This window comes from Sphingomonas sp. SORGH_AS_0950 (assembly GCF_030818415.1).
Taxonomy (GTDB): domain Bacteria; phylum Pseudomonadota; class Alphaproteobacteria; order Sphingomonadales; family Sphingomonadaceae; genus Sphingomonas.
The window spans coordinates 2,936,047-3,051,389 of record NZ_JAUTAE010000001.1 but is presented as its reverse complement, the minus strand read 5'-3'; the positions used below and the strand labels follow the sequence as shown (position 1 = coordinate 3,051,389).

General features: G+C 67.4%; 93 protein-coding genes and 7 pseudogenes (2 of these 100 only partly in view). 45 read left to right on the top strand and 55 right to left on the bottom strand.

Features of this window, described 5'->3' with window-relative positions:
* Positions 1 to 452: the beginning of an inorganic phosphate transporter gene (locus QE385_RS13645; RefSeq protein WP_307102701.1), read on the bottom strand. Its footprint begins 562 nt before the window's first position; 452 of the gene's 1,014 nt are visible here — the first part of the coding sequence; its start codon is at positions 450 to 452; the stop codon falls past the left edge of the window.
* A 10-nt stretch (positions 453 to 462) separates the two neighbouring features.
* Positions 463 to 1,107, bottom strand: coding sequence for a DUF47 domain-containing protein (locus QE385_RS13640; RefSeq protein WP_307102699.1), 645 nt, complete (start codon positions 1,105 to 1,107; stop codon positions 463 to 465).
* Positions 1,108 to 1,626: 519 nt separating this feature from the next.
* On the opposite strand from QE385_RS13640, the gene QE385_RS13635 reads away from it, so the two are divergent.
* Complete coding sequence (locus tag QE385_RS13635) at positions 1,627 to 3,945, top strand: TonB-dependent receptor (protein WP_307102698.1); 2,319 nt, start codon at positions 1,627 to 1,629, stop codon at positions 3,943 to 3,945.
* A 65-nt stretch (positions 3,946 to 4,010) separates the two neighbouring features.
* Here QE385_RS13635 and QE385_RS13630 read toward each other — a convergent pair whose 3' ends face one another.
* From QE385_RS13630 to QE385_RS13620, 3 genes are all read right to left on the bottom strand, one after another.
* Positions 4,011 to 4,670, bottom strand: coding sequence for an HPP family protein (locus QE385_RS13630; RefSeq protein ID WP_307102696.1), 660 nt, complete (start codon positions 4,668 to 4,670; stop codon positions 4,011 to 4,013).
* A 398-nt stretch (positions 4,671 to 5,068) separates the two neighbouring features.
* On the bottom strand, positions 5,069 to 6,160 hold the full coding sequence (locus QE385_RS13625; RefSeq protein WP_307102694.1) for a lactonase family protein: 1,092 nt from the start codon (positions 6,158 to 6,160) through the stop codon (positions 5,069 to 5,071).
* A 96-nt stretch (positions 6,161 to 6,256) separates the two neighbouring features.
* Complete coding sequence (locus QE385_RS13620) at positions 6,257 to 8,737, bottom strand: PhoX family phosphatase (protein ID WP_307102692.1); 2,481 nt, start codon at positions 8,735 to 8,737, stop codon at positions 6,257 to 6,259.
* 442 nt (positions 8,738 to 9,179) lie between these two features.
* Between QE385_RS13620 and rplJ the strand changes: the two genes are divergently transcribed.
* Both rplJ and rplL read left to right on the top strand, forming a co-directional pair.
* Positions 9,180 to 9,701: a 50S ribosomal protein L10 gene (gene rplJ / locus QE385_RS13615; protein WP_007403805.1), complete on the top strand. Its 522-nt coding sequence runs from the start codon at positions 9,180 to 9,182 to the stop codon at positions 9,699 to 9,701.
* Positions 9,702 to 9,771: 70 nt separating this feature from the next.
* A complete protein-coding gene (gene rplL, locus QE385_RS13610) occupies positions 9,772 to 10,146 on the top strand; it encodes a 50S ribosomal protein L7/L12 (RefSeq protein WP_007403895.1) in 375 nt (124 codons plus the stop codon).
* 190 nt (positions 10,147 to 10,336) lie between these two features.
* Here the strand turns inward: rplL and QE385_RS13605 are convergent, their stop codons facing one another.
* Positions 10,337 to 11,989: a hypothetical protein gene (locus tag QE385_RS13605; protein WP_307102689.1), complete on the bottom strand. Its 1,653-nt coding sequence runs from the start codon at positions 11,987 to 11,989 to the stop codon at positions 10,337 to 10,339.
* A gap of 282 nt (positions 11,990 to 12,271) precedes the next feature.
* Here QE385_RS13605 and QE385_RS13600 point away from each other — a divergent pair, with 282 nt between their 5' ends.
* From QE385_RS13600 to QE385_RS13590, 3 genes are all read left to right on the top strand, one after another.
* Positions 12,272 to 12,706 (top strand): nuclear transport factor 2 family protein, encoded by a 435-nt coding sequence (locus tag QE385_RS13600; RefSeq protein WP_307102687.1) that lies wholly within the window; start codon positions 12,272 to 12,274, stop codon positions 12,704 to 12,706.
* Positions 12,707 to 13,010: 304 nt separating this feature from the next.
* Positions 13,011 to 13,400 carry an IS5 family transposase gene (locus QE385_RS13595; RefSeq protein WP_307102685.1) on the top strand — a complete coding sequence of 130 codons (390 nt, stop codon included), beginning with the start codon at positions 13,011 to 13,013 and terminating at the stop codon, positions 13,398 to 13,400.
* Positions 13,388 to 13,576, top strand: coding sequence for a hypothetical protein (locus QE385_RS13590; RefSeq protein WP_307102683.1), 189 nt, complete (start codon positions 13,388 to 13,390; stop codon positions 13,574 to 13,576). The genes QE385_RS13595 and QE385_RS13590 overlap by 13 nt, the downstream gene beginning before the upstream one ends.
* A 237-nt stretch (positions 13,577 to 13,813) precedes the next feature.
* Here the strand turns inward: QE385_RS13590 and QE385_RS13585 are convergent, their stop codons facing one another.
* Positions 13,814 to 14,797 carry an IS481 family transposase gene (locus tag QE385_RS13585; protein ID WP_307102681.1) on the bottom strand — a complete coding sequence of 328 codons (984 nt, stop codon included), beginning with the start codon at positions 14,795 to 14,797 and terminating at the stop codon, positions 13,814 to 13,816.
* Positions 14,798 to 14,871: 74 nt separating this feature from the next.
* A protein-coding gene (locus tag QE385_RS13580) for an IS5 family transposase (protein ID WP_307102679.1) occupies positions 14,872 to 15,629 on the bottom strand; the annotation gives its coding sequence in 2 pieces (ribosomal slippage) (positions 14,872 to 15,311 and positions 15,311 to 15,629; 759 coding nt in all).
* Between the two features lie 271 nt (positions 15,630 to 15,900).
* Between QE385_RS13580 and QE385_RS13575 the strand changes: the two are divergent.
* A pseudogene (locus QE385_RS13575) lies at positions 15,901 to 16,338 on the top strand (IS630 family transposase); the annotation flags it as partial.
* A gap of 38 nt (positions 16,339 to 16,376) precedes the next feature.
* On the opposite strand, the pseudogene QE385_RS13570 reads toward QE385_RS13575, so the two are convergent.
* Positions 16,377 to 17,616 (bottom strand): annotated as a pseudogene (locus QE385_RS13570) (IS256 family transposase).
* 63 nt (positions 17,617 to 17,679) lie between these two features.
* Between QE385_RS13570 and QE385_RS13565 the strand changes: the two are divergent.
* From QE385_RS13565 to QE385_RS13550, 4 genes and pseudogenes are all read left to right on the top strand, one after another.
* Positions 17,680 to 18,160, top strand: a pseudogene (locus QE385_RS13565) (IS630 family transposase); the annotation flags it as partial.
* 36 nt (positions 18,161 to 18,196) lie between these two features.
* Positions 18,197 to 19,404, top strand: a protein-coding gene (locus QE385_RS13560) for an IS3-like element ISGbe2 family transposase (protein WP_307098189.1) whose coding sequence is annotated in 2 segments (ribosomal slippage) — positions 18,197 to 18,521 and positions 18,521 to 19,404 — 1,209 coding nt in all. Because the reading frame shifts where the segments join, the coding sequence is not laid out codon by codon here.
* A gap of 130 nt (positions 19,405 to 19,534) precedes the next feature.
* Positions 19,535 to 20,483 (top strand): IS630 family transposase gene (locus tag QE385_RS13555; RefSeq protein WP_373424670.1). Its coding sequence is split into 2 segments (ribosomal slippage): positions 19,535 to 20,215 and positions 20,217 to 20,483, totalling 948 coding nucleotides; the frame shifts between segments, so codons are not numbered across the junction.
* A gap of 81 nt (positions 20,484 to 20,564) precedes the next feature.
* Positions 20,565 to 21,760 (top strand): annotated as a pseudogene (locus tag QE385_RS13550) (IS3 family transposase).
* A gap of 21 nt (positions 21,761 to 21,781) precedes the next feature.
* On the opposite strand, the pseudogene QE385_RS13545 reads toward QE385_RS13550, so the two are convergent.
* From QE385_RS13545 to rpoB, 4 genes and pseudogenes are all read right to left on the bottom strand, one after another.
* Positions 21,782 to 22,617 (bottom strand): annotated as a pseudogene (locus QE385_RS13545) (IS630 family transposase); the annotation flags it as partial.
* Between the two features lie 229 nt (positions 22,618 to 22,846).
* The gene (locus QE385_RS13540) at positions 22,847 to 23,026 is read right to left on the bottom strand and encodes a hypothetical protein (RefSeq protein WP_307102675.1); all 180 of its coding nucleotides are present in this window, start codon (positions 23,024 to 23,026) and stop codon (positions 22,847 to 22,849) included.
* Between the two features lie 269 nt (positions 23,027 to 23,295).
* Positions 23,296 to 27,582: a DNA-directed RNA polymerase subunit beta' gene (gene rpoC / locus QE385_RS13535; RefSeq protein ID WP_307102673.1), complete on the bottom strand. Its 4,287-nt coding sequence runs from the start codon at positions 27,580 to 27,582 to the stop codon at positions 23,296 to 23,298.
* A gap of 84 nt (positions 27,583 to 27,666) precedes the next feature.
* Positions 27,667 to 31,845: a DNA-directed RNA polymerase subunit beta gene (rpoB, locus tag QE385_RS13530; RefSeq protein WP_307102671.1), complete on the bottom strand. Its 4,179-nt coding sequence runs from the start codon at positions 31,843 to 31,845 to the stop codon at positions 27,667 to 27,669.
* 398 nt (positions 31,846 to 32,243) lie between these two features.
* On the opposite strand from rpoB, the gene QE385_RS13525 reads away from it, so the two are divergent.
* Positions 32,244 to 33,482: a hypothetical protein gene (locus QE385_RS13525; protein ID WP_307102668.1), complete on the top strand. Its 1,239-nt coding sequence runs from the start codon at positions 32,244 to 32,246 to the stop codon at positions 33,480 to 33,482.
* A gap of 123 nt (positions 33,483 to 33,605) precedes the next feature.
* Here QE385_RS13525 and QE385_RS13520 read toward each other — a convergent pair whose 3' ends face one another.
* The gene (locus QE385_RS13520; RefSeq protein ID WP_307102667.1) at positions 33,606 to 34,379 is read right to left on the bottom strand and encodes a metallophosphoesterase; all 774 of its coding nucleotides are present in this window, start codon (positions 34,377 to 34,379) and stop codon (positions 33,606 to 33,608) included.
* Between the two features lie 28 nt (positions 34,380 to 34,407).
* Positions 34,408 to 35,496, bottom strand: a complete 1,089-nt coding sequence (locus QE385_RS13515) for a catalase family protein (protein ID WP_307102665.1) — start codon at positions 35,494 to 35,496, stop codon at positions 34,408 to 34,410.
* Between the two features lie 330 nt (positions 35,497 to 35,826).
* On the opposite strand from QE385_RS13515, the gene QE385_RS13510 reads away from it, so the two are divergent.
* From QE385_RS13510 to QE385_RS13500, 3 genes are all read left to right on the top strand, one after another.
* Positions 35,827 to 36,855, top strand: coding sequence for a quinone-dependent dihydroorotate dehydrogenase (locus QE385_RS13510; protein WP_307102663.1), 1,029 nt, complete (start codon positions 35,827 to 35,829; stop codon positions 36,853 to 36,855).
* A 46-nt stretch (positions 36,856 to 36,901) separates the two neighbouring features.
* Positions 36,902 to 38,647, top strand: a complete 1,746-nt coding sequence (gene ggt / locus QE385_RS13505; protein WP_307102661.1) for a gamma-glutamyltransferase — start codon at positions 36,902 to 36,904, stop codon at positions 38,645 to 38,647.
* A 71-nt stretch (positions 38,648 to 38,718) separates the two neighbouring features.
* The gene (locus QE385_RS13500) at positions 38,719 to 40,506 is read left to right on the top strand and encodes a long-chain fatty acid--CoA ligase (protein ID WP_307102659.1); all 1,788 of its coding nucleotides are present in this window, start codon (positions 38,719 to 38,721) and stop codon (positions 40,504 to 40,506) included.
* Positions 40,507 to 40,844: 338 nt separating this feature from the next.
* On the opposite strand, the gene QE385_RS13495 is transcribed toward QE385_RS13500, so the two are convergent.
* Complete coding sequence (locus QE385_RS13495; RefSeq protein ID WP_307102657.1) at positions 40,845 to 42,368, bottom strand: fumarate hydratase; 1,524 nt, start codon at positions 42,366 to 42,368, stop codon at positions 40,845 to 40,847.
* A gap of 141 nt (positions 42,369 to 42,509) precedes the next feature.
* Here QE385_RS13495 and QE385_RS13490 point away from each other — a divergent pair, with 141 nt between their 5' ends.
* The 4 genes from QE385_RS13490 to QE385_RS13475 all read left to right on the top strand — a co-directional run bounded on the left by QE385_RS13490 (position 42,510) and on the right by QE385_RS13475 (position 48,491).
* Complete coding sequence (locus QE385_RS13490; protein WP_307102656.1) at positions 42,510 to 45,164, top strand: bifunctional diguanylate cyclase/phosphodiesterase; 2,655 nt, start codon at positions 42,510 to 42,512, stop codon at positions 45,162 to 45,164.
* An 87-nt stretch (positions 45,165 to 45,251) separates the two neighbouring features.
* Complete coding sequence (locus QE385_RS13485; RefSeq protein ID WP_307102654.1) at positions 45,252 to 45,692, top strand: DUF3429 domain-containing protein; 441 nt, start codon at positions 45,252 to 45,254, stop codon at positions 45,690 to 45,692.
* 428 nt (positions 45,693 to 46,120) lie between these two features.
* On the top strand, positions 46,121 to 47,980 hold the full coding sequence (locus QE385_RS13480) for a ribonucleoside-diphosphate reductase subunit alpha (protein ID WP_373424723.1): 1,860 nt from the start codon (positions 46,121 to 46,123) through the stop codon (positions 47,978 to 47,980).
* 118 nt (positions 47,981 to 48,098) lie between these two features.
* Positions 48,099 to 48,491, top strand: coding sequence for an endonuclease domain-containing protein (locus QE385_RS13475; protein WP_307102652.1), 393 nt, complete (start codon positions 48,099 to 48,101; stop codon positions 48,489 to 48,491).
* 77 nt (positions 48,492 to 48,568) lie between these two features.
* Here the strand turns inward: QE385_RS13475 and QE385_RS13470 are convergent, their stop codons facing one another.
* Complete coding sequence (locus QE385_RS13470; RefSeq protein WP_261268835.1) at positions 48,569 to 48,820, bottom strand: DUF2171 domain-containing protein; 252 nt, start codon at positions 48,818 to 48,820, stop codon at positions 48,569 to 48,571.
* Positions 48,821 to 48,876: 56 nt separating this feature from the next.
* Between QE385_RS13470 and QE385_RS13465 the strand changes: the two genes are divergently transcribed.
* Both QE385_RS13465 and QE385_RS13460 read left to right on the top strand, forming a co-directional pair.
* Entirely contained in the window at positions 48,877 to 49,074 is a 198-nt protein-coding gene (locus QE385_RS13465; protein ID WP_307102650.1) for a hypothetical protein, read from the top strand.
* 46 nt (positions 49,075 to 49,120) lie between these two features.
* Positions 49,121 to 50,176 carry a ribonucleotide-diphosphate reductase subunit beta gene (locus QE385_RS13460; RefSeq protein ID WP_261268832.1) on the top strand — a complete coding sequence of 352 codons (1,056 nt, stop codon included), beginning with the start codon at positions 49,121 to 49,123 and terminating at the stop codon, positions 50,174 to 50,176.
* Between the two features lie 376 nt (positions 50,177 to 50,552).
* Here the strand turns inward: QE385_RS13460 and QE385_RS13455 are convergent, their stop codons facing one another.
* From QE385_RS13455 to QE385_RS13435, 5 genes are all read right to left on the bottom strand, one after another.
* On the bottom strand, positions 50,553 to 50,885 hold the full coding sequence (locus tag QE385_RS13455) for an HNH endonuclease (RefSeq protein ID WP_307102647.1): 333 nt from the start codon (positions 50,883 to 50,885) through the stop codon (positions 50,553 to 50,555).
* 93 nt (positions 50,886 to 50,978) lie between these two features.
* Positions 50,979 to 51,623, bottom strand: a complete 645-nt coding sequence (locus QE385_RS13450) for an outer membrane protein (RefSeq protein ID WP_307102644.1) — start codon at positions 51,621 to 51,623, stop codon at positions 50,979 to 50,981.
* A gap of 230 nt (positions 51,624 to 51,853) precedes the next feature.
* A complete protein-coding gene (locus QE385_RS13445; RefSeq protein WP_307102643.1) occupies positions 51,854 to 52,180 on the bottom strand; it encodes an MliC family protein in 327 nt (108 codons plus the stop codon).
* The gene (locus QE385_RS13440; protein WP_307102642.1) at positions 52,177 to 52,518 is read right to left on the bottom strand and encodes a DNA primase; all 342 of its coding nucleotides are present in this window, start codon (positions 52,516 to 52,518) and stop codon (positions 52,177 to 52,179) included. Before QE385_RS13440 ends, QE385_RS13445 begins: the two co-directional genes overlap by 4 nt.
* Positions 52,519 to 52,593: 75 nt before the next feature.
* Positions 52,594 to 53,841, bottom strand: coding sequence for a multidrug effflux MFS transporter (locus tag QE385_RS13435; protein WP_307102640.1), 1,248 nt, complete (start codon positions 53,839 to 53,841; stop codon positions 52,594 to 52,596).
* Positions 53,842 to 54,007: 166 nt separating this feature from the next.
* Here QE385_RS13435 and QE385_RS13430 point away from each other — a divergent pair, with 166 nt between their 5' ends.
* Together QE385_RS13430 and QE385_RS13425 are read left to right on the top strand one after the other, a co-directional pair.
* Positions 54,008 to 54,517, top strand: a complete 510-nt coding sequence (locus QE385_RS13430; protein ID WP_307102638.1) for a hypothetical protein — start codon at positions 54,008 to 54,010, stop codon at positions 54,515 to 54,517.
* A gap of 85 nt (positions 54,518 to 54,602) precedes the next feature.
* Positions 54,603 to 55,559 (top strand): isopenicillin N synthase family oxygenase, encoded by a 957-nt coding sequence (locus QE385_RS13425; RefSeq protein ID WP_307102636.1) that lies wholly within the window; start codon positions 54,603 to 54,605, stop codon positions 55,557 to 55,559.
* Between the two features lie 231 nt (positions 55,560 to 55,790).
* On the opposite strand, the gene QE385_RS13420 is transcribed toward QE385_RS13425, so the two are convergent.
* Positions 55,791 to 57,080 carry a homoserine dehydrogenase gene (locus QE385_RS13420; protein WP_307102634.1) on the bottom strand — a complete coding sequence of 430 codons (1,290 nt, stop codon included), beginning with the start codon at positions 57,078 to 57,080 and terminating at the stop codon, positions 55,791 to 55,793.
* A gap of 122 nt (positions 57,081 to 57,202) precedes the next feature.
* Here QE385_RS13420 and QE385_RS13415 point away from each other — a divergent pair, with 122 nt between their 5' ends.
* Positions 57,203 to 57,766 carry a 3'-5' exonuclease gene (locus QE385_RS13415; RefSeq protein ID WP_307102632.1) on the top strand — a complete coding sequence of 188 codons (564 nt, stop codon included), beginning with the start codon at positions 57,203 to 57,205 and terminating at the stop codon, positions 57,764 to 57,766.
* Positions 57,767 to 57,954: 188 nt separating this feature from the next.
* Here QE385_RS13415 and QE385_RS13410 read toward each other — a convergent pair whose 3' ends face one another.
* From QE385_RS13410 to QE385_RS13390, 5 genes are all read right to left on the bottom strand, one after another.
* Positions 57,955 to 58,389, bottom strand: coding sequence for a hypothetical protein (locus tag QE385_RS13410; RefSeq protein WP_307102630.1), 435 nt, complete (start codon positions 58,387 to 58,389; stop codon positions 57,955 to 57,957).
* A complete protein-coding gene (locus QE385_RS13405) occupies positions 58,386 to 58,772 on the bottom strand; it encodes a hypothetical protein (RefSeq protein ID WP_307102628.1) in 387 nt (128 codons plus the stop codon). The genes QE385_RS13410 and QE385_RS13405 overlap by 4 nt, the downstream gene beginning before the upstream one ends.
* Before the next feature lie 109 nt (positions 58,773 to 58,881).
* Complete coding sequence (locus QE385_RS13400; RefSeq protein WP_307102627.1) at positions 58,882 to 59,151, bottom strand: hypothetical protein; 270 nt, start codon at positions 59,149 to 59,151, stop codon at positions 58,882 to 58,884.
* Positions 59,152 to 59,182: 31 nt separating this feature from the next.
* Positions 59,183 to 59,617: a CoA-binding protein gene (locus QE385_RS13395; RefSeq protein ID WP_307102625.1), complete on the bottom strand. Its 435-nt coding sequence runs from the start codon at positions 59,615 to 59,617 to the stop codon at positions 59,183 to 59,185.
* Between the two features lie 95 nt (positions 59,618 to 59,712).
* Positions 59,713 to 60,675 (bottom strand): Mrp/NBP35 family ATP-binding protein, encoded by a 963-nt coding sequence (locus tag QE385_RS13390; RefSeq protein ID WP_307102623.1) that lies wholly within the window; start codon positions 60,673 to 60,675, stop codon positions 59,713 to 59,715.
* Positions 60,676 to 60,746: 71 nt separating this feature from the next.
* On the opposite strand from QE385_RS13390, the gene hflK reads away from it, so the two are divergent.
* The 5 genes and pseudogenes from hflK to QE385_RS13365 all read left to right on the top strand — a co-directional run bounded on the left by hflK (position 60,747) and on the right by QE385_RS13365 (position 68,603).
* Positions 60,747 to 61,877 (top strand): protease modulator HflK, encoded by a 1,131-nt coding sequence (gene hflK, locus QE385_RS13385; RefSeq protein WP_307102620.1) that lies wholly within the window; start codon positions 60,747 to 60,749, stop codon positions 61,875 to 61,877.
* 11 nt (positions 61,878 to 61,888) lie between these two features.
* Entirely contained in the window at positions 61,889 to 62,740 is an 852-nt protein-coding gene (hflC, locus tag QE385_RS13380; protein ID WP_307102619.1) for a protease modulator HflC, read from the top strand.
* 106 nt (positions 62,741 to 62,846) lie between these two features.
* Positions 62,847 to 64,376 carry a Do family serine endopeptidase gene (locus QE385_RS13375; RefSeq protein ID WP_307102617.1) on the top strand — a complete coding sequence of 510 codons (1,530 nt, stop codon included), beginning with the start codon at positions 62,847 to 62,849 and terminating at the stop codon, positions 64,374 to 64,376.
* A 93-nt stretch (positions 64,377 to 64,469) separates the two neighbouring features.
* Positions 64,470 to 66,075, top strand: a pseudogene (locus QE385_RS13370) (helicase HerA-like domain-containing protein).
* A 551-nt stretch (positions 66,076 to 66,626) separates the two neighbouring features.
* Positions 66,627 to 68,603 carry an OPT family oligopeptide transporter gene (locus tag QE385_RS13365; RefSeq protein WP_307102615.1) on the top strand — a complete coding sequence of 659 codons (1,977 nt, stop codon included), beginning with the start codon at positions 66,627 to 66,629 and terminating at the stop codon, positions 68,601 to 68,603.
* On the opposite strand, the gene QE385_RS13360 is transcribed toward QE385_RS13365, so the two are convergent.
* The 4 genes and pseudogenes from QE385_RS13360 to queF all read right to left on the bottom strand — a co-directional run bounded on the left by QE385_RS13360 (position 68,578) and on the right by queF (position 73,175).
* Positions 68,578 to 69,861 carry a glycoside hydrolase family 130 protein gene (locus QE385_RS13360; RefSeq protein ID WP_307102613.1) on the bottom strand — a complete coding sequence of 428 codons (1,284 nt, stop codon included), beginning with the start codon at positions 69,859 to 69,861 and terminating at the stop codon, positions 68,578 to 68,580. The genes QE385_RS13365 and QE385_RS13360 overlap by 26 nt on opposite strands.
* Positions 69,862 to 69,920: 59 nt before the next feature.
* Positions 69,921 to 72,192 (bottom strand): annotated as a pseudogene (locus QE385_RS13355) (glycosyltransferase).
* A 203-nt stretch (positions 72,193 to 72,395) separates the two neighbouring features.
* Positions 72,396 to 72,656, bottom strand: a complete 261-nt coding sequence (locus QE385_RS13350) for a DUF333 domain-containing protein (protein ID WP_307102611.1) — start codon at positions 72,654 to 72,656, stop codon at positions 72,396 to 72,398.
* Between the two features lie 78 nt (positions 72,657 to 72,734).
* Positions 72,735 to 73,175: a preQ(1) synthase gene (gene queF / locus QE385_RS13345; RefSeq protein WP_307102609.1), complete on the bottom strand. Its 441-nt coding sequence runs from the start codon at positions 73,173 to 73,175 to the stop codon at positions 72,735 to 72,737.
* A 21-nt stretch (positions 73,176 to 73,196) separates the two neighbouring features.
* Between queF and QE385_RS13340 the strand changes: the two genes are divergently transcribed.
* From QE385_RS13340 to QE385_RS13315, 6 genes are all read left to right on the top strand, one after another.
* The gene (locus tag QE385_RS13340; RefSeq protein ID WP_307102607.1) at positions 73,197 to 74,729 is read left to right on the top strand and encodes a cryptochrome/photolyase family protein; all 1,533 of its coding nucleotides are present in this window, start codon (positions 73,197 to 73,199) and stop codon (positions 74,727 to 74,729) included.
* 187 nt (positions 74,730 to 74,916) lie between these two features.
* Positions 74,917 to 75,762, top strand: a complete 846-nt coding sequence (locus QE385_RS13335) for a sulfurtransferase (RefSeq protein WP_307102604.1) — start codon at positions 74,917 to 74,919, stop codon at positions 75,760 to 75,762.
* Between the two features lie 5 nt (positions 75,763 to 75,767).
* Positions 75,768 to 76,964, top strand: a complete 1,197-nt coding sequence (metC, locus tag QE385_RS13330) for a cystathionine beta-lyase (RefSeq protein WP_307102602.1) — start codon at positions 75,768 to 75,770, stop codon at positions 76,962 to 76,964.
* Positions 76,961 to 78,253: a mechanosensitive ion channel family protein gene (locus QE385_RS13325; RefSeq protein WP_307102600.1), complete on the top strand. Its 1,293-nt coding sequence runs from the start codon at positions 76,961 to 76,963 to the stop codon at positions 78,251 to 78,253. The genes metC and QE385_RS13325 overlap by 4 nt, the downstream gene beginning before the upstream one ends.
* Positions 78,254 to 78,450: 197 nt before the next feature.
* The gene (locus tag QE385_RS13320; protein ID WP_307102598.1) at positions 78,451 to 79,287 is read left to right on the top strand and encodes a TorF family putative porin; all 837 of its coding nucleotides are present in this window, start codon (positions 78,451 to 78,453) and stop codon (positions 79,285 to 79,287) included.
* Positions 79,288 to 79,433: 146 nt separating this feature from the next.
* Positions 79,434 to 80,585: an energy transducer TonB gene (locus tag QE385_RS13315; RefSeq protein WP_307102596.1), complete on the top strand. Its 1,152-nt coding sequence runs from the start codon at positions 79,434 to 79,436 to the stop codon at positions 80,583 to 80,585.
* 71 nt (positions 80,586 to 80,656) lie between these two features.
* On the opposite strand, the gene QE385_RS13310 is transcribed toward QE385_RS13315, so the two are convergent.
* The 7 genes from QE385_RS13310 to QE385_RS13280 all read right to left on the bottom strand — a co-directional run bounded on the left by QE385_RS13310 (position 80,657) and on the right by QE385_RS13280 (position 87,786).
* Complete coding sequence (locus QE385_RS13310) at positions 80,657 to 81,070, bottom strand: DUF3035 domain-containing protein (protein WP_307102594.1); 414 nt, start codon at positions 81,068 to 81,070, stop codon at positions 80,657 to 80,659.
* On the bottom strand, positions 81,063 to 81,569 hold the full coding sequence (gene lspA / locus QE385_RS13305; RefSeq protein WP_307102592.1) for a signal peptidase II: 507 nt from the start codon (positions 81,567 to 81,569) through the stop codon (positions 81,063 to 81,065). The genes QE385_RS13310 and lspA overlap by 8 nt, the downstream gene beginning before the upstream one ends.
* A complete protein-coding gene (gene ileS / locus QE385_RS13300) occupies positions 81,562 to 84,393 on the bottom strand; it encodes an isoleucine--tRNA ligase (RefSeq protein ID WP_307102590.1) in 2,832 nt (943 codons plus the stop codon). The genes lspA and ileS overlap by 8 nt, the downstream gene beginning before the upstream one ends.
* A 45-nt stretch (positions 84,394 to 84,438) precedes the next feature.
* Complete coding sequence (locus tag QE385_RS13295; RefSeq protein WP_307102588.1) at positions 84,439 to 85,368, bottom strand: bifunctional riboflavin kinase/FAD synthetase; 930 nt, start codon at positions 85,366 to 85,368, stop codon at positions 84,439 to 84,441.
* Positions 85,369 to 85,401: 33 nt separating this feature from the next.
* Complete coding sequence (locus tag QE385_RS13290; RefSeq protein WP_307102586.1) at positions 85,402 to 86,400, bottom strand: diguanylate cyclase domain-containing protein; 999 nt, start codon at positions 86,398 to 86,400, stop codon at positions 85,402 to 85,404.
* Positions 86,401 to 86,524: 124 nt separating this feature from the next.
* Positions 86,525 to 86,995: a dihydrofolate reductase gene (locus tag QE385_RS13285; protein ID WP_307102584.1), complete on the bottom strand. Its 471-nt coding sequence runs from the start codon at positions 86,993 to 86,995 to the stop codon at positions 86,525 to 86,527.
* On the bottom strand, positions 86,992 to 87,786 hold the full coding sequence (locus tag QE385_RS13280; RefSeq protein ID WP_307102582.1) for a thymidylate synthase: 795 nt from the start codon (positions 87,784 to 87,786) through the stop codon (positions 86,992 to 86,994). The genes QE385_RS13285 and QE385_RS13280 overlap by 4 nt, the downstream gene beginning before the upstream one ends.
* Before the next feature lie 96 nt (positions 87,787 to 87,882).
* On the opposite strand from QE385_RS13280, the gene QE385_RS13275 reads away from it, so the two are divergent.
* The gene (locus QE385_RS13275; protein ID WP_307102581.1) at positions 87,883 to 88,275 is read left to right on the top strand and encodes a JAB domain-containing protein; all 393 of its coding nucleotides are present in this window, start codon (positions 87,883 to 87,885) and stop codon (positions 88,273 to 88,275) included.
* Between the two features lie 24 nt (positions 88,276 to 88,299).
* Here QE385_RS13275 and QE385_RS13270 read toward each other — a convergent pair whose 3' ends face one another.
* The 9 genes from QE385_RS13270 to QE385_RS13230 form a co-directional block, all read right to left on the bottom strand.
* The gene (locus QE385_RS13270; protein WP_307102579.1) at positions 88,300 to 89,046 is read right to left on the bottom strand and encodes a TorF family putative porin; all 747 of its coding nucleotides are present in this window, start codon (positions 89,044 to 89,046) and stop codon (positions 88,300 to 88,302) included.
* A gap of 2 nt (positions 89,047 to 89,048) precedes the next feature.
* Positions 89,049 to 89,495 (bottom strand): hypothetical protein, encoded by a 447-nt coding sequence (locus tag QE385_RS13265; protein WP_307102577.1) that lies wholly within the window; start codon positions 89,493 to 89,495, stop codon positions 89,049 to 89,051.
* Between the two features lie 137 nt (positions 89,496 to 89,632).
* Positions 89,633 to 90,379, bottom strand: a complete 747-nt coding sequence (locus tag QE385_RS13260; protein ID WP_307102576.1) for a class I SAM-dependent methyltransferase — start codon at positions 90,377 to 90,379, stop codon at positions 89,633 to 89,635.
* A gap of 1 nt (position 90,380) precedes the next feature.
* Positions 90,381 to 91,508, bottom strand: coding sequence for a peptide chain release factor 2 (prfB, locus tag QE385_RS13255; protein WP_307102574.1), 1,128 nt, complete (start codon positions 91,506 to 91,508; stop codon positions 90,381 to 90,383).
* Positions 91,509 to 91,574: 66 nt separating this feature from the next.
* Positions 91,575 to 94,070, bottom strand: a complete 2,496-nt coding sequence (locus QE385_RS13250; RefSeq protein ID WP_307102572.1) for a penicillin-binding protein 1A — start codon at positions 94,068 to 94,070, stop codon at positions 91,575 to 91,577.
* 65 nt (positions 94,071 to 94,135) lie between these two features.
* Positions 94,136 to 95,110, bottom strand: coding sequence for a rhodanese-related sulfurtransferase (locus QE385_RS13245; protein WP_307102570.1), 975 nt, complete (start codon positions 95,108 to 95,110; stop codon positions 94,136 to 94,138).
* 63 nt (positions 95,111 to 95,173) lie between these two features.
* A complete protein-coding gene (locus tag QE385_RS13240) occupies positions 95,174 to 95,563 on the bottom strand; it encodes a hypothetical protein (RefSeq protein ID WP_307102568.1) in 390 nt (129 codons plus the stop codon).
* 12 nt (positions 95,564 to 95,575) lie between these two features.
* Positions 95,576 to 96,004: a hypothetical protein gene (locus tag QE385_RS13235; RefSeq protein ID WP_307102565.1), complete on the bottom strand. Its 429-nt coding sequence runs from the start codon at positions 96,002 to 96,004 to the stop codon at positions 95,576 to 95,578.
* Between the two features lie 70 nt (positions 96,005 to 96,074).
* Positions 96,075 to 97,310 carry an N-acetylmuramoyl-L-alanine amidase gene (locus tag QE385_RS13230; protein WP_307102563.1) on the bottom strand — a complete coding sequence of 412 codons (1,236 nt, stop codon included), beginning with the start codon at positions 97,308 to 97,310 and terminating at the stop codon, positions 96,075 to 96,077.
* A 486-nt stretch (positions 97,311 to 97,796) separates the two neighbouring features.
* Between QE385_RS13230 and QE385_RS13225 the strand changes: the two genes are divergently transcribed.
* Positions 97,797 to 100,451: a ribonuclease E/G gene (locus QE385_RS13225; RefSeq protein WP_307102561.1), complete on the top strand. Its 2,655-nt coding sequence runs from the start codon at positions 97,797 to 97,799 to the stop codon at positions 100,449 to 100,451.
* Between the two features lie 307 nt (positions 100,452 to 100,758).
* On the opposite strand, the gene QE385_RS13220 is transcribed toward QE385_RS13225, so the two are convergent.
* Positions 100,759 to 101,166: a hypothetical protein gene (locus QE385_RS13220; RefSeq protein WP_307102559.1), complete on the bottom strand. Its 408-nt coding sequence runs from the start codon at positions 101,164 to 101,166 to the stop codon at positions 100,759 to 100,761.
* A 116-nt stretch (positions 101,167 to 101,282) separates the two neighbouring features.
* Here QE385_RS13220 and QE385_RS13215 point away from each other — a divergent pair, with 116 nt between their 5' ends.
* The 4 genes from QE385_RS13215 to QE385_RS13200 are packed head-to-tail and all read left to right on the top strand — an operon-like array spanning position 101,283 to position 105,073.
* Positions 101,283 to 102,632, top strand: a complete 1,350-nt coding sequence (locus QE385_RS13215) for a M48 family metalloprotease (RefSeq protein ID WP_307102557.1) — start codon at positions 101,283 to 101,285, stop codon at positions 102,630 to 102,632.
* Positions 102,629 to 103,336, top strand: a complete 708-nt coding sequence (locus tag QE385_RS13210; RefSeq protein ID WP_307102555.1) for a DsbA family protein — start codon at positions 102,629 to 102,631, stop codon at positions 103,334 to 103,336. The genes QE385_RS13215 and QE385_RS13210 overlap by 4 nt, the downstream gene beginning before the upstream one ends.
* Positions 103,337 to 103,382: 46 nt before the next feature.
* Positions 103,383 to 104,315 carry an ABC transporter ATP-binding protein gene (locus QE385_RS13205; protein ID WP_307102553.1) on the top strand — a complete coding sequence of 311 codons (933 nt, stop codon included), beginning with the start codon at positions 103,383 to 103,385 and terminating at the stop codon, positions 104,313 to 104,315.
* Positions 104,312 to 105,073: an ABC transporter permease gene (locus QE385_RS13200; RefSeq protein WP_307102552.1), complete on the top strand. Its 762-nt coding sequence runs from the start codon at positions 104,312 to 104,314 to the stop codon at positions 105,071 to 105,073. The genes QE385_RS13205 and QE385_RS13200 overlap by 4 nt, the downstream gene beginning before the upstream one ends.
* 47 nt (positions 105,074 to 105,120) lie before the next feature.
* On the opposite strand, the gene QE385_RS13195 is transcribed toward QE385_RS13200, so the two are convergent.
* Positions 105,121 to 105,846: a CPBP family intramembrane glutamic endopeptidase gene (locus tag QE385_RS13195; protein WP_307102550.1), complete on the bottom strand. Its 726-nt coding sequence runs from the start codon at positions 105,844 to 105,846 to the stop codon at positions 105,121 to 105,123.
* A 186-nt stretch (positions 105,847 to 106,032) separates the two neighbouring features.
* A complete protein-coding gene (glpX, locus tag QE385_RS13190) occupies positions 106,033 to 107,004 on the bottom strand; it encodes a class II fructose-bisphosphatase (protein WP_307102549.1) in 972 nt (323 codons plus the stop codon).
* Positions 107,005 to 107,125: 121 nt separating this feature from the next.
* Between glpX and QE385_RS13185 the strand changes: the two genes are divergently transcribed.
* Complete coding sequence (locus QE385_RS13185; protein WP_373424669.1) at positions 107,126 to 107,896, top strand: ABC transporter ATP-binding protein; 771 nt, start codon at positions 107,126 to 107,128, stop codon at positions 107,894 to 107,896.
* On the top strand, positions 107,893 to 109,434 hold the full coding sequence (locus tag QE385_RS13180; RefSeq protein ID WP_307102544.1) for a glycine betaine ABC transporter substrate-binding protein: 1,542 nt from the start codon (positions 107,893 to 107,895) through the stop codon (positions 109,432 to 109,434). The genes QE385_RS13185 and QE385_RS13180 overlap by 4 nt, the downstream gene beginning before the upstream one ends.
* 347 nt (positions 109,435 to 109,781) lie before the next feature.
* Here the strand turns inward: QE385_RS13180 and dapD are convergent, their stop codons facing one another.
* Both dapD and QE385_RS13170 read right to left on the bottom strand, forming a co-directional pair.
* A complete protein-coding gene (gene dapD / locus QE385_RS13175; protein ID WP_307102542.1) occupies positions 109,782 to 110,609 on the bottom strand; it encodes a 2,3,4,5-tetrahydropyridine-2,6-dicarboxylate N-succinyltransferase in 828 nt (275 codons plus the stop codon).
* A gap of 2 nt (positions 110,610 to 110,611) precedes the next feature.
* Complete coding sequence (locus QE385_RS13170; protein WP_307102540.1) at positions 110,612 to 111,274, bottom strand: pyrimidine 5'-nucleotidase; 663 nt, start codon at positions 111,272 to 111,274, stop codon at positions 110,612 to 110,614.
* 105 nt (positions 111,275 to 111,379) lie between these two features.
* Between QE385_RS13170 and QE385_RS13165 the strand changes: the two genes are divergently transcribed.
* Entirely contained in the window at positions 111,380 to 113,650 is a 2,271-nt protein-coding gene (locus QE385_RS13165; RefSeq protein WP_307102538.1) for a S8 family peptidase, read from the top strand.
* A 49-nt stretch (positions 113,651 to 113,699) separates the two neighbouring features.
* On the top strand, positions 113,700 to 114,701 hold the full coding sequence (locus QE385_RS13160; protein WP_307102535.1) for an LLM class flavin-dependent oxidoreductase: 1,002 nt from the start codon (positions 113,700 to 113,702) through the stop codon (positions 114,699 to 114,701).
* A gap of 20 nt (positions 114,702 to 114,721) precedes the next feature.
* Here the strand turns inward: QE385_RS13160 and QE385_RS13155 are convergent, their stop codons facing one another.
* Together QE385_RS13155 and QE385_RS13150 are read right to left on the bottom strand one after the other, a co-directional pair.
* On the bottom strand, positions 114,722 to 115,210 hold the full coding sequence (locus QE385_RS13155; RefSeq protein WP_307102533.1) for a hypothetical protein: 489 nt from the start codon (positions 115,208 to 115,210) through the stop codon (positions 114,722 to 114,724).
* Positions 115,211 to 115,257: 47 nt separating this feature from the next.
* On the bottom strand, positions 115,258 to 115,343 hold the final stretch of the coding sequence (locus QE385_RS13150) for an ATP-binding protein (protein WP_307102531.1). The gene runs 1,345 nt beyond the window's last position; the window shows 86 of its 1,431 coding nt (coding positions 1,346–1,431); the start codon falls outside the window, past its right edge; the stop codon is at positions 115,258 to 115,260.

Genomic DNA, 115,343 nt, shown 5'->3' with positions numbered 1-115,343 from the left:
AGCATCGGCGACAGAACGATGGCGAGCAGCGTCTTGTTGAGACCCGCCCACTTCACCGCGTCCATGCCCGCATGCGCCACGCCCGCGCCGACCAGCCCGCCGACCAGCGCATGGCTGCTCGACGAGGGGATGCCGCGCAGCCAGGTGATGACGTTCCAGGCCATCGCCCCGCCTAGCGCGCCGAAGATGACGGCGGGGGTGACGATGCTCTGGTCGATCAGGCCCTTGCCGATCGTCTCGGCCACCTTGTGTAGGCTGGGAAAGGCGACGGTCAGGAAATAGGCCGCGAAGTTGAAGAAGGCGGCAAAGCCCACCGCCGCGACCGGCGGCAGCAGCCGGGTCGCCACCACCGTCGCGATCGAATTGGCCGCGTCGTGCAGCCCGTTGAGATAATCGAACGCCAGCGCGACCAGGATCAGGCCGACCAGCAACGGAAAGGCGAGTTCGTGCATCTCCGACGCCTCAGGCGTGATCGATGACGATGCCGTCGATCTCGTCGGCGACATCCTCGAACGCGTCGAGGATGCGCTCCAGATGCTTGTACACTTCCTTCTCGATCACGAAGCGCAGCGTGTCGCGCTCGCCGCATTCGTCCAGCGTGCGCTTCAGGCCCGCCGCATGGATCTCGTCGGCACGCCCTTCCAGCCGGACCAGCTCTTCGGTCAGCGCGTGGAGCCGGTCGCCGTTGCGCGCGACGTCGCGCATCAGCGGCATCGCCTCGACGGTCAGCTTGGCCGCCTCGACCGCGACCGCCGCCATTTCGCGCATCTCGGGCGCGAAGCTGGTCACACGGTACAGGCCGATCGCGGTGGCGGCGGCGTGCATCTCGTCGATCGTATCGTCCAGCGAACCGATCAGCGAGGTGATCGAGGCGCGGTCGAACGGCGTCAGGAAGGTCGAGCGGACCGAGGTCAGCACATCGCGCGTGATCGCGTCGGCCTCATGCTCGCGCGCGGCGACCGCGGCGATCTCGTCGGCGGTATTGCCCTGCGCATCGAACAGCCGGACGGTGGCTTCGGCCCCCGCCAGGATGGTGGCGGCTTGCGCCTCGAACAGCTCGAAGAAATTCCCCGTCTTCGGCAGGAGGCGTTGGAACCAGGCGAACATCAGTCGGTAACCCCGATAGTGATCCGATAGCGTGCGTGTTCAGCACCCATGGCTTTGCGGGCCACGGCGGAACGCCGGACCGTCGAAATGGACCCTGGGATCGAAGCTTGCACGAACGCCGCCCCCCTGACCAGCCGAACGCCCCGCGTCAAGCAAAACACTGTTACAGCAATGTGACAGAAGCGGCATTCCGGCCCCTTCGCCGGTGGGCGACAGGCGAGGTTTCGTGGACCGCCATGGCCTGTGTTCCCCCTGCATTCCCGCCGCTCCGCCCTGTCATGGCTGCCTCCCGGCCGTTCCGGTCCGCCCCCGCAACGGCGGGCAGGACACAGTCTGGCCTGGGCACAACCTCGCATGACGGTCGCGCCATGTCGTCATGAATTTTTCATGTCCCGCTGTGCTTTTTGCGCATCAGTCCTGTCACGTAAGCGCCATAATGCACTTTTAACCGCTCGGCTTACCGGGAGAAAATCAATCGGGCGGACGGCATCGACCGATCCGCCGAGCGTGGGGAACGACATGAAATCCGTTATCAAGACCGTGGCGCTGCTGGGCGCGGCGTGGGGAACGCTGGCGGCCGTGCCCGCCTTTGCCCAGACCGCCGATCAGGCGGCGGCCACGCCGGCCGACAATGGCCCCGAACAGGGGCTGGGCGAGATCACCGTCACCGCCGAGCGCCGCTCGGAAAATCTGAACCGCGTGCCCGTGTCGGTGGGCGTGGTCAGCGGTTCGAACCTGCGCGCCTTCCAGCAGGGCGGCGAGGACATTCTGGCGCTGTCGGGCCGGGTGCCCGGCCTGTATGCCGAAACCACCACCGGCCGCATCTTCCCGCGCTTCTACATTCGCGGCCTGGGCAATATCGACTTCTATCTCGGCGCGTCGCAGCCGGTGTCGATCATCCAGGACGATGTGGTGCTGGAACATGTCGTGCTGAAGTCGAACCCGGTGTTCGACGTCGACCAGGTCGAGGTGCTGCGCGGGCCGCAGGGCTCGCTGTTCGGTCGCAACACGACTGCGGGCATCATCAAGTTCGACACGATCAAGCCCACCCAGAGCTTCCAGAGCCGCGCGACCGCCTCGATCGGCAGCTACAACACGATCAGCATGGACGCCGGTGTCGGCGGCCCCCTGATCCGCGACGTGCTGGCCTTCCGCCTGTCGGCGCTGGTGCAGCACCGCGACGATTGGGTCGACAATGTCTATTCGGGTCCCAGCGCCGACGGCACGCTGACCCCGAAGAAGGACGCGATGGGCGGCTTCACCGAGCGCGACGTCCGCCTCCAGCTGCTCTTCACGCCGACCGACACGCTGTCGTTCAACCTGTCGGGCCATGCCCGCTGGTATGACGGCACCTCGACCCTGTTCCATCGCGGCGCGATCAAGAAGGGTTCGCGCGACGTCTCGGCCGAACCGCGCGACCGGGTGGCCTATGACGAAGGGCGCGGCAATCCGCAGTCCTATGACACGCAAGGCACCTCGCTGCGCGCCGCCTGGGACCTGGGTGCGGCCGAGCTGACCTCGATCACCGCCTATGAGACCACGGCCGGTTTCAGCAAGGGCGACACCGACGGCGGCGCGGCGGCCAACTTCCCGGTCAACGGCGTGGCCAATGGCTATGGCCTGAGCATGGGCCAGGTTCGCGGGCTCGACCAGTGGACGCAGGAAGTCCGCCTCGCCTCGACCGGCAGCGGGCCGTTCAAGTGGCAGGTCGGCGGCATCTATTTCGACAGCCGCGACATCACGGACTTCTACCAGCGCGCGTTCCTGATCGGGGCGAACCCGAACAACTGGGTCCGCCTGCACGACGTCAACACCAGCTGGGGCGTGTTCGGGCAGGTCAGCTATCAGGCGACCGACCGCCTGACCCTGACCGCCGGTGGTCGCGTCAGCGAGGACACCAAGCGGACCCAGCTGCTGCGCACCGCCGACAGCGCCGCCGGCGTCTCGACCTATCGTGGTCGCCGCGACGTGCGTCTGTCGGACACCCAGCCCAGCTGGGACCTGTCGGCGCTCTATGAGGTCAATCCGAACCTGAACGTCTATGTCCGCGCGGCGCAGGGCTTCCGGGGTCCGACCATCCAGGGTCGCTCGGCGGTGTTCAACTCGGACTTCTCGACCGCCGGTTCGGAGACGAACCTGTCGTTCGAGACCGGCTTCAAGTCGAAGCTGTTCGACAACACGCTGCGTCTGAACGCCGCCGCCTTCGCGTACCGGGTGAAGAACATCCAGCTGAACGGCAACGACTCGGACGGCAACGGCGTGCTGCTCAACGCCGACAAGGCGGTCGCCTACGGTCTGGAAGCCGATGCCCAGTGGCTGCCGGTGCGCAACCTGGCGCTGTCGGCGGGTGTCAGCCTGCTGCATTCGGAAATCCGCGACCGCAATGTCAGCGTCCAGACCTGCGGCCTGAACGGCGTGATGGTCTGCACCGTGCTGAACGGCCCGGTGACGACGCGCCGCATCTTCGGGGCGAACGCGTTCTTCGTGCCGATCAACGGCAACCCGCTGCCCAACGCGCCGGAATATAACGTCAACCTGGCGGCCAAGTACGACCTGCCACTGTCCGACGGCGGCAAGGCGTTCATCTCGACCGACTGGAATCTTCAGGGCTACACCAACTTCGTCCTGTACCGGACCAAGGAGTTCACCTCGAACGGCAATTTCGAGGGCGGCCTGAGCATCGGCTATTCGGCGCCGAACGACGACTGGAGCCTGTCGGTCTTCGCCCGCAACATCACGAACGAGAAGAACCTCAAGGGCGTGATCGAGAACTATATGGCGGCCGTGTTCAACGAACCGCGCATCATCGGCATCTCGTTCAGCGGCAAGTATCGCTGATCGGCATGACCGGATGACGCGAAAGGCCCGTCCCTCCATGCGAGGGGCGGGCCTTTTTCGTTGGGCTATGTCCTCGCCCGCGCATGGCGCTCGGCATGGGCGAGCAGCATGTCGAGATCCTCGCGCGCGATGTCGAAGCTCTCATGCATGTCCGCCAGCGCCGCCTCGACATCCTCCGGCCGGATGACGGCGGCGGGCGCGGGCGGGGTCACGCCCGGTTCGTGCGGATAGCTGCGCCCCGTCGCGCGGTGGAAGAACATGCCGAGCGCCACCAGCGCGATCGAGTTGATCGCCACCGGCGCGAAGGCGAAGGAAAAGCCCGCCGCATGGATTCCCTGGCTGCCGATAACGGCGGTCAGCGCCGCCGCGCCGCCCGGCGGGTGCAGGCACCGGGCCAGCGACATGACCAGGATCGCCCCGCCCACCGCGCATCCCGCCGCCAGCGGCAGCGAAGGGATCGCATGGAACATCGCCACTCCGACCAGCGTGGACAGGACATTGCCCCCGACCACCGACCAGGGCTGCGCGAGCGGGCTGGCGGGGACGGCGAAGACCAGCACGGCGGACGCTCCCAGCGGCGCGACGATGATCGGCAGGTCGGGGCCCAGCGGGGGCAGCCCGCCACAGACGAGGATGGTCAGCGCGATGCCGATGACCGCCCCGAGACAGGCGAGCAGACGGCCGGACAGGGTGGCGCCGGCCAGCAGGGGTTGGAAGAAACGCATGGAGGCTCTGGTCGCTCAGGATGGAAAGGCGTGGAATGGCAATCGGACCTAGCCAAGAGCCTGTCCGTCGGCCACCGCCAATAACTTGCCGCGATACCAGCGGAACTTGGCGCAAGGCCCAGCCGCCTAGGGGGATCGGCATTCACGATTGCGCCTTCTTCCCCTCTCCCCTGGACAGGGGAGAGGGTTAGCGAAGCTTGCCAGCCTGCTGGCTAGCGCAGCTTGGGTGAGGGGTGGGCGCTCGCCAAAGCGAGCGCCCACCCCTCACCCAGCTCCGACTAAGCCTTTGCTCTCGCAAAGACCAAGTCTGCGCACCCCTCTCCCCTCTGCGAGGGGCGAGGGAAGGAAAGGCATCGCTGAATGGCGATCCACTCAAGAACGGGGTTGGAGTGCGCCCCTCAAACTTCGGCGAGGAAGACCACGCCCGGAATGGCGATGCTGCGGCCGGTGGCGGTCAGGCGGCCGTCCTTGCCGATCCGGAAGGCGTTCACCGTACCCGAACGCTCGTTCGCCACCAGCATCTCTCCCCGCCCCTCGCGCAGCAGGAAGAAGCGCGGCCAGTCGCCGCCGGTCGGGACATGCTGGACCGGCTCGGGATCGCCCTTGGCGTTCAGGCGGAAGACGGTGATGCTGTTCGCCCCGCGATTGGAGACATAGAGCGTCCGCCCCGCCCGATCGATCGCGATATGCGCCGCATAGGAGGGTGTGGCTGTGCCCTCGGCCAGCAGCGCCCGTTCACCCGCCGTGCGGAAGCGTCCCTCGGGCAGCGCGTCGAGGACGAACAGCCGGGGCTGCAACTCGCAGGCGACATAGGCGCGCGGCAGGGTCGGGTGGCGGACCATGTGGCGCGGCCCCGCCCCCGCCGGGGCCTGCCAGCCGATCACCGGCTCGGCGAGCGTCCGCGCGGCGGGGTCGAAGCGATAGGCGAAGATCGCATCCGCCCCCAGATCGACCGCGTGCAGCCAGCGCCGGTCGGGGCTGAACCCCACCCAATGCGCATGCGGCCCCGCCTGGCGCTCGGCATTGGGGCCATGACCCTGATGGCGAAAGACCTGCGCCTCGCCCGGCGCGCCGGTCCGCCGGTCGAGCCGATAGAAGGCGACCGAGCCGCTGGAGTAATTGGCGACCGCCAGACAGGCCGAGGACCGGTCGAGCGCGACATGGCAGGGATCGGCCCCGCCGGTCGACGCCCCGCCCCGCGACGCCCAGCCAGGGCCATAGCCGGTGACGCGCCCCTCGGCCTGTTCCCGCAACAGGTAGAAGGCGCCGCCCGGCCCGTTGCCCACGCCGTAAGAGGCGTTGACGATCCCCGCCACCGGCGGTCCCACACGGCCATCGACGATCGGATAGAGGCCCCGGCCCCCTTCATTGGCATAGGTGCCCGCGATCAGCCTGTCGCGGCCCGGCACCTGCGCCAGCACCGGCCCGATCGCCGTCCCCAGCCCGATCGCAGCCGCGCCCGCCATCACCTCGCGCCGTGTCGTCGTCATGCCGCCCCTCCCTTGTCCGCCAGCCCTTGAACGCGAAAGGGGGCGGGAAGGCAATCACTTCCCGCCCCCTCATGGGGTCACGATGCGATCAGCCGATCAGATCGCGACAACGCCGCCGTCATTCTTGGTGATGACGATCGTGGCCGAGCGCGGGCGGACCGTTGCGGCCGCGCTGCCGCTCTGGCTGTCGGGCCAGTTGCTGGTCGGCGCGGCGACGCTGCTGGCGTCCTCGCCCGGATGCTGGATGTTGACGAAGACCGAGGTGCCGTCCGGCGTCGAGTGGATGCCGGTGATCTCACACTGTTTCGGCCCCACCAGGAAACGCTTCAGCGTCACGCCCGGCGCCTTGCCGATCCGGGTGGTGACGGTCGCCGAGGCGCCGCCCGCGCTGCTGGTGACCGAACGCGTGCCGCCATCGCCGACCCGGCCGGGGATCGCGGCCAGCATCATGCAGTTGGTGACGTCGGTGAAGGCACCGTCATCGGTCTGGATCCACATCACCGGCGTCTGCTGCCCCGCGACATTGCTCGGCAGGCTGAACCACAGGCCGTCGGGCGACGAGAAGTCGTTGGTCGCGTCCAGCCCCGACAGGTTGATGTTCGTCGCATCCAGGTCCGCCCCCGCACCAAAGGCGTACACGTCCCAGGTGAAGCTGGTCGCCTCGGTCGTGTCGTTCGCTTCGCGGATGCGGATGATATGGCCGTTGCGGTTGCCGACCGAGGTCGAGGGCGGATCGACATAGGCGCGCGGATTGGCCGCATCGACCCCGGTCAGGCTGCCCGAAGCGACCGGGCGGCGCGAGGCGTTGTTGGTCAGCGTGCAATACATCTCGCCGGTCGCCGGATTGACCGCGGTCCACTCCGGCCGGTCCATCTTGGTCGCGCCCAGCGCATCGCCCGCCAGCCGCGTGTTGATCAGGACATCGGCCTGGTCGGCGAAGGGATAGACGCTGTTCGAGGCGGTCAGCCCGTTCTGACCGAACACCAACGGCATCCACGTGCCGGTGCCGTCCGCGTTGAACTTCGCGACATAGAGCGTGCCGTCGTCGAGATATTTGTCGCCCACCGCCAGACGGTCGCTGGCGCTGGCGTCCGAAGCGCTCCACGGCGTGGCCGACACGAACTTGTAGATATATTCGTTCTGCGCATCGTCACCCATGTAAAAGGCGGGGCGGACGCCCGCGATCATCCGGCCGCTCTGGCAGCCTTCATGGTTCATGCGGCCCAGCGCGGTGCGCTTGCGCGGCGTGGAATTGGGGTTGAACGGGTCGATCTCGACCACCCAGCCGAACTGGAACGGCTCGTGCCGGAAATCGGCGGTGCCGTCCGCCGCCAGCGCGGCATTGGCCGTCGCGTTCCAGCGGCGAAAGATCGTGCTCGACGAATCCGACGGCGTGACGGTCGTCCAGCCATAATTGCCCGAACGCCCCTCGCCGATGCCATAGCGGGCGAGCGAGACATTCTGCTTGGGCGTCGTGGCGGCGCGTACCGCCGCATCGCCGCTGGTGCGCCGAAAATAGCCCGCCCAGTTTTCCTCGTTGGTCAGATAGGTGTTCCACGCCATCGTGCCGTTGGCGCAGTTGTTGATCGTACCGCGCCCGCCCGTGCCATCGGTCGAATAGGCGGTCTTCAGCCAGGCATTGCCCTTTACCGGGCCGCTGAACGCCATCGGGGTGTTGGGGGTGATGCGACGGTTCAGCGCCGAGGCCTGGACATAGGTCCAGGCGCCGTTCGTGCGGGTGACCTCGACCACCGAGACGCCGTGGCACTCGATCTCCTTGATCGCCTCCGATTCGGGGCGCGGCGACGGCGTGGGGCCGTTGGCGTGGAGATAGAGCTGGGTGATGTTCTCGTGATTCAGGACGAGCAGCCCGCGCGTGCTGTTGGTCGGATCGGGGCTCGCCCCGCTGGCGGCGAGGCCGAAATAGCTCATGCCGTCATGATGGTCGCCCGCACGCTGCGCGAAATTGCTGTCGGTGCCGTTATTGGCCGCCGCCGCCACGCCCGAGGCGATCGGATCGCCCAGACGATAGAGGACGCTGACGCTATAGCCCGAGGGCACCGTCACCACGTCCGCCAGGCTGTGCGGGACGGCGGTGAAGTCGAGTGCGATCGGCGTCACCGTGATCGTCACGCTGTTGTTGGTGACCAGGCCGTCGCGGCTGGTGATCTCCAGCTTGAACGCCAGTTGGGTCGCGGTCGCCACGGCGGGCGCGCGGAACGTGGCGACGAGCTGGTTGGCGTTGGTCAGCGTGACCGAGGGCCCCGCCGTCTGGCTCCAGTTGACATTGGCGACCTGGCCGCTGCTCACCGTGCCGGTCAGCGTGACCGCGCGACCCGCCGCGACGCTGGCGGTGCTGCCCGCCGCCGTGGCGGTGACGCCCTGCGGATTCTCGTCGTCGCAGCCCGCCAGCAACATGCCGCCGAACAGCGCGGTGGTCATCGCCGACACGCCGTGGCGCAGCGTCTGGCGGCGCGACAGGCGGGTGGCGATCAGATCGCTCATATGCATGTTGGTCGAGCGGTTGGTATCGACGTCACCATCGTCATAGGCGACCATGCTATTGATATCGGACATGGAATTTCCCCCGATACCGCGTCGGGAAAGATGCGCGGCCTCGCGCCGGGCTTTGCCGCGCAACCAAGTCACACAGGCTTCACTTCCGCGTCATGACGGTGACATCGCCATGACTCCCAGATGACGCTCGCTTCATCATACCGGCCCGCTTGACTCCCCATGACGATCGGCCTAAGGGCAGCCCCGCATCCGGATGGGCTTGCCCGTTCGGATTCCGTCCTAGACAGCAGGTGCCGGGGAATATGCCCTGGCTTAATTGCCTGCCGAGACGGGGAAAAGGATTTTGCCGGTCGTGCCACTCGCTGGTCCCGTCCGGTCTGCCCCGCGTTTCTCACGCGTCGGTTGCCCATTCCCCATCGCTGGACACCCCGAGGGGTGGTCACACCCCCCGGTCAAGCAACCGGGATGACCGTTCGCGGTCGTTCCAACCATGGAGAATGGCATGGATCGCGATCAAAAGACCCAGGCCGTCGCCGAACTGAACCGCAACTTCAACGAGGTTGGCGTGGTGGTCATCACCCGCAACCACGGCATGACCGTCGCCCAGTCGACGGCCCTGCGCACGAAGATGCGGGAAGCCGGCGCGACCTACAAGGTCTCGAAGAACCGGCTTGCCAAGATCGCAGCCCAGGGCACCGACTATGCCGGTGTCGCTGACATGCTGACGGGTCCCGTCGGCATCGCCAGCTCGATCGATCCCGTGGCCGCCGCCAAGGTGGCCGTGGAATTCGCCAAGACGACCGACAAGTTCGAGATCGTCGGCGGATCGATGGGTGCGAATGTCCTTGATGTCGCAGGCGTGCAGGCGCTGGCGACTCTGCCCTCGCTGGACGAGCTCCGGGCGAAGCTGGTTGGTCTCATCGTCGCTCCGGCGACGAAGCTGGCCACCATCACCCAGGCTCCCGCGGCGCAGATCGCCCGCGTCCTCGCGGCTTATGCCGACAAGGACAAGGAAGCCGCCTGATCTTCGGGCGAATACGATTTGAACTGACACACTCGGGCCATTTTAGACGGCCCGTATTGGAGATAAGATCATGGCAGACCTGAACGCGCTGGTTGACCAGCTGAGCGAGCTGACCGTCCTCGAGGCCGCCGAGCTCTCGAAGATGCTCGAAGAGAAGTGGGGCGTCTCGGCCGCTGCGGCCGTTGCCGCTGCTCCTGCTGCTGGCGGCGCTGCTGCTCCGGCCGCTGAAGAGAAGACCGAGTTCGACGTGATCCTCACCGGCGACGGTGGCAAGAAGATCAACGTCATCAAGGAAGTCCGTGCGATCACCGGCCTGGGCCTGACCGAAGCCAAGGCGCTGGTCGAAGGCGCTCCGAAGCCCGTCAAGGAAGGCATTGCCAAGGACGAGGCCGAGAAGATCAAGAAGCAGCTCGAAGAAGCCGGCGCGACCGTCGAGCTCAAGTAATCGGCTGCGGGGGCAACCCCGCACCCGTTCGCTTGGCGAGCTAAAGAAAGGGCGGCCCCTTTGCGGGGGTCGCCCTTTTCTTTGGCTCAGGCCCTATCCCGCCATCCGGCTCCACGGCCGCGGGGACCGCATGTCCAGCCGACAGACGTGCCGCAGCCCATGCGCCCGGACATAGGCGCGCGCCCGCGCATCATAATCGGGCGCCTTTGGATCGGCGAAATGCCAGTCGGGCGGATTGAAGGTCGAGAAGCCGTTGATCGTCGGCACCCGCCACCGCTCCGCCAGGAACATCGCATCGACATTGTGCGGATAGAGCGCGTTGAGCTCGGCATTGATATAGAGCGGCTCGTTCACCCGCGTCGCGACGACGTAGAAGACCGCGCAGTCGCGAGGCGGCGCGGGGATGGCCGCCAGCGCGTCGTGATGGACGGCATGGCTGATCTGGTTGGGCGTCTCCGCGCTCAGATTCTCGGCGACCAGCAAGGCGACGATCCCCGCCAGCCACCAGGGACGCGTGGCCGCCAGCCGCGCCGCCTGCTCGCGCCACGCCGCCAGGACGATCAGCAGGAACGGCAGGCTCAGCCATAGTTGATAGCGCGACACGGTGCGCAGCCCCTTGGCTCCCGGCACCAGCCAGAAGACGAGGTTCCAGGGCGACGCCACCCAGAATTGCAGCGTCAGCGCCCAGGCGACGATCATCGCGAGCGCAAAGGCGCGCCACGCCACCGGGCGCCTCCCCCGCGATCCCGATCCGCCGCCGTACCACGATCCGCCACGCCGCGACGAGCAGCAACGCGCACAGCAACGGCGGGAACCCCGCCTCATGCTCGCCGCCCAGCACCCGCCCGGGCAATAGCGGGTCGTCGGGGAACAGCGCGTGCAGCAGCGAGAACAGCGGGCGGAAGAGCCAGCCCCACAGATAATTGCCCGGCCCGACATTGATCATGTCGATCCCCGGCGTCACCAGATAGCCGAGCATCTCATAATAGCCCTCACCCCCCGTCTCGCGCAGCTTGGGCAGATAGACGGCCAGGAAGGGCAGGATCAGCACGGCAAAGGCACCGCCGCCCCAGGCCAGCGTCCCGCCATGTCGCCGGACCAGCCCGGCCAGCGCGGCGGGCCTGGCGTTCCCGCTCAGCATCGCCCAGCAGAGCACGAACAGACAGGCGGAAAAAATGGTGAACCAGGCCATGTAATAGGAGGTCAACAGCCACGCCGCCATCAGCGCCGCCAGCGCGACCGCCCGCCAGCGCGCAGCGATGCCATCGCCGCGTCCCTCGGCGCGGACGCAGCCTATCGCCAGGATCATCGCCACCGGCAGCAGCGCGACGCTCTGCAACTGGGCATGGACGGCCTGGAGGTGGATATTGCTGGCGATGCTCCAGAGCAGCGCCACCAGCAGCGCGCTCCCCCGCCCCCAGTCCAGCGTCCGCTTCACCAGATGATAGGCGGCCGCGAACCCGATCGTCTTGAAGGTCAGGATGTTGAGCGTGTCGGCATGGAACGGGTCCGCGACCAGCCGCCAGACCGAATAGGACAGGCCATAGAGGAAATAACCGTCATTATAGCCCAGCGAGCCGCCATAGGGATGGAAGTAGAAGGCCGCATCCCAGGGCGACACGCCCGACAGGACGTTGCGCCAATGTTCGAGAATGGTCATCTCGATCAGCGCATCCCCCCGCTCGCCAAAGCCCAGATCGAAGCCGCTCGCGATCACCCTGCGAAAGAAGATCGCCATGGCCAGCGCATAAGTGGCCACCCAGGCCATCACGTCGCCCGTAACCGGGGCCCATGACGGGAAGGAAAGCGAAACGCGGGCGTCATGCGGGCGGGAAAGGGCCATGGCTGCCGCCTATGGCCAGCCCGAGCCTCTGTCGAGCCTTCGCCCGCCGCCGCGCAAGGCCCCGTTCCCGCCGCGCGCATACAGCCGCCATATTCCTTGCGCTTGCCCAAAGACTTAACCGGCGATCCCGGGTTTCCTCCACGTCCACCGCTTCTCGTTTTCCACGGCAATAGAATGGCCTGGCTGTCGGTGTCGGGCGCGGGGGGATCGCCAATCCTTCGGCACCTTGCGCCGATGCTCGATATCGGTTGTGATACCGGACCGGATGAGAGGGGGATCGCAATGAACATTCTGGCCTTGGGACTGGCCGTCGCGGGAATCGGCATGACACCGACGGCCTCCGCCCAGGATGCGCCGCTACGCCACCTGGTCGAGCGCTTCGAGACGGCCCGGAGCCTGTTCGACCCCGCTGCGCTGGCCGACACGCTGGCCCCCGATTATGAGGAAATCTCGCCGATCGGCGATGTCGATTCCCGCACCCAGGTGCTGGGCTTCTATGCGCCGACCGCCAAGACCCCGGTGCCGCCCATCACGACCGATGACGTCGTCGTCAGAGCACAAGGGCCGGTCGCGCTGGTCACCGCCAGGCGATCGATCACCTTTCCCAACGGCACGACCCGCGCAGTTCGAGCCCGCTATGTCGCGCGACTGGACCGCGGCCAGTGGCGACTGATCTCCACGCAATATACGCCGATCCCAGCGGCCAAGACGCCTTGACCGGGCGATCGCGATGGGGACGCCGTGCGCCGAGTTCCCGGCCACAGCAGGATGACAAGAGATCGCCGGGGATGGGGCGCCTCCGCAAGCGTGGGGTTCGCGGCGATGCCCCGCCCCACCTCAAGGGGCTCGCATCAACTCAACGCCATATCACTATGCCCCGGGTCGTATCATCATTCCGCCCCGCCTATCCTTCCCTCTCCTCTCCGTGATGCGAAAGGGTCGCAAGACTAAGTTGAGAATCCATACGAGTTGATGGAATGTTGTCAATTGGCGCTTCCGATGAGTTTGGACAGGAACGGCAATGGCACGGCATCTGTTTTGGCTATCTGACCCGGCGTGGGCGGCGATCGAGCCGCATCTCCCGCATGGTCGCCCCGGCAAGCCTCGAGTCGATGATCGGACGGTGATCTCGGGCATTCTGCATGTACTCAAGACAGGCTGCCGGTGGCGTGATGTTCCGGCGGCTTATGGACCGCCGACCACTATCTACAATCGCTATAACCGATGGGCGTCGCGCGGCATCTGGCAGCGGTTCTTCGAGATGATCGCTGGCTCGGGGCCAGTGCCGGATGAATTGTCGATCGACAGTACGCATGTGAAGGCCCACCGCTCGGCGGCAGGCTCAAAAAGGGGGAGTGGCAAGAAGCGATCGCCACGCTCCTGGAACGCCATGGGCCCGTGGAACGCGTAGCGATCGAGACCGGCCGGATGACGCCGTGGGTCGCGCGGAGCCTGCACGCGCTGGGCGTCACGATCGTGTGCGTCGATGCACGGCAGGCCCACCAGAGCCTCAAGGCGATGAAGGGGAACAAGACTGATCCGCATGATGCGGCGGGCCTCGCACAGTTGACCCGGACCGGCTTCTAAAAGCAAGTGCACGTCAAATCGCCGATGTCGCATGGCGTCCGCTCGGTAATCACCGCCCGCGCGCACCTAGTCGAAGCTCGTGTCCGGCTCGACAACACCATCCGTGGGCTCTGCGCCACCTTCGGGATCAGGCCGGGGGCTGGCCAGGGCGAGCGGTTCCTCGCGCGGGTGCAAGCCGCCATCGCTGTCCCGGGTCTCGGCGAGGCGGTGGCCGCGCTGCTCCGGGCGCGGGTCGACCTAGGTGTTTAGTCCCGGGGAGTGGCGGTACGGATCGATTTTGAATCGGCTCGGGTTTTCTGTCCAGATGCGTGCGACATATTCGTAGGGTGTGAGGCCGCGGAGCGTCTTTAACCGGCGGGCATGGTTGTAGGCGTCGATGAACAGCTGGAGGTGCTGTCGAAGCTGGTCATGGCTGTCGTAGTGATAGCGTTTGACCGTTGCGTCCTTGATGGTGCGGTTCATCCGTTCGACCTGGCCGTTGGTCCAGGGATGGTTTGGCTTGGTGAGCCGATGCTCGATCTCATGCCGCCAGCAGGCGCGATCGAAGGGATGGCCGCGCAGGCGTGCCGTGGGTCCGTCACGGTTCTTCGGCAGGTCTGCGAACTGGATGCCGTTGTCGGTCAGCACGGTGTGGATGTCATAGGGCATCGCCTCGACCAGCTCGTCGAGGAAGGCGACGGCCCCGGCAACGTTGGCCTTGTCCTTGAGCCTGGCAAAAGCGAGCTTCGAAGTCCGGTCGATGGCGACGAACAGGTAGAGCTTGCCTTCCCCGGTGCGGACCTCTGCGATGTCGATGTGGAAGTAGCCGATCGGGTAGGCCTTGAACTTCTGCCTGGCTGGTTGATCGCCATCCACCTCGGGCAACCGGCTGATCCCAGGCCGCTGCAGGCAATGGTGTAGAGCGGAGCGGGTCAGGTGCGGGATCGTCGGCTGAGGCCGTAGAGACAGTCCCCCGCCTACGCGGGGGCAGGCTAACGGCAGCAGTGTGTGGCGCCGGAACGCCACGATCATCGCTTCCTCCTCGATCGTGAGGACGGTGGAATGAATGGCCTTCGGCCCCATCGGGGCATCGCTGACGCTCGCTCTCTTGCGCCACTTCTGCACGGTGGTCGGGCTAATCCCGTGTCGTCGCGCCAGCGCCCTTACGCTCTCTTCACTCCGCTGTATCGCTCGACGGACTGCCTCCGTCGTGCGGGCGCTCCCGTGTAGAACCTGCGCCATTGCTCCTCCCGCCATGCATGATGGTCAAACGTACCACCACACTGCGGGATCAAACACCTAGGTTCTGTCTGCATTTAGCGTATCCAGATCATGGCGCATGCGAGATGGACGAATCCCATGAAGGCGGAGATCGTCTTCTCGCAGCGCAGCGCGATACGACGGAAGCGTTTGAGTTTGTTGAAGAAGCACTCGATCTGGTGGCGCTCTTTGTAGAGCCGCCAGTCGATTGCCGGCTTTCGGGTCCGGCTGGGATTAGCCTTGATCTGCGCCGTTGCGCCGAGATCATCGGCAATGAAGATGCGCAGCGGATCGGCATCGTAGGCAGCATCGGCGATGACATGACCGACGCTACGCAGGCCTTTCAGCAAATCCAGCGCCTGGGGAGCGTCGCCACGTTGCCCCGGCGTCGGGTGAATACGGATCGGCAGTCCGATGGCGTCGACGGCCGCGTGTAGCTTGGTCGTCAGTCCGCCACGCGAACGGCCAATCGCGGCAGCTTCAGCCCCCCTTTTGCGCCGCTTGCATCGGCATGGACCTTCGAGATCGTGCTGTCGATCAGGACGTATTCGAAGTCCGGTGTGTCGGCCATCGCATGGAACAGCTTTTCCCAAACGTCAGCGTGCGACCAACGGCGGAACCGCGCATGGACCCCACTCCATTTGCCGAACGCCTCCGGCAGATCACGCCAGCGTGCTGCATTGCCCGCCATCCACAAAATCGCATCCACGAACAGCCTATTATCGACCCCGCTACGCCCACGCAGTCCATCCCGCCCAGGAAGATGTTCCGCAATCCGCTCCCATTGCTCGTCCGTCAGCGTGCGTCTGCTCATGATCTGGTTCCTTCGCCAGCCTTGAATCAGAACTCACCGACAATGGGAATCCTCAAATGCAGACAGGACCTAGAGCGGTTTGCGATCGAAGGGATTCAGAAGCTAAGCAAGTTCTGATTCAAGTTGCTGGCCGGATGGAGGCTGGCTGGGATGACTAGAGTCGGACTCGTCTGAGTTGAATCGGTTGGGGATTCCCCTTGCGCCTGAAATCTGATTCAAACTGTCTGCCGTGCGGAGGTCGGCAGGTGTGGGTTGAGCTTATTCGGATGATCTGCGTGAGCGGGTAGCGGCATCGGTTCTGGGTGGTCGGTCGTGTCGGGCGACGGCTGAACTGTTCGGCGTCAGCGTGGCGAGTACGGTGAAGTGGTCGCAGCGATGTCGGACGACGGGCAGCGCGACGGCGCGACCGCTGGGGCGCAGACAGCCCGTTCGCTGGCCGCCGAGCGGGCGTGGCTGCTGGAGCGGCTGGCGAGCAAGCCAGACGTGACGTTGCGCGGCCTGGTGGCGGAACTGGGTGAACGAGGCGTGGTGACGAGCTACGGTTCGGTGTGGCGGATCGTGCGCGAGGCCGGGATCACGTTCAAAAAAGACGCTGATCGCCCGCGAGCAGGATCGGCCAGCGATTGCCAGGCGCCGCACGCAATGGCGCAAGTATCAGGGCCGGATCGATCCGCGTCGGCTCGTCTTCATCGACGAAACCTGGGCCAAGGGGACTGTCAGGAATTTTGTGCGGGAGGCCGGTTGTCATCAGATAACGAAGCGCTGGCCGAAGATAACGGCGAACTGGCTTTTGGCCTCCCCCCATTCGCGCGGTGGTCGTTTCCATTCGTCCGCCGCGTGATTGAGCACGAGATATAGCAGCTTCATCGCGGCATCGTCACCGGGGAAATGGCCGCGGGTACGGACGGCGCGGCGGATCTTCGAGTTCAGGGCCTCGATAGCGTTCGTGGTATAGATGATCCGGCGGACGCCCTCGGGAAAGGCGAAGAACGGGATGACCTGGTCCCAGTGGCGCCTCCAGCTCATGGCGATGGCCGGGTGCTTCTGGCCCCAGGGTCCATCCTCGAACGCCTCCAGCGCCGCCATGCCGGCCTCGGGCGTCTCGGCCCGGTAGACGCCGCGCAGCGCCTGGGCGATGAACTTGCGCTCCTTCCAGGATGCAAAGCTCATCGAGTTGCGGATCAGATGGACGATGCAGGTCTGGACAATGGCCTCGGGGAGCGAGCCGTTCGATGATCGATCCGGGGGATCGATCATAGGCGAGCGCGTTGATCGCCTCCGGGAACCCCTTCAGGCCATCGACGACAGCGATCAGGATATCGGCGACGCCGCGGTTCTTGAGCTCGTTCATGACCCGCAGCCAGAATTTGGCCCCCTCGGTCTGCTCGATCCAGATGCCGAGCACCTCCTTCGTACCGTCTGGCTGAATGCCCAGCGCGATGTAGACCGCCTTGTTCCGGACAAAGCCCTCGTCGCGGATCTTCACCCGGATCGCGTCAAAGAAGACGAGCGGGTAGCAGGTGTCGAGCGGCCGACCCTGCCATTCGGCGACCGCCTCCAGCACCGCATCGGTGACGCTCGAGATCAGGTCCGGCGAGACGTCGATCCCGTACAACTCCTCAAGGTGCCCGCGAATCTCGCGCACCGTCATGCCGCGCGCGTACATTGAGATGATCTTGTCGTCGAAATCGGGGAAACGGCGCTGGTATTTGGCGATGAGCTTGGGGTCGAACGTTCCCGCCCGGTCGCGCGGCACGTCCAGCGTCACCTTCGATGTGCCCGTCAGCATCGTCTTGCGCGACGAGCCGTTGCGCCGGTTGACGGTGCCTGCGGCGCTTTCGTTCTCCAGATGGTCGTCGAGCTCTGCCGACAGCATCCGCTCCGACAATGCCTTCTTCAGTTCGTCGAGCAGACCGTCCTTGGCGAACAGTTCCTGCGGATCACGGCCTGCCAGAAGCTGGTCCAGTACGTCCTTGTCGATTGCCATATCGATGGTCCTTCCCATTCCATCCTATGGCCTCCCGCACAAAATTCCTGACAGTCCCGGGCCAAGACCAACATGACGCGCCTGCGTGGCTGGTGTGCTCGTGGCCGGCCGCTCGTCGACAAAGTGCCGCACGGCCATTGGCGCACGCTCACCTTCCTGGCCGTGCTCCGGCATGATCGCATCGACGCGCCGCTCGTGCTCGATGGCCCCATCGATGGCGAGAGTTTTACAGCCTATGTCGAGCAGTTCCTGCTGCCCACCCTCTCGCCCGGCGACATCGTCGTCATGGACAACCTCGGCAGCCACAAGGGCAAGGCCGTGCGACAGCTAATCCGCTCCGTCGGCGCCAAGCTCCTCTTCCTGCCGCCCCCGGCCTCCGCCGGACAGGCTCTACTCACCCGACCTCAACCCCATCGAGCAGGTCTTCGCCAAGCTCAAGACACTGCTCCGCAAGGCCAACACCCGATCGGTCGAGGCGACATGGAAGCAGATCGGTTCACTCCTTGAGCTGGCCCCCATTTCGACCGGACGGATTCAAGCCTAAGAAGGAGGCTTGGGGCTATCCCCTAAGCATAGGCTTATGTCCGTGTCCGAAATCATCACCGACGGCGGTCGTCGCCGTCACTGGAGCACGCCTGAGAAGCTGAGGATCGTCGAGGAGACGCTCGATGGTCGCGAGAGCATATCGGTGGTGGCACGCCGCAACGGCGTGGCGCCGAACCTGCTGTACCGCTGGCGGCGGCTGATGCTGGAGGGCGGGAGCGTCGCGGTCGCCGGCGACGACGACGTGACCAGCAATCGCCAGGTCCGCGAGATGGAGACCCGCATCCGCGAACTGGAGCGCCAGCTCGGCCGCAAGACGCTGGAGGTCGAGATCCTGAAGGAGGCGCTGGAGCGCTCACGCCCAAAAAAAGCGAGCTTGCTCATGCACTCGCCGTTGCCGGAGACTATCCGGTGAGCCTGGTCGCCAAGACGCTCGGGGTCGGGCGCTCGACGGTGTACGACCGCCTGACCGGCCGCACCCGGACGCGCGGGCCGTACGCCAAGGCCGACGACGCGGACCTGCTGCCCCGCATACGCCAGATCGCCGCGCAGCGGCCCACCTACGGCTACCGCCGCATCGCGGCAGTCCTCAATCGACAGCAACGCGCCGAAGGACTGGCGCCGGTCAATCACAAGCGCGTCTATCGCATCATGGCCGCGGACCGCCTGCTGCTGGCGCGGCGCTACACCGAGCGGGCCGACTATGGCCATGACGGCGTCGTGGTGGCGATCCGCTCGAACCTGCGCTGGTGCTCGGACGGCTTCGAGTTCACCTGCTGGAACGGCGAGGTCGTGCGCGGCGCCTTCATCATCGACGCCCATGACCGCGAGATCATCGCCTGGCGCGCGATCGCCAATGCGGGCATCAGCGGCTCGGACGTGCGCGACATCATGCTGGAAGCCGTGGAAACCCGCTTCGGCGGTATGCGCGCGCCCGTGCCGGTCGAGATGCTGTCCGATAACGGCTCGGCCTATACTGCCCGCGAAACACGCACCTTTGCCCGGCAGCTGGGCCTCAAACCCTGCTTCACGCCCGTTCGCAGCCCGCAGTCCAACGGCATCTCGGAGGCCTTCGTTCATACCCTCAAGCGCGATTACGTCCGCGTCTCGCCGCTGCCTGATGCTCCCACCGCGTTGACATCGCTTGCCGGATGGATCGAGGACTACAACGACAACCACCCCCATTCAGGGCTCAAAATGCGTTCACCGCGCGAACATCGCGCACTGGTTTCTGCAACCGCCTGAATCCGTCCGGTGAAACGGGGGCCAGATCACTCCTCGACGCCTTTCCACCTCACGAGTGCGCCAACTATCTCCGCAATAGCGGTTACGCTTCAGCTTAGATGGATCACACTCAAGAGCCTATTCGCAGGATTTGCGGGATCGCCTGATTGCATCGGTGCTGGAAGAGGGTTTGTCGCGACGAGCGGCGGCTCTCCGCTATCGGATCGGGGAAGCGACAGCGGTGCGCTGGCTGGCGGCGGCAAGTGCGGGTCGCCGGACGCCGCGGCGGCAAGGCGGTGATCGATGGTCGCGGCTTCCGGCGCACGAGGGGTGGCTGCTGGCTCTGATCGCGGTGGAGAACGACCTGACGCTGGCGCAGGTCGGTGCGCGGCTACTGGCCGAGCATGGCGTGACGGCGGACGCCGGCATGCTGAGCCGGTTCTTCACACCCTGCGGCATCAGCTTCAAAAAAAGCGTTCACGCCGCCGAGCAGCTGCGGCCTGACGTGGTCGAGCGCCGTGAAGCCTGGTGCCTCCTGCAACCGCTGCTGGCCGCCCGCCGCCTGGTCTTCCTGAGTGAGACCGGGGTCACCACCAACATGGTGCGTCGCTACGGACGAGCGCCGCGCGGCCAGCGGGCGCGCGGCTATGCGCCTGCCGGACACTGGAAGGTGACGACCTTCCTTGCCGGGCTGACGCGCGACGGCATCGTGGCGCCCTTCGTCATCGACCAGCCGATGAACCGCACTATCTTCACCCAGTGTATCCGCCAGTACCTCCTGCCCGAGCTGGCACCCGGCGACGTGGTCATTCTCGACAATCTTTCCAGCCACAAAGGGCAGCGAGGCGGCCGCCCTGGTCGAGGCCGTCGGCGCAAAGCTAATGTTCCTGCCGCCCCCGGCCTCCGCCGGGGCCAGGCTCTATAGCCCAGACCTGAACCCTATCGAACAGGTCTTCGCCAAGCTCAAAGGCCTGCTCCGCCGCACCGGCGAGCGAACCCGCGAAGGTCTTTGGAACCGCATCGGGCGCCTCATCGACGACTTCCCGCCAGCCAAATGCGCAAAATATTTGCGGCATGCTGGCTATGAGCCGCTACGATGACAAAATGTTCTAGGGTGTGATCTGAGTAGCCCCTAGATTTCTGGACGCCTTCGATCCTAATTTTGAGGACAGGAGGCGATGATGGGGAAGCCGAATTTCAGCGAGGCCTTCAAGCGTGACGCGGTGGCCCAGATCACCGAGCGCGGGTATCCGGTAGCGGAGGTCTCACAGCGGCTCGGGGTCAGTGCGCACTCGCTGTATGCGTGGAAGCGGCAGCTGGCGAAGGCCGTATCCGGCGATGCCGGCAAGGACGCCGAGATCCGCCAGCTGAAGCGCGAGTTGGCTCGGGTAACCGAGGAGCGCGACATCCTAAAAAAAGCCACCGCGTATTTCGCTCGGGATGCAAAGTGAGATACGCGTTCATTGCCGAGCATCGTGATCACTTTGGCGTGCGGGCAATGTGCCGCTGCCTCGCCGTGCAGCCCAGCGGTTTCTATGCTTGGCAGAAGAGCCCGCTGAGCCGGTGAGCTCGGGAAGATGCGCGGCAAACGGAGCTGCTGCGGCGGGCCTGGCACGACAGTGGCAAGGTCTATGGCTACCGCAAGCTGCACGACGACCTGCTGGATCACGGCGAAACCTGCTGCCCGAACCGGGTTGCCAGGTTGACCGGATTGGCGGACATCAAGGCGCAGATCGGCTATAAGCGCCGGCCCGGCAGCCATGGCGGCAAACCGTCCCTGGCGGTCGACAACACGCTGGACCGCCAGTTCGACGTCGCTGCGCCGGACCGGGCCTGGGTGACGGACATCACCTACATTCGCACCCTGGAAGGCTTCGCCTATCTGGCGGTCGTGACCGACCTGTACTCCCGCCGCGTGGTGGGCGGAGCAGCCAAAGGTTCCGGCGATGCGGAGCATCGTTGGAAGGGCTGCGGAGGGTGGTCGATGCAGAGCCGACAGACCACCGATGTGGTGCTGCAGGCGCTGCACATGGCGGTATGGCGGCGCAAGCCGAAGCAACGGGTACTGATCTACTCCGACCAGGGCTCGCAGTTCACCAGCATGGAGTGGGCTGGCTTCATCCGGGCTCACAATCTTGAGCACTCGATGAGCCGACGCGGCAACTGCCATGACAATGCCGTCGCCGAGAGCTTCTTCTCCTCGCTCAAGCGTGAGCGCATCCGGCGCTGCACCTATAAAACCCGTGAGGAAGCCCGGCAGGACGTGTTCGATTACGTCGAGATGTTCTACAACCCTGTACGCAAGCAGGTCAGGAACGGGATGCTGTCGCCCGTCGCGTTCGAACGGCAGCAGGTTTTGAACGCGGAAGGCGTCTAGAAAACTAGGGGCTACTCAGCCGGCCCTGCGCAGCATAGCCTTGAGGCGGGCGAAGGCCTTCTCGATCGGGCTGAAGTCGGGACTGTAGGGCGGGAGAAACATGAGGCGGGCGCCTGCGGCTTCGATGGCTTCACGGACGCCGGCACGCTTGTGGCTGGACAGGTTGTCCATGATGACCACGTCGCCGCGTCCGAGGTCGGGCACGAGAACCTGTCGGACGTAGGCCTCGAACCAGTCGCCGTTGATCGGGCCGTCGAGCACCATCGGCGCGATCATGCCGGTCATGCGCAGGCCAGCGACCAGCGTGGTCGTCTTGCGATGACCATGTGGGTAACCCATCCGCAGCCGCTCGCCCCGCCGGCAGCGGCCGTGGCTGCGGGTCATATTGGTCGCCGTCCAGGTCTCGTCGATGAAGACGAGCCGCGCAGGGTCGAGGTCGAGCTGGCCATCAAACCAGTCCTCACGCGCACTCAGGACGTCGGCGCGATCCTGCTCGATCGCATGCCCGGTCTTTTTTTGCGCGTGATCCCGTGACGGGCAAAGAAGCGGTGCAGCGTCGAGATCGCCACCGTCACGCCCGCCTGACCCAGCTCGCGACGCAGCTCGTCCAGCGTGATGTCGCGACGCGCTTCGTGCAGCGCCAGGATCGTGGGCGCATGCGCTTCGATCCGCCGCGACCGCGTGTCCCCGCCCTGCGGCTTGGCGGCATAGGTGCCCGTGCTGCGGCGCTGGTCGTGCCACCGGATCACCGTCGCGGCCGCCACACCGAACCGCACCGCCGCAGCCCGGCAACTCATCCCCTCGTCAACCGCGGCCAGCGCTCGCGATCGTAGATCCATCGACAACGGCTTGCCCATCAATGCCGGCCTCCATCCAGCCAGCACCGTGAATCAGATCAGCTCGGCCATGGGAATCCCCCGTCGACTCAGGTCGGCCGGAAAACGCTCTAAGCCTTTGCTCTCGCAAAAACCAAGTCTGCGCAACCCTCTCCCCTCTGCGAGGGGCGAGGGAAGGAAAGGCATCGCTGAATGTCGATCGGCCGGCTCAGCCCTTGGAAAAAAGGGGGCCCCGCAGGTCCCCTTTTCGTTACTCCGCCGCTTCGATCACCTCGCCATGGGCGGGCTGGTTATAGGCGCGATCCAGATAGTGGTTCGCGATGATGTAATGGGCTCTAACCGCGGCGGGGTGGGTCGCTTTCTGGGCCAGTTCGAGTTCGGTTTCGGCACGCTGGTAGAAATAGTCTTCGTCAATCTCGGGGGACGTCATTTCAGGTCTCCGGGGTCCCATCGGCACGCCAACAACCCGCGCGCGTCCGGGATCTTCTCCAATATTCGTATATGGTTGGGAGGGCATTTCGGTTCCCGTATCCGGCTCTACGCACCCTCCATTCGGCGCAAATCCGGGACTTTCGTCGCGTCGGCCTCTCGGTCAGCCACGCATCCGCGTCAACGATAAACCCGATCGACGGCGTTCCAAAAAAAGCCGCCGCCCGGTTGCCCGGACGGCGGCCCTTTGTTTCCAATCCGTTAGCCGGATCAGTCGTTCAGATACTCACCGGCATCCGCATCGGTGCCGTGACCCGAAGGCGCGACCTCGGCGAGCGGGTCATTGCCCGTGCCGACGTCTTCCCGCGGCGAACGGGCGTTTTCCGCCGCCCGCTGCTCGGCCGCGCTGACCGGCGCGACGATCGCCTCGGCCAGCTTGCGCTGCTGCGCGCGGAGCGCGGCGTCGCGGCTGGAGGCCGCCACGCGCAGGCGGTTCATGCCCGCACCGGTACCCGCCGGGATCAGGCGGCCGACGATGACATTCTCCTTCAGGCCCATCAGCGTGTCCTGCTTGCCCTGGACCGCCGCCTCGGTGAGGACGCGGGTGGTCTCCTGGAACGACGCCGCCGAGATGAAGCTGCGGGTCTGCAGCGACGCCTTGGTGATGCCGAGCAGGACGGGCTTGCCCTGCGCACGGACCTGGTTCGCGTCGAGCTTGTCGTTGATCGCGTCCATTTCCTCGCGATCGACCTGCTCGCCCTTCAGCAGCGTGGTGTCGCCGCCGTCGGTGATCTCGACCTTCTGCAGCATCTGACGAACGATCGTCTCGATGTGCTTGTCGTTGATCTTCACGCCCTGGAGACGGTAAACTTCCTGGATTTCGCTGACCAGATATTCGGCCAGCGGCTCCACGCCCATCGTTTCCAGAATGTCGTGCGGATCGGGCGAACCGCCGATCAGGTTGTCGCCACGCTTGACGTAGTCGCCTTCCTGAACGTCGATCACCTTCGACTTGGGCACCAGATACTCGACGACCTCGCCGCCATCCTCGGGCTGGATGCCGATCTTGCGCTTCGCCTTGTAATCCTTTCCGAACACGACGCGGCCCGAGACCTTGGCGATGATCGCCGAGTCCTTCGGCACGCGCGCTTCGAACAGCTCGGCGACGCGCGGCAGACCGCCGGTGATGTCGCGGGTCTTGGCCGACTCGCGCGCGACACGGGCCAGAACGTCACCGCCCTGCACCTGCGCCCCGTCCTCGACCGAGAGCGTCGCACCCGGCGCCAGCATGTAGCGACCGGCCTCGCCCGAATTGTCGTCGAGCAGGGTCATGCGCGGACGCAGATCCTCCTTCGACTTGGTCGAGGCGCGATATTCGGTGACGACGCGCTGGGCGATACCCGTCGCTTCGTCGACCTGCTCGGTCAGGGTCTTGCCCTCGATGAGGTCCTGGAACTTCACCGTGCCGGGGTTTTCGGTGATCACCGGCATGGTGAACGGATCCCACTCGGCCATGCGGTCGCCCTTCGACACGATGTGGCCATCGTCGAACAGCACGTACGCACCGTAGGGGATACGGTCGACCGACAGCTCGCGGCCGTCCATGTCGACGATCGCGATCTCACCCGAACGGCTCAGCACCACGCGACGACCACGCTGGTCGACGATCAGGCGCAGGTCGCGGAACTGGACGACACCGTCCACCGCCGCTTCCAGGTTGGACTGCTCGTTCAGCTGCGCCGCGCCACCGATGTGGAAGGTACGCATGGTCAGCTGCGTACCCGGCTCACCGATCGACTGCGCCGCGATGACGCCGACCGCTTCGCCGATGTTCACCGGCGTACCGCGGGCGAGGTCACGGCCATAGCATTTGCCGCAGACACCGACCTTCGATTCGCAGACCAGCGGGCTGCGGATCTTGACCGACTGGGTGTTCGCCGCCTCGATCTTCGCCACCATCGGCTCGTCGAGCAGGACGCCCGATGCGATGATGACTTCGCCGGTCTTGGCGTTGACGATGTCCTCGGCCGTGGTGCGGCCCAGGATACGCTCGCCGAGCGAGGCGATGGTCGAACCGCCCTGCACGATCGCCTTCATCTCGAGGGCGCGGGTCGTGCCGCAATCCTCTTCGATGATGACGCAGTCCTGCGACACGTCGACCAGACGGCGGGTCAGGTAACCCGAGTTCGCCGTCTTCAGTGCCGTGTCGGCCAGGCCCTTACGCGCGCCGTGGGTCGAGTTGAAATATTCAAGAACGGTCAGACCTTCCTTGAAGTTCGAGATGATCGGCGTTTCGATGATCTCGCCCGACGGCTTGGCCATCAGGCCGCGCATGCCCGCCAGCTGCTTGATCTGCGCGGGGCTACCACGGGCGCCCGAGTGGGCCATCATGTAGATCGAGTTGATCGGCTTTTCACGGCCTTCCATCGGGCCGTCCTCGTAATGCCGGACCGCCTTGATCTCGTTCATCATCGAGTTCGCGACCTGGTCGCCGCAACGGCTCCAGGCGTCGATCACCTTGTTGTACTTCTCCTGCTGCGTGATCAGGCCGTCCTGATACTGCTGCTCGAAGTCCTTCACCTGCTCGCGCGTCTCATCGACCAGACGATCCTTGTCCGGCGCGATGATCATGTCGTCCTTGCCGAACGAGATGCCGGCGCGGAACGCGTGACGGAAGCCCAGTGCCATGATCGCGTCGGCGAACAGCACGGTCTCCTTCTGGCCGGTGTGACGATACACCTCGTCGATCACCTCGCCGACGTCCTTCTTGGTCAGGACGCGGTTGACGATGTCGAAGGGCACCTTGTGGCTCTTGGGCAGGCACTCGCCCAGCAACATGCGACCCGGCGTGGTCTCATAGCGCTTGAGATACTGCTCGCCATTCTCATCGGTCTGCGGAACGCGGCTGATGATCTTGGTGTGCAGCGTCACGGCACCGGCGAAGAGGGCCTGATGGACCTCCTCCATATCCGCCAGCATCATGCCCTCGCCCGGTTCCTTCTGCTTTTCGAGCGAGAGGTAATACAGGCCCAGCACCATGTCCTGCGACGGCACGATGATCGGCTTGCCGTTGGCGGGCGACAGGATGTTGTTGGTCGACATCATCAGGACGCGCGCTTCCAGCTGCGCTTCGAGCGACAGCGGGACGTGCACGGCCATCTGGTCGCCGTCGAAGTCGGCGTTGAACGCCGAGCAGACCAGCGGGTGAAGCTGGATCGCCTTGCCCTCGATCAGCACCGGCTCGAACGCCTGGATGCCCAGACGGTGAAGCGTCGGCGCGCGGTTCAGCATGACCGGGTGCTCGCGGATCACCTCGTCCAGGATGTCCCAGACTTCCTTGCGCTCCTTCTCGACCCACTTCTTGGCCTGCTTCAGGGTCATCGACAGACCCTTGGCGTCCAGACGGGCATAGATGAACGGCTTGAACAGCTCGAGCGCCATCTTCTTCGGCAGGCCGCACTGGTGCAGCTTCAGCTCCGGGCCGGTCACGATGACCGAACGGCCCGAATAGTCGACGCGCTTGCCGAGCAGGTTCTGACGGAAGCGGCCCTGCTTGCCCTTCAGCATGTCGGACAGCGACTTCAGCGGACGCTTGTTGGCGCCCGTGATCGTGCGGCCGCGACGGCCGTTATCGAACAGCGCGTCGACCGCTTCCTGCAACATGCGCTTTTCGTTGCGGACGATGATATCCGGCGCACGCAGCTCCATCAGGCGCTTCAGGCGGTTGTTGCGGTTGATGACGCGGCGATACAGGTCGTTCAGGTCCGAGGTCGCGAAGCGGCCACCGTCCAGCGGCACCAGCGGGCGCAGCTCGGGCGGGATGACCGGGATCACTTCCAGGATCATCCATTCGGGACGGTTGCCCGATTCGATGAAGCTCTCGACGACCTTCAGGCGCTTGATGATCTTCTTGGGCTTCAGCTCCGACTTGGTCGTCGCCAGCTCTTCCAGAAGCTGCACGCGCTCGCCCTCGAGGTCGAGGCTCTCGAGCATGATGCGGACCGCCTCGGCGCCGATACCGGCCGAGAAGGCGTCCTCGCCATATTCATCCTGCGCGTCGAGCAGTTCGTCCTCGGTGAGAAGCTGATACTTCTCCAGCGGGGTCAGGCCCGGCTCGATGACGATATAGGCTTCGAAGTACAGCACGCGCTCGAGCTGCTTGAGCTGCATGTCGAGCAGCAGGCCGATGCGGCTCGGCAGCGACTTCAGGAACCAGATGTGCGCGACGGGGGCGGCCAGTTCGATATGGCCCATCCGCTCGCGGCGGACCTTCGACACCGTGACTTCGACACCGCACTTCTCGCAGACGATGCCCTTGTACTTCATGCGCTTGTACTTGCCGCACAAGCATTCGTAATCCTTGATCGGACCGAAGATGCGCGCGCAGAACAGGCCGTCACGTTCCGGCTTGAACGTGCGGTAGTTGATCGTCTCGGGCTTCTTGATCTCGCCGAACGACCAGGAACGGATCTTGTCGGGCGACGCGATGCCGATCTGAATCTGGTCGAAGGTTTCCGGCTTGGCCACCGGATTGGCGAAGTTGGTCAGTTCGTTCATTTTGCTTTCCTCACAGGGAGGGAAAATTCATCGGGCGAGCGAGAAAGAGGCCGGCGGGGCGGGTGGCCCCACCGGCTCCGTTTCTTACTCCGCCGCCTCGGCCAGACCGTCGTCCTGGGCGTCTTCCATCGACTTGAGGTCGACGTTGAGACCCAGCGAGCGCATTTCCTTGACCAGCACGTTGAAGCTCTCCGGAATGCCCGCCTCGAAGGTATCGTCGCCCTTGACGATCGCTTCGTAGACCTTGGTGCGGCCGACCACGTCGTCCGACTTCACCGTCAGCATTTCCTGGAGCGTGTACGCCGCGCCATAAGCCTGCAGCGCCCACACTTCCATCTCACCGAAGCGCTGGCCACCGAACTGCGCCTTACCACCCAGCGGCTGCTGGGTGACGAGCGAGTACGGGCCGATCGAACGCGCGTGGATCTTGTCGTCGACCAGGTGGTGGAGCTTCAGCATGTAGATGATGCCCACGGTCACCTTGCGGTCGAACTGATCGCCGGTGCGCCCGTCGAACAGGTCCGACTGGCCCGAGGTGTGGAGGCCCGCCAGCTCCAGCATCTCCGACACGTCGCTCTCGCGCGCGCCGTCGAACACCGGGGTCCCCATCGGCACACCGGTGCGGATGTTCTGGACCAGCTCGGCCACTTCCTCGTCGTCACGGTTCTGGATGTCTTCGGCATAGTGATCGCCGTAGATTTCCACGAGCCGCGCCTTCACCGCTTCCGGCACCGCGCCCGGCTTGGCGTCGGGATTGGCTTCGCGCCAATCCTCGAGCTGCGCCGCGACCTGCATACCCAGGTTGCGCGCCGCCCAGCCCAGATGCGTCTCGAAGATCTGACCGACGTTCATGCGCGACGGCACGCCCAGCGGGTTCAGCACGAGATCGACCGGCGTACCGTCCGCGAGGAAGGGCATGTCCTCCTGCGGCAGGATGCGGCTGATGACGCCCTTGTTGCCGTGACGGCCGGCCATCTTGTCGCCCGGCTGCAGCTTGCGCTTCACCGCCACGAAGACCTTGACCATCTTCAGCACGCCCGGCGGCAGCTCGTCGCCACGCTCCAGCTTGTCGCGGCGGTCATGGAACTTGTCCGTGATCCGCTTGGCGGCTTCGTCATACTGGGCCTTGACCGCTTCCAGATCGCTCTGGCGCGCATCGTCGGCGACGGCGAACTTCCACCATTCGTGACGATCGACCGATTCCAGCACCTCGGCATCGATCACGATGCCCTTCTTCACGCCCTTGGGCGCGGCGGTGGCGGTCTGGTCGAGCAGCATCTCGCGCAGGCGGCTCCAGGTCGCCCGGTTGAGGATCGTGCGCTCGTCGTCGGCGTCCTTCTTCAGACGCTCGATCTCCTCGCGCTCGATCGCCATCGCGCGCTCGTCCTTGTCGATGCCGTGACGATTGAAGACGCGCACGTCGACGATCGTACCGGCAACGCCCGGCGGCAGACGCAGCGAGGTGTCGCGCACGTCGCTGGCCTTTTCACCGAAGATCGCACGGAGCAGCTTTTCTTCCGGCGTCATCGGCGATTCGCCCTTCGGCGTGATCTTACCGACCAGGATGTCGCCCGGCTCCACCTCGGCCCCGACATAGACGATGCCCGCCTCGTCGAGGTTGCGCAGCGCCTCTTCACCCACGTTCGGAATGTCGCGGGTGATGTCTTCCGGCCCGAGCTTGGTGTCGCGCGCCATGACTTCGAACTCGTCGATATGGATCGACGTGAACACGTCGTCCTTCACGATCCGCTCGGAGATGAGGATCGAGTCCTCATAGTTGTAGCCGTTCCAGGGCATGAACGCGACGAGCGCGTTGCGGCCCAGCGCCAGCTCGCCGAACTCGGTCGAGGGGCCGTCGGCGATCACGTCGCCCGCCCGCACGACGTCACCCACCTTCACCAGCGGACGCTGGTTGATGCAGGTCGACTGGTTCGAACGCTGGAACTTCATCAGCGTGTAGATGTCGACGCCCGACTTGCCCGCATCGACCTCGCCGGTCGCGCGAACCACGATGCGCGACGCATCGACCTGGTCGACGATACCGGCGCGCTTCGCCGCGATCGCCGCGCCCGAGTCGCGGGCCACCGTCTCTTCCATGCCGGTGCCGACGAAGGGCGCTTCCGCCTTCACCAGCGGCACGGCCTGACGCTGCATGTTCGAGCCCATGAGCGCGCGGTTGGCGTCGTCGTTTTCCAGGAACGGAATGAGCGAGGCGGCGACCGAGACGAGCTGCTTGGGGCTGACGTCCATCAGGGTGATCTGATCTGGCAGCGCCATCAGGAACTCGCCCGCCTGACGCGCCGAGACCAGATCCTCGGTGAAGCGATTGTCCGCATCCGTCGCGGCCGAAGCCTGCGCGACGGTGTGCTTCTGCTCCTCCATCGCCGACAGGTACACGACCTCGTCGGTCACGCGGCCGTCGATCACCTTGCGGTACGGCGTCTCGATGAAGCCATACTTGTTGACGCGGGCGAAGGTCGACAGCGAATTGATCAGACCGATGTTCGGGCCTTCCGGCGTTTCGATCGGGCAGATACGGCCATAGTGCGTCGGGTGAACGTCGCGGACTTCGAAGCCCGCACGCTCACGCGTCAGACCGCCCGGCCCGAGCGCCGAGACGCGACGCTTGTGCGTCACTTCGGACAACGGGTTGGTCTGGTCCATGAACTGCGACAGCTGCGACGAACCGAAGAACTCGCGCACTGCGGCGACTGCGGGCTTGGCGTTGATCAGGTCGTTCGGCATCACCGTCGACACGTCGACCGACGACATGCGCTCCTTCACGGCGCGCTCCATGCGGAGCAGGCCGACGCGATACTGGTTCTCCAGCAGCTCGCCCACCGAACGCACGCGGCGGTTGCCGAGATTGTCGATATCGTCGATCTCGCCCTTGCCGTCCTTCAGGTCGACCAGCGTCTTGACGACCGCCAGAATGTCCTCGGTGCGCAGCGTCGTCACCGTGTCCGGGCAGTCGAGGTCGAGGCGCATGTTCAGCTTGACGCGGCCCACGGCCGACAGGTCGTAGCGGTCGGGATCGAAGAACAGCCCTGCGAACAGCGCTTCCGCCGTCTCCAGCGTCGGCGGCTCGCCGGGGCGCATGACGCGGTAGATGTCCGACAGCGCCTGCTCGCGCTCTTCGGCCTTGTCGGCCTTCAGCGTGTTGCGGATCCACGGACCCGTGGCAACATGGTCGATGTCGAGCAGCTCGATCGTGTCGACGCCCGCCTTGTCCAGCGCTTCGAGATTCTCGGCGCTGATCTCGTCACCGGCCTCGACATAGATTTCGCCGGTCTGCTCGTTGATGAGGTCATAGGCCGAGTAACGACCGAAGATTTCCTCGGTCGGGATCAGCAGCTGGGTCAGGCCGTCCTTGGCCGCCTTGTTGGCGGCGCGCGGCGAAATCTTCTGACCGGCGGGGAACACGACCTCGCCCGAGTTCGCATCGACGATGTCGAACATCGGCTTGGCACCGCGCCAGTTCTCGGCCTGGAACGGGATCTTCCAGCCGCCGTCGCCGCGAACGAAGGTCAAGCGGTTGTAGAAATAGTTGAGGATCTCTTCCGAGTTCATGCCCAGCGCATAGAGCAGCGCCGTCACCGGCAGCTTGCGCTTGCGGTCGATACGGACATTGACGATGTCCTTGGCGTCGAACTCGAAGTCCAGCCACGAACCGCGATACGGGATCACGCGCGCGGCGAACAGATACTTGCCCGAGGCATGGGTCTTGCCGCGGTCATGGTCGAACAGCACGCCCGGCGAACGGTGCATCTGGCTGACGATGACGCGCTCGGTGCCGTTGATGAAGAAGGTGCCGTTCTCCGTCATCAGGGGCATGTCGCCCATGTAGACGTCCTGCTCCTTGATATCGATGACCGACTTGGCTTCGGTGTCGGGATCGACCTCGAACGCGGTCAGGCGCAGCGTGACGCGCATCGGCGCGGCATAGGTGATGCCCCGCTGGCGGCATTCCTCGACGTCGAACTTCGGGTCCTCCAGGACGTAATCGTCAAAGTCGAGATACGCCGTCCCGGCGAAATCCTGGATCGGGAAGACGCTGCGCAGCGTCTTTTCCAGCCCGGAGACATGGCCCCGCGACTTGTCCGAACGGAGGAACTGTTCGTAGCTTTCGCGCTGAACCTCGATCAGGTTCGGCATCTGCACCACTTCGTGGATGTCGCCGAACACCTTGCGGATACGCCGCTTGGCGGTGCCGCCATCGCCCTTGCGCGGGGCGGAGCCGCTGTCGATCGCCTTGGTTGCCATGGGTCTGTCTGCCTCGTCAGCCGTCAATTCGCTGCCCGGATGCCTCCGGACGGGACGCAACATCGGACGCCGAAAGGCCGCTCGCATTCACATGCGGCGGCATCCGGCGTCCGTTGAACCAGCAATCTTCCATTCGACCGACACGCTGCGCGAAGGCGCATCATTTCCCGAAGATTGTGGTGGATGATTGCCATATAGGGACGGACACCCGAACTGTCCAGCCGCCGCACGCCACAAGGGCGGGAAAGTTCCGGCCCCGGCGCGCTCTGCCATATATTGGCCGCATATCGCGCTACACAAGGGGTTGCATCCGCCGGGCCTACCGGGCACGGCTATATGGTCGGGTCGATGGCCCAGGCGGCCGGTGAAGATTGTAGTTACCACGAGGAATGCAGTTGATGACATCGTCCGGGCCGCGTCGCATCGCGCGCCTTCTTGCCCTGACGCTGGCGCCGGTGCTTGCCCCGATGCTCGCCAGCCCCGTCCTCGCCCAGACCATCACGCAGGACAGTGACGCCGCGGGCCGTTCCTCCGGCGGGCTGGACGGATTCAGCCTGACGCCGCGCGCATCCTCGCCCCAATCCACCCAGACCCCGGTGCCGACGCCGCCCACGCCGCGCCTGGTCCTGCCCGGCCAGTCCACGCCCGAGGCGACGCCGACACCGACCCCGCGTGCGCCCCCGGCCCCCCGGCCGACGCCGCGCCCCACGCCCGCACCGTCGCCGACCCCGACGCCCAGCCCGACCGCCGAGCCGACGCCGCTGCCCTCGCCCGAGCCGCCCGCGACGCGCCTGCCCGATCCCGAGACGCCGATGGTCGACCGGACCGAATCGATGGACGGCATGACGATCGGCAATGGCCAGGCCCCGGCCATCGTCGCCCCGGGCACCACCGCGCCCGAACAGGCCGACACGGATCGCACCCTGCCCTTCTGGCCGCTGCTGATCGGCACCGGACTGGCGGCCTTGCTGATCGGAATCTGGCTGGGTCGGCGCAGCCGCCCCGCGCGCGCCCAGTCCGCGCCGATGCCCCGCCCCGAACCCGCCGCCGAGCCGGTGGCGACGCGTCCGGCGGGGCCCGACCCGCGCCCCGCCTCCGCCGCGCCCGAGCCGGTCGCCCCCCCGGCCCCGCCATCGCTGCCGCCGTTGCCGCCCGAGCCCAGCTTCCTGGCGGTCGAGGCGCGCCCGCTGCGCGTCGGGCTCAACATGCTGTCGGCGACGATCGAGGCGGAGGTGACGGTCCGCAACACCGGCGCGACCCCGATCGGGCGGGTCGCGGTCGATCTGCGGCTGCTCAGCGCGCATGCCGGGCTGGACGAGCAACTGGTCGAACTCGCCTATCAGCCGCAGGGACGGCCGGTGGTCCCGCCCTTCGCACTGGCGCCGGGCGAGAGCCGGACGGTCCGCGGGGTCACCGCGCTGCCGCGTGAGGCGATCCATGTGATCGATGCGGCGGGCCGCCCGATGTTCGTGCCCATCCTGGCCGCCGCCGCGCATACCGACTGGGGTGTGGCGCGCTGCACCTATGCGGTCGGGCTGGCGCGGGCGGATTCGACCAAGCTGTCGCCGATCTGGCTCGACCAGCCGGGGCGGATGTACGACCAGATCGCAGCGCGGCCGCATGTGATGCGGGGGTGATTTTCGGCGAGGTCGGGGCCTGGGCTTCGACTTCGCTCAGCCCGAACGACTGACGATCAGAAAGCGGGCCCCAACCTCCGTTCCGCCTGAGCGAAGTCGAAGGCTAGGCCCCAACTCGCCCGATCACCCTGCCCGCATATCCTCGGTAATGACATGCGGCGGGGCTTCGTCCAGGCTGCGGACCAGCGTCTCGAACCCCAGCCCCTCGATCCGCAGTTCGTTGAAGGCGGGCGGCGTCTTGCGCGTCCGCTTGGACAGGGTGCCCGCCCCGATCATCCGGATGATCCGGCCATCGCGGTCGATCGGCACGTCGAACGGGTCATGGACATGCCCGCTCAGCACCGCATGCGCGCCCGCCGCCGCCAGCTGGGTCAGCGCGACATCGCCGTTGCGGGTCTTGGCGGTACCCTTGGTCGGCCCCTCGATCAGCGGGTGGTGCGCCGCGACCAGGATCAGGTGATCCTTGGGCGCCTGCTCGATCAGCGCCAGCGCGCGGCGCAGCGACCCCGTGCTGACCCGCCCCTTGGACCAGTTCCACCGCCACTGGGCGCGCGCGGTGGTCTTGAGCGGCACCACCGTCACGCCGGGCAGGTCGAGCGGCTTCTCGATCATCCGCTCGACCGCGGCATAGCGCTGATAGGGGGCGAACAGCCGCCGGAACGGGTCCCAATAATAGGGGATGTCGTGATTGCCGACCTCGACCGTCACCGGCACGCCGAGCGATTGCAGCCACGCGCCGCCCGCCTGGAACTCGCGCTTGGTCGCGCGCATGGTCAGGTCGCCGGTCATGATGACCGCATCGGGCTTTTCCACCGCCACCCGCTCGGCGAACCAGGCGAGCGCGGCGGGGTCCTCGGCACCGAAATGCACGTCGCTGACATGAAACAGGCGGATCATGCGGCCCGTCCTAGCCTGTGCGTCCCCGTCACGGCAACTCGGCCATGGCACGCGGCTCGTGCATCGGGCAGCCATTCACCCGGCCGCGATACTCGGCGGAGAAGCGGTACGTGTCCTTGCGCGCGCGGTTGATATTGCCCAGCGGCCGGTGCGCCGCCAGCCCGTGCCAGATGCTGTAGGACAGCGCATCGTCGATCGCATGGGTCTCGCCGTCGCGCCAGCTGATCTGGGGCGCGGCGGTGAAGGTCGCGACGGTGACATAGGGGCTGTCCGCCTCGCTCCACTCGGCGGTCGCATCCTCGATCGGCATGGAGTCCAGGTCGCGGTTGAGCTGGACACGCAACTCCCACTGGCCACCCTGCTCGATCATCACCTCACGCACCACCTCGCGCAGCGCGTCGGGACGGTCATGGGTGTCGACCGTGTCGCCGGTCAGCTGGGTCAGCGCGGGGCTGACCGGGAACAGCGCGAACTTGGCGATATGGTCGCCATAGCGGAACGGCGTCTGGCTGTAATAGGTCTCGCCCAGCGGGTGCACCGGCTTGGCTCCGCCCAGCGTCTGGAGCGTCGCGCTTTCGATCCCGACCGTCTCCAACGTCGCCTCGATCCCGCGCAATAGGCCCGATAGCAGCTTCTTGCCGCCCTCGAACCTGTCGGTGGTGGAGGCCAGCATCTTCAGATTCTTGGCAAAGGCGTCCGCCGTCGGTGCGGTGAAGACCGGCGCATTGGCCATCACGAAGTCCTGGGTCGCATCGCCTTCGGAACCGGGCAGCCGCTCGCCCTCGACCCCGATCACCTTCAGCGCCAGTCCGCGCGGCAAGCCGATCGCATCGTCCAATATGTCCCCCGGATTGGTCGAGATGCGCGCCACCGCCTCATACTCGCCCGGCGTCGCGAACAGCCCCTGCGCCAGTTCGGGCGGGAGATTGTCATGCACCGTCAGCATGCCCCGGATGATGCCATGCGCCTTGGCATGGACCGCGCGGACGCCGTGGCCATAGTCCCTGGACGTGGTGTCGAGGATATGCGCGAAGGACTGTTTCATCTGGTCGACGGTTTCGCCTTCATCGGGCTTCACGTCTTCGACCTGGGGGGTGAATGCGACGGGGGTCTTCATCGGGGGGATCTCCCTGTGGGTCCCCACCAACCCATGTTGGGTGATAGCGTTCCTTAAGCCCTGACTCAGCGAAGGCGCACGCGCTTCGATCTTGCCGCTCCCCTCCCGCAAGCGAGTTTCAGGCCGGTCATGCCCCCGGCATGACCTGAACGATGCGGGGCATCGTTTACCTGAGACTGGGATGGGGAGGGCAAGGCCATGGGCGATGGACTCGGTGAGACACCCTGCCCTCCCCCCAACCCCCTCCCGCCTGCGGGAGGGGGAGCGGAGAAATTGACGGAAGAAAGCACAATCTTCCCCCTCCCTCCGCAATCCGCTAACCGGGCCGACATGGCCTTTTATCACCCGCTCCTCTTCGCCCTCGATGCCGAGCGCGCCCATGGTCTGACGGTTTCGATGCTGTCGCGCTGGGGGTCGCTGGGCGCGCCGATGGGGGCCGATCCGGCGCGCTATCCCCGGCTGGCGACGCAGGTGGCGGGGATCGACTTCGCCAATCCGCTGGGGCTGGCGGCGGGGGTCGACAAGAATGGCGAGGCGATCGACGGTTTTTTCGGGCTGGGCTTCGGCATGGTGGAGATCGGCACGCTGACCCCCAGGCCCCAGCCCGGCAACCCCAAGCCCCGCCTGTTCCGGCTGGTCGAGGACAAGGCGGTGGTCAACCGCTATGGCTTCAACAATGGCGGGCTGGATGCGGGACTGGCGCGGGCGCGCGCCGCGAAGCGCAAGGGCGTGTTGGGCATCAATGTCGGCGCGAACAAGGACGCGGCCGACCGCATCGCCGACTATCGCCACGGCGTGACCCAGGCCGCGCCGATCGCCGATTATGTCACGATCAACATCTCCAGCCCCAACACGCCGGGCCTGCGCGACCTGCAACACGGGCCCGCCCTCGCCGAGCTGCTGGCCGCCTCGCGCGAAGCCGCGGGCGCCGTGCCGCTGTTCCTGAAGGTCGCCCCCGACCTGGAGCCCGCACAGATCGACGAGATCGCCCGCGCCGCGATCGACCACCGGCTGGACGCGATCATCATCGGCAACACCACCATCACCCGGCCGGACGTGAAGAGCGGCAACGCCGCCGAGACCGGCGGGCTTTCGGGCCGTCCGCTCGCCCCGCTCGCCCGCACGCGGCTCGCCGATTTCCGCAAGGCCACCGGGGCGGCGATGACGCTGATCGCGGCGGGCGGGATCGATTCGGGCGCGGAGGCCTATGCCCGCATCCGCAGCGGCGCGAGCCTGATCCAGCTCTACTCCGCGCTGGTCTATGAAGGGCCGGGGCTGGCCGCGCGCATCCTCGCCGATCTCGACGCGCTGCTCGCCCGCGACGGGTTCGCCAGCATCGCCGAAGCGGTCGGCGCCTGACGTTACGGCTTGGCGGGGGCCGACCCTTGCCGCTAGGGTCGGCGGCATGAAGCACTGGCTCCTCTCCGTGGCGGCGCTCGCGCTGGCCCCCGTCGCGCCCGTCGAGGCGCGCCAGCCCGCCGCCAAGGCCCCCGCCCAGGGCATGGTCAGCGCCGCCGATCCCCGCGCCGCCGCCGCCGGGGTCGAGATCCTGCGCGCCGGGGGCAGCGCGACCGACGCCGCGATCGCGACCATGCTGGCGCTCAACGTGGTCGAGCCGCAAAGCTCCGGCATCGGCGGCGGCAGCTATTGGGTTCGCCACAGCGCGCGCGGCACCGACACGATCGACGCGCGCGAGACCGCGCCGATGGCCGCCACCCCCGACTGGTTCTACGGCCCTGATGGCCGCCCGCTATCCCATGCCGAGGCGGTTCCCGGCGGGCGCAGCGTCGGCGTTCCCGGCGCGCTGCGCGGCATGGCGCTGGCGCATGCGAAGGGCGGCAGGCTGCCCTGGGCGCGGCTATTCCAGCCCGCGATCCGGCTGGCCCGCGACGGGTTCCAGCTGACCCCGCGGCTCCAGACCGCGCTGACCCGCTATGGCGGCCATGTCGATGCCGCGACCCGCGCGCGGCTGACCGGACCCGATGGCCAGGTCCTCCCGCTGGGCAGCATCATCCGCAATCCCGAACAGGCCGCGCTGCTGGAGCGAATCGCACGGCTCGGCCCGGACAGTTTCTATGTCGGTCCCCAGGCGCAGAAGCTGGTCACGACCGTCAACACCGCGACGCGCAATCCGTCGAAGATGACGACCGGCGATCTCGCCGCCTATGCCGCCAAGCCCCGCCCGCCGCTCTGCGCGCCCTATCGCGGCTACCGGATTTGCAGCATGGGCCCGTCCTCGGGCGGCGGATCGACCATGTTGTCGATCCTGAAGCTGCTCGAACGTTTCGACATGGCCAAGCTGGGCAAGGATTCGCCGGTGGCCTGGCATCTGTTCGCCGAGGCCTCGCGGCTCGCCTATGCCGATCGCGACATGTATCTGGGCGACCCCGATTATGTCCGCGTACCGCTGAAAGGGTTGTTCGATCCGGCCTATATCGCCGACCGCTCGGCGCTGATCTCGCCCGATCGCACCATGGCCTCGGTGTCGCCCGGCACGCCGCCCGGCGCCCCGCCGCGCGTCCGCGCCCCGGTCAGCGAGGTGCCCGGCACCACCGACCTCTTGACCGTGGACGATGCGGGCAATGTCGCCGAGGTGACGACCACCGTCGAGGGCTCGTTCGGATCGGGCCTGTCGGTCGACGGCACGATGCTCAACAACGAGCTGACCGATTTCGACATCGTGCCGGTCAAGGACGGCGACCTCGTCGCCAACCGAGTCGAGGGCGGCAAGCGCCCGCGCAGCTCGATGTCGCCGACCATCGTCTATGGCCCCGACGGCAAGGTCCGGCTGGCGATCGGCGCGGCGGGCGGATCGACCATCATCGCGCAGGTCGCCAAGGCGATCATCGGCGTCATCGACTGGAAGCTGAGCGCACAGGATGCGATCGCGCAGGGGCTGCTCTTCGCGCCGGGCCATGTGGCGACGGTCGAACAGGGCACCTCATTGGTCGCGCTGGTCCCCGGCCTCCAGGCACTGGGCGAGACGGTGACGGTCGCGCCGATGGGGCTGAAGGCCAATGCCATCGAGCGCGTCGGCGGCCGCTGGGTCGGCGCCGCCGATCCGCGCAGCGAGGGCGTGGCGATCGACGTGACGGGCCGCATGACGGCGATCCGGCGTGTCGGCGACAAGCCGGGCCGTCCGGCCGAGTAAGCGACGAACCAGCAAACAAAGAGCCCGATCGCGCGTTGACGTGCACGATACGGGCCGGTGGGAGAGGCACCATGCGTACGCTCGAATATTTCCCCAATCTCGTCACCATGTTCTTCACCCGCGCCGCCGAAAAGGGCGACGCGCCGTTCCTGTGGCGCAAGCAGGGCGGCGCGTGGCAGGCGATCAGCTGGGCCGAGGCGGCGCGGCAGGTGGCCAGCCTGTCGGCGGGGCTGCGCGCGACCGGGCTGCAACGCGGCGACCGGGTGATGCTGGTGTCGGAGAACCGCCCCGAATGGTGCATCGCCGACCTCGCCATCATGGCGGCGGGCTGCGTCACGGTGCCGACCTACACCACCAATACCGAGCGCGATCATACCCATATCATCGAGAATTCGGGCGCGCGCGCGGTCATCGTCTCGACCCAGAAGCTGGCGACGACGCTGCTCCCCGCCGCGCTGCGCTCCAACCATGTCCAGACGGTGATCGGGTTCGAGCCGCTCAAGCTCGGCCCCGCGCAGATCGAGTGCCGCCAATATGACGCGCTGATCGCCGCGCATCCGACCGCGCCCGATGCGGTGGCCGCACAGGCCGATTTCGGCCGCAAGGACCTGGCCTGCATCATCTACACCTCGGGCACCGGCGGCGCGCCGCGCGGGGTGATGCAGCATCACGGCGCGATCCTGCACAATTGCGCCGGATGCAGCGCGGTGATCGCGGAGGATTTCGGCTGGGAGGACGAGGTGTTCCTGTCCTTCCTCCCCCTCTCGCACGCCTATGAGCATACCGGCGGCCAGCATTTCCCGATCGCGCTGGGCGGGCAGATTTATTATGCCGAGGGCCTCGACAAGCTGGCCGCCAATATCGAGGAGGTGCGCCCGACGATCATGTTCGTCGTGCCCCGCCTGTTCGAAGTGCTGCACACCCGCATCGCCAAGGCGATCGAGAAGAAGGGCGGGCTCGGCGCGCGGCTGCTCGACCAGGCGCTGGCGCTGGGCGCGCGCAGCTATGACGGCAAGCTCCGGCTGGTCGACCGGCCCGCGCAACTGGCGGTGGCGACGCTGTTCAAGCCCAAGATCGCCAAGAAGTTCGGCGGAAGGCTGAAGGCGATGGTGTCGGGCGGCGCGCCGCTGAATCCCCAGGTCGGGCTGTTCTTCCATTCGATCGGCCTCACCTTGCTGCAAGGCTATGGCCAGACCGAGGCCGCGCCGGTCATCGCCTGCAACCGGCCGCGCGCCGGCGTGCGGATGGAAACGGTCGGCCCGCCGCTGGCGGATACCGAGGTCCGCATCGCCGAAGATGGCGAGATACTGGTGCGCGGCGAATTGGTCATGCACGGCTATTGGCGCAATCCGGTCGAGACCGAGCGGGTGCTGAAGGACGGCTGGCTGCATACCGGCGATATCGGCGAGTTCGACGCGGCCGGTCGCCTGCGCATCACCGACCGCAAGAAGGACCTGATCATCAACGACAAGGGCGAGAATGTCGCCCCCCAGAAGGTCGAGGGGATGCTGACGCTCCAGCCCGAGATCGGCCAGGCGATGATCGCGGGGGACCGGCGTCCCTATATGGTCGCGCTGATCGTGCCCGATGCCGAATGGACGGCGGAATGGTGCGCGAAGTCGGGGACGGGGTGCAACCGCACCGCGCTGGACGACGATCTCGACTTCCGCGCGGCGGTCTCGGCGGCGGTCGACCGGGTCAATCGCGACCTGTCGGTGACCGAACGCATCCGCCGCTTCATCATCGCCGACGAACCCTTCACGATCGAGAACGAGCAGCTGACCCCGTCCTTGAAGATCCGCCGCCACGTCCTGCGCGAAATCTATGGCGAGCGACTGGACGCGCTCTACAGGAATTGAACGGACGGATGGCGATCGCGTCCGACGCCTGACACGCCCCTCCCCCCAGCGGGAGCGGCTAGGGCGGATCGCCATTCAGCCATGCCTTTCCCTCCCTCGCCCCTCGCAGAGGGGAGAGGGTTGCGCAGACTTGGTCTTTGCGAAAGCAAAGGCTTAGTCGGAGCTGGGTGAGGGGTGGGCGCTCGTTCTGCGAGCGCGCGAGCCTTTTGGGCTCGCTCAACCCCTTACCCAAGCTGCGCTAGCCAGCAGGCTGGCAAGCTTCGCTAACCCTCTCCCCTATCCAGGGGAGAGGGGAAGAAGAAGCAGTACTGAATGTCGATCAGCCCTAAATCGCCCCATCACGCCGGGGTCAGCAGGCCTTCCTTGGCGATCTTGTCGCGCCAGACCAACGGGGCCAGCGTGTGGACGTTCTGGCCTTCGGAATCGACCGCGACGGTGACGGGGAAATTCTCCACGTCGAACTCGTAGATCGCCTCCATGCCCAGATCCTCGAAGCCGACGACCTTCGATCCCTTGATCGCGCGCGCGACCAGATAGGCCGCGCCGCCGACCGCCATCAGATAGGCGGACTGGTATTCGCGGATCGCGTCGGTCGCCGCCGGACCACGCTCGGCCTTGCCGACCATCGCCAGCAGGCCCTGGTCGAGCATCATGCGGGTGAACTTGTCCATGCGGGTCGCGGTCGTCGGGCCCGCCGGGCCGACCACTTCCTCGCCGACCGGATCGACCGGCCCGACATAATAGATCACGCGGCCGCGAAACTCGACCGGCAGCTCCTCGCCACGATCGAGCATGTCCTTGATCCGCTTGTGCGCGGCGTCGCGCCCCGTGAGCATCTTGCCGTTCAGCAGCAGCCGGTCGCCATGCTTCCAGCTCTTCACCTCTTCCGGCGTCAGCGTGTTCAGGTCGACGCGGCGAGCGGCCTGGAGGTCGGGCTTCCAGTCGACCTTGGGCCATTCCTCCAGCTTGGGGGCTTCGAGATAGACCGGGCCCGAGCCGTCCAGCGTGAAATGCGCATGGCGGGTCGCGGCGCAATTGGGGATCATCGCCACCGGCTTGGACGCGGCATGGGTCGGCCAGTCGAGGATCTTGACGTCGAGGATGGTGGACAGGCCGCCCAGCCCCTGCGCGCCGATGCCCAGCGCATTGACCTTGTCGAACAGCTCGATGCGCAGCGCCTCGATATCGTTGCGGGGTCCGCGCTCCTTCAGCTGGCCCATGTCGATCGCGCCCATCAGCGATTCCTTGGCGAGCAGCACAGCCTTTTCGGCGGTGCCGCCGATGCCGATGCCGAGCATGCCGGGCGGGCACCAGCCAGCGCCCATCTGCGGCACCATTTCCAGCACCCAGTCGACGATCGAGTCGGACGGGTTCATCATCTTGAACTTGGACTTGTTCTCCGACCCGCCGCCCTTGGCCGCGACGTCGACGGTGACCTTGTTGCCCGGCACCATCTCGACATGGAGGACGCTAGGCGTGTTGTCCTTGGTGTTGCGGCGGGTGAAGGCGGGGTCGGCGAGGATCGAGGCGCGCAACTTGTTCTCCGGGTGGAGATAGGCGCGGCGCACGCCTTCATCGACCACTTCCTGCAGCGACCGGTCGCCCGACAGGCGGCAATCCTGGCCCCATTTGACGAAGACGGTGACGATGCCGGTATCCTGGCAGATGGGGCGATGCCCCTCCGCGCACATGCGGCTGTTGGTCAGGATCTGCGCGATGGCATCCTTGGCCGCCGGGCTCTTCTCCGCCTCATAGGCTTTGCCGAGCGCGCGGATATAATCCATCGGGTGGTAATAGCTGATGAACTGGAGCGCGTCGGCCACGCTCTCGATCAGGTCGGTGTCGCGGATCAGGGTCGTCATGCGCGCCTTGTGCGACAGCGGCGCGTGGCTTGCAACGCCGCAGCGGAGCCATGACGGCATTTCGCGTCCGGCCAAACTTTAATCTATCTTAACTTCGTTGAGGCAAGACGGGGGACCACCGATCGGGACCCCCTTTCGCGCATGCCTTCCGCTTCCGACCGCCTATCGTTTCTGGCCTTGCTGGGTCTCGTCGAGGACAATGACGAGCTGCTGGTCGAGGTGCATCTCAAGCGGTTGCAGACGCTGTGCCGGACCTGGCCGCTGGCGATCCTGCAGAATCTGGTCGCGGTCGCGCTCGTCCTCAGCTTCAGCCTGCGCGACGACCCGTCCTGGATGCAGGTCCAGAAGGAGATTGCGAGCGGCGTGCTGGTCGGCAGCACGCTGATCTTCGGCATCGTGCTCGCCTGTGGCGAGGCGCGCCAATGGCCCTTCTACCGGCTCAAGCAATATCTGGTCGGCCTGGGCTTCCTCGTGGCGCTGGCGACCGCCGCGCTGCTGGCGCTGGTCATCGGGTCGCAGCATGCCCCCGGCCCCTGGACGCCGACGCTGGCGCTGATCTGCGCGATGTGGACGACCGCCGCGATGCTGCATCCGGTGCGCGGGGCGATGATCGGCTATTCCTTCGGCTTCGCCTTCATGGCGGTGATCGCGGCGCTGGCCTGGCGGGTGCCGCTGGCCCCGATTCTCGGCGCGGTGGTGCCGCCGCTGATCATCCTGGTCCTCAACGCCCGGCGCGTCGGCCGCCTGGACTATAATGTCGCGGACGCCCGCGCCCGCGCCTTTGGCGAGGGGCAGCAGGCGGTCAAGATGATCGCCGAGTTCGAGGAACATGGCACCGGCTGGTTCTGGGAAACCGATCGGCACGGGCGCCTGACCTATCTGTCGAGGAAGGTGGCCGAGGATCTCCAGTCCACCGGCCTCGCCTGCAAGGGCCGGCTGCTGACCGATCTGTTCCAGATGGACCCCTCGGCGCCGGGGACCGAGCGGACGCTGTCCTTCCACATGGCCTCGCGCACCAGTTTTTCCGACTATACCGTCTGCGCGGTCGATTCGGGTGCGGGCGATCCGGAACGATGGTGGTCGATCTCGGGCCGTCCGATCATCGACGGCATCGGCCGGTTCCGCGGCTTTATCGGCTCGGGCTCGGACCTGACCGAAAAGCGCCGCTCCGAGGCGGAGATCACCCGGCTGGCGCTGTTCGACAGCCTGACCGGCCTCGCCAATCGCCAGCGGATGAAGCTGTCGCTCGACACGATGCTCAAGCAATCGGTCAGCCCCTATCGCCCGACCGCGCTGTTCCTGATGGACCTCGACCGGTTCAAGGCGGTCAACGACACGCTGGGTCACCAGGCGGGCGACCTGTTGCTGCAACAGGTCGCGCGGCGGCTGGAGCAGGCGGTGGGCGATGCCGGGCTGGTCGGCCGTCTGGGCGGCGACGAGTTCCAGATCCTGCTGCCCGGCACCGATTCGCGCGAAAGGCTGGCGGCGCTGGCCAGGGTCATCATCGATACCTTGTCGCAACCCTATGGCATCCAGGGCCATGACGTGACGATCGGCTGTTCGATCGGCATCGCCATCGCGCCCCAGGACGGCGCCGACTCGCAGACGCTGATCCGCAACGCCGATCTGGGCCTCTATGCCGCCAAGGGCGACGGGCGCGGCGTCCACCGATTCTATGCCGAGGCGATGCTGGAGGGCGCGCGCAGCCGCAAGCGGATGGAGGAGGATCTGCGCACCGCCATCGCGCAGAACCAGTTCCGCCTCGCCTATCAGCCGGTCGTGTCGACCCGCGACGAAGAGATTGTCGGGTTCGAGGCGCTGCTGCGCTGGTCCCATCCGACCCAGGGCGACATCTCGCCCGCGCAGTTCGTACCGGTGGCCGAGGAATGCGGCCTGATCGAACAGATCGGCGAATGGGTGCTGCGCACCGCCTGTCTCGAGGCGGCGAGCTGGCCGCGTGCCGCGCGGGTGGCGGTCAACGTCTCGTCCATCCAGTTCGCCAAGCCGCATCTGCCCGTGCTGATCGGTCAGGCGCTGGAGCAATCGGGACTGGCCCCGTCGCGGCTGGAGCTGGAGATCACCGAGAGCGTCTTCCTGAACGACGATCTGGAATCGCAGCGCCAGTTCGTGGCGCTCAAGGCGCTGGGCGTGCGGCTGGCGCTGGACGATTTCGGCACCGGCTATTCCTCGCTCGGCTATCTGCGCCATGCGCCGTTCGACAAGATCAAGATAGACCAGTCCTTCGTGCGCGGCGCGGTCGGGACCGGCAGCCGCAATGCCGCGATCATCCGCGCGATCGTGACGCTGGCCGACACGCTGGGCATGGAGACGACCGCCGAGGGCGTCGAGTTGCAGGACGAGATCGCGCTGATCCGCGATCTGGGGTGCAGCCATATCCAGGGCTATGTCTATGGCAAGCCGAGCGGCGTGGAGGAGGTCCACCGCCTGCTGGGCGAACAGGGCGCGCGCGCCACGCCGGTGGGCATGAAGTCGCACCGTCGGCCGCGCACCAAGGTCCTGCGCGTCGCGCAGATCGTCTCGGGCGGGGCGACCGTCGATGTCCGGCTTCGCGACCTGTCGACCACCGGCATGATGATCGAGGGACTGCCCCCCGCCTATATCGTGGGTGGGGCTGCGGTGGGTGTCCGGCTGGGTGTCAACCCGCCCTTGCGCGGCTATATCCGCTGGGAGCGCGAAGGGCGGGTGGGCATCGCCTTCGCCACCCCGCTGCCCGACGACCACCCCTGGCTGGAGGTCGCGCGCGACGAGGCCGAGCCGCATCACCGATCGGCATGAGGCGGATGGCGGGATAGGAAAGGGTCGCCGCACGTTCGCGCCGTCATGTCTTGCCCCGCACCGTCCCCCGCCCCCGGCCCCCTCCCCATGGCGGAGACCGCCGACGCGCGCATTCCCCCGCTCAGCCTGATCTTCGGCTATGGGCCGGTGCTGGTCCTACCGATCGCGGCGCTGGCCGCCTGGGCGAAGGTGCCGCTGGCGCTGCTGATCGGGCAGATCTGGGGGGCGGCGATCCTGATCTTCCTGGCGGGCGTGGCGCGCGGCCTGAGCTTCTTCACGCCCGGCGGGCCCCATGTGTCGCAGATGCTGACCATGATCCTGCGCTTCTCGCTGGGGCTGCTGGCGCTGGTCGCGGGGCCGGCGACGGGCTTTGCGCTGTTGCTGATCGGCTATGCCTCGATCGCGCTGACCGATCCCTGGCTCGCCCGGTGGGGCGGTGCGCCGCGCCACTTCGCGCGGCTGCGCCCGCCCCAGATGCTGGTCGCCCTGGCCGGGCTGGCGGCGCTGTTCTGGTTGTCGCTCGGCTGACCGGGGCGGGCGCCGTCGGCGCTCAAAAATATTTCTTTGGGGCTTGCGCTTCGCGAACCCCGCAGACATCCATGCGTCGCGGGTTTCGACACCGCTTTGACGACCGCCATTCGTCGCAACCAACCCCCTTTCCGCGCTTTACCCCCCTTGCGGTGATCGCCGGGATTTTCCACTATGGATAGTGGAAGAGGTCGGGGACAACCCCAATCGCTGGTAGGAAGGGATCGGACCGACAGGCCCGGTCGGGATCGCGGAAGCGCCGGAAAACGGCCTTTGCGATGCCATTTCCCACCGTTCGCGACGCCTGTGGCACGGCTGTGCCGGGGGCGGGGCACCGACCCGAACGGATCAGGAACAAAGGAGCGGCATCAATGATGGACTTCAGGGATGACCGGGATAGCGACATGACGACTGACATGCTTGAGAAGATGGCGGCGGACATTGCCGCCCCGACCCCGACGCCCGCCGACACCAAGTCGGTCCGGCCGCAGCCCTATCCGGTCGAGGTCGACCATGCCCGCGACGCGCGGCTGACCGATTTCGGCAAGGAAACGCTGAACGACCGCTACCTCCTGCCCGGCGAAAGCTATCAGGACCTGTTCGTGCGCGTCGCCTCGGCCTATGCCGACAATGCCGAGCATGCGCAGCGGCTGTACGACTATATCTCCAAGCTGTGGTTCATGCCCGCCACGCCCGTCCTGTCGAACGGCGGCACGGGTCGCGGCCTGCCGATCAGCTGCTACCTCAACTCGGTGCCCGACAGCCTGGACGGCATCGTCACCACCTGGAACGAGAATGTGTGGCTCGCCTCGCGCGGCGGCGGCATCGGCACCTATTGGGGCCAGGTGCGCGGCATCGGCGAGCCGGTCGGCCTGAACGGCAAGACCAGCGGCATCATCCCCTTCGTCCGCGTGATGGACTCGCTGACGCTGGCGATCAGCCAGGGTAGCCTGCGTCGCGGTTCGGCCGCCTGCTATCTCGACATCTCGCACCCCGAGATCGAGGAGTTCCTGGAAATCCGGAAACCGTCCGGCGACTTCAACCGCAAGGCGCTGAACCTCCACCACGGCGTGCTGATCCCCGACGCCTTCATGGAGGCGGTGCGCGACGGCGCCGAATGGCATCTGAAGAGCCCGAAGACCGGCGAGGTCCGCGCCACGGTCGACGCCCGCGCGCTGTTCCAGAAGCTGGTCGAGACCCGTCTGGCGACCGGCGAGCCGTACATCGTCTTCGCCGACCATGTGAACAAGAACATGCCCAAGCACCACCGCGAGCTGGGGCTGAAGGTGTCGACCTCGAACCTGTGTTCGGAAATCACCCTGCCGACCGGCATCGACCATAAGGGCAAGGACCGCACCGCGGTGTGCTGCCTGTCGTCGCTGAACCTGGAAACCTGGGACGAGTGGAAGGACGACAAGCAGTTCATCGAGGACGTGATGCGCTTCCTCGACAACGTCCTGCAGGACTATATCGACCGCCACGAGCCGGGCATGGAGCGAGCCGCCTATTCGGCCGGTCGCGAGCGATCGGTGGGCCTGGGCGTGATGGGCTTCCACAGCTTCCTCCAGGCGCGCGGCATCCCCTTCGAGGGCGCCATGGCCAAGTCGTGGAACCTGCGGATGTTCAAGCACATCAACGCGCAGGTGAACCAGGCGTCGATGACCCTGGCGGTCGAACGCGGCCCCTGCCCCGACGCGGCCGACGTGGGCGTGATGGAGCGTTTCAGCTGCAAGATGGCGATCGCGCCGACCGCGTCGATCAGCATCATCTGCGGCGGCACCAGCGCGTGCATCGAGCCGATCCCGGCGAACATCTATACCCACAAGACGCTGTCGGGGTCGTTCTCGGTCAAGAACGCCTATCTCGAAAAGCTGCTGATCGAGAAGTCGAAGAACTCGGATGCGGTGTGGAACTCGATCCTCGAACATGGCGGCTCGGTCCAGCATCTCGACTTCCTGAGCCAGGAAGAGAAGGACACGTTCAAGACCTCGTTCGAGATCGACCAGCGCTGGCTGCTCGAACTGGCGGGGGATCGCACGCCCTATATCGACCAGGCGCAGTCGCTGAACCTGTTCATCCCGGCGGATGTGGAGAAGTGGGACCTGCTGATGCTCCACTTCCGCGCCTGGGAGCTGGGCATCAAGTCGCTCTATTATCTGCGGTCGAAGTCGGTGCAGCGCGCCGGTTTCGCAGGGAGCGGCGGCGTCGAGGCGGACAACACGATCAGCGCACCGAAGTTCGAGATCGGCGAGACGACCGATTACGACGAGTGCTTGGCCTGTCAGTGAGGCAGGAGCAATGCTGATCGCCTGACGGGAAGGCAGAGCCATGGCCCCTCATTCCTCCAATCCTCCCTCTCCCCTTGTGGGAGAGGGAAGGGGCCCGCGGCCACAGGCCGTGGGAAGGGTGAGGGGCAATGCTCAGGGCCTGACCAAGCGCCAGCTGCTCCCCGCCACCACCGTCACCCGCTCGCGCGAGCTGCGTCAGAATGCCGGCGAACCCGAACGCCGACTATGGCGTGCCTTGCGTGAATCGTTGCCGATCCTGAAGTTTCGCCGTCAGGTTCCGATCGGCCCGTACCACGCGGATTTCTGCTCGCACGCGGCACGGTTGATCGTCGAGATCGACGGCGATGACCATGCCGTGAAGTCGGAAAGCGACGCCGCACGCACTCGCTTCCTCAAACATGAAGGCTATGACGTGATCCGTTTCGCCAATGCCGATGTGATGACCAACCTCGACGGTGTCGTGGCGGCGATCGGCGTGCGGATCGCGCACAGGCAAAAGGGCCGCCCATGATGGACGGCCCCCTCACCCTCCCACGGCCTTCGGCCGCGGGCCCCTCCCTCTCCCACAAGGGGAGAGGGGTTGGGAGTTCACTCCGCCTCTTCGAACTGGTCGACGGCGTTCTGCGCGGTCGCCGACAGGCGGACCTGATCGCCCTCGACCTCGGCGACCAGGCCGATCGGCAGGTAATGATGCTTGGCGCCCTGCCCGTCCTCGGTCTGGGGGCTGTCGTTCTTGGTCAGCTTGATGCGGTCGCCCTGGACATGATCGACCGTCCCGACATGGACGCCGTCCGCACCGATGACTTCGGCATGTTCCTTGATCTGGCTGACATCGACCATCTTGAATCTCCTGTGTTGGGTTCGGTTTCGGAACGCGCCACACCGGAATTGGTCGCATGACATCGGCGTTCATCATGTACGCCGTCGCGGCGTTGCTGGGCGGGATCGGCTTGATCCTGCTGTTGCAGCTCCGCACGCCCCGGTCGGAGCAGGGCCGTTACGCCCGGCTGATCGCGGGCACCATGTTCGCCATGGGCGGGATCATTCTCGCCGGTTTCGCCACCGCTCTGCGCTCCTGGGCCAGCAGCGGCTGAACCGGCCTTCACCCTCTTTACGTCATTCGTATCCGGAGTAACCCCGATGCCACTTCTCCAAGCCTCCAAGCAGTATAAGCCCTTCGAATACCCCTGGGCGTTCGAGTTCTGGAAGCGTCAGCAACAGCTCCACTGGCTACCCGAAGAGGTGCCGCTGGGCGAGGATTGCCGCGACTGGGCGCAGAAGCTGACCGATCATGAGCGCAACCTGCTGACCCAGATCTTCCGCTTCTTCACCCAGGCGGACGTCGAGGTGCAGGACTGCTATCACGAGAAATATGGCCGGGTGTTCAAGCCGACCGAGATCAAGATGATGCTGACCGCCTTCTCCAACATGGAGACGGTGCACATCGCGGCGTACAGCCATCTGCTCGACACGATCGGCATGCCCGAGAGCGAATATGGTGCCTTCCTCGAATATGCCGAGATGAAGGACAAGCATGACTACATGCAGAATTTCGGCGTCGACAGCGACGAGGACATCGCCCGCACCCTGGCGATGTTCGGCGGCTTCACCGAGGGCGTCCAGCTGTTCGCGTCCTTCGCGATGCTGATGAACTTCCCGCGCTTCAACAAGATGAAGGGCATGGGCCAGATCGTCAGCTGGTCGGTGCGCGACGAGAGCCTGCACTGTGAAGGCATCATCCGCATGTTCCACGCCTTCTGCCAGGAGCGCCAGTGCCTGACCAAGGCGGTGAAGGACGACATCGCCGATGTGTGCCAGACGACGATCCGCCTGGAGGATAATTTCATCGACCTCGCCTTTGAAATGGGCCCGGTCGAGGGGATGAAGCCCAAGGAGATCAAGAAGTATATCCGCTACATCGCCGACTGGCGCCTGGGCCAGCTGGGCCTGAAGCCGATCTACATGATCGATGAGCATCCGCTGCCCTGGCTGACCCCGCTGCTCAACGGCGTGGAGCATGCGAACTTCTTCGAGACGCGCGCCACCGAATATTCGAAGGCGGCGACGCGCGGCCAGTGGAACGACGTCTGGGACGCGTTCGACACGCGGCAAAAGGCCAAGACCGCCAAGGCGGCGAACGAGGAGCCGGGCGAGACCGGCGACATGTTCTCGGCCGCAGGCGTCGCGGCGGAGTGATTGCCGAAAGGGCGGGCTTCGGTCCGCCCTTTTTTTGATTCGCGCGAAGCCGCGATGGCGCGAAGAGGTGTGGTTCGCGCAGAGGCGCGGAGGGCGCGGAGGAAAGAAGGCAGGAAGAGGATCTCCTCACATCCGTTCAGCCTGAGCGTAGTCGAAGGCCACGGGATAACGCCTGTCACACTATGAAATTTCGAGTTTGGCCTGCGGCCGTAAGGGTTGTGGGGAGAGGGTTTCCCTTGGCCTTCGACTGCGCTCAGGCTGAACGGAGATTGGGAGAGCTGGCCGCGCGCCCAAATAATCTCCGCGCTCTCTGCGCCTCTGCGCCTCTGCGCGAACCACACCTCTTCGCGCCATCGCGCCTTCGCGCGAACCCAGATCACCGCGCCGCCCGCGTCGGCGCATGGAAGTCCGCCGGTTTCCCGGCAATCCACCGCAGGAACCGCGCCATCTCCGGATGCGCCCGCAGTACCGCGAAGTCCGAAAACCCCCGCGCCAGTTCCGCGTTGGAAAAGGTCGCATGGATGGTCCGGTGACAGATGGGATGAACCGGCACCGTCTCGCGCCCGCCTTCGCTCTTGGGGACGAGGTGGTGCCATTCCACCTTCGCCCCCAGCGGCCGGTCGCACAGCGCGCAGGATCGCGGCGGTGCCCGCTCGACCCGTTGGGCGGCGGCCGCCAGTCCCACCTTGCGTTTTACCCGTCCGGTCATCGTCATCGATATGGGAAGCATGGCCCCCAAGGAAAACGGGGTCCGGCATCACTGCCGAACCCCGCCACCTTACGCCAACTGGACCCCGAGGGATCAGAAGTGTGCGACGACACCCGCCATCGGACGGAAGGAGTGCGCGTCGTCGAAGGTCGAGACTTCCAGACGGAGGCGCAGACCCGAGTTGCCGGTCAAGCCGCCCAGACCGATGTCCTTCGGGCCGACTTCGGCGCCGACGCCATAGACGGTCGCGTGATAGTCACGCTTCAGGTCGCCAGCGACGCCCGGAGCGAAGTTGTGGAAGTTGTTCCAGCGATAGCCGACCTTGCCGTAGAACAGGCCGCTCTCACCGGCGCGGAAGCCCGCGCGGCCATAGGCGCCATACTGCCAGTCGATGTCGCCCGACACGCCCTTGGCGACCGCGCCCTCGGCGCCGACGAACACCGGGCCCAGCGGCACGTTGAAGCCGACGATGCCCTCGACCAGCGCGCCGTCCAGGTTATAGCCCTTGGGCTGCGTGGGAATGCCGGCGACCGACTGGCGATCGAACTGCTCCCAACCACCCATGACCGCGACGTACGGCTCGATACCGAAGGCGCGGGTGCCATCGGGAGCGGTCGCGGTGTCGGCGGCCGGGGCGGGTGCCGCAGCCGTCGTGTCGGTGGTGTTCATGTCCTGTGCCATGGCAGGCACGGCAACGAACGCGGCCGCCGCAGCGGCGACGAGGGAAAGCTTACGCATGTGAGATACCCTTCTCTTATTCTATGTGGGGCGGCGGATCGAACCGCTCAGCCCAGGCCCGCTTAACCGGCAAAACCGTGCGGGGTTGCACGAAGATCGTCATTTTGGTCGCGTTGTGGGAACCTGTTGCCGCGATGACACAGTTCCTGTCACCTAGATGAACCAATTGAGGGGAGAATGCGGCGGCCCAGATTTTCCGCCATTTTTTCGCCTTGAATGATGCCCTCGGCTCAGCGGACGGCCTGGCAGCGGAAGGAATCGCCGGTGGGGCGTGTCAAAACAACCTCACCCCCCTTCCCGCGCAGGTCATGACCGAACCCGGCATAATGGATCCCGGACGCGACCGGCTGACCGGTCAGGCGTATCGCGAGATCGCCGTCCAGCCGCATCAGCGCGCTGTCATCGCGATTGTCGAAACGGACCCAGAAGCGGCTGCCATTCTCGCACCGGAAATCGGTCGAGACCATCGGCGGCATCGAGGAGCGGGGATCGGGCATGGTCGAACAGCCGACCAGCACGATCCCCCCGGCCGCCAGCGCGACTGGCAGGCGGTTCATGGCCGCAGCGCGGCGTCGTCGGCTTCGTCGATATCGCCGTCGGCGACGGTGTCGTCCTCGAAATCCTCCTGGAGATCGTCCTCGTCGATGTCCTCGGCACTCATGTCGACCGAGGCGTCGCTCTCGCCGACCTCTTCGGAGTCCATGTCGAGTTCGTCGATCGGTTCGTCCTCCACCGTATCGTCGCCCAGATCGGGGTCGATATCGGTGATCAGCACGCCATCGCTGGGGCCGTCGCGCGTCGCCTCCAGGATTTCGGCACGCTGGCTCTCGTCATAGCCTTCCTCGTCCCAGCCGTCGTCGCCGGGTCCCTGGCTGGAAACCTGATGTCCGCCCATCCTTGCCTCCTGTGATCTGTGGAGGGTGGAACGGTGCGGCGGCCCGGCCGGTTCCCGGCGCGGGCCGTGCGCGTGTCAGAGGGGACGGAACATCCGCCCGCGCTCGGTCGCGAACACGAAGGCGAAGGCCGCGCATCCCGCCACCAGGAAGCCCAGCGTCAAGGGCCGGGTCGTCCCGTCAAAGGCCTGGCCGATCCCGGCGCCGATCACCGACCCGATGGTGACGCTGGCAAATCCCTGCACGCTCGACGCGGTGCCCGCGATACCGCCCATATTCTCCATCGCCATCGCCGAGAAATTGGAGGTCGCCAGACCGAAACAGGCCATGGTGATCGCCTGAAGCACCGCGAACACGACCAGCGACTCGCCGCCAAACCAAGCGATCGCCAGATGCAGCGCCGATACGACGATCAGGATCGTCACCGAGCTGTGGCTGATCAGCCGCGTGCCCAGCCGCATGACGATCCGCGAGTTGAGCAGATTGGCCGCCGCCATCGTCACCGAGGTGGTGGCGAAGATCAGCGCGAGCAGCTTCTCGCGCCCGAACGTCACCGCCATGATCGGCTGCACCGAGTTGAGATAGCCATAGAGCGCCGCCATCAGCGCGGTCGCCGCCAGCGTATAGCCCAGCGACAGCCGGTCGGCCGCCGTCTGCCGCCAGCCGCGCCAGATCCGGCCGAGCGAGATCGGCAGCCGCGCCTCGGGCTTCAGCGTCTCGGGCATGCGGACCGCGAACCAGATCAGCACCAGCGTGGCGAGGCCCGCAATGGTCCAGAAGATCAGCCGCCAGTTGCCGAACAAGAGCACCAGCTCACCGAAAGCGGGCGCCAGGATCGGCACCACCATGAACACCATGAAGGCGATCGACATGACCTGCGCCATGGCGCGACCATGATAGCAGTCGCGAACCAGCGCCACCGTCGCCACCCGCGTCGCCGCGATCGCCGCGCCCGCACAGACGCGCGCGACCATCAGCAGCAGGAAGCTGCCCGCCATCGCCGCCGCGCCATTGGCGACGATATAGATGACCAGCGCCACGATCAGCACCCGCCGCCGCCCGTAACGGTCCGCCAGCGGCCCATGCACCAGCTGCGCCACGCCGAACCCGATCAGGAAGGCGGTGACGACGAAGGGCCGCTGGGTGGGCGACGCGTTCAGCGCCTCGCCGATGGCGGGCAGCGCGGGCAGCATCGAATCGATCCCCAGCGCGGTCAGCGCCATCAGCGCCGCGATCAGCAGGACGAATTCGACAAAGCCGATGGGCGCGCCGGGGGTGTCGGCGGCGACGGGGGTCGCCGGATCAGCGGAACGGGATTCGGACATGATGCCTGTCCCATAAGCGCGTTCGGACGCCAGGGAAACCGGGAAAACCCAAACCGAGCCGATCACCTCCGCCGTCAACCGCGTTCAGCACGTTGACAGCTTGCGCGCGCCAGACACCACCCCCACGTGTATCGGACCGACAGGACACTGGAGGGAGTTTGCCGTCATGACCATCCTGCATCGAACCGCCCTGCCCCTTTCGCTGGGCACGGCATTGGCGCTGGCGGGGGCGCTGGCGGGTTGCGACCGGCCGACCGATGGGACCTCGGTGACGATCAACAGCTCGGACGGCCAGACGCTGGCGGCGGTCGACGGCAGATCGGGCGAGGTGAAGCTGGCGCTGCCCGGCTTCACCGGCGCGTTCAAGCTGCCCAAGGTGTCGCTGGAGGCGGATAATTTCGAACTGAACGGCATCCATCTCTATCCCGGCTCGAAGATCCGCAACGTCGATGTCGGCAATGGCCGCGACAAGGCGTTCGTCATGACCTTCGACAGCCCCGCCGATCCGCAGACGGTGCGCGACTGGTTCCGCGACAAGATGACGGATGCCGATTTCACCCTGACCGATCGCGGCGAGGGGCTGGTCGGCACCACCGCCGAGAACAAGCGCTTCCGCCTCGATCTGCACGATGCGGGCGGCGACCGATCGACGGGCACGATCACGCTCGGCGGATAAATTGACCGCCGACCGGCTGGCCTGTTCGGGCCGGTAGGGACATTATATAGCCTTACGCCTATTCGATTTTCTGGACGATATATTCATGACCGACACCCGCTCCGCCGAGGTCCCGACGCTCAGCCTGGCCGATCAAGACCGCGATCCCGAGGCGTTCGCCGCCGCGCTGGGCGGTTCGTTCGAGCGGTTCGGCTTTGCGATCGTCGCCGATCACGGCGTCCCCGCCGAGCTGATCGACCGCGCCTGGGCGCAGACCAAGGCGCTGTTCGACCTGCCCGAGGCGGAAAAGCGTGGCTATCACATCCCCGGCGGCGGCGGCGCGCGCGGCTATACCCCGTTCAAGACCGAGATCGCCAAGGATGCCAAGGTCGTCGACCTCAAGGAATTCTGGCACGTCGGCCGCGAGCTGCCCGAGGGTCATGCCTATGCCGACCGGATGCCCGCGAATATCTGGCCCACCCGGCCCGAGGGGTTCCGCGACGACTTTCTCGAACTCTTCACCGCGTTCGACCGCGCGGGGGATCGCCTGCTGTCGGCCATCGCCCGGCATCTGAAGCTCGATCCGCACTGGTTCGATCCGGCGGTCAAGGACGGCAATTCGGTGCTGCGCCTGCTCCATTATCCCCCCATCCCGGCGGATGCCGAGGGCGTGCGGGCGGGCGCGCATGAGGATATCAACCTCATCACCCTGTTGCTGGGCGCGGAAGAGGCGGGGCTGGAACTGCTCGACCGCGATTCGGGCGAATGGCTGGCGATCCGTCCGCCCGAAGGGGCGATGGTGGTCAATGTCGGCGACATGCTCCAGCGGCTGACCAACCATGTCCTGCCCTCGACCACGCACCGGGTGGTCAACCCGCCGGTCGAGCGGCGCGGCTTCTCGCGTTACTCCATGCCCTTCTTCCTGCACCCCGCGCCCGATTTCCTGATCGAAACGCTGCCGGGTACGGTGACGGCGGACAATCCGAACCGTTATCCGACGCCGATCACCGCGCATGACTATCTGTATGAGCGGCTTGTCGAGATCGGATTGATCAAGAAGTAAGGGAGGGGCTCGGTGAGACACCGCCCTCCCCCAGCCCCTCCCGCCTGCGGGAGGGGAGCGGCAAGGACGAAACGCGGAATTCCATAAACTCCACTCCCGCAAGCGGGAGGCATCACCCTAAAACTCCCCTCCCGCAGGCGGGAGGCGTCACCTTAAAGCTCCCCTCCCGCAGGCGGGAGGGGCTGGGGGAGGGCAAGGGGCCTCGCAGAGACCCTACGCCCCCGCCGACACTCACCCCAGAATATGCATCAACAGCGGCTGCCCCACGAGGCTCTGGCTGCCACGCAACCGCTCCAGCGCCTGGGCGACCGCGCGCTCCGGCCCCTCATGCGTCACGATGGCGATCATCACGCCGCCATCGGCCGCCTCGCCGCGCTGGATCAGGCTTTCGATCGACACGCCCGCATCGCGCATCGCCGCCGCGATCTCGGCCAGCACGCCGACCTTGTCCTGCACGGTGAAGCGCAGATAGGCGCGCCCGCGTCGCTCGCCGCTATCGGCCTTGGCCGCCGGGATCAGTTCGTGCGCGGGCATGGCGAAGGACGCGCCATATTCGCCGCGCGCAATGTCGATCAGGTCGGCGACCACCGCGCTGGCGGTCGGGCCATCGCCCGCGCCCGCACCCTGGAACAGCAGGCGGCCGACGAAATTGCCCTCCGCGACCACCGCATTGGTCGATCCGGTGACATGCGCCAGCGGATGGTCGAGCGGCACCAGATGCGGATGCACCCGCTGGAACAGGCCGTTCGCCCCTTCCTCCGCCACGCCGACCAGCCGCACCCGGTAGCCCAGCGAGGCCGCCTGCGCGATATCGGCGGCCAGGACATGGCGCACCCCGCCGATCGCGACATCGCCAAACGCCGGCTGCGTGCCGAAGGCGATGGCGGCCAGGATCGACAGCTTGTGCGCGGCATCCACCCCGTCAATGTCGAAGCTGGGGTCCGCCTCGGCATAGCCCAGCGCCTGCGCCTCGGCGAGCACTTCGGCGAAGTCGCGGCCCTCCGCCTCCATCTTGGACAGGATGAAATTGCAGGTGCCGTTCAGGATGCCATAGACGCGCGCGATGGCATTGGCCGCCGCGCCTTCGCGCAGCCCCTTGATGACCGGGATGCCGCCCGCCACCGCCGCCTCGAACTTCAGCGCGGCCTTCGACGCCTCCGCCTTCTGCGCCAGTTCCAGCCCGTGATGCGCCAGCATCGCCTTGTTGGCGGTGACGAAGCCGCGTCCGGCCTCCAGCGCGGTGCGCGCCAGCGTCAGCGCAGGGCCGTCCGACCCGCCGATCAGCTCGACCACCACATCGGCATCCTCGCGCGCGGCAAGCGCGGCGGTGTCGTCCACCCATTCGAACCGCGACAGGTCGACGCCGCGATCCTTGGTCCGGTCGCGCGCGGAGACGGCGACGATTTCGATCGGACGACCGGCGCGCCGGGTAATCAGCTCCCGGTTCGCGTCGAGCAGGCGAATGACGCCGCCTCCCACCGTACCGAGTCCCGCCAAAGCCACCCGCAATGCGTCGCCCATCATCTTTTCCCGTATCCAGAGCGTTCGTTGAGCCTGGGCGGGTAGCGGATAGAAATGGTCGCTGTCGAGCGGGCAGGCGACCTTTTATTGCTCGAAACGCCAGATCGCGCTAAAGCAGCAGGATGATTTCCCCCGATTTCGTGGTCATCGACGTCGAAACCGCCTGTTCGCGTACCAGCAGCATCTGCCAGATCGGTATCGTCGGCTATACGGACGGGATCGAGGTGCTCGCCTATGAGACGCTGGTCGATCCGTGCGACGAGTTCAGCCCCTTCAATATCGGCATCCATGGCATCACCGCCGATCATGTCCTGGGCAAGCCCAATTTCGCCGCGCTCCATCCCGAACTGGCCGGGCATCTGGGCGGGCGGGTGACGGTGGCGCATTCGGGGTTCGACAAGGGGGCGCTGGGCCGCGCCTGCGAACGCGACGCGCTGCCCCCGATCGCCGCGCGCTGGCTGGACAGCGTGACCATCGCCCGGCGGGCCTGGCCCGAGCTGCCCAATCACAAGCTGAGCACGCTGGCCGCCTTCCTCAAGCTGGAACACCGCCACCATGACGCGCTGAGCGATGCGCGCGCGGCGGGACAGGTGGTACTGCGCGCGATGGCGCAGACCGGGCTGACACTGGCCGACTGGTTCGCCCCGCCGCCCTCGGCCCGGTCGCGGCGACAGGCGCGGGGCTGAGGGGCGCGCGCGCCCGCTTCGTCAGCGCGGGCGTCTCGATCGGATCGACATTCCGTCTATTCCTCCCCTGGAAGGAGAGGTGTCAGGCCGCAGGCATGACGGAGGGGTGTCCCGGCTGGAAAGCTTCGTCGAAGCGCGCGACCGTGGGCACCCTCCCCTTCCAGGGGAGGAATGGTGGGCGATCCGGCCTATGGCTCCAAATGCCCTCGCGGCCCCGGACCGTCGAGCGCGATCGGCACGCGGTTGCGCTTGTCGCGCGCCTTGTCGACGATCTTGCTGAGCCCGATCCGCGCCTCGTTCGCCAGCATCAGCACGGGCGTCACGACGTCCACCTTCCCCCCGCACCCCGCAAGCTGCGCGGCGCAGGGCGTGCCCGCGGCCCGCAACGCCCCGATGCCGGTCAAATCTGGATTGGACATCAGCGGCTTGGCGGGCGGCGCATCCGGATCGGGGGGCAGGCGATTGTCGCCCAGGCGCCGTCCGCACACGATCACCTCGTCCTTCGTCCCGGCCGAGGGCGGGCAGGGATCGGGAGCCAGGATCGAGAAACGCTCGGTGCCCGGCGGCGGCCCGGCCGCCGCCGGAGTCGCCTGGAGCGCGAGGATCAGCGGCACCAGCATCATGGCGCGGGCTTCCGCAGGGTCAGCGCGCCGCTTCGCCCACCTGTTCCGACCGTGACGCCGGCAAGGCCGCCGCCGACCTGGAAGGGTGACAAATCCTTCAACGGCGTGCTGCGCGCCAGCATCCGGGTGCGCTCGGCCATCACCCCCTCATGCCTGGGGTCGCCGGGATCGGGTGCGGATTGATAGGGAAAGCGGAAGCGATCGGCATTGCGTCGACCGCAGACAGTCACATCGGTCGAGTTGGGATCATAGATGCAGCGGCTCTCGACGCTGTTCAGTCGCCGGGTCCTGGCCATGATCGCGTCGACCGATGGCTGGGGCGGCGGCATCTCCCCCTGAATAGGAGCCACCATCATCCCTATCGCCCAAATCGTCGCAACCATGACGCTCTCCCGGCATCGTGCATGCGCGCGGTCGGATGACCGCCACGGCCGGGATCATGCCTGTTTCGCGGGCATCGCGCCAGTATTCCTTTGCACCAATGCCGATCGATTACTGGTCGATGGGCATCCGGAACAGGGTTCGCGGCTTGCTGGTGCAATATTTGTCCCCGACAACAGCACAATAGGTGCCGTCATTGGCAAAGGCGCGGGACTTGGAATCGATCGCGCTCGTCCTGTCGGGGCCCAGTCGATAGGGCGAGGGGCGTGCCGTCATCGGACAGCGACCCGGCACACATCCCGTCGTCAGCCGGGGAAGTGTCACGAGCTGACGCTCCGGTGCTTGCGGCGCGGCCAGCAGGATCAGGAACGGCATCATCATCGTCGCATCTCCCTGTTCTTCGCCCCCGACCTCAGCCCCCGGTCACCGGCGCGATGCCCAGCCGGGGTATCTCGATCGCCGGACAGCGGTTCATGACCACCTTCAGCCCGGCCGCCTCGGCGCGCGCCGCCGCTTCGTCATTGACGACGCCCAGCTGCATCCAGATCGCCTTGGCCCCGACCGCGATCGCCTCGTCCACGATGGCGCCGACCGCGTCCGAGCGGCGGAAGATGTCGACGATGTCGATGGGATCGCCCAGCTGGCCCAGCTCGCGGAACACGAACTCGCCATGCACATGCTCGCCGGTGATCTGCGGATTGACCGGAATCACGCGATAGCCATGATCCTGCAACCGCTTCATCACCCCGTAGGAGGGCCGGTCGGGGCGGTCCGAGGCGCCGACCAGCGCGATGGTGCGCGCCTCGCTCAGCAGGTCGCGGATATCCTCGTCGGCGGTCAGCGGCATGGACGGTCCCTTTTGTCGAACCGCCCGTCCGGCTTGCGGGATCAAGGGGATGCGGGCGGCTTATCCGGCTCTAACGCCCTGCCGCCGCGCCGGTTTCATGCCGCCGCCGGGCTCGCGTCCAGCCACTGCGCCACCCGTTCGGCCAGCGGGGCGAAGACCGTGTCCCCCTCCCCCGCCGCGGGCGGCTGCCCCGCGTCGGAGGCGGTGCGAATCGCGATGGTCAGCGGCACCCGGCCCAGGAAGGGAATGCCCAGCTCCGCCGCCGCCGCTTCCGCCCCGCCCGAACCGAACGGGTCCGAGATGCCGCCGCAATGCGGACAGCAATAGCCCGCCATATTCTCGACCAGCCCGATGATCGGCACCCCGGCCTTGGCGAACAGGTCGATCGCGCGGCGCGCATCGATCAGCGCCAGGTCCTGCGGCGTCGATACGATGACCGCGCCCGCCGGGCGGTGCTTCTGCACCATGGTCAGCTGGACATCGCCCGTCCCCGGCGGCAGGTCGAGCACCAGCAGCTCGGTCGCGCCCCAGTCGCCATCGACCAGCTGGCTGAGCGCCCCCGCCGCCATCGGCCCGCGCCAGGCGATCGCCTTGTCCGGCTCGACCAGCTGGCCCATCGACAGCAGGGGAACGCCGTGAGGGGTCGGCACGGGTTGCAGCTTGCCGTCCTGCGCGACGGGCTTCACCCCCTCGGCCGCCATCAGCCGGGGCTGCGACGGGCCATAGATATCCGCATCGACCAGCCCGACCTTGCGCCCGCCCCGCGCCAGCGCGATGGCGAGATTGGCCGACAGGGTGGACTTGCCCACCCCGCCCTTGCCGCTGGCGACGGCGACGATCCGGCGCTCGCGTTTCTCGGCGGTCAGGACGACACGGACATCCTCCGCCCCCGACTGGATCGCGGCGGCCTTGACCCCGTCCTCCAGCGCCTGTCGGCCCGCGCCGTCCAGCCCCGTGGCGTCGAGCACGACACCCGCGCGCGCGCCCTCCATCCGCACGCTCGCGCGCTTGCCCGCCACCGCGGCCACCGCCGCCTTCACCGTCTCGATCATGCTCATGGGGGGCAGATAGGATGGGTTACGCGGCTTGGCACTGTTTTTGTCGGCGAACCGTTCCTATAACGATGACTATGAGAAAGCTGACGGGTCGCTTCCGACGCCCCCCCATTCTTGCCGCCGAGACGCCGAAGGGCCCCTGGGGCGGGTCCGGTGAGGACTCCGATGGCGGGCCCCGCAATCCCTGGGCCGTCCCGCCGGGCGGTCGCAAGGCCCCTGCCAAGCCGACCGCGCTGGACGAGTTCATCCGCAAGGCGCGCGGATCGGGCGGCGGCGGACCGGGCGAAGGCCCCGGCGGATCGGGCGGCGGCTTTGGCGGCCTGCCCGGCGCGCCCGGCGGACGCACCCTCTGGGCGATCGGGGCCGCGATCCTGGTCGGCATCTGGCTGCTCTACACCTCGATCCATCCGATCGGCCCGCAGCAGCGCGGAGTCGTCACCTATTTCGGTCGCTATACCGGCGTGCTCGAACCCGGCATCCAGCTGACCGCCCCCGCCCCCATCGCCGCCGTCCGCGTCCTGGACGTGCAGAAGATCCGGACCGAGAATTTCCCCGAGGGCTCGGGCGAGAATCTGGTCCTGACCGGCGACCAGAACATCATCGACCTGACCTATTCGGTCCGCTGGGACATCGCCAATCCGCGCGACTTCGCCTTCCGCCTCGCCCAGCCGCAGGAGACGGTCCGCGCCGCCGCCGAGAGCGCGATGCGCGCAGTGATCGCCGAGACGACGCTGGACCAGGCGCTGGGTTCGGGCCGCACCGGCATCGAACAGCGGGTGCAGGAGCTGACCCAGTCGATCCTGAACGAATATCGCTCGGGCGTGCGCATCCAGGGCGTGGCGATCAAGCAGGCCGCCCCGCCGCAGCAGATCGTCGACGACTTCAACAAGGTCACGGCGGCGCAGCAGCGCGCGGTGGCCGATGTGAACCAGGCCAAATCCTATGCACAGCAGGTGATCGCCCGCGCCCAGGGTGAGGCGGCGCAGTTCGACAAGGTGTACGAACAATATCGCCTGGCCCCCGAAGTGACCCGTCGCCGCATGTATTACGAGACCATGGAGGCCGTGCTGGCCAAGTCGGACAAGACCATCGTCGAGGCGCCGGGCGTCGTGCCCTATCTGCCGCTGCAAAAGGCGCGCCCCGCGCCCGAGATGGTGGCCCCCGAACCCGCCGCGCCCGTCGCGACGCAGGGAGGCGGCCAGTGAACGGTCTGTCGATGCGCAATCCGATCGTGCTGGGCATCGCCCTGCTGGTCGCGGTGATCGTGGCGGCGGCGACCTTCGCCATCGTGCCCGAGACCAAGCAGGCGGTGATCTATCGGTTCGAGCAGCCGCGCCGGATCGTCAACGGTTATCGCCCGAACGAGGAACTGGGCGACAGCGGCGCCGGGCTGATCGCACGCATTCCCTTCATCGACCGCATCGTCTGGGTCGACAAGCGGGTGCTCGACCTCGACCTGGAAAAGACCCAGGTGCTGTCGACCGACCAGCTGCGCATGAACGTCGATGCCTTTGCCCGTTTCCGCGTGATCGACCCACGCCGGATGCTGGCGACGGCGGGCAGCGTCGACGGCGTCATCAACCAGCTCCGGCCGATCTTCGGATCGGCGCTGCGCAACGAACTGGGCAAGCGGCGGTCGTCCGAACTGCTCAGCCCCGAGCGCGGGCAGGTGATGGACGCGATCCAGGTCCGGCTCGACCGGATCGCGCGCCAGTATGGCGTGCAGATCGTCGACGTGCGGATCAAGGAAGCCGAGCTGCCGCCGGGCACCCCGCTGCAAAGCGCGCTCGCCCGGATGCAGACCGCGCGCCAGCAGGAGGCGATCACCATCGCCGCGCAAGGCCAGAAGCAGGCGCAGATCGTCCGCGCCGACGCCGATGCCCAGGCCGCGCAAATCTATGCCCAGGCCTTTGGCAAGGATGCGGATTTCTATGACTTCTACCGGGCCATGCAGTCCTATCGCCACACCTTCGGCGCGGACGGCTCGACCCAGGAACATGGGAGCACCCAGATCATTCTGTCGCCGCAGAACAGCTATTTGAAGGAATTCACCGCGCCGGGCCGATAGGTGGTTTCGCCACCTTTCCGCTCGTTCATATTCAAGCGTCGTTCAGCCAGACCGTGACAAATAGGACACGGTCAAACTGAATTTTCTTTGAGAGGACCCTAGCCCAGTGCGCTACGCCTACGCCATTACCAGTGCGCTCCTCCTCGGTGGCGCGACCGCGACCCTGGCCCTCCAGCCCGGCACCGCCCAGGTCGCGCAGAACGAACCGGGCGCGATCCAGGCGGTCGCCCCCCGCGCCGGTGCGCCGATGAGCTTTGCCGACATGGTCGCCAAGCTCCAGCCCGCCGTCGTCAACATCTCCACCAAGCAGTCGATCACCGTCAAGCAGCCGCCGAACCCGTTCGCGGGCACGCCGTTCGAGGGCATGTTCGGCCAGTTCGGCGGCCAGAGCGGGCCGCAGCCGCAGAAGCGCGAAGGCGCCTCGCTGGGCTCGGGCTTCCTGATCTCGCCCGACGGCTATATCGTCACCAACAACCACGTCATCGCACCCGGCGCGCAGGGCGCCTCGGTCGATTCGATCACCGTCACGCTCAACGACCGCAAGGAATATACCGCCAAGGTCGTCGGCCGCGACGAGACCTCGGACCTGGCGGTCCTGAAGATCGACGGCCAGAACCTGCCCTTCGTCCGCTTCGGCGATTCGTCGCGCGCGCGGCCGGGTGACTGGGTGCTGGCGATCGGCCAGCCCTTCGGCCTGTCGAGCACCGTGACCGCCGGTATCGTCTCGGCCGTCCACCGCGTCACCGGCCAGGGCGGCGCGAACGACCGCTTCATCCAGACCGACGCCGCGATCAACCAGGGCAATTCGGGCGGCCCGATGTTCGACATGAACGGCAATGTGATCGGCATCAACAGCCAGATCTATTCGCAGTCGGGCGGCAATATCGGCATCGGCTTCGCCATCCCGGCCGAAGACGCCAAGCCGATCATCGACAAGCTGATGAAGGGCCAGAAGATCGAGCGCGGCTATCTGGGCGTGCAGATCGGCGGCCCGGTCACCGACGATGTCGCCGCGTCGCTGGGCATCCCCAAGAACCAGGGCGAGGTCATCGCCAAGGTCGAGCCCAACGGCCCCGCCGCCAAGGCCGGGCTGAAGGCGTTCGACGTGGTGACCAAGGTCAACGGCCAGTCGGTCACGCCCGAACAGACGCTGTCCTATTTGATCGCCAATGTCCCGCCGGGCGGCCGCGTCAACCTCGAGGTGCTGCGCGGCGGCAAGCCGGTCTCGCTGACCGCGACCGCCGCGACGCGTCCGTCCAACGAGGAACTGGCCGCGTCGCTGGGTGACGGCTCCGACGCCTTCCCCGACAGCGACGACGATGCGCAGGTCGCTCCGGCGGCCGGTGGCGGCCTGGGCCTGTCGGTGCAGACGCTGACCCCGGCGATCGCCCGCGCGATCAATGTCGAGCCGTCGACCCAGGGCGTGGTGATCGCGGCGGTCGATCCGTCGAGCGATGCCGCCTCCAAGCTGAAGCGCGGCGACGTCATCACGGCGATCAACGGCACCCCGGTCCGCAGCGCCGCCGACGTCCAGCGCGTCGTCGCCGCCGCCAAGGCCGCCGGTCGTCCGCAGGTGCTGGCGCAGATCACCCGCGGCCGGATCGCCGACCGCCTGATGCCGCTGCGCATCAAGTAACGGTTCCGCCCGTCCGAAAAGGGCCGTCGCATCTCCCCGATGCGGCGGCCCTTTTGCTATTCCCGTCACCGAACGCCGCGATAATATGCGGCCATGGACGGCATCTTCATCGGCATGGGCGGCGGCAAGCCGCAGGCGATCGACCTCAAGCGCGCCAACCGGCACGGCCTGATCGCGGGCGCGACCGGTACCGGCAAGACGGTGACGTTGCAGACCATGGTCGAGGGCTTCTCGCGCGCCGGGGTGCCCAGCTTCGTCGCCGATGTGAAGGGCGACCTGTCGGGGCTGGGGCTGGCGGGATCGGCGCTGGGCAAGACCCATGCCGCCTTCGCCGCGCGCGCCGCCGAGCTGGGGATGACCGACTGGTCCTATGAAGCCGCGCCCGTGCAGTTCTGGGACCTGTTCGGAACCCAGGGGCATCCGGTCCGCGCCACCGTGTCGGAGATGGGGCCGCTGCTGCTCGCACGGATGATGGGGCTGAACGAGACGCAGGAGGGCGTGCTGACCATCGCCTTCCATGTCGCGGACAAGGAGGGGCTGCTGCTCCTCGACCTCGACGATCTCCAGGCGATGCTGGCCGAATGCGCCGCGCGGGCCGACGAACTGACCACGACCTATGGCAATGTCTCCAAACAGTCGGTCGGTGCGATCCAGCGCGCCTTGCTCCAGCTGCGCACGCAGGGGGGCGAGCATTTCTTCGGCGAGCCCGCGCTCGAACTGGCCGACCTGATCCGCACCGACGAGGCGGGGCGCGGCGTCGTCAACATCCTGGCCGCCGACCAGCTGATGGCCAGTCCCAAGCTCTATGCCACCTTCCTCCTATGGCTGCTGTCCGAATTGTTCGAGCAGCTTCCCGAGATCGGCGACCCCGACAAGCCCAGGCTCGTCTTCTTCTTCGACGAGGCGCATCTGCTGTTCGACGGGGCCGCGCCCGCCTTGGTCGACACGATCGAGCGGGTCGTCCGGCTGATCCGGTCGAAGGGCGTCGGCGTCTATTTCAATCACCCAGAACCCGATCGACGTGCCCGACAAGATCGCCGGGCAGCTGGGCAACCGTGTCCAGCACGCGCTGCGCGCCTTCACACCGCGCGACCAGGCGGCGGTGCGCTCGGCCGCCGAGACGTTCCGCGCCAATCCCGGCGTCGATGTGGCCAGCGCGATCACCGAGCTGAAGGTCGGCGAGGCGCTGGTGTCGCTGCTCCAGCCCGACGGCTCGCCCTCGCCGGTCGAGCGCACGATGATCGCCCCGCCGCGCAGCCGGGTCGGGCCCGCCACGCCCGAAGAGCGCAGGATATTGGTCGAAACCGACGCGGTCGGCGCGAAATATGACCAGGCGATCGACCGCGAATCGGCCGAGGAACTGCTCGCCGCCAAGACGCAGGAAGCCGCCGCCGCCGCTGCGGAAGCACGGGCCGCGACCGAAGCCGACAAGCAGGCGGCGCAGGCGGCCAAGGCCGAAGCGAAGGCCGCGAAGGAGGCCGAACGCGCGCGCATCGCCGAACAGCGCGAGGCCGCCAACTCCCCCTGGGCCAAAATCGCGACCAGCGCGGCACGCTCAGCCAGCTCCTCGATCGGGCGACAGGTCGCCAACGAGATTGGCAAGCAGGTGTTCGGCAGCGGATCGCGGCGGCGGTCGAACAGCGGGGGGATCATGGGCGCGGTGGTGCGCGGGGTGTTGGGGAACCTGTTTCGGGGTTGACCGTCCCGGACCTCCGTTCAGCCTGAGCGAAGTCGAAGGCCAAGGAACACCGCCTGCCACAGACTTAGGCTGTATCGACATTCAGGATGACTTCCCCTCTCCCCTGGCCAGGGGAGAGGGTTAGCGGAGCTTGCCAGCCTGCTGGCTAGCGCAGCTTGGGTGAGGGGTTGAGCGAGCCCAAAGGCTCGCGCGCTCGCTTGGCGAGCGCCCACCCCTCACCCAGCTCCGACTAAGCCTTTGCTCTCGCAAAGGCCAAGTCTACGCAACCCTCTCCCCTCTGTGAGGGGCGAGGGAAGGACGGGCATCGGTAAATGTCGATCGGCCTTGGTGATGCCTGGCCCCCGGCCTCGGCAGGGGTGGGGGTTTGAGATGTCGGGTTTCCCTTGGCCTTCGACTTCGCTCAGGCTGAACGGAGGTTGGGGGATGGGGAATTGGTGATCCATCCTCCGCCCGTTCGCGCTGAGCGAAGTCGAAGCGCACGCCCCGCCCCGCCCCCCCCCCGCACCACGAAACCCTAGTCGCGCGCCCCGCCATCTGCCACATCTGCGCGCATGAGCCGTACCTCTGCCACCGTCGCCCCCGTCGCCGAGCTGACCCTTCGCGGGATCGCGCTGGGCGGGATCATCACCCTGCTGTTCACCGCCGCCAATGTCTATCTGGGGCTCAAGGTCGGGCTGACCTTCGCGACCTCGATACCGGCGGCGGTCATCTCGATGGCGATCCTGCGCTATCTGCCGAACAGTTCGGTGCTGGAGAACAATATCGTCCAGACCGTCGCCTCGGCGGCCGGAACGCTGGCGGCGATCATCTTCGTGCTGCCTGGCCTGGTCATGATCGGCTGGTGGCAGGGTTTCCCCTATCTGCTGACCGCCGGGATCACCGCGACGGGCGGCATATTGGGGGTGATGTTCTCGGTGCCGCTGCGCCGTGCGCTCGTGGTCGACACCGACCTGCCCTATCCCGAGGGCCGCGCCGCCGCCGAAGTGCTGAAGGTCGGCGCGGGCAGCCGCGAGGGCGAGGCAGAGAGCGCGGTCGGGCTGCGGCTGATCGTCGTCAACGCGCTTGCCTCGGCCGCGTTCGCGATCCTGACCCAGACCAAGCTGGCGGTGGCCGAGGCGGCGGTCTTCTTCCGCACCGGTGCGGGCGCGACCGGGATCGCGGGCGGGCTGTCCTTCGCGCTGATCGGGGTCGGGCATCTGGTGGGGCTGTCAGTCGGCATGGCGATGCTGGCGGGGATCGCAATCGGCTGGTGGGGGGCGCTGCCGATCCTGACCGCCATGGCCCCCTCGACCGGGCCCGTCGCCGAATGGGCGGGCAGCATCTTTTCCCGCGACGTGCGCTTCCTGGGCGCGGGCGTGATCGGGGTGGCGGCGATCTGGACGCTCCTCAAGATCATCGGGCCGGTCATCGGCGGCATCCGCTCGTCGCTGGCCGCCGCCTCGGCCAGGCGCGACGGGGCGGTGCTGGCGGTGGGCGAGCGCGACCTGCCGATCGGGATCGTCGCGGCGGTGGCGCTGGCGACGCTGGTGCCGATCGCCGGGCTGCTCTGGTCGGTGATCGCGGGCGGGCCGCTGGCGGCGTCGGGCATCGCGTTGATCGGCGGCGCGCTGCTCTTCATCCTGCTGATCGGCCTCGTGATCGCGGCCGTGTGCGGCTATATGGCGGGGCTGATCGGCGCGTCGAACAGCCCCGTGTCGGGGATCGGCATCCTGTCCGTCCTGGCCGCCGCGTTGTTGCTGGTCGGACTGTTCGGGCGCGGCACCCCGCCCGAAACGACCCAGGCGCTGGTCGCCTATGCGCTGATCGTCACCGGCGTCGTGTTCGGCGTGGCGACCATCTCCAACGACAATCTCCAGGACCTGAAGACCGGCGAACTGGTCGGTGCGACGCCGTGGAAGCAGCAGGTGGCGCTGGTCATCGGCGTCGTCTTCGGCAGCCTGGTGATCCCGCCGGTGCTCGACCTGCTCAACGCCACGCTGGGGTTCGCGGGCACGCCGGGCGCGGGCCCCAATGCGCTGTCCGCACCGCAGGCCGCTTTGATCTCGGCCCTGGCCAAGGGGGTGCTGGGCGGCGATCTCAACTGGACGATGATCGGCGTCGGGGCGCTGATCGGCGTCGGCGTCATCATCGCCGACGAAGGGCTGGGCAAGCTCGGCTGGCTGCGCCTGCCGCCTCTGGGCGTGGGGCTGGGCATCTATCTGCCGATGACCGCGACGCTGCCCGTCGTGCTGGGCGCGGTCATCGGCCATGGCTATGACCGCTGGGCGCGGCGCAGCGCCAATCCGGAGACGGCGGAGCGGCTGGGCGTGCTGGCGGCGACCGGGCTGATCGTGGGCGAGAGCCTGTGGGGCGTGGGCTTTGCCGGAATCGTCTATCTGACCAATTCAGACGCGCCGCTGGCGCTGGTCGGCGACGGCTTCGCCACCCCCGCGCTGGTCGGGGGGACGCTGCTGTTCCTGGGGCTGTTGGCGGCGCTGTATCGCTATACGCGCCGCCAGGTCGTTACATTGCCGCCAGCAACTCGCTGATCTTCACGAAGGCGAAGCCGATCGAGCTGTCCGCGATGCCGTAAGGCAGGAACAGCGAGTCGCCGTGCCGGATCGCGCCGCACGAATAGACGACGTTGGGCACATAACCTTCGCGGTCCTGGTCCTTGGCGGCCAGGATCGGCTGCTTCGTCCGGCCCAGCACCTTGGAGGGGTCGTCCTTGTCGAGCAGCGCGGCGCCGATCGAATATTTGCGCATCGCGCCGACGCCGTGGGTCAGCAGCAGCCAGCCCTCGTCCGTCTCGATGGGCGGGCCGCAATTGCCGATCTGCACCAGCTCCCATGGATAGACGGGGGTCAGGATCTTCTCACCCTCGTCCCAATGGGTCAGCGAGTCGGACTTGAGCAGGAACAGGTTCTCGCCGTCCTGCCGCCCGATCATCATATATTGCCCGGCGACCTTGCGCGGGAACAGCGCCATGCCCTTGTTGCGCGCCGCCGATCCGGTCATCGGCACGAGGTCGAACGCGCGGAAGTCGCGGGTGCGCATCAGTTCGGACTGGATGCCCGAGCCGTCATAGGCGGTATAGGTGCCGATCCACTCGACCGCGCCGTCGTCATGCGTGAACTGGACGATGCGCATGTCCTCCAGCCCCTTGGACTGGGCCTGGGTGATCGGGAAGATGACCGTGCCCGACAGCGTCGAGTCGCGGTGGCGATGCACCGTGACGGGGCCGCCCGGCACATCGTCGTCGCCCCAGCCATGCACGTCGGTCGCGGTCGCGAAAGGCGGCTCGGGCGCGAGGCGAAGCTGGTTCTGGTCGTTGATGATGCCTTCGCGAAAGGCGACCGACGAGATATGCCCCTCGCCCACCGCGCGCATCGACATCAGGATACGCTGCGACCCCGGCTGGATGCCGGTCTGGTCGAAATGCGGCACCGCCGACGGGTTCATCAGCGCCGCCGCCGCGTAGCTGTATTCGTGGCAGAAATAGGCGCCGATCAGCTGCCGCTTCTCGTCGCTGATCGTTGCGCCGTCCAGCTTCAGCAGATCCTCGATCTGGTCGTAGCGGGTCATGAAGACGCGCCGCGTCTGCCAGTGCCGCGCCTCGAAATCCTTCAGCACGGTTTCCAGCTGGTCGCGCGCTTCCTGCGGCGTCATCGCCAGCACCTCGCCCACCAGCCGTTCGGTCCGGCTGGGCGGCGCGCCATTGCCACCGCCCCAGGCGATGTGAAACGGCCGCACCACGACGCGGGAAGGATCGGCATGAAGCCGCAGCCGGTGGTTGAAAAGATCCATCGCGCTACCGTCTCGCCACTTTACCCAAAACGCTCATCCCATCCCCCTTGCTGGACGCATCAGGCGATGTGACGATCGGCTCCTGCCATGGATGATGCGGAATGGCAAAGGCTGGCGATCGCGCAATTGGCGAGTTGCAGGGCCAGGATCGACTCCGCGCCCTGGTTGCGGTTGAGACCGGTCGGCATCAGCCCGTCGAAACAGCCGCCGTCCTGCGCCGTCGCCAGCGGCAGGTCGAGGTCGTTCAGGCCCAGGAACCAGCCATAGGCGCGCTCGCCCTCGGCGATCCAGCGCGGGTCGCGGGTCGCGGCATAGGCGGACTGACAGGCCTCGACCGTCGCCTGCGCCTCGAGCGGCTGCTGGTCGAACTGCAACGGCTCGGCATAGGGGCGACCGAAGCTCTCGCTGCCGACCGCGCGGAAGCGGCCTTCCGGCGAGGTCTGCTTGGCGACGATCCAGTCCAGCGTGGAAATGCCGCAGTCGATCAGGTCCTGACGCCCCAGCGCACGCCCTGCCTCGATCAACGCCTGCGGCACGCGGGCATTGTCATAGGCGAGCACGATCTCGAACCACTGCCATTCCGGCCGCCGCGCTTCTTCCAGCAGCGCCAGATGCAGCGGGGGCAGCTTTTCCAGGATGGTGCGGGCCAGCTGATGCCCCGGCCGCGCTTCCAGCATGGCGGCGGCGCCCAGCATCGCAAAGGCCTGGGCCCGCAGCGAACCGAGGTCGAGCGCCAGCGAGGCGGTCGCGTCGAACCACATCTGCGCCCAGTCGCGATGCTTGGCGAGTTGCGCGTCGCGCGCGGCGACGCCCAGCGCCCACAGGGTACGGCCGTTGGAGTCCTCCGACCCCACATCCTCGCACCAGCTGCGGTCGAACCGCATGAAGTTGCGATAGCGCCGCGCCTCGGGATTCCAGGCATATTGCAGGAACGAGGCGTAGATGGTGGTCCATTTGTCGCGCGTGACGGGATCGATGCCGGGCGCCTGGGTCATGAAGATCAGCGCGCGGGCATTTGTCGTCGATGCAATAGCCATGGCGACGATCGGGCACCGAATAGATGGCATGCTGCAACATGCCGGTCGAATCGCTCATCCGCTCGACGGCGGCCAGATCGGGGGCCAGCGGCTTGATCGTCGGCGTATGACCGATGGCGATGCGGCGCGGGCGGGTGGTGATCGCGGTGCCGATCTGCTTGATCGCCGCCTCGGCCAGACGCGGCCAGATCATCGTGCGACCCCGCGCATAGGCACGCTGCGACAGCCGCTCGCGCGCCGTGTCGTCGCCCAGCAGCCGGTCGATCTCGCGCGCGAACCCCTCGACGTCGCCGAACGGGACGAGCACGCCGTGATCGTCGTCCAATATCTCGGCGGCATGGACATAGGGGGTGGAGATCACCGCCTTGCCGACGCCGACCGCATAGGACAGCGTCCCGCTCGTGATCTGGGCGGGGTTGGTATAGGGGGTGGCGTAGATATCGGCGGCCTGGAGATATTCGATCAGGTCGTCATGGTCGACAAACGCATCGACGAAGGCGACATTGTCCGCCACGCCGCGCGCCTCGGCCAGCGCCTTCAGCCGGTCGCGATAGGCTTCGCCCTCATGCGCGATCAGATTGGGATGGGTCGCGCCCAGCACGACATAGAGCAGTTCGGGATGATGCGCGGCGACGGCGGGCAGCGCCTCGATGATCGTCTCGATCCCCTTGTTGGGCGCCAGCAGACCGAAGGTGAAGACGACCTTGCGGCCTTGCCAGCCGAACTTCGCCTTGAGCGAGTCGGGCGAGATCAGCTCGCGGTCGGGCACGCCGTGCGGGATCATCGCGATCTGGCGCGGATCGGCGCCATAGACGCGCTTGAGGATGTCGAAGCCTTTGTCCGCCATGACGATGATCTTGGCGCAACGGCGGAGCAGCCCCTCCATCACCCGGCGTTCGTCGGCCGAGGGCTTTTCGAGAACCGTGTGCAGCGTCGCGATGACGGGCAGCGTGGTACGGTCGAGCAGTGCGAGCAGATGCTCGCCCGCCGCGCCGCCATAGATGCCATATTCGTGCTGGACCCAGATAGCCTGCGCGCCGCTCGCCTCGATCCGGCGGGCCATGTCGATATAGGCGGAACGCTCATTCTGCGGGATGGCGGCGGTCACGGCCGGGGGATAGGCGTAGCGGCCGGGATGATCGTCCATCGCATAGACGTCGACCGCCAGATTGGGAAAGCGATCGCGAAGGGCCGAATAGACGTCGGTGGTGAATGTCGCGAGCCCGCATTGCCGGGGCAGGAAGTTTCCGATCAGCGCCAGTCGTTCGATCACGGTTCCGTTCGCATCCGCCATATTGCCAGTCCTTGAAGCACGACATGTCGGGGCGAGTTTCCCACCGGACACATCGTTTCAAGGTTAACCCGCATTTGGCAGGAAGGTTGCAGACCGTATTACATATTTGCTGCACCGCAACCGTGTCAGGCGACCGGGCGCTGCAAAGGCCCGGTCTGCCGACGAAAAGGGTCCCTCAGGACCCTGTTGCGGAGCGGAATGTCCTATCGAAAGGGGTTGTGCCGGGGCGAGGGCTTCTTGCCGTCGAGCATCCGGTACAGCGTCCATTCCTCGACGATCTTCTTGCCGGGCAGATAGCACAGGCCGAGCTGCGACCGGTCCGGCAGCGTGGCGTTGACCGAGCGGCCGCCCATCTTCTGGCAGAAGACCGATGCCGGGTTGGGCATGGCCTGCGCCGCGGTCGGCAGGACGGCGGCGGCAAGACAGAGGGGAAGGGAAGCGGCGATCATCAACCTGGTCTTCACGACGGAACCTCCATTCTGTGAGGCGCCCCGTCTAGCATGGCCCGCTGAACCCCCGCTGACCGGCCCGGCCGGGGGCCGTCAGCCCCGGCCGCGATAGCCCGCGACGCCCTGGTCGGGCAGCCACAGATCGGCGGGCGGGGCCGAGGACTGCCAGAACACGTCGATCGGAATGCCGCCGCGCGGATACCAATATCCGCCGATGCGCAGCCAGACCGGCTTCATCTCCTCGAACAGGCGCTCGCCGATGCCGACGGTGCAATCCTCATGGAAACCGGCATGGTTGCGGAAGCTGCCCAGGAACAATTTCAACGACTTGGACTCGACGATCATCTCGCCGGGCACATAGTCGATCACCAGATGCGCGAAGTCGGGCTGGCCGGTCACCGGGCAGAGCGAGGTGAACTCGGGTGCCGCGAACCGGATCAGATAGGTGCGCCCCGGTCGGGGGTTGGGAACATAATCGAGCACCGCCTCTTCCGGGGAAGCGGGCAGCGCGCTGGTCTGGCCGAGATGCTTCATGAAAGGCCATGTAGGACAACCATGCCCGAATCGCCAACGCTGATCCCGATATTGGGCGATCAATTGTCGATGAACCTGTCGTCGCTGGAGGGTGCCGATCCCAGAAGCGCAGTCCTGCTGATGATGGAGGTGGCGGACGAGACGGCCTATGTCCGCCATCACAAGGCCAAGATCGCCTATATCCTGTCCGCGATGCGCCATCATGCCGAGGCGTTGCGCCAGGCAGGCTGGACAGTCGATTACGTCCGGCTGGACGACGCCGACAATGCGGGCAGCTTCACCGGCGAGGTCGCGCGCGCGGTCGGACGCCACGATCCCGCGCGGATCGTCGTCACCCAGGCGGGCGAATGGCGCGTCGCCGCGATGCTGGAGGCGTGGGAGACGATGTTCGGCATCCCCGTCGACATCCGTCCCGACACCCGCTTCATCGCCAGCCAGGCCGAGTTCGAGGCCTGGGCGGAGGACCGCCAGGAACTGCGCATGGAGTATTTCTACCGGCTGATGCGGCGCAAGACCGGCCTGTTGATGAAGGGCGACAAGCCCGAGGGCGGCAAGTGGAATTACGACGCCGACAACCGCAAGCCCGCCCCCAAGAAGGACAGGCCGCCCGAACCGCTCACCTTCGCCCCCGATGCGATCACGCGCGAGGTGCTGACGCTGGTCGCCGCGCGGTTCGACAACCATCCCGGCTCGCTCGACGGCTTCGCCTATGCGACCACCGCGGAGGACGCGCAGAAACAGGCCGAGGCGTTCATGGCGAACGGCCTGCCCAAATTCGGCGACTATCAGGATGCGATGCTGACCGGGCAGCACCAGCTCTGGCACTCGGTCCTGTCGCCCTATATCAATTCGGGGCTGCTCGACCCGCTCGAACTCTGCCGGATGGCGGAAGGGGAATATGAGGACGGTCGTGTCAGCCTCAATTCGGTCGAGGGCTATATCCGCCAGATCATCGGCTGGCGCGAATATGTGCGCGGGCTCTACTGGCATGTCGGGCCGGACTATGTGAACCGCAACGCCCTGCGCGCGACCCGGCCGCTGCCCGGCTTCTACTGGACGGGCCGGACCGACATGCACTGCATGGCCGAGGCGCTGGGCCAGACGCTCGACACCGCGCATGCCCATCACATCCAGCGGCTGATGGTGACGGGAAACTTCGCCATCCTGATCGGCGCGGACCCGGCGGAGGTGCATCGCTGGTATCTGGAAATCTATATCGATGCCTATGAATGGGTCGAGCTGCCCAATGTCGTGGGCATGAGCCAGTTCGCCGATGGCGGCATCATCGCCTCCAAGCCCTATGTCTCGTCGGGGGCCTATATCGACCGCATGTCGGATTATTGCGGGGCGTGCCGCTATGACGTGAAGCAGCGGGTGGGCGAGGACGCCTGCCCGTTCAACGCGCTCTATTGGGATTTCCTGGCGCGGCACGAGGAGCGTTTCGGCGAGAATCCGCGCATGGCGATGCCCTATCGCAACTGGAACCGGATGGCGGAGGAAGACCGCAAGGCGATCCGGGCGCAGGCGGCGGGGTTTCTTGAGGGGTTGGGGTGATTCCCTTTGCCTTCGACTTCGCTCAGGCTGAACGGATGTTGTAAAAGACGTATTCCCCCGCTCCGTTCGGCCTGAGCGAAGTCGAAGGCCACGCCACCCTCCCGCCTGCCGGTGAGCTTGCGCGCTCCCGCTTGCGACCCCGCCCCCAACGCGCCTAGGTACGGACCCACCGACCGAGGAGCCCAGGATGTCGCCACTCATCACCCCGGAAGACCTCGCCGCAATGGCGGGCGAAGCGAATGTGCGCATCCTCGACGTCACCTATTTCCTCGACGATCCCGGCGACGCGAAGGCACGGCGCGGGTTCGAGGACGGGCATATTCCCCGCGCGCGCTTCCTGGCGCTGGGGGGGCTGGCCGATCCCGACAGCGACCTGCCGATGACCCTGCCCATGGCCGAGTATTTCGCCCATGCGATGAGCGAGGCAGGCGTCGGCCATGCCGACCGGATCGTCCTCTACGACCGTTCCCCGCTGCACAGCGCGGCGCGGGCCTGGTGGATGCTGACGCTGTTCGGCGCGAAGTCGGTCGCCCTGCTCGATGGCGGGCTGGAGGCTTGGACTGCCGCGGGGCATCCGGTCATGACGGGCCCGGCGGGCGCAGTCGATACGCCCGGCCTGTTCGTCGCCCATGCCGATCTGGCCCGGCTGCGCACGCTCCGCGAAGTCCATGCCCATGTCGATGCCGGGGATGCGCAACTGGTCGATGCCCGCTCGCCCGGCCGCTTCGCCGGGTCCGAGCCCGAACCCCGCTCCGGCGTCGAGCCGGGCCATATTCCGACGGCGCTGAACCTGCCCTATTCGCGCCTGTTCGAGGCGGATGGCCGGTGGAAATCGCCGGAGGCCATCGCGGCCGAATTCGCCGCCGCCGGGGTCGATCCGACCAGGCCGATGGTCGCCACCTGCGGCTCCGGCGTCACCGCCTGCGTGCTGGCCTTCGGGGCCGAGCGGATCGGCGGGATGATGCCGGTCTATGACGGCAGCTGGACCGAATGGGGCTCTGACCCCAGCACCCCCAAAGCGAAAGACGCGTGACGCCGATGACCGACGAAGACCTGCCCATCAAGCCCGCCACCCGTCTCGTCCAGGCGGGCCGCCGCGCGGAATGGACGAAGGGGGTGGTCAACGTCCCCGTCTGGCGCGGCTCCACGGTCCTCTACGACAATGTCGCGCATATGCGCGCCACCGGTGCGGGCAATTTGCACGAGAAGCTGTTCTATGGTCGCAAGGGCCTGCCCACCCAATGGTCGCTGGCCGATGCGCTGACCAGCCTGGAGCCCGGCGCAGAGGCGACCTTCCTCTACCCCTCGGGCGTGGCGGCGATCGCGGCGGCGTTGCTGTCGGTCCTGTCGCCGGGCGACGAGCTGCTGCTGGTCGACAGCGCCTATGATCCGACGCGCGGGCTCGCCACCGGATTGCTGGCGCGGATGGGGATCACCACGCGCTTCTACGACCCGCTGGTGGGAGCGGGCATTGCCGAGCTGATCGGTCCGGCCACCCGCGCGATCTTCCTCGAAAGCCCCGGCTCGCTCAGCTTCGAGGTGCAGGACATTCCCGCCATCGTCGCCGTCGCCAAGGAACGCGGGATCACCACGATCCTCGACAATACCTGGGCGACGCCGCTGTTCTTCCCGGCGATCGAGAAGGGCATCGACCTGACGGTGCTGGCCTGCACCAAATATGTCGTCGGCCATTCGGACGCGATGCTGGGCTCGGTGACGGCCGCGCCGTCGCATTGGGCGGCGCTTCGCGACACCAGCTTCCAGCTGGGCCAGGTCGCCAGTCCCGACGACGCCTATCTGGGCAGCCGGGGCTTACGGACCATGGCGGTGCGGCTGGCGCAGCATCAGCAAAGCGCGCTGACCATCGCGAAATGGCTCGCCGAACAGCCGGGCGTCGCGCAGGTGCTCCACCCCGCGCTCCCCTCCTGCCCCGGCCATGCGATATTCGCGCGCGATTTCCTGGGGTCGAGCGGGCTGTTCGCCTTCGTCCTCGACGGCGGCAACGATGCGGCGCGCACCGCGATGCTCGACGGGCTGGCGCATTTCGGGCTGGGGTTCAGCTGGGGCGGCTATGAAAGCCTGGCCATCCCCGCCGACCCGCACCGCTATCGCAGCGTTACCAAACGCGATTTCGCCGGGCCGTTGATCCGGCTCCAGATCGGGCTGGAGGACACGGACGACCTGATCGCCGATCTCGACCGGGGGCTTGCCCGCTTCCGGGCAGCGCGCGGGTGACGCTGGTCGAATGGCTTCAGGCGAGCGGCATCGAACTGCCGACCCGCGTCGAGGCCATCGAGGCCGGGGTCGCCTCGGTCCTGACGCTCGCCATGCTGGCGGGCGGCGTGGTCGCGGGGCGCAAGCTCGGCCCGCATGTCGCGGCGCTGGTCCAGCGTTTCGCCGCGACCCAAGGCGAAGCGCTGCAAGCGCGCATCTGTGCGATCACCCGCCATCTGGCCGCCGCCCTCCTGCTGATGACGCTGGGAGCGATCTGGCCGTGGGAGTCGCTGGCGGGCGTGCCCATCGGGCTGGCGCTGGGCAGTTCGGTGGCGCGGGCGGGGTTCCAGCTGCTGCGCGGGCTGAACCTGCCGCGCTGGCTGGCCTGGGTCTTCGCCACCGTCTGTTTCGTCGCGCTGTTCAGCCGCGAGATCGGCGGGCTGGAGCCGGTCACCCGGCTGGCCGAGCAGATCGGCTTTACCGTGGGATCGCGGCGATTCTCGGTGATGCTGCTGGTCACGATGCTGGTCACGGTCGTCGCCATTCTGGCGCTGACCCGCGCGGTGACGCGGATCACCGAGCAGTGGATCGGCCATGCGCGCGGGCTGGACCCGACCCAGAAGCTGCTGGCGCAGAAGCTCGCCAGCATCGGCATCGTCGTCATCGCCTTCTTCTTCGCCATCGACCTGCTGGAGATCGACCTGACCAGCCTGGCGCTGTTCTCGGGCGGCTTCGGCCTGGCGATCGGCTTCGGGTTGCAGAAGACGATCGGCAATCTGATCGCGGGCATCATCCTGTTGATGGACCGGTCGATCAAGCCGGGCGACGTCATCGCGCTCCAGAACGAGATCGGCTGGGTCAACAAGATCGGGGTGCGCGCGGTGTCGATCATCACCCGCGACGGCAAGGAGCATCTGATCCCCAACGAGAATCTGATGACCCAGGAGGTGGAGAACTGGTCCTATTCCGACCGCAACGTCCGCGTCCGCATTCCCGTCTCGATCGCCTATGACAACGACCTGAAACTCGCGCAGGAGCTGATGCTGCGCGCCGCGCGCGAATCGCCGCGCGTGCTGAAAAGCCCCAAGCCGACCGTCTGGCTGATGAGTTTCGGCGACCATGCGCTCCAGCACGAGATACTGGCCTGGATCAGCGATCCCGAAAGCGGGGTCGGCAATGTCCGCTCCGACGTGCTCAACCGGCTGTGGTTCCTGTTCAAGGAGCATGGCATCGGCCTGCCCTATCCCCAGCGGGACATTCACATCCGTTCGCTGCCGGGCGGGGCGCGTCACGAAAATCTGGGGGCATGACCTGTGCTGTTTGCGCAACATCGCGTCACATGAAAGCCAACCTGCGTTAGATTATACTTGTGCGGCGCACCACGTCCTGCCAATTCTTGCTAACTCGCTACGGCAGACGGTCCGCCGGGTTTGACCCGACACGATAGAGGCCGCACCCATGCGGGGTTGCAGGTGAGAACATCGAATTTCCGTTTGAAAGGGAAACGATGCGCTTCTCCACGATCCTCCTCGGCGGCCTCTCGCTGGTCGCCGCGACGCCCGCCTTCGCGCAGGACAGCGGCACCGAAACCGCACCGCCCTCGCCGATCACGGTCAGCGGCAGCGCGGCGATCCTGACCGACTACCGCCTGCGCGGCATCTCGCAGACCAACAAGAACGCCGCGGTCCAGGCCGCGCTGACGGTCAGCCACGAAAGCGGATTCTATATCGGCACCTTCGCCTCCAACCTGGCGGGCTGGGGCACGTTCGGCGGCGCCAATATGGAGCTGGACGGCATTGCCGGGTACAAGCACAGCTATGGCAGCGCGACCGTCGATGCGGGCGTGACCTGGTACACCTATCCGGGCGGCGCATCCGAATCGGACGTGGTCGAATTCTTCGGCCGCCTGTCGGGGACCGCCGGTCCCGCCACGCTGACCGCCGGCGTCTATTATGCGCCCAAGCAGACCTCGCTCGGCAACTTCTCCAACACCTCGTACAGCCGGGGCCAGCGTTGGGACAATCTGTACCTGACCGGCGACGGCGCGGTCGGCATTCCCAACACCCCGATCACCGCCAAGGCGCATATCGGCTATTCCAAGGGCAATCCGGGCCTGGGCCCGAACGGCACCAGCCTGTCGCCGACGGGCCAATATTGGGACTGGTCGCTGGGCGCCGATGTCGCGGCGTACAAGAACTTCACCTTCAACGTGTCCTATATCGATACCGACATCACCCGCGCCAAATCGGCCTATCTCCAGCCCAATTTCTCCAAGGGGCAGGTTCCGGGCGGCGACACCATCGCGGGGGCGACGGTGGTGTTCTCGGTGACGGCCGCCTTCTGATCGGCGGATAATCGGGGGGTGAAGGGCGGCGCCGGCGACGGGGCCGCCCTTTCCGCATGGCGGGGATGCCGATGGCCCCTCGCTTCCCCGCCGGGCACCGCCTAAGCTGCCCCCGGTCGCGGCCGCCCGGTCGACGGATCGCGTCCATGGAGAGCCTGCCCATGCCCCGCGCCGCCCGCTCGATCTGCCTTGCCGCCGCCCTGCTGGGGCTTCCCGCCGCCGCCGCGCTCCCGTCCCAGCCGGCGCCCCCCGCCAGTCCCGGCGGCCCTCGCCAGATGCTGATCCAATGGATGCCGGGCGAGGTCCGCTGTCGCGGCACCATGGTATCGGGACAGGCGATCCGGCGGCCCTGGAACATGCTGGGCTGGACGGTCGAGGCGGCACCGCGCAGCACGACGCTGCGCTTCGCCATCGACGAGCGCGGCAGGCCCGTCTCGATCAGCCGCGACGGTCCCGACTATCTGCCGTTCGGCGACGACATCCTGCCCGCCATGGCCGCCAGCCGCTTTCCGGCGGGCAAGCCGCATGAGGGGTGCGGCGTGACCTTCACCATGCAGGCCGTGCCGCTGGACCAAGCAGCGGCACCCGAGCTGATGTCCTATACGATCCATCCCCTTTCCGGCCGCCTTCCCGAAGAGGGGTGGAAGTCGATCCGGGCGAGCGGCGGCCCCTGTCTCGACACGCCGCTCCCCCGCGCCCTGATCCGCCACATCCCCGACTTCGTCAAAATCCCCGCGACGCCGGGAGTGCGCGACTGGAGCATGATCCGCTATGACCTGAATGCGGCGGGCAAGCCGGTCCATGCCGCCATCCTGACCGGCACGGGCAACGCCGCGTTGAACGCGGCCGGGCTGACCGCCATGCGGGCGTCGCGCTTTACCAGGGGCGCGAGGACGGGGTGTCTCGCCCCCTATTGGCGCGAGGCCGGGACGTTGCCCGCCCCCGACATGCCCGAGGCGATCCGCGCGACCAGAGTGGCCGATGGCAATTGTCCCGACGAGCATGGCTGGGCCACCCCGCCGCAGCTGCGCTTTCCCGAACCCTATCGACGGCGCCGGATCGAAGGCTGGGCGGTCATCCGCTACGATGTCGCGCCCTGGGGCGAACTCGGCAATTTGACCGTGATCGCCAGCGAGCCGACCGCCGATTTCGGGCGACAGGCGATCACCGTCCTGCGCAGCGCGCGCCTGCCCGCGCAGAGGCAGGGCTATGTCGGTTGTGTCGACCGGGTACGATTCGACATGGGGCCGCAGACCGATCCCGGCCTGTCGGGGTCGGAGGGCGCGCCGCCGGCCTGACGCGCTTTCGCCATGAAAAAGGGCCGGAAAACGCCCAAGCGTCCCGGCCCCGATCCCTTTGGGGAAACCCCTTATTTGGTCGCGGCGCGCGCGTCCTGGCCGTCACCCTCGGGCGCCGCCACGATGTCGCGGGTGGTCGCACCCTTGTCGACGACGTTCGTGCCCGGATCGCCGACCGAGGAGCGGATGCCCGCATCGGCGCTGTCGCCGCCGGCATTCTGCACCAGGCCATATTCGGACTGGCTGCGTGCCGCCTGGCCGCCGAACAGCGCGTCAAGCGTCTGCTGCTGGTTGCTACGCGCCTGGACGGGCGCGGCACCCGGCTGGGGCGGGACCAGCGCGAAATCGGGCGGGATGATCAGCGAGGGCTGACGCGCGACAGCGAACTCGTCGGGACGCGCCCGGTCGAGGCCGCGCCCGGCCCCACATCCCGTCAGCAACGCGGCGCAGGACAGACCTGCGATGACGGGCACCAACTTACGCATTGCTCTTCTCCACGGGAGCAGGCCGATCGCGCACGAGAAGCGCGCGCGCCAGCAGAACCAGAACGCCTATCGTAATCGCTGCATCGGCGACATTGAAGACCAAAAAGGGACGCCACTCGCCGAAGTGCAGATCGGCGAAATCGACGACATAGCCGAACCGCACCCGGTCCAGGATATTGCCCAGCGCCCCGCCCAGCACGCAGCCGAGCGCGATCTGGTCGACCGGGTTGCGCTCGCGCGTCATCCAATAACCGACCGCCAGCGCGATCGCCCCGGTCATCGCGACCAGCGCCCAGCGCGAGGCGTTGCTGTCGGCGGTCAGCAACCCCAGCGAAATGCCGAAATTGGGGACGAAGCGCAGGTTGAAGATCGGCGCGATCTCACGCACGTCGCCGAGCGATCGCAGGCCCATCGGCCCGGTGATCGCCCATTTGATGACCTGATCGAGCAGGAACAGCGCGACCGCCGTCACCAGCCCCAGCCGGGGGAACTTAGCCATGCGCGACCACCTCGGCACAGCGCCCGCACAGCTCGCCGTCCACCGCCACATCGGGCAGATGCCGCCAGCAGCGACCGCATTTGTGCTTCGCGGTGCGCGTCACCGTCACCGCATCGGCCAGCGCCACATCGGCGACGATGAACGCCTCGGCCAGCGCATGCGGCTCGAGCGGCAGCGAGGGCACCGTCACCTCGGCCTCGTTGGACGAGCGCACGGTCTTTTCGCGGCGCAGCGGCTCGATCGCCTCGGTCACCTGCGCGCGCAGCCCGCGAATCTCGGCCCAGCGCGCCATCAGCGCCTCGTCCTCGCCCAGCTGCGGCAGCACCGGCCATTCGAGCAGATGGACCGAACCGTCTTCCGACGGATAGCGCGCCTGCCACACTTCCTCGGCGGTGAAGCACAGGATCGGCGCGGCATAGCGGACCAGCGCATGGAACAGGATGTCGAGCACGGTGCGATAGCTGCGACGCTTCGAATCGGTCGCGGCGTCGCAATAGAGCGAGTCCTTGCGGATATCGAAGAAGAAGGCCGACAGGTCCTCATTCGCAAAATCGGTCAGCGCGCGCAGATAGCGGTTGAACTCATAGGCGTCCGCCGCCCGGCGCAGCTCGGCGTCGAGCGTGGTCAGGCGGGCCAGGACGTAACGCTCCAGCTCGGGCATCGCGTCGAACGAGATGCGCTCTTCTTCCGTGAACCCGTCGAGCGCGCCGAGCAGATAGCGGAAGGTGTTGCGCAGCTTGCGATAGCTGTCCGAGGCGGTGGCGAGCACCTCCTTGCCGATGCGCACATCCTCGAAATAGTCGGTCGAGGCGGTCCAGATGCGCAGGATGTCGGCGCCCGACTCGCCGATGATCTTCAGCGGATCGACGACATTGCCCAGCGACTTGGACATCTTGCGCCCCTGCCCGTCGAGCGCGAAGCCATGGGTCAGCACCGCGTCATAGGGCGCGCGTCCGCGCGTGCCGCACGACTCCAGCAGCGACGACTGGAACCAGCCGCGATGCTGGTCCGACCCTTCGAGATACAGGTTCGCGCGCGTGCCCTCGCCGTACCGCGCCTCGATCACGAAGGCGTGGGTCGAGCCCGAGTCGAACCACACATCGAGAATGTCGTTGACCGGCTCGAAATCGGCGAGGGCGTAATCGGCGCCCAGCAGCGCCTGATGATCGGCGGTGAACCACGCATCCGCCCCGCCTTCGCGGAAAGCCGCGATGATGCGGGCATTGACCGCCTTGTCGGCCAGATATTCGCCGGTCTGGCGGTTCACGTACAGCGCGATCGGCACGCCCCAGGCGCGCTGGCGGCTGATGACCCAGTCGGGGCGCCCCTCGACCATCGAGCGGATGCGGTTGCGGCTGCGTTCGGGCACCCAGCGGGTGCGCTCGATCGCATCGAGCGCGGTCTGGCGCAGCGTCGCGCCATTGCCCAGCGGCACGGTGAGGAGCGGCGTAACGCCCGAGATCGGATCGACATTCGCCATGGCGAGCGTCGGATCGACCGGTGCTTCGGCGCGGTCCATCGGGATGAACCATTGCGGCGTCGCGCGGAAGATGACCTTGGCCTTCGAGCGCCAGCTATGCGGATAGCTGTGCTGGAAATCGTCCGACGCCGACAGCAGCGCGCCGACTTCGCGCAGGTCCGAACAAATCGGCCCCTCGGCGGACACGAACTTCTTGTTGATGACGCTGCCCTGGCCGCCCAGCCAGGCCCAGTCGGCGCGGTAGGTGCCGTCGCCCTGCACCGCGAAGACCGGGTCGATCCCATGCGCCTTGCACAGCAGGAAGTCGTCCTCGCCGTGATCGGGGGCCATGTGGACCAGGCCCGTACCCGCGTCGGTGGTGACGAACGCGCCCGCCAGGAACGGGCGGGGCTTGGCGAAGAAGCCGCCCAGCGCGTGCATCGGGTGCTTGGCGGTCGCGCCTTCCAGCACCGGACCCTTCACCAGACCGATAAAGCCCTTCATCGTGATGCCGGTGCGCTTGGTGAAGGCGGGCAGCAGCGGCTCGGCAACCAGATAGCGGCGGCCATCGCATTCGAAATGCAGATAGTCGATCGCCTCGCCATAGCTCAGCGCCTGGTTGACCGGGATCGTCCACGGGGTCGTCGTCCAGATGACCGCCAGCGCGCCGACAAGATCGGGATATTCGGGGCAGCTCGCCACCTCGAACCCGACATCGATCTGGGTCGAGACGATGTCTTCATATTCGACCTCGGCCTCGGCCAGCGCAGTCTTTTCGACCGGCGACCACATCACCGGCTTGGCGCCACGATAGAGCTGGCCCGATTCGGCGAACTTCAACAGCTCGCCCGCGATCACCGCCTCGGCGTCATAGGTCATGGTCAGATAGGGGTTGGCCCAGTCGCCCATGATGCCCAGCCGCTCGAACTGCGCCTTCTGCGTGCCGACCCAGGTGTCGGCATAGGCGCGGCACTCGGCGCGGAACTGCGCGACGGGCACCTCGTCCTTGTTCAGCTTCTTGGCGCGATACGCCTCCTCGACCTTCCACTCGATCGGCAGGCCGTGACAGTCCCAGCCGGGGACGTAAGGAGCGTCCTTGCCCAACAGAGTCTGCGAACGGACGATGATGTCCTTCAGCACCTTGTTGAGCGCATGGCCCATATGGATGTCGCCATTCGCGTAAGGCGGGCCGTCATGCAGGATGAACCGCTCGCGCCCGGCCCGCTCGCGGCGGAGGCGGTCGTACAGCCCCATCTTGGCCCAGCGATCCAGAATCGCCGGTTCCTTGGCGGCAAGCCCCGCCTTCATGGGGAAATCGGTCTTCGGCAGGAAGACGGTGTCGCGATAATCGGGCGCGTCGGTCATAGGGGACACGCCCTTAACGACTTTAGGTTAACACGTCATGCCGGATTATGCACGGGCGAGAATGTCGCGCGCGCGGGCGCAATCGCCGTCCATCTGCGCGATCAGCGCGTCGAGCGTGTCGAACTTGGCCTCGGGCCGCAGATAGTCGATCAGGGCGACCGACAGGGTCCGCCCGTACAGATCGCCCGCAAAGTCGAAGAAATGCGGCTCCAGCAATTCCTTGGGCGGGTCGAAGCTGGGCCGGATGCCCAGATTGGCCGCACCGTCCAGCACCCGCCCGTCGTCCAGCGTCCCGCGCACCGCATAGATGCCGTAAGCCGGGCGCAGATAATGCCCCATGTCGAGATTGGCGGTGGGATAGCCGATGGTGCGGCCCAGCTTGTCGCCATGCTGGACCATCCCCTCTATCGCGAACGGCCGGGTCAGCAGCCGGGCCGCCTCGCGCGGGTTTCCGGCGATCAGCGCGGCGCGGATCCGGCTCGACGAGACCGGTTCGCCGTCCAGCGTCACCGGCGCGACCGTCTCGGCCGAGAAGCCCTGCCGCCGCCCCCATTCGCGCAGGGTCGCGACCGTGCCGCTGCGCCCCCGGCCGAAGGTGAAGTCCTCGCCGGTCACGACGCCGCCGACCCGCAGCGCGCCCAGCAGCCGCTGCTCGACGAATTCCTGCGCGCTGAGGGACGCCAGCGCGGTGTCGAAGCCGAACACGACCATCGCATCCACCCCGGCCTCGGCGAACAACCGCTCGCGCTGGTCGAGCGTGGTCAGGCGGAACGGCGCGGCGTCGGGCTTGAACAGGCGAATCGGATGCGGATCGAAGGTCGCGACCAGCGCCGGACGCCCCTCGGCGCGCGCGCGCGCAACCGCGGCCCCGATCACCGCCTGGTGGCCGAGATGAAATCCGTCGAAATTGCCCAGCGCGACGATCCCGCCGGCCAGATGGGCCGGAACGGGGCTCACGCCATCAAGACGCTGCATGGGCGCGCGCTATAACAGGCCCGCGCGAATTGGCTAGGCGCGCGACACGACGCGATTGCCCTGCCCCGCGCTGGCCACGGCGCGAAAGGCCTCGGCCCGGTCGAGCACCTCCGGCAGCTCCGCGCCCTGCCCCATGGCGACGCCCGCCGACAGGGTAACGACCCCGATCGGCTCGCCCGATCCGCGCAGCCGCAGCGTGCGCGCCAGCATCGCCCCGCGCGCCTCCTCCATCATCATCGCCAGATGCGACAGCGGGCGGCCGCGCAACAGCAGGACGAACAGATTGTCCTGCCAGCGGATGATGTCGGCACCGACACAGCTCTGGCGCAGCGTCGCGACGAAGGCGCGCACGACATTGTCCGCCACCGACCGGCCATATCGCGCCTCGATCGCGTCCAGATCGTCCAGCCCGCAGCTCGCCAGGACATAGCCATGCGCAAGGTCGGGCAGCTCCGCGATCATCTGGCGCGCGCCGGTCGGGGTCATCACGCCGGTCAGCGGGTCGACATCCTCGTTGCGCGGCACCGTGTCGATCCGGTCGCGCAGCGCCGCGATATGGCCCGACAGCTCGGCCAGCTCGCGCTCGGTCTTCGCGATACGCGCGATCAGCTGTTCGAGCAGACCGGCCACGTCGCCCGCGCTCCTCGCCTCCGCATCCCGGTCCACGCCGGACAGCGCGGCCATGTCGCTGGTGAAGTCGCGGGCGATCTGCCGCGCGTCGGTGGTCAGCGACTCGAGCCGTTCGGCCTGGACGCCCAGGTCGCGCTGCCAGGCCTCATGGCTGTGCCCCGCCTCCTCGTGCACGCGCAGCAGCGGGCGGAGCGAATCGACATCGTCGGGCGTGAGGCGGACGCCGCCATCGGTCCGCCGCGCGACCTCGCGGCCCAGCACGCTGCCGGGATGGCGCAGGGCGTGAAGCGCCACCGCATGGCTGTCGGGCGTATGCGCCAGCCGGTGCGCCTCCAGGAACAGCATGGCCTCCCGCTCGGCATCCCATCGTTCCTCCGCCTGCCGCTGCGCTTCCCAGATCATGCGATCTTGCCCGTCCGATAGGATCATCGCGCCTCATGATCGACGCGCCCGCCCGTCATAGAAGGCTTTGCGGCACTTGCCGATGCCCATCGCGCAACGGGCAGCGGAAATCCCGGTCAGCCGATCATCGTCTCACCAGTGAGACAAAGGCATAAGCGGGACGCCCCTCTTCGGCCGGATGCGTCTCGCGCCGGGTCTCATGCCATCCGGTAAAGGCCGGGACCACCGCATCGCCCTCGGGCTCCGCGTCGATCTCGGTCAGTTCGATCCGGTCGGCGCGGGGCAGGAAGAGCGCGAAGATCTCCGCGCCGCCGATCACAGCGACATCGCCCGATCCCGCCAGCGCCAAGGCGGACTCGACGTCATGCGCGACCTCGGCCCCTTCTGCGCTCCAGTGCGGATCGCGGGTCAGGACGATGTGCCGCCGTCGGGGCAAGGGCGCCGGAAAGCTCTCGAAGGTCTTGCGGCCCATGATCATCGGCTTGCCGATGGTCTGCGCCTTGAAATGCTTCAGGTCGGCGGGGAGGTGCCAGGGGAGCCCACCGTCGCGCCCGATCACGCCGTTGCGCGCCCGCGCCAGCACGAAGACGATCATATCGCCACCGCCGCCTTGATATGCGGCTGTGCGACATAATCGTGCAGGACGAAATCCTCGGGCTCATAGCCGTCGATCGCATCGGGCTTGCGCACGATCTCCAGCCGGGGCAGCGCGCCGGGCTCGCGGCCCAGCTGGGTGCGCGCCTGGTCCAGATGGTTCAGGTACAGATGGCAGTCGCCGCCGGTCCAGATGAACTCGCCCACCTCCAGATCGCATTGCTGCGCCAGCATATGGGTCAGCAGCGCATAGGAGGCGATGTTGAACGGCACGCCCAGGAAGATGTCCGCCGAGCGCTGATAGAGTTGCAGCGACAGCCGCCCGTTCGCGACATGCGTCTGGAACAGGCAATGGCAGGGCGCCAGCGCCATGGCGTGCAGGTCGCCGGGGTTCCAGGCGGACACGATCTGGCGGCGCGAGGCGGGCTGGGTGCGGATCTGTTCCACCAGCTCGGCGATCTGGTCGATATGGCGGCCGTCCGCCGTCGCCCAGTCGCGCCACTGCTTGCCATAGACGGGACCGAGATCGCCCTGCGCATCGGCCCATTCGTCCCAGATGCTGACCTTTCGCTCCTGAAGCCAGCGGACATTGGTGTCGCCGCGCAGGAACCACAAAAGCTCGACGATGATCGAGCGCAGGTGGAGCTTCTTGGTGGTCAGGGCGGGAAAGCCCTGGGCCAGATCGAATCGCATCTGATGGCCGAACACCGACAGGGTGCCGGTGCCGGTCCGGTCCATCTGTTGCACGCCGTGGGTCAGAACCCGGTCCATGAGGTCGAGATATTGCCGCATGGCCCGGGCCTAGCGCCGCGCACGCTCCGCGCCAAGCGCGACCGGAACGGTGCGGGCTGAAGATGCTTTCGACGCCGGGGTGAAGCAGGGCCGGGAATGCCCGCCCTTCTTCGCCCTCCCTTGCGAATCCGCACGCGCCAGGATGCGTGTCGGCTGTTCGCGGGGCTGGACCGGACCGGCGGCGAGGCCCTGGGGATCGCCTTTCTGGGTTCGGAACGGACCTTGTTGGGATTGCGCCATGTCGCGGGCCATGCCGATTCGGTCGGCGTACCCCTGGCGCGGGTGGCGCGCGACGCGATCCTGCTGGCGGCGAAGGCGGTGGTGATGGCGCACAACCACCCGGACGGCGATCCCCGCCCCAGCGCCGCCGACCTGACGCTGACCCGGCGGCTGGCGCAAGGGCTGGCGGCGCTGGACGTGAAGCTGCTCGACCATCTGATCCTGTCGCGGGGCGCGGTGGTCAGCCTGCGCGATCAGGGGATGCTATGAGGGCCGATCGGCATCGCGATCCGTTCAGAAGGAGAATCGCACGCGCCCGACCAGCCGGTCGCCCGAATGCCGCGCATCGGCCAGCGGGAAGGCCGATGCCGCCCGCTCCGACACGTCGGTCCCCACATAATCCAGCCCCAGCGTCACCGGCCCCGCGACATGCTCCACGCCGATCCGCCAGTCGCTATAGTCGCCGCCGGGCCGCAGCCGGGCGGCGCGCGCGGCATTGTCGGTCTGGCCGGTCGAATGGCCGACCCCGGCCAGCACGGTCCAGGGGGTGCCCGGCACACCCGCCTGCGCACCCGCATGGAGATAGAGATTGTCGCCGCCGATCGCGTCCTGCGACGGGGCGTAATCCGCGCCGGCGTCCAGCTGGACCGGCCCCAGCGTATAGGAGGCGGCACCGCCCAGTTCGACATAATCGGCGTCGAAGCCCGCGCCGCCGAACAGATGCCCCGTCACCCGGCCGCGCAGCGTCACCGGCCCGACCAGCGTGCTGGCACCGAGCGTCAGGTCGCCGACCAGGCCCGCGCCGCCATGGCGATCCGATTCGCGCAACGCCACGATCCGGCCGCTCGCCTCCAGCGCGCCACGGGTCGCGAAGATGTCGGCGGAGGGCGACACCCGCCCCCCGCTCCAGCTCAGGCCACGGCGATTCTCGTCGCTGTCCAGCTCGACCCCGATGGCGGGGCGATCCTGCGCGGTGGCGGGATGCGCCGCGACGATCGGGGCGAGCATCGACGCCGCCGCCCACAGGGCCTTGTGCGTCATGGTCATCCGGCGCGCGTCTCGGCATGGAGACGATCCATCTCGGCGCGCAGCGTGGGATGATCCTCCTGCGCCACCGCCTGGACATGATCGCGCACCGCGTCCTGGCGCTGCGCCACCTCGCGCGCGATCGCCGCGCGCTGGGTGCTGCACCAGCCCGGACGGCTGCCCTCGATCACGCCGTCACGCGCCGCGCTGCGGCTCAGGGTCGTGCCGGTGGTCGCCCGCGCCTCGCGATGGACGGTCACATTGGCGCTCCACAGGCACCGCAGCGTCGAGGGGCGGCCGCCGGTGGCGACCGCGCCGATCTGTTTATGGGTCACGCCGACATCGGCGCTGTAACGGACCGCGACCGGCCCGGAATGATGGTCCAGCTGCATCCGGTGCTCGATCGCTCCATCGGATGCGGCGGCGGTGCCGAGCACCAGCCCGGCGATCAACAACATGGTCATGGTCTTCTCCTTGGCGTGCCCCGGCCCATGCTGGCCGGTGGCGTATCGGCCCCGTGCGGGACCGATGACCGATCAATACATGACAAATATGTCATGTTCCAAGTCTGTCGGCGCAATGATGACGTAAGGGCCCCGGCTCAGTTGCCCGGCATCCGACAGGGCCGGATCGTGTCGGGTTCGGGGCGCGGCCCGGTCGCGCGGAACGTGGCCAGATAACCGCCCGCCGAGGGCATGTTCTCGATCGAGACCTGGGTGAAGCCGACCGCCTCGAACTCGCATTTCAACAGTTCGGGCGGGGTCCCGTGCGCGCGGGTGCGGCGATTGGCGTCGACCACCACGACCAGCCCGTCGGGCTTCAGCGCGGGGAACAGCCGCCAGAGGAACTCATAGGGCTGGTCGATCTCGTGATACATATGGACCATCAGCACCCGGTCGAAGCTGTTCGGCGGCAGCTTGGGATCGGCGGGCTCGCCCAGCCGGACGCTGACATTGTCCAGCCGCTCGCGCGCGACGCGGTCGGCCAGCCGGTCGCGCCAGGCCGCGACGATGTCCTCGGCCAGCACCCGCCCCTGCTTGCCGACGCGCTGCGCCAGGCGGACGGTGTAATAGCCCTCGCCCGCGCCGATATCGGCGACGGTCATGCCGGGGCGGATCTTGGCGCGGTCCATCACCTGGTCCGCCTCGCGCAGCCGATCCCGCGCATCCTCGCTCGACCAGCGCGCCGACACCACGTCGGCGACCGGGCGGTCCGCCGCCGGAAAGGGTCCGGGCTTGTCCTCGTCGCGCTGGATCAGCGGCTTGGAGCCGTCGCACGCCGCCACCGCGCCCCCCAGCGCGATGACGAGTGCCGCCGCCAGGATCGATCCCGCCCCCTGGATACGCATCTTAGTCGACATCCTCCACCGCGACCGCCTCGCCGGTCACGCGCTGCGACAGCGCCGCCGCCATGAACGAGTCGAGATCGCCGTCCAGCACGTCGCCGGGCGCGGTCGAGGTGACGCCGGTCCGCAGATCCTTCACCAGCTGATAGGGCTGGAGGACATAGGAGCGGATCTGGTGGCCCCAGCCGATATCGGTCTTGGTCGCGTTCTGCGCATTGGCCGCCGCCTCGCGCTCGGCCAGTTCGCGCTCGTACAGGCGGGCGCGGAGCTGGTTATAGGCCTCGGCCTTGTTCTTGTGCTGCGACCGCTGGTTCTGGCACTGCACCACGATGCCGGTCGGCAGGTGGGTGATGCGGACCGCCGAGTCGGTGGTGTTAATGTGCTGACCACCCGCGCCCGATGCGCGGTAGGTGTCGATGCGCAGCTCGCTCTCGTTGATCTCGACCTCGATATTGTCGTCGATCACCGGATAGACCCAGACGCTCGAAAAGCTGGTGTGGCGGCGCGCGGCGGAGTCGTACGGGCTGATCCGCACCAGCCGGTGCACGCCCGACTCGGTCTTGGCATAGCCATAGGCGTTCTCGCCCTTGACCAGCAGCGTCGCCGACTTGATCCCGGCCTGCTCGCCCGCATGGAAGTCGATCAGCTCGACCTTCATGCCGTGCCGCTCGGCCCAGCGCGTGTACATGCGCTGGAGCATCCCGGCCCAGTCCTGGCTCTCGGTGCCGCCCGCGCCCGCGTTGATTTCCAGATAGGTGTCGTTGGCGTCGGCTTCCCCGGCCAGCAGCGCCTTGACCTTGTCGGCCTCGGCCCGCTTGGCAAGCTCGCCCAGGCTGGTGACGGCTTCCTTCTCCAGCTCCTCGTCGCCCTCCATCTCGGCCAGCTCGATCAGCTCGACCGTGCCCGACAGCTCGTTCTCGATGGCGCGGGTGGCGGTGATCGCCTCGTCCAGGCGACGACGCTCGCGCATCACGGCCTGGGCCTGCTTGGGGTCGTTCCACAGCGCCTGATCCTCGACGCGCGCGTTCAGCTCGTCCAGGCGGCGCAGCGCGCGGTCCCAGTCGAGGAAGCGGCGCAGCAGCTCCAGGGCATCCTTGATCGTGTCGACATGAGCCTGCGCTTCAGCGCGCATGAAAATTCTCCGAATCGGTCGTGCGGCCGTCCGAACGGGGACGGCAAAACGAATATGGGAAGCGGGCTAGTAGATTCCGCCTTCTCTTTGCAAGAAATCGCTGTCGCGGGGCGCCGCCGGAGTGGCGGGGCCGGTCGGCGTCGCGGGGGCCTCGGTCGCGGGCCCTGCGCGGCGCGCGCGGCGGCGCGGCTCGCTCTCGGGCTTGAACGCCTCCCAGATCACCGAAGGCTTGGGATCGTCGCCGGTCGGGAAGGTGCCATAGACCGGCCGTCCGCTCGCCCGGTCGATCCGCACCATGCGGATGCCCGGCGGCGCGCGGAAGGGCAGCTTGTCCAGCCCCTCATAGGCCTTTTCGGCGAATTCGCGGAAGATCGGCACCGCGACCGTCCCGCCCTGCGCATAGCCGCCCAGCGAACGCGGATGGTCATAGCCAATATAGAGGCCGCCGACGAATTGCGGCGTGCCGCCGACGAACCAGACATCGGTCGGGCCGTTATTGGTGCCGGTCTTGCCGAACATCGGACGGTCGAGGTCGCGCAGGCCGGTCGCGGTGCCGCGCTGGATCACGCCCTCGGTGATGTGGACCATCTGATAGGCGGTCATCGCGTCGAGCACCTGCCGCTGGTGCGAAACCGGGCGGGGCATCGGCTTGCCGTCATAATCGGCCATGTTGCAACGGTCGCAGGCGCGCCAATTCTCCGGCCAGATGACCTTGCCATGCCGGTCCTGGACGAAGTCGATCAGCGAGGGATCGCCGCCGCGCCCGTTATTGGCCAGGATCGCATAGGCGTTGACCATCTGCCCCACCGTCGTCTCGCCCGCGCCCAGCGCATAGGCCAGATAGGGCGGGAAGTCGCCGATCCCCATCTGCTTGATGGTGGCGACGACATTCTTCATGCCCACGGTCGCGGCGGTGCGCACCGTCATCAGGTTGCGCGACTGCTCGATGCCCCAGCGCATGGTGTGCGGCCCGGCGCCCGCCGAATTGCCGAAGTTGCGGAAGCATTTCGTGCCCAGATTGGCGCCCTGGTCGACGCAGAACGGCCCGTCGACGATGATCGAGGCGGGCGTCATGCCATGGTCGAGCGCGGCGGAATAGACGATCGGCTTGATCGTCGAGCCCGGCTGGCGCTGCGCCTGGGTGGCGCGGTTGAACGCCTGGAGCCGCGCGTCGAAGCCGCCCTGCATCGCCAGCACCCGGCCGCTGGCGGGTTCCTCGACCACGAAGCCGCCCGAGATTCGCGGGATCGAGCGCAGGCCGAACACGCCGCCTTCGGGCGCGACCGCGACGATGTCGCCGACCTTCAGCGCGCTGAACGCGGTCGCCGCCGTGCCCCGGCGCGGCATCTGCGCCAGGCTGCGCGGCAGCGTGCCGGTGCGGCCATTGGCGAAGCCGATCGTCGCCTCGCTGCCGCCCTTGCCGGTCACGATCCCGGCGCGCCAGTCGCGATAGTCGAGCGCGATATTGGTGTTGAGCAGCACCTGTTGCCAATTGCTGTCGTCGATCGTCTCGTGCCGGATCGGCCCGGACCAGCCGCGCCCGCCCTCGAACCGGACCAGCCCGTCGCGCAGCGCCTGGGTCGCCAGATCCTGGAGCCGCGTGTCGAGCGAGGTGCGCACCCACAACCCGCCGTCATAGACGCTGTGCGGTCCGCTCTTGGCGTTCTCGCCGAACTGCTTGATCAGCTGGCGGCGGACCTCCTCGACGAAATAGCCGCCGACCTGCGCATATTTGGGCGTGCGGCGCAGCACCGTGCCCAGCGGCTCGGCCATGGCGGCGTCATATTGCGCGCGGGTGATGAAATTGTTGCGCAGCATCTCGCCCAAGACATAGCCACGCCGCTCCAGCGCGCGGTCGGGATGGCGGATGGGATCGTAATTGGACGGCCCCTTGGGCAGCACCGCCAGATAGGCCATCTGGCCGAGCGTCAGCTCGTTGAGTTCCTTGTCGAAATAGGCATGCGACGCCGCCTCGACGCCAAAGGCGTTCCGCCCCAGCGCGATCTGGTTGAGATACAGCTCCAGGATCTGCGGCTTGGTCAGCGCGTTCTCGATCTTGTACGCCAGGATCGCCTCGCGCACCTTGCGCGTCGGGGAATAGGCGTTGCCGATCAGCAGGTTCTTGGCGACCTGCTGGGTGATGGTCGAACCGCCGCGCGCACGCCGCCCGGTGCCCCATTTCTGCGCATAGTCGAGCACCGCGCCCGCCAGGCCCGGATAGTCGACGCCGCCATGTTCGAAAAAGGTCTTGTCCTCCGCCGCCAGGAACGCGCGCACGAGCAGCGGCGGATATTCGTTATAGGACAGCTCGACCCGGCGTTCGCGCGCATAGGACTGGATCGGGGTGCCGTCGATGCCGCGGACATGGGTGGGCAGCGGCGGCTCATAGGCCTTGAGCGCATCGACCGAGGGCAGGTCGCGCATGAACAGGAACCAGAACAGGCCCGCGCCGATCACGGCCAGCAGGGCGAGCGCGGCCGACAGCCTCACCCACCAACGGCGCCATGGCGGGCGACGCGGCGTTTCGGGGGCTTCGGACGGATGGGAGAAGGTGACGGCCATGATTTTGCGACGGTCCGTGTAGCAGGTTCGCTCCGGCTTGCCACCTGCCAGCCGTCACACCCGCGTCAGGCGGCGGGCGGCTCGTCGCGATCCGGGCCGAGGGCGGGGTCGCCACCGGCCGAAGGGGCATGGCGCGCGCCGACATGCGCCTGCCCCCGCGCCGCCGCCAGCCGCTCCTGCCGGTGCCGCTCGGCATAGGCGGCCAGCCGGTCGGGGTCGCGGGTGCCGTGGCAGGCGGGGCAGCTGACCCCCTCGACATAGAGCGGCGATGCGCGATCCTCGGGGCTGACCGGCATCCGGCAGCCATGGCATAGCGCATGCGAGCCCTGCGCCAGCCCATGCCCCACCGCCACGCGCGCATCGAAGACGAAGCATTCCCCCTGCCAGCGGCTCTCCTCTTCGGGCACCGTCTCCAGATATTTCAGGATGCCGCCGTCCAGGTGGAAGACATCCTCCACCCCTTCGGCCTTCAAGAAGGCGGTCGCCTTTTCGCAGCGTATCCCGCCGGTGCAGAACATCGCGACCCGGCTCTTGCCCGCCATCAGTTCGTCACGGTGATCGCGGAACCAGGCGGGGAAGTCGCGGAAGCTCTTCGTCTTCGGGTCGACCGCGCCGTCGAAGCTGCCGATCGCGACCTCGTAATCGTTGCGCGTGTCGATCAGCACGGTCTGCGGATCGGCGATCAGCGCGTTCCATTCCGCCCCCGCGACATAGGTCCCGACCTCGCGGGTCGGGTCGATGCCGTCCACGCCCATCGACACGATCTCACGCTTCAGCCGCACCTTCATCCGGTGGAACGGCATCGTCTCGGCGGTCGAGTCCTTATAGTCCAGATCGGCGCAGCCGGGCAGCGTGCGGATATGGTCCAGCACCGCCGCGATCCCGTCATGGCTGCCCGCAATGGTGCCGTTGATCCCCTCGGCCGCCAGCAGCAGCGTGCCGCGAATCCCATTGGCCTCGGCAACGGCGAGCAGCGGTTCGCGCAGCGCGGCGGGATCGGGGAAAGGGGCGAAACGGTAAAGGGCACAGACGCGGATCATCGCCCGCCCCTTACGCCGATCCGGCGATGGGGGCCAGACATGACGCCCCGCACCGCCGCAGCATCACGCCCGCACGGGCAGCGACGCCTCCGCCAGCCACGCCACGGCCTCGTCATGGCTGAGGAAGGTCCGGCAATTGGGGCCGACCAGATAGCGCTCGGTCTGCAACTTGGCGAGGCTGGACCCCGCGACCGCCGCGATCGGGGCGGAGGTCAGCTTCAGCGCCTTGGGCATCATCGCCGCGAGCGCATCGATCACCGGCAGCGGCTGGATGGGCGCCTTGCGCAGATCGGCCAGCGTGCAGAACGTCCCGTGCCGGATCCGGATCGCGGTCCCGCGCGCCAGCAGATCGGCCGAGAACATCGTCGTCACCGCCAGCGACCAGAAGCCGTTGGTCGTGATGTGCAGAATCCGGGCGCGCTCGTCGAACGCGATGTCGTAATAGTCCTTCATCGGTCGCGCCCGTTACGCCACGCGCCGCATCGCCAGCGTACGAAGCGCGGGCAGGATGACCACTTTCTCGAGCACTAGGCGCGCTTCCACCAGACGAACGATTTGCGCCGAAGCCACCTTATAGCCCGGCCAATCCGCCTGCACCGCCGCCGTCGACCACTGTGCGATATGTCCGCTCGACAGCCGCCGCTTGACGGCGAGGTCCCTGTCGAGTTCCGCGATGCGGGCCGCGAAGGCAGCGCCCTGGCCGCGCAGGATCAGCGGATAGATTTCCGTCTGGAGGAATTTGGCGCGCGCGGTGCTGGCGGCAAGCAGGCCGTGCCGGGCGGCGCACAGCGCAGCCAGGTCCAGCACCGGCGACGCGCAGGCGCGGCGATACAGGGCCAGCTGCTCCGTCGTGCGCCGATACTGCCCCTCAAGCTGTTCTACATATTCGGTCATTGGGAAATGACCCTAACCGCAAAAGTTTAACGAGTGTTGCCGGACGGGTTCGCCCCGATCTCCGGCGGGCTCAGCGCGACGCCATCCGCCGTGCGAAATGCACCTCGACCGCCTGGAGCACCGCCTGCGCGATCCGCTTCTGCCCGTCCTTGCTGGCCAGGAACGCGGCGTCCTGCATGTTCGAGATATAGCCCGTCTCGAACAGGATCGAGGGCATGTCGGGCGCCTTGAGCACCATCAGCGACGCCATGCGGTGGAAGACCGGCTTGACCGGGATCAGCGGCTGCGCCTCGCGGCCCAGCAGGCGCGCGAAGCTGGCCGAGGCGTTCATCGTCTCGCGCTGGGTCAGGTCGATCAGGATCGAGGATACGTCGCTATTCCCGCCCAGATCGACGCCCGCGATCACGTCCGCCTTGTTCTCGCGCGCCGCCAGCCGCGCGGCTTCCTTGTCGGAGGCCACGTCGGACAGGGTATAGGCGGTGGCCCCGCGCGCCTCACCCGCGCCCGCGCTGTCGCAATGGATCGAGATGAACAGGTCGGCATGCAGCCGCCGCGCGATATTATAGCGTTCGCGGTGCAGGATATAGCGGTCGTCCTCGCGGGTCAGCGCCGCGCGGACCCGGCCCGACGCCACCAGCGTATCGCGAATCGCCTTGGCGATGGCGAGCGTCACATCCTTTTCGCGCAGCCCCGTCTGCGGATTGATCGCGCCGGGATCGACCCCGCCATGGCCCGCATCGATCACCACCAGCGGGCGGTCGTCGGCGCCCTTGACCCGTGGCAGCGGCAGGGCGCGCGTCGCCGCCGGGACCGGCACCGACAGCGCATAGGTGGGCTTGCGCTGGAAATGGAAGGGGAAGAAGTCGAGCGCGCCAGCGAAGCTCGCCTGGGTATAGCCCTGGCGCACCGGCTTCAGGGTCAGCGACAATTGCCGCCCGTCATCGTCGAAGCCGCCGTCGAAGATCGTCGCATTCTCCGCCAGGTCGAAATCCAGGCGGGTGACGTCGGGCTTGATTCGCCGTTGGGTCAGGCCGCGCACCACCCCTTCGCGCACCGCCAGCGCGTTGGGCGAGGCGCCGGTCACGTCGATCGACACGCGGCGCGGCTCGTCCAGCATGACGCTGCGCGCGCGCTTGACGGGTGTATCGAACCGGATGATCACCTGCGCGCCGCGCACCACGACCTTGCGAATCGTGGCGGCCCACGCACCGGCCGGCGCGAACACCCCCATCAGAAAAGCGATCAGCATCAACACGACGCGGCGTACATGCCGCGCCCGCCGGCCGCTGGTCCAGCGAAAAGCCATCACCCCAAAACCCTTTTCGGCGATCGGTCGATCGACATTCGGGGGTAACGCCGCGCAGCTGTATCCAGCCTTTCCACGCATGGTTAACCGGCAATTCGGCATTTTCTGGCCGGGAGAATCGGCAGTTTTCCGCCTGTTGCGCAAACGTTCCGATGATGCTAGCAATCCGGTGGACCCCGACCCCGATCACCTCTCCCACGATCGGGGCGGGGCCATCCATCAAGGGCCGGGAACGCGAAGGCTTTCGCGCCAGGGCCAACCAGGTTGACGCTCGCATGACGCATATGATCCACCCCGCAGTCCGACCGGCCCATGCCGGCGGGAACGCGGTGTCGTGGATCCGCACCGGCCCCGTTGCCGGCGCTGCGGCTGCGGCCGACACGCATTCCGTTTTTTCCAGCGGACCGGCGCCCCGCGCCGCCGCCCACCTTATTTACCGCGCGCGACGGCTGCCACCGGGCCCGACGCGCGCGTGGAGACTTCATAATGACCACGCGTATGCTGATCGACGCACGCCACCGGGAAGAAACCCGCGTGGCGGTCGTCAAGGGTAACCGGATCGAGGAATTCGACTTCGAGTCGGCCGAGCGCAAGCAGCTCAAGGGCAATATCTACCTCGCCAAGGTGACCCGCGTCGAACCGTCGCTGCAGGCGGCCTTCGTCGATTACGGCGGCAACCGTCACGGCTTCCTGGCCTTTTCGGAAATCCACCCCGACTATTACCAGATCCCCAAGGAAGACCGCGAAGCCCTGCTCCGCGAAGAGGCCGAGCATGCCGCCGAAGAGGCCGCGCTGCGCGCCGAGCTCGACGCCGAGGATGATGAGGATCATGACGGCGAGGATCATGACGATCACGCCGACGACCATCACGACGACGAGGACGGTGAAGAGAATGGCGCCGCCCCGCGCGCGCGCAAGTCGACCGTCAATGACGACCAGGTCGAGGCGCTGCGCCAGCGTCGCCAGAATCTGCGCCGCCGCTACAAGATCCAGGACGTCATCCATCGCCGCCAGGTGCTGCTGGTCCAGATCGTCAAGGAAGAGCGCGGCAACAAGGGCGCGGCGCTGACCACGTACCTGTCGCTGGCGGGTCGTTACTGCGTGCTGATGCCCAACACGAGCCATGGCGGCGGCATCAGCCGGAAGATCTCGAACGCGGCCGACCGCAAGCGCCTGAAGACCATCATGGCCGACATGGCGCTGCCCTCGACCATGGGCTGCATCGTGCGCACCGCCGGGCTCCAGCGGACCAAGACCGAGATCAAGCGCGACTTCGACTATCTGGCGCGCCTGTGGGACGGCATCCGCGAAAAGACGCTGCATTCGTCGGCGCCCGCGCTGATCTATGGCGACAGCGACCTGATCAAGCGCGCGATCCGCGACATCTACAATCGCGAGATCGAGGAAGTGATCGTCGAGGGCGAGGAAGGCTATCGCCAGGCGAAGGACTTCATGCGCCTGCTGATGCCCGCCCATGCCCGCCGGGTGAAGCAATATGCCGACGCCGTGCCGCTGTTCCAGCGCGCGCATGTCGAGGATCAGCTGGCCGCGATGTACAATCCGGTCGTGCAGCTGAAGTCGGGCGGCTATCTGGTCATCAACCCGACCGAGGCGCTGGTGTCGATCGACATCAACTCCGGCCGTTCGACTCGCGAACATAATATCGAGCAGACCGCGACCGCGACCAATCTGGAAGCCGCGCAGGAAATCGCGCGCCAGCTGCGTCTGCGCGACATGGCGGGTCTGGTCGTCATCGACTTCATCGACATGGACAACAACTCCAATGTCCGGAAGGTCGAGAAGGCGATGAAGGAGGCGTTGAAGAACGATCGCGCCCGTATCCAGGTCGGCCGCATCTCGTCCTTCGGGCTGATGGAAATGAGCCGCCAGCGGCTGCGCACCGGCGTGCTCGAGGCCTCGACCCGCCCCTGCCCGCATTGCGAGGGCACCGGCCTGGTCCGCACCGCCTCGTCTTCGGGCCTGTCGGCGCTGCGGCTGATCGAGGACGAGGCCGCGCGCGGTCGCGGCTCGATCCTGACGCTGCGCGCCAGCCAGGAAGCCGCCATCTATGTGCTGAACCGCAAGCGCGCGGACATCGCCGAGATCGAGGATCGCTACGGCGTCACCGTCGAGATCATCCCGGATCGCGAGGAAGAGGGTGCGCGCATGACGGTCGAGGCCTCCGGCCCGCCGCCCGCCTATGCCCCCAAGATCGACACGCTCCTGCCCGTCGAGGAGGATGAGGACGATCTGATCGACGAGATCGAGGAGGAAGAAGAGGACGAGGTCGAGGAGGAGGCCACCGAAGCCGCCGCGCCGCGCGAACCCCGCGAGGAAGGCGAAGGCGGTCGCAAGCGTCGCCGCCGCCGTCGTGGTCGCCGCAACCGTGGCGAGGGCGAGCAGGGCGAAGGTGCCGAGGCGACCGAGGAAGTCGAATCCGATGAGGCCGAGGAAGGCGAGGAGAACGCCGCCGAAGCCGTCGATGCGACCGAGGCCGAGTCCGGCGAACCGCGCGAAGGCGGTCGCCGTCGTCGGGGCCGTCGCGGCCGTCGCGGTGGCCGTCGCCAGGACGGCGGCGCGACCGAGGTTGCGGCCGACGCCGGTGCCGAAACGGTCGCCGAGGGCGATGACGACGCGGCCGAAACGCCGCTGACCATCGAGGAGCCGATCGAGGCGGGCGATGCCGCCCCCGTGACCACCCCGCTGGCGGTGGCCGAGGCCGAGGCGGAAACCGCGCCCAAGACCCGTCGTCGCCCGCGCGCCCGCAAGGCCGCGCCGGTGGTGAGCGAAACGGTCGAGGCGCCGGTGGCCGAAGAGGCTCCGGCGGCGGACGCCCCGGTCGCCGAGGTCGAGGCGGAAGCCCCGGCCAAGCCCAAGCGCACCCGCAAGAAGGCCGCCCCCAAGGCAGCTGCCGAGCCGGTCGTCGAGGAGGCCCCCGCCGCCGAGGCGGAAGCCCCGGCCAAGCCCAAGCGCACCCGCAAGAAGGCCGCCCCCAAGGCAGCCGCCGAGCCGGTCGCCGAGGAAGCCCCGGTCGAGGCCGAAGCCGTGATCGCCGAGGAACCGGCCCCGACCGCCGAGCCGGACACCACCACGGGCGAAACCCCGCGTCGCGGCTGGTGGCAGCGGACCTTCGGCGCCTGATCGCCGAACCCTGAACGCGAAGACGCCCTCCTTCCCCAGCGGAAGGAGGGCGTTTTTGTTGGGGGGGGGGGAACTTGCAAAGATGCCTGTTCTTCCCTCGCCCCTCGCAGAGGGGAGAGGGTTGCGCAGACTTGGTCTTTGCAAAAGCAAAGGCTTAGTCGGAGCTGGGTGAGGGGTGGCGCTCGCGAAGCGAGCGCGCGAGCCTTTGGGCTCGCTGTACCCCTCACCCAAGCTGCGCTAGCCAGCAGGCTGGCAAGCTTCGCTAACCCTCTCCCCTTTCCAGGGGAGAGGGGAAGACGCCCCTGCCCTATCCCCGCGCCGCCAGCCTGCGCGACGCGGCGCATAGCCCCATCCGGCCCGGATTCGTCGGAACCGCCGCCACCATGCCATGGGGCGGGTTCCGGAACCCCAACACATCGTAACGATGCGCGATCCCGCCGCGCTCGACCCAGACCAGCCACAGGTCGCGCACCCGATAGGCGCGCAGGAAGCGGACCCCCGGCGGCGCATCGCGGTGCGCGACGTCGGTGGCATGGAAGGGCTGGCCCGCCTCGGCCACGACACCCCCGGCCGCCGCGTTCATCGCAGCGGCGACGGAGGCGGGCAGGTCGGCGATCCGCCGGATTTCCGCACCGCTGGCCCGAATCCGGCAGGGTGGCAGGCCCTGCCGCACCGTCACCGGCGCGGGTCGTTCGTCGATCGTCATCGCCACCATCCCGTCTCCCCTTTCGTTCGCCCGGCGTTCAGCCATGCGCTGCCAGAGGCTATCCATCGCACCCGCGCCTGCAAAGCCGGTTGTGCGCGGGGCCCGACCCGACGATAGAGGATATCATGAAGCGCCTGATCGCCGCCTTCGCCGCCACCGCCCTGCTCTGGGCCCAGCCGGCCGCCGCGCAATCGATCCTGCGCGATGCGGAGACCGAGACGCTGTTCGCCGACATGTCCGCGCCGCTGATCAAGGCGGCGGGGCTGTCGCCGCGCGACGTGAAGATCGTCCTGATCAACGACGATTCGATCAACGCCTTCGTGGCGGGCGGGCAGATCGTCTATGTCCATTCGGGGCTGATCCAGGCGGCGGACAACGTGAACGAGGTGCAGGGCGTCGTCGCGCACGAGCTGGGCCATATCGCCGACGGCCATGTCGTGCTGGGCGATGCCGCGATGAAGCCCGCCATGGGCATGTACCTGCTCTCGATGGTGCTGGGGCTGGCCGCGATGGCGGCGGGCGGCGGCGAGGCGGGCGCGGGGATCATGGCGGCGGGACAGCAGGCCGCGATGGGCAAGATGCTGGCGTTCAGCCGCACGCAGGAATCCAGCGCCGACGCGGCGGGCGCGCGCTACCTGACCACCGCCGGGATCACCGGCAAGGGGATGCTGAGCTTCTTCAAGAAGTTGCAGAACCAGCAATATCGGTACGGCTACACCAATATCGATCCCTTCGCGCAGACCCACCCGCTATCGGCCGACCGCATCCAGGCGCTCACCGCCGATCTCCAGGCCGCCCCTGCCTGGAACAAGCCGGTCGATGCGAAATTGCAGGAACGCTTCCTGCGGGTGAAGGCCAAGCTGCTGGGCTATGTCGCCACGCCCGAGGCGACGCTGATCAAATATCCGGTCAGCGACCAGTCGGTCTATGCCCATTATGCGCGCGCCTATGCCTATCACAAGGCGGGATACCCCGACAAAGCCGAGGCGGAGGCCGATGCGCTGATCGCGCGCGACCCGCACGATCCCTATTTCGAGGAAATCCAGGGCCAGATCCTGCTCGAATCGGGCAAGCCCGAAGAGTCGCTGGCCCCGCTTCGCGCCGCGACCATGGGGTCGGGGCAGAATGCGCTGATCGCCACGACCTTCGGCCATGCGCTGATCGCGACCGAGGACAAGCGCCATCTGGCCGAGGCGGTGAAGGTGCTGAAGGTCGCGGTGCAGCGCGACGACGACAATCCCTTTGCCTGGATCCAGCTCGGCACCGCTTACGAACAGCTGGGCGACGAGCCGCGCGCCGCGCTCGCCACCGCCGAGCGGGCCAGCATGATGGGCGACACCCGCACCGCCATCCAGAGCGCCCGCTATGCGATGGCCAATCTCACCCCCAATACGTCCGAATGGATTCGGGCGCAGGATATTGCGATGACCTCTGCCGACGCCGCTGCCAGTTCCAAGAAGAAGCGCCGCAAATGAGCATGAAGGCCTTGGCCGCCGTCGCGGTGATCGGCGGCCTGATCGGTGGCGGCGCCGCGATCGGCATCCAGCAACTGGCCGCGCCGCACGGAGCCTCGGGCGAGGCGGTGCGCGCCTATCTGCTCGACCATCCCGAGGTGATTCCGGAGGCGATGCAGCGGCTTCAGGACCGCGAACAGGGCAAGGCGGTGGCGGCGATCGGCGGCGACCTGACCAAGCCCTTCGGCAACGCCTATTCCGGCAATCCCAAGGGCGACGTCACGCTGGTCGAATTCTACGACTATAATTGCGGCTATTGCCGGGCCAGCCTGCCGCTGCTCAAGCAGCTGGTCGAGGCCGATCCGAAACTGCGCATCGTCTATCGCGAGCTGCCGATCCTGGCGCCGTCCAGCCGGGCGGCGGCGCGGATGAGCCTGCTCGCCGCGTCGCAGGGCAAGTTCCAGGCGTTCCACGACGCGCTCTATGCCGGAGGGCCGGTCAGCGACGCGACGATCGCGGCGGCGGCCAGGGCGGCCGGGGTCGACACGACCAAGCTCGCCGCCTTCCAGCCCCAGGCCGATGCCGAGATCGCCCGCAACATGGAGGCGGCGAGTCGCCTGGGCCTGAACGGCACGCCCAGCTGGATCGTCGGCAACCGCGTCCTGTCGGGCGCGCTGCCGATCGAACAATTGCAAAAGGCCATCGCCGACGCGCGAAACGGTTGATAAAGCGGCAGTCTTCCAACGGGGGCCAAATACGGGGGACTGCCGCATGACCGACCCGATCCTGTCCATCCAGGGGGTGACGAAGACCTATAAGAGCGGCGTCACCGCGCTGCATCCGGTCAACCTGACCATCCGGCGCGGCGAGATCTTCGCGCTGCTCGGCCCCAATGGCGCGGGCAAGACCACGCTGATCTCGATCGTCTGCGGCATCGTCACGCCGTCTGCGGGTACGATCCGGGTCGACGGGCATGACGCGCTGCGCGATTACAAGGGCGCGCGGCGGAAAGTCGGGCTGGTGCCGCAGGAATTGTCGGTCGACATGTTCGAGCGGGTCATCGACACGGTGAATTTCAGCCGGGGCCTGTTCGGTCGCGCGCCCAACCCTGCTTATGTCGAGCAGGTGCTCCGCGACCTGTCGCTCTGGGACAAGCGCCATGCCAAGCTGATGGAATTGTCGGGCGGCATGAAGCGCCGGGTGCTGATCGCCAAGGCGCTCGCCCACGAACCCGACCTGCTGTTCCTCGACGAACCCACCGCAGGCGTCGATGTCGAACTGCGCCGCGATATGTGGAAGCTGGTCCACCGCCTGCGGGAACGTGGCGTCACCATCATCCTGACCACCCATTATATCGAGGAGGCCGAGGAGATGGCCGACCGGGTGGGCGTGATCGCCAAGGGCCAGCTTCTTCTGGTCGAGGAAAAGGCCGAGATGATGAAGAAGCTCGGCAAGCGCGAAATGGTGCTGACGCTGGCCGAGCCGATGGCGGCGATCCCCGCCGCGCTGGCGGAATGGGAATTGACGCTGGAGGATGAAGGGCGCCGCCTGCGCTACATCTTTGACGCGCGCGCCGAGCATACCGGCATCCCCTCGCTCCTGCGAATGCTGGGCGAGATGGGGATCGGGTTCGTCGATCTGGAAACCTACAAATCCTCGCTGGAGGATATCTTCGTCGATCTGGTCGAGGGGACGCGCGCATGAACCTGCATGGCATATGGGCGATCTATCGCTTCGAAATGGCGCGGTTCCGGCGGACCGTGTGGACCAGCCTGATGGTGCCGGTCATCACCACGACGCTGTACTTCGTGGTGTTCGGCACCGCGATCGGCTCTGCGATGAATCAGGTTTCGGGCGTGCCTTACGGTGCATTCATCGTGCCGGGGCTGATGCTGCTGTCGATCTTTTCGGAAAGCATCCTGAACGCCAGCCTGGGCATCTACATGCCCAAATTCACCGGGACGATGTACGAGATCCTGTCCGCGCCCTTGTCGCCGATCGAGACGGTGCTGGGCTATGTCGGCGCGGCGGCGAGCAAGTCGATGGTCATCGGGCTGGTGATCCTGGCGACCGCCTATCTGTTCGTCGATCTATCCATTCTGCATCCGGTGGCGATGATCTTTTACCTGTTGCTGGTCGCGACGACCTTCTCGCTGTTCGGCTTCGCGATCGGCATCTGGGCGCGCGGGTTCGAGCAGTTGCAGGTCATCCCGCTGCTGATCGTCACGCCACTGACCTTTCTGGGCGGCGCCTTCTACTCGGTGACGATCCTGCCCGAGCCGTGGCGGACCGTGACGCTGTTCAATCCGGTCGTGTATCTGATCAACGGCTTTCGCTGGACCTTTTTCGGCACGTCGGACGTGGCCCCGACGGTCAGCCTGGGGGTGACGGGGCTGTTCCTGCTGGCGTGCCTGGCGTGGATCGGCTGGATCTTCCGCACCGGCTGGCGGCTGAAGAACTGAGCGCGGCCTGAAACCTGCCTGTTCCCCGGCGAAGGCCGGGGAACAGGTTATCTTTTGAGTGCTCCGCCCAGCAGCGGCGTCACCACCAGGCCGTTCAGGTCGACCAGCGCGTGGACCAGCATCACGACCCACAGGCTGCCGGTCATCAGGTACAGCCCCGTCATCACCGCCCCCAGCGCGGTGGTGGCGAGAATTCCCGCCCAGCCCTGATAGCGGTGCATCGCCCCGAACAGCACCAGCGAGGCGACGAAGCCGATCCAGGCCTGTCCCGTCACCAGCGCAACCAGCAACGGCAGATAGAGGCGGAAGAACGCCTCCTCGCTCACCCCGGCCATGACACTGAGCGCGGCGGCATATTTCAATTCGCGCCGGTCACGCGGCAACAGCGCGGAGACATCGCCCAGCGGCCTGCGCTTCAACACGCGCGCCAGCACCGCCCCCATGGCGAGCCCGCCCACCGCACCGCCCAGCAACAACCCCAACGCCCCGTCGTCGCTGGCAAGGACCGACGGCAGCAGCGCCGATAAGGGTGCGAACTCGCCCGGCATGGTGACCAGCCCCGCCAGCCGCCCGAGCAGCGCCAGCCCGACCGGCACCGGCACGACGAAGACCAGCGCCGCGCGCACCAGCCACAGCCGGAAGCGCATTCGCCGCGAATGACCGTCGTTCAGCGCCTTGAACCGCCGATATTCGCCCAGATCGCCCTTCTGGAACCACCAAACGCCACCCAGCGCGGCGAGCAGCAGCAGGGCGGCTAGAATGGGCGACATCATGACCCTTGCCCTTCCATAGCCGATCGCGCCTCACCCATCCGTTCGCGCTGAGCGAAGTCGAAGCGCACGCCCGGCGTTCGCGGCTTGGCGACGCTTATCCCATGGCCTTCGACTTCGCTCAGGCTGAACGGCGCGGGTGTGAAGGTCACGGCGCTACGTCGTCGGAAAGACGATCAACCTGGCAAATCACAGCCGGTGCTGCCCCTTGACCCAGCGCACCGTGCCCGACGAGGCGCGCATCACCACACTCTCGGTCGTCATCACCTTGGCATGGCGCTTCACCCCCGCCAGCAGCGATCCGTCGGTCACGCCGGTCGCCGCGAAGATGCAGTCGCCCTGCGCCAGTTCGGTCAGGTCATATTGCTTGTCGAGATCGGTCACGCCCCATTTATACGCCCGCGCCCGCTCGGCATCGTTGCGGAACAGCAGCCGCCCCTTGAACTGCCCCCCGACGCAACGCAGCGCGGCGCAGGCCAGCACCCCCTCCGGCGCGCCGCCAGAGCCCATATAGACGTCGATCGTCGTGTCCGGATCGGTGGTCGCGATCACCCCCGCCACGTCGCCGTCACCGATCAGCACCACCCCGCAGCCCAGCGAACGCAGCTCGGCGATCAGCGTCTCGTGACGCGGCCGGTCGAGCACGCAGACCACGATGTCGCCGGGCTTCACCCCCTTGGCCTCGGCGATGGCACGGATATTCTCGCTGGGGCTGCGGTCCAGGTCGATGATGCCCGCCGGATAGCCGGGGCCGACCGCGATCTTGTCCATATAGACGTCGGGCGCGTTGAGCAGATGGCCCTTCTCGGCGATCGCCAGCACCGCCAGGCTGTTGGGCCCCGCCTTGGCGCAGATGGTCGTGCCCTCCAGCGGGTCGAGCGCGATGTCGATCTCCGGACCATGGCCGGTGCCGACCTTCTCGCCGATGAACAGCATCGGGGCCTCGTCGCGCTCGCCCTCGCCGATGACGACGGTGCCGTCCATCTCCAGCTCGTTGAGCGCGGCGCGCATCGCCTCGACCGCCGCCGCGTCCGCCGCCTTCTCGTCCCCGCGCCCGACCAGCGTCGAGGCGGCGATCGCCGCAGCCTCGGTCACGCGGACCATTTCGAAGACGAGGACACGGTCCAGCACATGGCTGGGGGGCTGTGCGATAGTGTTCATGGGGCTCTCCTGACGCGGCACTTGTTGAACATGTTTTACATGCCATACCGCGTCTCGTTCCCCGCGAACAGAGCGAAAGGCGATGGACGGTGGGGCGGAAACGGTCGACCCTGCGTTGGACATGCCGATGCCATCCCCCGCCCCTGCCATGATCGACCTGGCCGATGTCAGCCGCCGCTACGGATCGGTCGCGGCGGTGGACCGGGTTTCGCTGACCGTCGCGCGGGGCAGCTTCGTCGCGCTGGTCGGGGCGTCGGGATCGGGCAAGTCAACGCTGTTGCGGATGATCAACCGGCTGGAGACGCCCGATACGGGCCGCGTCACCATCGACGGAGAGGATGCCGGCGCGCGGCCCGCGCCCGAATGGCGGCGGCGGATCGGCTATGTCTTCCAGCAGCACGGCCTGTTCCCGCACATGACGGTCGCCGCCAATATCGCGATCGGCCTGACGATCGCCGGGCGCGACGTGGGCGACAGAGTGGGCACGCTGCTCGATCTGGTCGACCTGCCGCGCGACGTGGCCCAGCGGATGCCCGACGCGTTGTCGGGCGGCCAGCGCCAGCGGGTCGCGATCGCCCGCGCGCTGGCGACCGAACCGCCGATCCTGCTGCTCGATGAAGCGCTGGGGGCGCTCGATCCCGTCACGCGCGATGCGGTGGCGGGGCGGCTGGTGGAGCTGCACGAGCGACTGGGCCTGACCACGGTGCTGGTGACGCACGACATGGCCGAGGCGCTGCTGACCGCGCGCCGCGTGCTGGTGATGGAGGCGGGCCGGATCGTCGCCGACGCGACACCCGCCGAACTGGTCGCCGGACAAGGCGGCAAAGCGGCACAGGCGCTTATGGCGGTGCCCAGGCGTCAGGCCGATCGGTTGGCGGCGCTCCGGTCATGAGTTCCTTTCTCGACGCCCTCGCCCGCGTCCCCCCGCTCCTGGCGCAGCATGTGCTGGTCAGCATGGCGGCACTGCTGCTCGGCATCCTGATTGCGGTGCCGCTCGCCTTTGCCTGTGCGCGGCGGCCGGGGCTGTCGCGGGTCGCGCTGGGGCTGGCGAGCCTGGTCCAGACCATCCCGGCGCTGGCGCTGCTGGCGCTCTTCTATCCGCTGCTGCTCAGCCTGTCGGGACTGGTCGGCGGTGGCATACCGGCGCTGGGCTTCCTGCCCTCGCTGCTGGCGCTGACGCTCTATGCGCTGCTGCCGATCCTGCGCAACGGGGTGACGGGGCTGGCCGGGCTCGATCCGGCGGTGTTGCAGGCGGCCGATGCGGTGGGGATGACCCGCGCGCAGAAGCTGCGGCTGGTCGAGGCGCCGCTGGTCGCGCCGGTGCTGGCGGCGGGAATCCGGACGGCGGCGGTCTGGACGATTGGCGCGGCGACCCTGTCGACCACGGTCGGCCAGCCCTCGTTGGGCGACATGATCTTTGCCGGGCTCCAGACCCAGGCCTGGGCGCTGGTACTGGCGGGCTGCGTCGCCGCCGCCGCCCTGGCGCTGGGGGTGGACGCGCTGATCGGGGTGATCGAGCGCGGGCTGGCGACGCGGCGGAAGGGGCTGTGGATCGGCGGGCTGGTCGCGCTGGCACTGGGCTGCGCGCTGGCGACGCAGCCGCTATGGCCGCGCGGCTCGCAACAGCGGCGCGAGGTGGTGATCGGCGCGAAGAATTTTTCCGAGCAATATATCCTGGCGCGCCTGATCGGCGACCGGCTGGCCCGTGCCGGCTATGCGGTCAGCTATCGCGACGGGCTGGGCTCGGCGGTGGCGTTCGAGGCGACGGCGGGGGGCCGGGTCGACGTCTATGTCGATTATGCGGGCACGCTGTGGACCACCGCGATGCACCGGCAGGATTCGCCGCCCCGCGCCGCGATGCTGGGCGCGCTCCAGCAATGGGCCGCGACGCGCGACGTGGCGATGCTGGGGCCGCTGGGGTTCGAGAATGCCTATGCCTTTGCGACGAAGGCCCCGGTCGCGCAGCGTCTGGGCGTGCGGTCGCTCGCCGATCTGGCCCGTGTGGCGCCCCGACTGAAGCTGGGCAGCGACCTGGAGTTTCTCGACCGCCCCGAATGGGCGGCGGTGCGCGATGCCTATGGCCTGCGCTTCGCCGGGCAGACGCCGTACAGCCCGACCTTCATGTACCGCGCGCTGGAGAGCGGGCGGGCGGATGTGATCTCCGCTTTCTCTTCGGACGGGCGGATCGCGGCGGACCGGCTGGTGGTGCTGGGCGATCCGAAGCGCGCGATACCGGGTTATGACGCGGTGCTACTGGTCGCTAAGGACCGGGCGGCTGATGCGGCATTCGTGGAGGCGCTGCGGCCGATGCTGAACCGGATTCCGGTCGAGGTGATGCGCGAGGCGAACTACCGGGTCGATCGGGACGACGCGGCGAAGGGAAGCCCGGAGGCTGCGGCGCGGTGGCTGGCGAAGCGGGTCGGTTTGTAATTTGGGTTCACGCGAAGCCGCGATGCCGCGATGCCGCGAAGCAGAGAAGATTGTGTTCGCGCGGAGGCGCGGAGGCTCAGAGGGGTATCGCTTCGGGAGACCGTCGTCTTTTCGCCTCAGGCCGGTGAGGCCGGATGAAGGTTGCCGTCCGGTACGACACCTCTGCGTTCTCCGCGCCTCCGCGCGAAACCCATTCTTCTTCGCGACTTCGCGGCTTCGCGTGAACGATAAGCCCCTCCCGCAGGCGGGAGGGGTTTGGAGAGGACATCGCGTCTCACAGAGACCATCGCCTATGGCCAGGCCCTCCCCCATCCCCTCCCGTAAACGGGAGGGGCGTGCCCAGATCATCAATCCCGCAGCAGATCGTTGATGCTGGTCTTGGAGCGCGTCTGCGCGTCCACGCGCTTGACGATCACCGCGCAGTACAGGCCCGGCTTGCCGTCGACCGACGGGGTCGTGCCCGGCACCACCACCGAATAGGGCGGCACATGGCCGCGGAAGACTTCGCCCGTCTCGCGGTCGATGATCTTGGTCGAAGCGCCCAGATACACGCCCATCGACAGCACCGCGCCCTCGCCGACGCGAACGCCCTCGGCGACTTCGGCGCGCGCGCCGATGAACGCGCCGTCCTCGATGATAACGGGACCCGCCTGGAGCGGCTCGAGCACGCCGCCGATGCCCGCCCCGCCCGACAGGTGGACATTCTTGCCGATCTGCGCGCAGCTGCCCACCGTCGCCCAGGTGTCGACCATCGTGCCCTCACCGACATAGGCGCCGATATTGACGAAGCTGGGCATCAGGATGGCGCCCTTGGCGACATGCGCGCCGCGCCGCACGACCGAACCGGGCACCGCGCGGAAACCGGCGGCGCGGAATTCGGCCTCGGACCAGCCGCTGAACTTCGACGGCACCTTGTCGAACCAGTGGCCCGCACCGGGGCCGTTGTCGATCAGGACGTTGTCGTTGAGGCGGAACGACAGCAGCACCGCCTTTTTCAGCCACTGGTTGACCGTCCAGCCGCCATTCCCGTCGGGCTCGGCCACGCGCGCCTCGCCCCGGTCGAGCAGCGCGAGCGCGCGGTCGACGGCGATCCGCGCCTCGCCTTGCGTGGCGAAACCCAGCTCAGCCCGGTTTTCCCAGGCGGCATCGATGGTGGCGGCCAGTTCGTGAGCCATCGTCAGTCCTCCAAAATGCTCGTCAGCCACGGCGTCAGCGCGTGGACGGTATAGTCGATATGGTCGCGGGCGGCCTCGGGCCCCTGTTCGGAGCCGTTGTCGACCCACACGGTCGTCATCCCGATCGCCTTGGCGGGGATCAGGTTGCGCGCCATGTCCTCGAAGAAGATGGCGCGGGTCGGATCGATGTCGAACGCCGCGCACAGCCCCGCATAGGCGGAGGGCTGCGGCTTGGGGACCAGGCCCATGGCGGTGATGTCGTGCACCGCCTCGAAATGCTCGCCCAGCCCCAGCCGGTCGAGGACCTTCAGCGCATAGGGCTTGTCGCCATTGGTGAAGACCAGCTTGCGCCCCGGCAGCTTCGCCAGCGCGGCGGCGAGCGGCGCGTCCTGTTCCAGCACGTCCATCTCGATATCATGGACATAGGCCAGGAAGGCGGCGGGATCGACGTCATGCTCGGCCATCAGCCCGGCCAGCGTGGTGCCGTGCGCGTGGAAATATTCCTTCTGCACGCGGAACGCCTCGGCGGGGTCCAGGCCCAGCAGCTCGCCGACGAACGCGGTCATCCGTCGGTCGATATGCGCGAACAGATTGGCGCTCGCCGGATACAGCGTATTGTCCAGATCGAAGATCCACGCGTCGATATGGGCAAGGGCGGGCAGCATGGTCGGGCGTGTAGGCGGGCCGTCGCCTCGCCGCAAGCCGCCGGGCTCGTCAGGATGCAGGATCGGCGATAAGGACCGTACACGGGGTCGGACAAAGGGGGATATGTGAGGATCGAGCGCCTGCGGGGCATGACCGGCATTGCGACGGTGCTGGCGACCGGCCTGACGCTCGGCGCGTGCGGCGGGGCCGGATCGGGCATCCAGCCGACACCGACGCCGCCCATGGTCACGCCGACGCCGAGCCCCACGCCGACGCCCACCCCGATCCCCAATTACGACACCGCCGGGTATCGCGCGACGACGGGGGCGGTCGCGATGAACGCGCTGGCCGCCTATCAACGCGGGGCGACCGGCAAGGGCGTCGCGCTCGGCATCATCGATTCGGGGATCGACACGACGAACACGCTGTTCGCCGGACGAATCGCCAGCGCTTCCTCGGATGTCGCGGGAACGCGCGGCATCACCGACGAGGACGGGCACGGCACCGCCGTCGCCTTCACCGCCGCAGGGGGGCGCGACGGCGTCCGGGCGCAGGGGGTCGCGTTCGACGCGACACTGGTGGTCCTGCGCGCCGACCGGCCCGGCAGCTGCTCCAGCACCGCCGGGGGCGATGCGGGCAGCGGTTGCGCCTTTCCGCTCGATGCGATCACGCGCGGGCTGGACGTGGCGCGGCAATCGGGCGCGAAGGTGGTCAACATCTCGCTGGGCGCCAACGAGACTCCGCCCACCAGCCTGACCGCCGCGATCGGCCGGGCGACGGCGGCGGGGATGGTCGTGGTGATCGCGGCCGGCAATGACGGCGAGGCCGATCCCACCGCGCTGGCCCAGATCGCCAACGATGCCAGCGTCGCGCGCGGCCAGGTCATCATCGCCGGGTCGGTCAATGCCAGCGGCGTCATCTCCAGCTTCAGCAACCGCGCGGGCCAGTCCGCCGCGCACTACCTGACCGCGCTGGGCGAGATGGTCGAGGCGCCCGACCAGACCGGCACGCGCAAGCTGTGGTCGGGCACCTCCTTCGCCGCGCCCCAGATCAGCGGCGCCGCCGCGCTGCTGGCCCAGGCCTTTCCCAACCTGACCGCCGCGCAGATCGTCGAGCTGTTGCTGCGCACCGCGCGCGACACGGGATCGGCGGGCAGCGACGGCGTCTATGGCCGGGGGACGCTGGACCTGACCAACGCCTTCCAGCCGATCGGCGCGTTGAACGTGGCTGGCACGGGATCGGGCGGAGCCGCCGTCTCGCTGTCGGTCAATGCGCGCCTGTCCCCCGCCATGGGCGACGCGGCCGTCGCGGGGCTGCGCATGGTTGCGCTCGACGGCTATGCGCGCGCCTATCAGCTCGATCTGTCGGGCACGGTGGCACGCGCCGCGCCGCGCGCGCTGCTCGCCCCCAGCCTGCTCGGCCGGATCGAAGGCGCGAGCCTGTCCGACGGTGTCCGCACGATCGCGGTCACCAGCGCGATCACCACGGCGGGCGAGGCACGGCTGCGCGCCATCGTCCCCTCCGACGCGCCCGCCGCCGGTCGCCGGATCGTCGCGGGCACGATGACCCAGGCGCTGGCGCCCGACACCGCCATCGGCTTCGGCTTTGCCAGCGGTGCCGACGCGCTGGTGGCCGGGTGGACCGGACAGGCGGGGCCAGGCTTCCTGCTGACCGATCCGGGCTTCGGCATCGACCGGGCACCGCGCGCCTCGGCGGCGCTGCGCCAGCGGCTGGGTGCGCTCGGCATCAGCCTGTCGGCCGAGAATGGCCGCTTCGCCGCCGCCGTGCCGGGGATGACGCCGCCGCGCTACGACCAGATGGCACTGGGGCTCGACCGGCGCGTCGGGGCGATCGCGACGACGCTGGGCCTGACCCGGCTGGCCGAGCGGTCGACGGTGCTGGGCGGCTGGTTCGGCGGCGCGCTGGGGCAACCGCGCGCGACCAGCTGGTTCGCTGATGCCGCCGCACGCTGGCGCAGCGATGGCGGCTGGACGCTGGCGGGGCATTGGCGCCGGGGCTGGACCGACGCGTTCGGCGGCATGGGCGGCGGGCTGCTGGTCAGCCGGTCCTGGTCGGTCGAGGCGGGCAAGCGCGGCCTGTTCGGCGGCGACCGACTGGACGTGCGGCTGTCGCAACCGCTGCGCGTCACCGGCGGCGGGCTCGACGTGCGGCTCCCGGCGCATTGGGATTATGCCGCCGGGCAGGTCGACGGCTGGACCACGCAGCGGCTGGCGCTGGCGCCGACCGGGCGCGAGACGCTGATCGAGGCGCGCCATGCCGTGCCGCTGGGCGCGGGCGAGCTGTCCACCCATCTGTTCTGGCGGCACGATCCGGGGCAGATCGCCGCCCTGCCCGACGAGCGCGGGGCGGCGGTGAAGTACGGCTTGACCTTCTGATACCCGGTCTTGGCTGGCGAAGGGCGCGCGTCACCCCCATCTTGCTCTTATGACACGTTATTCCTTGCTCGATCTGGTGCCCGTCATTCAGGGCGGCACCGTGGCGCAGGCGCTGGCCAATGCCGCCGACCTGGCCGCTCATGCCGAGGCGAACGGCTATCACCGATACTGGACCGCCGAGCATCACGGCATGACCGGCATCGCCTCGGCCGCGACCGCCGTCGTGCTGGCGCATGTCGGGCAGGCGACCAAGACGATCCGCATCGGTGCTGGCGGCATCATGCTGCCCAACCATGCCCCGCTGACCATCGCCGAACAGTTCGGGACGCTCGACGCGCTGTTCCCCGGCCGGATCGACCTGGGGCTGGGCCGCGCGCCCGGATCGGACCAGCGCGTCGCGCGCGCGCTGCGCCGGACGCTGGACAGCGACCCCAATGGCTTTCCGCGCGACGTGATGGAGCTGCAAAGCTATTTCGCCGATGACGGCCAGACCGGCATCGTCGCGACGCCGGGCGCGGGCGCGCGGCCGCAAATGTGGATCCTGGGATCGAGCCTCTACGGCGCGCAGCTCGCCGCCGCGCTGGGCCTGCCCTATGCCTTCGCCTCGCACTTCGCGCCCGACGCGCTGGACGACGCGCTGGCCGTCTATCGCCGCGACTTCCGGCCGTCGGCGGTGCTCGACAAGCCCCATGCGATGGCGGGGTTCAACGTCTTCGCCGCCGACACCGACGAAGAGGCGGAGCTGCTGGCGAGCTCGCAGCAACAGGCCTTTGTCGCGCTGCGCACCGGCAACCCGGGCAAGCTGCCCCCGCCCGTCCCCGGCTATCGCGAGAGCCTGGGCGCGCAGGGGGCCGCGATCCTCGACCATGTCCTGTCCTGCTCGGCGATCGGCGCGCCCGCGACCGTGGAACGGCAGCTCGCCGCCTTTGTCGAGCGGAGCAAGGTGGACGAGGTGATGGTGGTCAGTTCGATCTTCGACCACGAGGCGCGCAAACGGTCCATCGGCATCGCCGCGCGGGCGATGGATGCGCTGGAGACGGTGGCGGCCTGACGGGGCCGCCACTCCATAAGTTAGAAGCCGAAGGTCACGCCGAGCGCGTAATAGCGGTCGCCGGCATTGGCCTTGACCCGCGCCCGCTCGCTGAGCGGGACGGCCAGCGTGGCGTAACCGCGCACGGCATCGCTGCTGACCCGTGCGCCGCCGCCGATCTCGACACTGTGTGGAAAGACATAGACAGCCTCTGCCTTGGCATAGCCCTTGAACGCGATGGCGAGGCAGTTCCCGTCATTGGTGAAACGGCCATCGGGCGCACGGCACCGCGACTGGCCGTTACTGAAATAGTCCCGCGAATTGGGATTATTCTCGTCATGATGGATGAAGACACCACCGATCGGACGCAGGCTGAGTCGTCCGATGTCGACAGCATAGCCCAGCCCGATTTCCCCGCCCCAGCGGTCCTGCGCATTGGCGCCGTTCAGCTCCACACCAAAGCCCTTGGCCAGCGCCGGTGACGCAGCACACAAACCCGCGACGAGCGCGAGTCCCTTGATCATTTTCATGGATTTCCCCCGTTGCCGATGCCCCGAGCATCGACAGGCGGGGGCGGCTAACGGATCAGCGGCCCAGCGGCAATCCGGGAAATACCCGGATCGCCCCATAGTGGATCACAAACCGCTGTCACCGCCGCCGGAA

Coding starts and splice junctions, on each gene's coding strand:
- QE385_RS13245 (WP_307102570.1), bottom strand. CDS start 95,110: ATGATCCGCGTCTGTGCCCTTTACCGTTTCGCCCCTTTCCCCGATCCC.
- rpoC (WP_307102673.1), bottom strand. CDS start 27,582: ATGAACGAACTGACCAACTTCGCCAATCCGGTGGCCAAGCCGGAAACC.
- QE385_RS13185 (WP_373424669.1), top strand. CDS start 107,126: ATGCCGATGCCATCCCCCGCCCCTGCCATGATCGACCTGGCCGATGTC.
- QE385_RS13220 (WP_307102559.1), bottom strand. CDS start 101,166: ATGGTGGCGATGACGATCGACGAACGACCCGCGCCGGTGACGGTGCGG.
- QE385_RS13225 (WP_307102561.1), top strand. CDS start 97,797: ATGACCACGCGTATGCTGATCGACGCACGCCACCGGGAAGAAACCCGC.
- QE385_RS13155 (WP_307102533.1), bottom strand. CDS start 115,210: ATGAAAATGATCAAGGGACTCGCGCTCGTCGCGGGTTTGTGTGCTGCG.
- QE385_RS13285 (WP_307102584.1), bottom strand. CDS start 86,995: ATGATCGTCTTCGTGCTGGCGCGGGCGCGCAACGGCGTGATCGGGCGC.
- QE385_RS13460 (WP_261268832.1), top strand. CDS start 49,121: ATGCCACTTCTCCAAGCCTCCAAGCAGTATAAGCCCTTCGAATACCCC.
- QE385_RS13405 (WP_307102628.1), bottom strand. CDS start 58,772: ATGGTTGCGACGATTTGGGCGATAGGGATGATGGTGGCTCCTATTCAG.
- ileS (WP_307102590.1), bottom strand. CDS start 84,393: ATGACCGACGCGCCCGATTATCGCGACACCGTCTTCCTGCCGAAGACC.
- QE385_RS13480 (WP_373424723.1), top strand. CDS start 46,121: ATGGCGGCGGACATTGCCGCCCCGACCCCGACGCCCGCCGACACCAAG.
- QE385_RS13455 (WP_307102647.1), bottom strand. CDS start 50,885: ATGACCGGACGGGTAAAACGCAAGGTGGGACTGGCGGCCGCCGCCCAA.
- QE385_RS13400 (WP_307102627.1), bottom strand. CDS start 59,151: ATGATGATGCCGTTCCTGATCCTGCTGGCCGCGCCGCAAGCACCGGAG.
- QE385_RS13280 (WP_307102582.1), bottom strand. CDS start 87,786: ATGCGGCAATATCTCGACCTCATGGACCGGGTTCTGACCCACGGCGTG.
- dapD (WP_307102542.1), bottom strand. CDS start 110,609: ATGGCTCACGAACTGGCCGCCACCATCGATGCCGCCTGGGAAAACCGG.
- QE385_RS13465 (WP_307102650.1), top strand. CDS start 48,877: ATGACATCGGCGTTCATCATGTACGCCGTCGCGGCGTTGCTGGGCGGG.
- QE385_RS13420 (WP_307102634.1), bottom strand. CDS start 57,080: ATGGGCGACGCATTGCGGGTGGCTTTGGCGGGACTCGGTACGGTGGGA.
- QE385_RS13490 (WP_307102656.1), top strand. CDS start 42,510: ATGCCTTCCGCTTCCGACCGCCTATCGTTTCTGGCCTTGCTGGGTCTC.
- rplL (WP_007403895.1), top strand. CDS start 9,772: ATGGCAGACCTGAACGCGCTGGTTGACCAGCTGAGCGAGCTGACCGTC.
- QE385_RS13525 (WP_307102668.1), top strand. CDS start 32,244: ATGACATCGTCCGGGCCGCGTCGCATCGCGCGCCTTCTTGCCCTGACG.
- QE385_RS13410 (WP_307102630.1), bottom strand. CDS start 58,389: ATGATGCTGGTGCCGCTGATCCTCGCGCTCCAGGCGACTCCGGCGGCG.
- QE385_RS13620 (WP_307102692.1), bottom strand. CDS start 8,737: ATGTCCGATATCAATAGCATGGTCGCCTATGACGATGGTGACGTCGAT.
- QE385_RS13290 (WP_307102586.1), bottom strand. CDS start 86,400: ATGATCTGGGAAGCGCAGCGGCAGGCGGAGGAACGATGGGATGCCGAG.
- QE385_RS13195 (WP_307102550.1), bottom strand. CDS start 105,846: ATGATGTCGCCCATTCTAGCCGCCCTGCTGCTGCTCGCCGCGCTGGGT.
- QE385_RS13585 (WP_307102681.1), bottom strand. CDS start 14,797: ATGGCGCAGGTTCTACACGGGAGCGCCCGCACGACGGAGGCAGTCCGT.
- QE385_RS13160 (WP_307102535.1), top strand. CDS start 113,700: ATGACACGTTATTCCTTGCTCGATCTGGTGCCCGTCATTCAGGGCGGC.
- QE385_RS13250 (WP_307102572.1), bottom strand. CDS start 94,070: ATGGCCGTCACCTTCTCCCATCCGTCCGAAGCCCCCGAAACGCCGCGT.
- hflC (WP_307102619.1), top strand. CDS start 61,889: ATGCGCAATCCGATCGTGCTGGGCATCGCCCTGCTGGTCGCGGTGATC.
- queF (WP_307102609.1), bottom strand. CDS start 73,175: ATGAAGCATCTCGGCCAGACCAGCGCGCTGCCCGCTTCCCCGGAAGAG.
- QE385_RS13495 (WP_307102657.1), bottom strand. CDS start 42,368: ATGACGACCCTGATCCGCGACACCGACCTGATCGAGAGCGTGGCCGAC.
- QE385_RS13635 (WP_307102698.1), top strand. CDS start 1,627: ATGAAATCCGTTATCAAGACCGTGGCGCTGCTGGGCGCGGCGTGGGGA.
- QE385_RS13630 (WP_307102696.1), bottom strand. CDS start 4,670: ATGCGTTTCTTCCAACCCCTGCTGGCCGGCGCCACCCTGTCCGGCCGT.
- QE385_RS13415 (WP_307102632.1), top strand. CDS start 57,203: ATGATTTCCCCCGATTTCGTGGTCATCGACGTCGAAACCGCCTGTTCG.
- QE385_RS13310 (WP_307102594.1), bottom strand. CDS start 81,070: ATGCGTAAGTTGGTGCCCGTCATCGCAGGTCTGTCCTGCGCCGCGTTG.
- QE385_RS13265 (WP_307102577.1), bottom strand. CDS start 89,495: ATGACCATGTTGTTGATCGCCGGGCTGGTGCTCGGCACCGCCGCCGCA.
- QE385_RS13395 (WP_307102625.1), bottom strand. CDS start 59,617: ATGCCGCTGACCGCCGACGAGGATATCCGCGACCTGCTGAGCGAGGCG.
- QE385_RS13215 (WP_307102557.1), top strand. CDS start 101,283: ATGAAGCGCCTGATCGCCGCCTTCGCCGCCACCGCCCTGCTCTGGGCC.
- lspA (WP_307102592.1), bottom strand. CDS start 81,569: ATGGCTAAGTTCCCCCGGCTGGGGCTGGTGACGGCGGTCGCGCTGTTC.
- QE385_RS13180 (WP_307102544.1), top strand. CDS start 107,893: ATGAGTTCCTTTCTCGACGCCCTCGCCCGCGTCCCCCCGCTCCTGGCG.
- QE385_RS13435 (WP_307102640.1), bottom strand. CDS start 53,841: ATGTCCGAATCCCGTTCCGCTGATCCGGCGACCCCCGTCGCCGCCGAC.
- QE385_RS13360 (WP_307102613.1), bottom strand. CDS start 69,861: ATGGATCTTTTCAACCACCGGCTGCGGCTTCATGCCGATCCTTCCCGC.
- QE385_RS13440 (WP_307102642.1), bottom strand. CDS start 52,518: ATGGGCGGACATCAGGTTTCCAGCCAGGGACCCGGCGACGACGGCTGG.
- QE385_RS13205 (WP_307102553.1), top strand. CDS start 103,383: ATGACCGACCCGATCCTGTCCATCCAGGGGGTGACGAAGACCTATAAG.
- QE385_RS13240 (WP_307102568.1), bottom strand. CDS start 95,563: ATGAAGGACTATTACGACATCGCGTTCGACGAGCGCGCCCGGATTCTG.
- QE385_RS13600 (WP_307102687.1), top strand. CDS start 12,272: ATGAACATTCTGGCCTTGGGACTGGCCGTCGCGGGAATCGGCATGACA.
- QE385_RS13275 (WP_307102581.1), top strand. CDS start 87,883: ATGCCCGCCCTTCTTCGCCCTCCCTTGCGAATCCGCACGCGCCAGGAT.
- QE385_RS13390 (WP_307102623.1), bottom strand. CDS start 60,675: ATGAGCATGATCGAGACGGTGAAGGCGGCGGTGGCCGCGGTGGCGGGC.
- rplJ (WP_007403805.1), top strand. CDS start 9,180: ATGGATCGCGATCAAAAGACCCAGGCCGTCGCCGAACTGAACCGCAAC.
- ggt (WP_307102661.1), top strand. CDS start 36,902: ATGAAGCACTGGCTCCTCTCCGTGGCGGCGCTCGCGCTGGCCCCCGTC.
- QE385_RS13605 (WP_307102689.1), bottom strand. CDS start 11,989: ATGGCCCTTTCCCGCCCGCATGACGCCCGCGTTTCGCTTTCCTTCCCG.
- QE385_RS13320 (WP_307102598.1), top strand. CDS start 78,451: ATGCGCTTCTCCACGATCCTCCTCGGCGGCCTCTCGCTGGTCGCCGCG.
- QE385_RS13315 (WP_307102596.1), top strand. CDS start 79,434: ATGGAGAGCCTGCCCATGCCCCGCGCCGCCCGCTCGATCTGCCTTGCC.
- QE385_RS13295 (WP_307102588.1), bottom strand. CDS start 85,368: ATGCAGCGTCTTGATGGCGTGAGCCCCGTTCCGGCCCATCTGGCCGGC.
- metC (WP_307102602.1), top strand. CDS start 75,768: ATGACCGACGAAGACCTGCCCATCAAGCCCGCCACCCGTCTCGTCCAG.
- QE385_RS13510 (WP_307102663.1), top strand. CDS start 35,827: ATGGCCTTTTATCACCCGCTCCTCTTCGCCCTCGATGCCGAGCGCGCC.
- prfB (WP_307102574.1), bottom strand. CDS start 91,508: ATGCGCGCTGAAGCGCAGGCTCATGTCGACACGATCAAGGATGCCCTG.
- QE385_RS13500 (WP_307102659.1), top strand. CDS start 38,719: ATGCGTACGCTCGAATATTTCCCCAATCTCGTCACCATGTTCTTCACC.
- QE385_RS13625 (WP_307102694.1), bottom strand. CDS start 6,160: ATGACGACGACACGGCGCGAGGTGATGGCGGGCGCGGCTGCGATCGGG.
- QE385_RS13235 (WP_307102565.1), bottom strand. CDS start 96,004: ATGACCGAATATGTAGAACAGCTTGAGGGGCAGTATCGGCGCACGACG.
- rpoB (WP_307102671.1), bottom strand. CDS start 31,845: ATGGCAACCAAGGCGATCGACAGCGGCTCCGCCCCGCGCAAGGGCGAT.
- QE385_RS13595 (WP_307102685.1), top strand. CDS start 13,011: ATGGCACGGCATCTGTTTTGGCTATCTGACCCGGCGTGGGCGGCGATC.
- QE385_RS13210 (WP_307102555.1), top strand. CDS start 102,629: ATGAGCATGAAGGCCTTGGCCGCCGTCGCGGTGATCGGCGGCCTGATC.
- QE385_RS13335 (WP_307102604.1), top strand. CDS start 74,917: ATGTCGCCACTCATCACCCCGGAAGACCTCGCCGCAATGGCGGGCGAA.
- QE385_RS13230 (WP_307102563.1), bottom strand. CDS start 97,310: ATGGCTTTTCGCTGGACCAGCGGCCGGCGGGCGCGGCATGTACGCCGC.
- QE385_RS13270 (WP_307102579.1), bottom strand. CDS start 89,046: ATGACGCACAAGGCCCTGTGGGCGGCGGCGTCGATGCTCGCCCCGATC.
- QE385_RS13170 (WP_307102540.1), bottom strand. CDS start 111,274: ATGCTGCCCGCCCTTGCCCATATCGACGCGTGGATCTTCGATCTGGAC.
- QE385_RS13425 (WP_307102636.1), top strand. CDS start 54,603: ATGACCGACACCCGCTCCGCCGAGGTCCCGACGCTCAGCCTGGCCGAT.
- hflK (WP_307102620.1), top strand. CDS start 60,747: ATGAGAAAGCTGACGGGTCGCTTCCGACGCCCCCCCATTCTTGCCGCC.
- QE385_RS13450 (WP_307102644.1), bottom strand. CDS start 51,623: ATGCGTAAGCTTTCCCTCGTCGCCGCTGCGGCGGCCGCGTTCGTTGCC.
- QE385_RS13520 (WP_307102667.1), bottom strand. CDS start 34,379: ATGATCCGCCTGTTTCATGTCAGCGACGTGCATTTCGGTGCCGAGGAC.
- QE385_RS13470 (WP_261268835.1), bottom strand. CDS start 48,820: ATGGTCGATGTCAGCCAGATCAAGGAACATGCCGAAGTCATCGGTGCG.
- QE385_RS13640 (WP_307102699.1), bottom strand. CDS start 1,107: ATGTTCGCCTGGTTCCAACGCCTCCTGCCGAAGACGGGGAATTTCTTC.
- QE385_RS13515 (WP_307102665.1), bottom strand. CDS start 35,496: ATGAAGACCCCCGTCGCATTCACCCCCCAGGTCGAAGACGTGAAGCCC.
- QE385_RS13365 (WP_307102615.1), top strand. CDS start 66,627: ATGAGCCGTACCTCTGCCACCGTCGCCCCCGTCGCCGAGCTGACCCTT.
- QE385_RS13200 (WP_307102552.1), top strand. CDS start 104,312: ATGAACCTGCATGGCATATGGGCGATCTATCGCTTCGAAATGGCGCGG.
- QE385_RS13540 (WP_307102675.1), bottom strand. CDS start 23,026: ATGACGTCCCCCGAGATTGACGAAGACTATTTCTACCAGCGTGCCGAA.
- QE385_RS13260 (WP_307102576.1), bottom strand. CDS start 90,379: ATGCGTATCCAGGGGGCGGGATCGATCCTGGCGGCGGCACTCGTCATC.
- QE385_RS13485 (WP_307102654.1), top strand. CDS start 45,252: ATGGCGGAGACCGCCGACGCGCGCATTCCCCCGCTCAGCCTGATCTTC.
- QE385_RS13430 (WP_307102638.1), top strand. CDS start 54,008: ATGACCATCCTGCATCGAACCGCCCTGCCCCTTTCGCTGGGCACGGCA.
- QE385_RS13445 (WP_307102643.1), bottom strand. CDS start 52,180: ATGAACCGCCTGCCAGTCGCGCTGGCGGCCGGGGGGATCGTGCTGGTC.
- QE385_RS13340 (WP_307102607.1), top strand. CDS start 73,197: ATGCCCGAATCGCCAACGCTGATCCCGATATTGGGCGATCAATTGTCG.
- glpX (WP_307102549.1), bottom strand. CDS start 107,004: ATGAACACTATCGCACAGCCCCCCAGCCATGTGCTGGACCGTGTCCTC.